We start from the raw sequence: 115,343 nt of genomic DNA, 5'->3' as shown, positions 1-115,343 counted from the left end.
GCAAAATTCCCGGTCGGCGCTTGCTCACGCACGGTTTTCGGCAAGGCGGAAGTGGTGCTGCTGCGCGTGGCTGATGATACGTTCCGGGTGGAGTGCTGGCGCTCCTTCGCCGAATATGTCGGCGGCCTGTTGCAGGAAGCGGCGCAGGACGTGGCGGTTTAAGCCCGGACGGCATTCGGCCGCAGGGCAATTATAGTGCTCGAAGTTGCCGCTTGTTTCTTATCCCCGACGGGGAGAAGACAGCAAGGCGCGTGCTTCCACTCCATCGCCGGCTACTCTATTCCGATCGCCACCCGCGCCATTCGACCCATCGCCCATGGAAATCGGCGCGACCGATTTCCTGCTTCTCGCCGGTCGGCCAGATTTGCAGCGTGATCGCGGCGCTACCCGGCGTCGCATCCGCCTCCATCTGCAGGCGGGCAAGCGGGGCATCCGGCGTGGCGCGGGCGCCAGCCTCGGCAATCAGGGCTTCGCCCGCCTGTTTCAAGGCATCCGGCAGATATTGCCAGGCGATGGAATGGTAGACGACATGGGTAGCACCCGGGTGTTGCGTGGCAAGGCGGCGTTTCAGCCAGTCGATCGCATCGGCCTTTTCGACATGCAGGCCGTTCTCGACCGCAATCCGCAAGGCCGCTGCCGTGCGTTCCAGCCTGTCGGTCTGATCGGCCCAGACATAGGACATCAGCCGCAACCGGTCTTCGGTCGACGACGGATCGAGCGGATTAAGATCGCAGCCGGCGCGCTCGATAACCTCGACCCGTGTATCCGGCGGGGTGTTTCCGCGCCACTCCGGCGACATGAACACCTCGGATTGTTCGCCCCATGCGAGGTCGCCGAGACGGTACCGGTAACGGTCAAACTGCAGGTTCAGCCCGGCGCTGGCACCGACCTCGGAAAGAACCAGCGGCTTGCCGGTAAGCTCTGTAATGGAAAGGAAGCCCGGCAGCAGCACGGCGGAACGACGGACCTCATTTGTCTGTGGCGGCGATTTCAGCCTTTCGAGGATGAAGTCTGAATGAAAACGCAAAGCGCTGGCGCAAGCCTGCCAGAGCGCATCCTCGTTTTCGGGTGCAATATCGACAAGCGGCGCGATCTTGTCCTGAATGACAAGCGCATGCAGGGCACCGGCAAGCCGAAGGGGCACGGAATCGCCGGAGGGGCCGACATCGCCGGGCCAGGACAAGATCCTCTCGCCGACTTCCGTCTGTCGGTCCAGCCGTGCCGCCACCGCGCGACAAAGTCTTGCGATAAAGGGCGAACCAAGGGTGTCGCAGGCTTTTGCCTGAGCCAGAAACGCATTCCTTACGGCGTCGTCATGCATTGGGCAGTCTCCTTTCGCACAATCTGGCGTTAACTTGCCCGACCGGCCTCGCCGCTGGCGAGGGCTTGATCATCAAAACCAAAATTTCGCATCAATGCACGATGCTCGTCTGATCCGATATAACGAAGCAGCGCCGCATCGACCGCGCTCTGGAGTTCCCGGTCGGATTGGCGGAAAGCAAATGCGCCTGAGGCCGCGGGTCGTTCTTTCGGTGAAACGGTGACAATTTCCAGATCCAGCTCTGGATTTTGCTGTAGGAAGCCGAGATGAGCCATGGCCACACTGGCATAGGCGTCGGCGCGGCCATCCAAGACGGCTTGAGCGGCCTCGTCGTAGGTTTCGCAGACGAGAATGCGGTCATCGGACACGCCAGCTTCCATAATTACGCGATGTTGGATCTGATCACGGATCGCGACCAGCGTACATTCCGAATTTTTCGCTGCCGAAGCGTATCCGGCAAGCTTTCTCGGATTGCCCTTCTTCACGAGGAGGCCATCGGGCAATGCCCAGATAGGATTGCTGAACGCAACGATCTTTCTGCGTTCAGCCGTATCGAAGAGGCCCGTGGTCATGTCCCAAAGGTTCTCGTTCAGGCCAGGCAACAATTGCGAGAATTCGGCTTCGATGAATTCAATGTCATGAATACCGATGATGGCCAGAACGACCCGCGCCAACTCCACATCGCACCCGGTGACATCACCGGTTTCGTTCCTGTAGTTGAACGGAGGTTCTATCAAATATGCGAATCTCACAGTCACTCCGATCTGAAATTGGGATTTACTTCCCCATCAGGCGTCTTCCGGCCTGTCCTCGGGGTTGAACTGGCTGATGGTGATCCAGCGGGCGGTGAGTGCCGGTTTTTTCTCGTTTTCGATTTCCACCGTCACGTCATAGGTCGTCACCAGCATGGCGGCACCGCGAAAGCGCGCCTCGGCCAAAGTGAAACGACCACGCACCCGCGCGCCGCTTTTGACCGGTGCGACGAAGCGGACGGCGTCAAAGCCGTAATTGATGCCCATGGTCGTTTCGCGAATGCGGGGCAGGGCATCGTAATTCAGCGCCGAAAGCAGCGAAAGCGTCAGGAACCCATGTGCGATGGTGCCGCCAAAGGGGCTTTCCGCCTTGGCGCGTTCCGGGTCGGTGTGGATGAACTGATCGTCCAGCGTCGCTTTTGCGAAGGCGTTTATCATTGACTGGTCGACGGTAATCCAGTCGGAAACGCCCATTTCCGTGCCGACGAGATTTTTCATCTCTGCCAGCGCTATGTCCTTTGCCATGTTACCTCTTCTCGGTTGCCTCGCGGAACTTATAAAGGAGCCGGAGCTAAGCGATCAACCGCGCAGATAAAACACCACCGAGCGGGCAGGCAGGAAGGCCGGATTGCCGAAATCCGTACCGACCGCGTGCCAGTCGTCGCCCGGCAGCGTGAAGGGCACAATTTCCCGGCTGCGGTTGATGAGCACGGCAAGCTCTGCGTCGTTTCCGGTCTCGTGGTCCGGGGTTGAAAGAACCATGGCGAAGGCCGGCATGTCCGGCCTTTCCCATTCCGCGACCGTCATCGGTTTTCCGCCGGGCGCAAGCCATGTCACATCGCCATTGCCGGAGAGAAACTCGGTTTGCGAAAAGACGCCAAAGCGTTTGCGAAGTGCTGAAAGAAATGCCGTGTGGTCAGTCAGTTCCGGGGAGAGCGACGACCAGTCGACCCACGTTATCTCATTGTCCTGGCAATAGGCATTGTTGTTGCCATGCTGGCTGCGGCCGCCCTCGTCACCGGCGGTCAGCATCAATGTACCGCGGCTGACGAAAAGCGTGGAGAGCAGTGCTTTCACATCCGCAAGCCGGGCGGCAAGGATGGCCGGGTCGTTGGTCTGGCCCTCGTAGCCGTTGTTCCAGGAGTGGTTTTCATTGTGACCATCGCGATTGTTCTCGCCGTTCTTGTCATTGTGCTTGTGCTCGTGGCTGACGAGATCGAACAGGGTGAAACCATCATGAGCTGCAAGGAAATTGACGCTGCGGCTTTTCGAACGATCGTGGCGGGAAAAGATCGGTGAAGACCCGGAAAGCGCATTGGCCAGTGCGCCGGTCGTTCCCGCATCGCCGCGCCAAAAACGGCGCATGTCGTCGCGGGCGCGGTCATTCCATTCCAGAAAGCTCTCGGGGAAATTGCCGAGCTGGTAGCCGCCGGGGCCGATATCCCACGGTTCGGCGATCAATATGCGGTCGTAAAGCACGGGGTCGGAATGCATGGCGGCAAGCGTTTCGCTGGCCATATCGAAGCCGTTGGCCGTTCTTCCGAGTATGGGCGCGAGATCGAAACGGAAGCCATCGACGCCGGCACTCAAAACGAAATGTCTGAGCAGATCGATGATGAGCTGGCGAATATAGGGGTGGTCGCAGGCAACCGTGTTGCCGGTGCCGGTGTCGTTGACCAGTATGCCGGGCTTGCCCTGCGGGTGCCGGAAGGCGGTGAGATTATCCAGCCCGCGCAGCGACAGAATGGAGCCGGCGCTGTCGCTCTCGCCGGTATGGTTGAAGACCAGATCGAGAATGACGCCGATGCCCTGCGCATGCAGCACGGCAACCGTGTCGCGCAACTCCTTCACTCCGCCGGGGCAGAGGCGCGGATCGAGCGCCATGAAACCGACGGGATTGTAGCCCCATGCATTGGAAAGGCCGAGCGGCGGCAAGTGGCGCTCATCGATCCATGCGGTGATTGGCATCAGTTCCACCGCATCGACGCCGATTTTTTTCAAATGCGCGATAATGGCGGGATGCGCCAGCGCTGCCACGGTGCCTCTCAGCCCTTCCGGCACTTCGGGATGCAATTTGGTGAAGGATTTGACTGAAAGTTCGTAGATCAGCCCGCCTTCAGCAAAATGCGGCGGCTGGCGCCTGACGGGTTCGTATTGCGACAGGATGGCCTTCGGCATGATCGCGCCCGTTTCTTCGCCAAAGGCAAAAAGCGCGGGATCATGCCGGAATGGCTGGTCTATCTCCGTGGCATAGGGGTCGAGCAGCAATTTGGAAGGGTCGAACCACAGGCCATGTTCAGGGGCATAAATGCCGTCGGCGCGATAACCATATCGCGTGCCGGCCCCGGCTTCAGTGACCGTCAGCCGGTGAATGTCATCCTCACCACGCGTCATCGTCAAACGGGCCGTCTCTTTTTCACCCGTTGCATCAAAAAGGCAAAGGTCGATCCGGGAGGCGTGCCGCGAATAGACCGCAAATTCCGTTCCGTTTTCCGTCTGGGTCGCGCCTTTGGGGAAAACGGATGGTTTCTGCATGGTCTGTCTCTCCGGGGGATGGTTTTTCTCCTCCGCAAAGGGAGAAGGCGGTCCGCGGGTATCACGAGATGGCCTTGCGGCCACCTCAGAGTTTCAGAGGTGCAAAAACCTCTCTTCCGTCATCCTCGAGCTTGACCCGAGGATCCATAACCTGCTGAAATCGAGCATCCTCGGGTCAAGCCCGAGGATGACGTTGAGTGTGGCAACCAAACCCTTACGTAATAACGCTCGGTTCGTTGCGGCCGGTATGGGCCTTGATGCCGGCGATCGTATCGGCGACGGAGATCAGGTCGGCGAGGGCCGTCTGTGTTTCGATACCGTGACGGGCGGCGTCCGCCTCATAGCGCTCCACGTAAAGCCTGAGCGTTGCTCCCGCGGTGCCGGTGCCGGAAAGGCGCAACACGATGCGCGAACCGCCTTCGAACAGGATGCGGATGCCCTGATTCTTGCTGACGGACTGGTCGACCGGATCGTTATAGGCGAAATCGTCGGCAGCCGCGACCTTGAGATTGCCGTAGCTGGTGCCGGGAAGCGTGGCGAGTTTTTCGCGCAGGATGGCCACAAGCGTGTTGGCCGCGTCCGAATCCACTTCCTCATAATCGTGGCGGGAATAATAGTTGCGGCCATATTCGGCCCAGTGCTTGGTAACGATATCCTTCACGCTTTCCTTGCGCGCGGCAACGATGTTCAGCCAGTAGAGCACGGCCCACAGGCCATCCTTTTCACGCACATGGTTCGAACCGGTGCCGAAGCTTTCCTCGCCGCAGATCGTCACCTTGCCGGCATCCATGAGGTTGCCGAAGAACTTCCAGCCGGTCGGGGTCTCGTACATGCCAAGTCCGAGCTTTTCGGCAACACGGTCGGCTGCCGCACTTGTCGGCATGGAACGGGCGATGCCGGAAATGCCGGCGGCATAACCGGGGGCCAGCCTTGCGTTGGCGGCGATGATCGCCAGGCTGTCGGACGGGGTGACGAACATGCCCTTGCCGACAACCATGTTGCGGTCGCCGTCGCCATCCGACGCTGCGCCGAAATCGGGACCTTCCGGGCTCATGACATCGTCATAAAGCTCCTTGGCGTGCACGAGGTTCGGGTCGGGATGGTGGCCGCCGAAATCGGGCAACGGGGTTGCGTTGCGGACCGAACCCTTCGGTGCGCCGAGGCGTTTTTCGATGATTTCCACCGCATAAGGGCCGGTAACGGCGCTCATGGAATCGACCACGACCTTGAAGCCGCCGGCGATCAGGGCGCGAATGGCGGCAAAATCGAACAGTTCTTCCATCAGGGCGGCATAATCGGCGACCGGATCGATGACATCGACCGTCAGCTCATCCACCTTGAAGCTGCCCACCTTGTCGAGATCGATGTCGGCGGCGTCGGAAATTTTGTAGCTGTCGATGACCTTCGAGCGGGCATAGATCGCATCGGTGATCTTTTCAGGTGCAGGACCGCCATTGCCGATATTGTACTTGATGCCGAAATCTTCGGTCGGGCCGCCGGGATTGTGGCTGGCGGAAAGCACGATGCCGCCAAAGGCCTTGTATTTGCGGATGACGTTGGAGGCGGCGGGGGTGGAGAGAATGCCACCCTGACCGACGAGCACCTTGCCGAAACCGGCAGCGGCGGCCATCTTGATCGCCTTCTGGATGACTTCGCGGTTATAATAACGGCCATCGCCGCCGATCACCAGTGTCTGGCCTTCAAAGCCCTCAAGCGCGTCGAAGATCGACTGGATGAAGTTCTCGGCGTAATTTTCCTGGGCGAAGACTGGCACCTTCTTGCGCAGGCCGGATGTGCCCGGTTTTTGGTCCTGGAAGGGCGTCGTCTGAACGGTCTTGATCATTGTTTCAATGGCCTCTCGAAATAAGCTGGCTGTAAAGCGCGGCGTAGAGAGCGGCGCTTTTTTCCCAGGAAACATCGGATTTCATCCCGAGTTTCTGCATTTGTGTCCACAGTTTCGGGTCGTGATAATAACGGACGGTCCGGCGGATCGCCTGTTTCAGACCGTCCAGCGTGACGGGTGAAAATTGCACGCCGGTCGCCGCCTTGCTGGCGATGGCGGCATGGTTGGCGTCGATCACGGTGTCGTTGAGACCGCCCGTGCGGGCGACGACCGGAATGCAGCCGTAACGCAGCGCGTAAAGCTGGGTCAGGCCACAGGGTTCGAAACGCGAAGGAATGATGATCGCATCGCACCCCGCCTGCATGAGATGTGACAGCGGTTCGTTATAACCGATCGCGACACCGACGCGGCCGTGGTGGCGGGATGCCGCCGCCAGAAGCGCGCCTTCCAGCGCCACATCGCCCGCTCCAAGCACCACGAGACGGCCACCGAGGGAAACGATCTCGTCCACGGCTTCCGCCATGAGGTCGATGCCCTTTTGCCAGGTCAGGCGGGAAATGACGCAGAAAAGCGGGCTGTCGTCATCATCGATACGGAAATGTTCGGCGACGGCCTTCTTGTTCAGGGCACGGTTCTTGAGGTTGGCGGCGGAATAATTGTCATGGATCAGATGGTCGGTGGCGGGGTTCCAGACATCGGCATCGATACCGTTGACGATGCCGTGCAGCACATGGGCGCGGCTGCCGATCACCCCTTCCAGCCCCATGCCGAATTCCGGGGTCAGGATTTCCTCTGCATAGGAGGGGCTGACGGTGCTGAGTGCGGTCGCCGTCTGCAAGCCGCCCTTGAGGAAGCTCACATCGTTGAAATATTCGATGCCCTCGATGCCGAAGGCATGGGCGGGCAATTCGAGCTTGCTGAAGATATTGGCACCGAACTGACCCTGAAAGGCGATGTTGTGGATGGTTAGAAGGCTCGGATCTCAGGCGTTTCGGCATAACGCATATAGACCGGGGTCATGGCGGCCTGCCAGTCATGCGCATGCACCATATCCGGCCGCCAGCCGGGGAGGACACCGGCGCCGATACGCGCTGCCGCGAGCGACAGCGCGGCAAAACGCTTCCAATTGTCAGGATAATCCTTGCCGGTCTGGCCGAGATAAGGGCCGCCGGAACGCTCGTAATAGGCGGGCGCGTCGAGGATCAGAAGGTCGAGCCCCTCGTGTCGGACTTCGAGCAGCTCGGCTTTTTCGCCAAGCAGATCGGTAAACTCGAAACATTTGACGGGGTCCGTCACGGCGGCTTTCACCGCCGGATATCCGGGTATCAATGTCCGCGTTCTGACGCCATAGGCTTCGAGCGCGATGGGGAGGGCGCCGGCAACGTCGGCGAGCCCTCCGGTCTTGATCAGGGGATAGACTTCGGATGAAACCGAAAGGACATTCATGGGCTCTACAGGTCCAGCTTGTCGATCATCGATTGGGTGATAAGGCAAATGCCGTTTTCCGTGCGGCGGAAACGCTTGGCATCCAGTTCAGGGTCTTCTCCTACAATCAGTCCTTCCGGAATGACCACTCCATGGTCGATGACGACGTTGCTGAGCTGGGCATGGCGCCCGATCTTCACACTCGGCAGTACTACGGCATTCTCAAGGCGGGAGTATGAATTGGCGCGCACGCCTGTGAACAGAAGGCTGCGGTTGAGGGCGGCGCCGGAAATAATGCAATCGCCTGACACGACCGACGACACGGCCGAACCGCGACGGTCCTCATCGTCATGCACGAATTTCGCCGGCGGGGTGATTTCCGCATAGGTCCAGATCGGCCAGGATTTGTCGTAAATATCGAGGTCCGGCACCACATCCGTCAGGTCGATGTTGGCCTGCCAATAGGCATCAATGGTGCCGACATCGCGCCAGTAGGGTTCGTGCTCGAAATCCGAACGCACGCAGGAGGAGGCGAAGCGGTGCGCGACGGCTTTGCCGTGCTCGACGATATAGGGAATGATGTCCTTGCCGAAGTCGCGGCTGGAGGTCGGGTCGGCGGCATCGCGGCGCAGGGCTTCCATCAGGAACTTCGTGTGGAAGACGTAGATACCCATCGAGGCGAGCGCGAAACTCTCATTGCCGGGAATGCCGGGCGGATCGGCCGGCTTTTCGATAAAGTCGATGATCTCGTCTTTTTCGTTCACATGCATCACGCCGAAGCCGGTCGCTTCCATGCGCGGCACTTCAAGGCAGCCGATCGTCACGTCAGCGCCGGAGTCGACATGCTGCTGCAGCATGTATTCGTAGTCCATCTTGTAAATATGGTCGCCGGCCAGAATGACCATATATTCCGGTGCATAGGGCTCGATGATGTCGATGTTCTGGTAAACGGCGTCGGCGGTGCCTTCGTACCATTGCGTTTCGGAGACGCGCTGCGAGGCCGGCAGAATGTCGAAGCTTTCGTTACGCTCGGGGCGGAAGAAGTCCCAGCCGCGTTGCAGGTGGCGGATGAGGGAGTGCGCCTTGTATTGCGTGGCGACGCCGATGCGGCGGATGCCTGAGTTGAGCGCATTCGAGAGTGCAAAATCAATGATGCGCGCCTTGCCACCGAAATAGACGGCGGGCTTTGCCCGGCGGTCGGTCAATTCCTTCAGGCGGCTTCCTCTTCCGCCCGCGAGGACATAGGCCATTGCATCACGCGCCAGGGGCTGAACTCTTTTTTCCGACATGGTGTCCTCCCGTTCTGTCTGTCAGTTTTCCGGTTCGAGCATGATCGTTGCCAAGGGCGGCAGGACGAGCATCGCCCCGATTTCCCCGCCGGCATTGACCGCCTGAACGCGTCCGCCATTTCCCTTGCCGCTGCCGCCATAAATTTCGGCGTCGGTGTTGAGAATCTCCCGCCACCGCCCCGCAAGAGGAAGCGGCACATAATAGTTTTCCCGATAGACCGGGGTCAGATTGCAGATGACCGCCACCGGTTTTTCGCCGGGCGCCGAGCGCAGCCAGGCGAAGACCGAATTCTCGTGATCGTCGACTACCAGCCATTGGAAGCCTTCGGGTTCACAGTCACGGGCGTGCAGAGCGGCTTTCGAACGGTAGGTGAGGTTGAGATCGCGCACGAGGCGGCGCATGCCCTCATGCATCGGATATTGGCGAAGGTTCCAGTCGAGCGATCCCTTTTCGCTCCATTCGCTCCACTGGGCGAACTCCTGCCCCATGAACAGCAGCTTCTTGCCGGGATAACCCCACATGAAGCCGTAATAGGACCGGAGATTGGCGAATTTCTGCCAGTCGTCGCCGGACATCTTGGCGATCAGCGATCCCTTGCCGTGCACCACCTCGTCATGGGAAAGTGGCAGCACGAAATTTTCGGTGAAGGCATAAAGCAGCCCGAAGGTCAGTTCCTGATGGTGGAACTTGCGATGCACCGGCTCACGCGAGAAATAGCTCAGCGTGTCGTGCATGAAACCCATGTTCCATTTGAAGCCGAAACCGAGGCCGCCCTCGTGAACAGGCTGCGACACTTTCGGCCAGGAGGTGGATTCTTCCGCGATGGTCATGACGCCCGGATGGGTGCCATAAACGAGCGAATTCATCTTCTGCAGGAAGCGGACGGATTCGAGATTCTCGCGACCGCCATATTCGTTGGGGATCCACTCGCCTTCCTTGCGGGAATAATCGAGATAGAGCATCGAGGCGACCGCATCGACGCGCAATCCGTCGAGATGGAATTTCTCGGCCCAATAAAGCGCGTTGTTGACAAGGTAGGACAAGACCTCGATGCGGCCGAAATTGTAGATGGCCGTGTTCCAGTCAGGATGAAAACCCTGACGCGGATCGGCATGTTCGTAAAGCGCTGTCCCGTCGAACAGGCGCAGGCCGTGCTCGTCGGTCGGAAAATGCGCCGGAACCCAGTCGAGGATCACGCCGATGCCGACCTTGTGGGCGCCGTTGACGAAACGCGCGAAACCTTCCGGATCGCCGAAACGGGCGGTCGGGGCGTAAAGCCCGGTCGTCTGGTAACCCCAGGAGGGGTCATAGGGATGTTCGGTGATCGGCAGAAACTCGATATGGGTGAAGCCCATATCCGTGCAGTAGGGAATGAGCTGGGCGGCTAGTTCGTCCCAGCTTAAGAATGTGCCGTCCGCGCGGCGCTGCCAGGAACCGGCGTGAACCTCGTAAATGCTGATCGGCTGGCGGCGCTGGTCCACCTGCGCCCAATGTTCCCGGTGGGCCTGGTCTTCCCATTTCTGCGCCAGTTCCGGCGCGGTAACGGAAGCATTCTTCGGCCGCAACTCGCCGCGCCGCGCATAGGGGTCGGCCTTCAGCGGCAGAAGCTCGCCATTGGCGCCGAGGATTTCGAACTTATAAGCGCAACCGGCATAGACGTCAGGTGCGAAGATTTCCCAGATGCCCGTATCCTTGCGGAAACGCATCACATGCCGGCGGCCGTCCCAATTGTTGAAATCACCGACGACGGAGACGCGCCTGGCATTGGGAGCCCAGACGGCGAAGTGGAAACCTTCAACGCCTTCAAGCTTGAGCGGATGAGCGCCCATCTTGTCGAACAGCCGCAGATGCGACCCCTCACGGACGAAATAATCGTCCATCGGTCCGAGAACCGGACCAAAGCTGTAGGGGTCGGTCACCGCCCATTCGGCATCGTCCCGGCATGCCCGGTAACGCACCGGCTGACGGGAAGTGAGATCGACCGGGCCTTCGAAAAAGCCCTCGGGATCGAGCTGTTTCAGCTCGCCGATGAAATTACCGTCGAGCGTGAGGACCGACACCTCTTCGGCACCGGGGATGAAACAGCGCGCGGAAAAACCTCCCGGCGTTTCGTGAACGCCGAGAAGTGCAAAGGGGTTGGAGTGCACACCGCTCTTGATCGCCTCGATTTCAGCCTTTGTAATCGCGCCAGTCTTTTTCTCTTCGGCCGAATTGAGCGGTTTTTTCATCAGGCTCTCCAGATGTCGGCGGCATATTGCCGGATCGTCCTGTCGGACGAGAACCAGCCCATACGCGCCGTGTTACGGACTGTTTTCGCATACCAGCTTTCCGGGTCGCTCCAGATTGCGTCCACCTTACGCTGTGCATCGGCATAGGCGTCGAAGTCGGCAGCGACCATGAACCAGTCGCTGTTGTAGATACCGTCGATCAGCCCCGCAAAGCGCGAGCGGTCGTCGGGCGAGAACACGCCGGAGGCGATGGATGACAGCGCCTGCGACAATTCCGCGGACTGTTCGATGATCGCCCGGGGATTGTGGCCCTCGGCGCGTGCCTTCGACACCTCTTCCGCCGTCATGCCGAAGATGACGATATTGTCCTCGCCGACATGTTCGAGCATTTCAACGTTCGCACCATCCAGTGTGCCGATGGTAAGCGCGCCGTTCAGCGCGAACTTCATGTTGCCTGTGCCCGAGGCCTCCATGCCCGCCGTCGAGATCTGTTCGGAAAGATCGGCGGCCGGAACCATGATTTCCGCAAGCGAGACGTTGTAGTTCGGAATAAACACCACTTTCAGAAGCCCGCGCACGGCGGGATCGTTGTTGATGACCCGGGCGATATCGTTGGCAAGTTTTATGATCAGCTTCGCGTTGTGATAACTCGGCGCCGCCTTGCCTGCGAAGAACTTAACGCGCGGTACCCATTCCAGTTCCGGGTGGGAGCGGATCTGGTCGTAAAGCGCCACCGTTTCGATAAGGTTCAGAAGCTGGCGCTTGTATTCGTGGATGCGCTTGATCTGGATGTCGAACATGGCCGAGGGATCGACGCGGATGCCCATGCGTTGCGCCACGGTATTGGCGAGGCGCACCTTGTTCAGACGCTTCACCTCGGCGAATTTCTCGCGGAAACCGGCATCGTCAGCGAAACGGTCCAGCGCGGTGAGTTTTTCCGCATCGTCGAGGAAATCGTCGCCGATCGCTTCGCGGATCAACCCCGTCAGGCCGGGGTTACACTGCATCAGCCAGCGGCGCGGTGTGATGCCGTTGGTCTTGTTGTTGATGCGCTCCGGATAAAGGCTGTGCAGGTCGGCAAAAACCGTTTCCTTCATCAGCTCAGTATGAAGTGCCGACACACCGTTGATGGAATGCGAGCCGATGAAGGCAAGGTTGCCCATGCGCACACGGCGCTCGCCGCCTTCATCGATGAGAGAGATGGAGCGAGATCTGCTGATCCGGCATCTTCTTTTCCTTGCGGGCGTAGACCAGCGTATTGGCATTGATCGCGTAGACGATCTGCATGTGCCGCGGCAAAAGACGCTCGAGCAACGGCACCGGCCAGCTTTCCAGCGCTTCCGGCAGAAGCGTGTGGTTGGTGTAGGAGAAGGTTCCCTGCGTAATCGTCCAGGCTTCGTCGAATTCAAGGCCATGGACATCGCAGAGCAGGCGCATCATTTCGCAGATGGAAATGGCCGGATGCGTATCGTTGAGCTGGATCGAAACCTTGTCGGGCAACGAGGTGAAATCCGGATATTGCTGCAGGTGACGACGCAGAATGTCCTGCAGGGAGGCGGAGGAGAAGAAGAATTCCTGCCGCAGGCGCAGTTCCTGACCGGCGGGCGTCGCATCGGCGGGGTAAAGAACGCGCGTCAGGCTTTCGGCCTTGTTGCTTTCTTTCAGTGCGCCAATGTGGTCGCCGGCATTAAAGGCGGCCAGCAGAATGGGGTCGATAGGCTGCGCCGACCACAGGCGCAATGTGTTGACGCGGGTGCCGCGCCAGCCGACGACCGGCGTATCGTAAGCCATGGCGATGACGCGTTCGGCCGGTTTCCAGACGAAGCGCTGTGGCTCCTCATATCCGCCGATGGTTTCCACCGATCCGCCGAAGCCGATTTCATAAGAGCTTTCGCGGCGTTCGAATTCCCACGGATTGCCGTGCGCCAGCCAGGTTTCCGGCAGTTCCACCTGCCATCCGTCCGCCATCTGCTGACGGAAAAGGCCGTGCACGTAACGGATGCCGTAGCCATAGGCGGGAATGTCGACCGTTGCCATGGATTCCATGAAACAGGCGGCCAGACGGCCAAGGCCGCCATTGCCGAGTGCGGCATCCGGCTCCAGCCCGGCAATGACGTCGAGATCGACGCCGAGCGAGGAAAGCGCGTCCCTGATTTCCTGCATCAGCCCGATATTGGAGATGGCATCGCGCATCAGGCGGCCGATCAGAAACTCGAGCGACAGGTAATAAACGCGCTTGGAATTGTTGGCATAGGCCTTGCGGGTGGAGGCCATCCACTTGTCGATGATGCGGTCGCGGACGACGAGAATGGTTGCGGTCAGCCAGTCGTGCGGCTTGGCAACCTTGACGTCCTTGCCGATACGGTAGGTGAGGCGCTCGATGATTTCGGCCGCCATGATTTCCGGGTTGGAACTGCGTGGGGCGGGGCGGGGAAGATCGGCGGCGTTTAGATTATTGATCATTGGTCGGTCAGCACCTTGGTGGGAGGAGAGGGTCTGAGAGGTCGATCCGGTTTGCCTTTGCTGATGCCAGTTTATGCATCGATATGGAGGCGTGGCAACAGCATTTTTTGCGGAAACTTGAATAGCTTAGCGTAATGAAAAATAAGACTTTTTCCTCAGCATCCCCATGGATCGCCGAAGGCATTGCCGGCCCTGTGTGCGCCGTTCTTGAACGGAGTGGCGTGGTATTTGCGATGCCGGGCATCGTTCATAAAAGGGAGAGGGGCTGCAATATTTCTGAAATGGTTCACCGGTCCTGAAAACTGTTTCGGTCTATCGGATCACACACTAGCCTTCGCAGCGGAGAGAATTCAATGAAAATAAACGGGGCGGTGCCGCAGCCGCGCCGGCTTGTGGCGGCGGCGGTGAAAAAACGGCTTCGATCACCTGGAAAATGATGTTTACCGCGGGAAAAAAGGTTCAGTCATCATCCCGCCGGCACGGATCGTCACCCGGGTATTGGGCGGAACGGCGCACCAGGGGGTGCAATCGAAGGAGAACGGTTCCGAACTCAGCGCGATGCCCTCTTCAAGTCCGCGCCAGTAAAGCGTCGGCGGCTTGTCGTCGCTTGACCAGCGGAAGGCGTGCAGACAGTCGCCATCCATCAGCACGGCGCTGAACCGCAAGGCGGAAGAAACGCCCGCTACGATCATCTTTTCCAGGCAGAGGCGTAATGCTGTGGAAATGGCCCGGACCGGGTCCGCATCAAGGCCGTGGCCGGCGGCGATCAGGAAGATGGCTTCGCTGTCGCCGGTGCCGCGCCGGGAAGCATAGATATTGTCAGGAATGAGGGAATCGATGTCGCGCCTGATCTGCTCGTAACCGCCGATCTGGCCGTTATGCATGAACAGATATTGCCCGTGCGCAAAGGGATGGCAGTTTGCGCGGGATACTTCGCCTGAGGTGGCGGAGCGGACATGGGCCATGAACATGCCCGAGCGTAGCTGGTGGCAAAGGGCAGCCAGATTGGCATCGGACCAGGCGGGTCTGGTATCGCGAAAAACGCCGGGCGTCCCGCGTTCGCCATACCAGCCAAGACCACAACCGTCGCCATTGACGACGGTTTTGGCTTCTCTTGCGGCCATGGACTGGCTGACCAGCGATGCTTCCGGCTCGATCAGAAGACTGTCGAGCCAGACAGGTTTACCGGAATAGGCAAAGAGGCGGCACATTCATGCGGCTCTGCTCAGGGCCTTGTCTCCGAGCGCAAAGCCAACGGCGGCCTTGGCGTGAATGGCGGTCGAATCGTAACCCGGCAAAGGAAGGGCGTCGGGATCGATCAGCAGGGAAATTTCGGTGCAGCCGAGAATGACGGAATCGACGCCGAGCGCACGGGCTTTCTCGATGACCGACAGATAGCGCTCGCGCGAGCACGACTTGATCTCGCCCTGGCACAACTCGCCGAAGATGATGTCGTGGACGGCGGCCCTGTCTTCCGCATCGGGCACGACCACGTCGACACCGTGGCGGCGCATGCGGTCGGTGTAGAAGCCGTGTTCCATGGTGTAGCGGGTGGCGAGCAGAAGCGGCTTGCGGCGTCCGTCCGCCTTCAGTGCGGCAGCGGTTTCGTCGATGATGTCGATAAGGGCGACGCCCGACATTTTTTCAACGGTTTCCGCAACCAGATGCATGGTGTTGGTGCAGATCAACACGCAATCGGCCCCTGCTGTGGCAAGTCGCGCACCGGCAGCACCCAAAAGCGCGCCGGCTTCATCCCAGCGGTCGGCCTTCTGAAGGGCGACGACCTCGGAGAAATCGAGGGAATGCATGACGATGTCGGCCGAGACCAGCCCGCCGCGGCTGTCGCGCACGGCCTCGTTGATCATGCGGTAATAGGTTGCGGTGGATTCCCAGCTCATACCGCCGATCAGACCGATCCGTTTCATAGGAGTTCCCTTTTCAAGATTTGATTGAAAACAAGAATGCCATTGCTGCCATGAAAACGGCGTGCGTTTTTTTAGCCAATTGAAAGCATCAATGCAAACAGAGCGCGCCATCTATATAAAAAACGCAAGTGTCTTGCGTCATTATCGAGACAGGTGCATTATTAACCAATGATTGATGATCGTGACCGCCGAATCCTTGCGATTCTCCAGGAAAATGCAGAAACGCCGCTCGCCGATATCGCGGATGAGGTGTCGCTGTCGCTTTCTGCCTGCTCACGCCGCATCACGCGGTTGCGTGCGGAAGGATATGTGACGGGCACGATGGCGCTGCTCGATCGGCGGAAAATCAATCTGCCGACCACGGTTTTCCTGCTTGTGAGAACCGGCCTGCATGCGGAGGATTGGCTGGACCAGTTCCATGCCGCCGTCAGCACCATACCGGAGATCGTCGAGGTTCACCGGTTGACCGGGAATTTTGATTATATTCTGAAACTGGTGCTGCCGAATGTCGAATATTACGACACGATCTACAAACAGCTCCTCCGGCGGGTCCAGCTTTATGACATGTCCGCCTATATCTCGATGGAAACGGTGAAGCTGTCGTCGTCCCTGCCAACGACGCATATTTGACAGGGATACCAGGCCGTTTTTTCAGCGCGCGGTTTCGAAACGGAAACCGAAGCGGAAACTCCGGCTCTCACCCGGCTGAAGGGTCAACGCCGCAGTGAGTTCCGGCTGGTTGAAGGCATTGGTCGGCGTCTCGACGGGTTCGAGAGCGATGGATGTTCGTCTGTCGCGGGCAAGCGTGTCGCCGGTGAAAACATGCATGTGGCCGCGCTCCTGCCACACCGTCAGGGCCGATCCGTCCTGCCGGTTTTCAAGCCTTGTCTCGTAAAGCCCGTTTGCAGATGCGATGAGATCGGTGAAGCAGACATCGAGCACATGGCCGGCGAGCGGCGTAGCGGAAAGAAACGCCGCATCGTCGCGTTTGAGAATACCTGTCTCCCCGTCGGTGAGCGGTATCAAGTGCTCGTCCGTTTCGATTGCCGTTCTGGACGGAAGCGTCAGATAGAGATCGTCGATGGAGGATATGCCGGGCAGACGGAAATAGGGGTGCCAGCCGGCCGCAAACGGCAGCGGCCGGTCGTCACCATTGATGCCGCGTATGTCGATGGTGACGTCATGGCCAGCAAACCGGTACTCCACCTCGATGGCAAGATGATAGGGATAGCCCTTGAAGTCCGCAGGCGATATCTCGGCGCGGAAGACGAGGACATGAGCATCATTTTCCTCGAAGGACCGGTCGAGGGCAAAGGGCAGGGCTCGGGCAAATCCGTGGAAGACCAGGTCTTCGTGGGCAAGCACCGGCGCGATACGGTGCGTCTCCCCGCCGAAGTGGAATTGGCCCTGCGGGATGCGGTTGGTGAAGGGAGCGAGAATGCCGTTTCTTACGCCGTTCTGCGACTGCAATTCCGCCGGCGTCAAATATCCGTCGACGAGGTTTTCTTCGGTGCCATCGGCAAGTCTCGGTCGCCAGCTGAGAAGGGTCGCGCCCTCGTAAGCGATCTCGGCGCTGAAACCGTTTCCGGAAATGGTCACACCGGCAATCCCCGTGCCTGTTGCGGAAGTGGTCATCGGGAAATTGTCCTTCATGCATGCGTCTGCGGCCGTCGGGCCGATTGCGCCGCCGATCTCGCCCGATCATCTTCGCTGCGGAGACATTACGCAATGGCTATGACGGGCGGCACACATTCGTGACCTCCACGTCAGGTCGGCCATTCCGGTGTTATTGCCTTGCTCGTGGCGGAAATCAGTCTGCGAAGGTGTGTTTCGCACCGGTGAAAAATTCCATCAGCGCGGCCTGATCCTCACCGCCCAGCCCCGCCGCCGTCAGCATGCGGTGCACCTCGGCACAAACCGCCGTCAGCGGCATCGCCGTATTTGTACGTCTGGCGAGATCCTGCGCGCCGTTCAGGTCCTTGACCATATTGTCGATACGGCCGGTGCGGCGATAATCCTTCGCCACGTAACGCGGCATATATTCCTGAAGGATCGCGCTATCGGCCCTGCCGCCCTTCAACGCCTGCGGGATTTTGGCGGCATCGACGCCGGCGTCCAGCGCCAACTGTGTGGCCTCGGCCACGGCAAGGAAGTTCAGCCCACAAAGAACCTGGTTGATGAGCTTCGTTGTCTGGCCTGCACCGCTTGGCCCCATATGGGTGTAGTTGCTGGCGACATGCCGCAGCACGCGATGGGCATCAGCCACATCCGTTTCAGTGCCGCCCGCCATCAGTGTCAGTTGGCCGACAAGCGCCTTCGGCGCGCCGCCGGAAAGCGGGCTGTCCACCCAGCGCAGCCCCTTTTCAGCAGCATCCGCTGCCAGTTCCTTCGTTGCCTCCGGATCGATCGAAGACATGTCGATGATCAGCGTGCCGGGCCTTGCTCCCGCCGCCACGCCATCCTTGCCGAAGACGGCCAGCCTGACGATTTTCGGCGAATTGAGGCTGAGGATCACCACATCGGAGACCGACGCTGCTTCCGCTGCCGTACCGGCGCTGTGTGCGCCAAGGCTGGTCAGCGCCGCCACCTTTTCCGCGTCGAGGTCGAAAACCGTCAGTTGATTGCCGGTCTCGATCAGCCGCGTGCCGATTGCACCGCCCATGGCGCCGGCGCCGATAAGGGCGATTTTGTTCTTCTCGGTCATGGTGCTCACGGTCTCCTCCCAAAGCGTCGTGGTCTCGTCGATGTAGCTTCTTTAAAGCGAAGCGGTGATGCCGCCGTCGACGTAAAGAATATGCCCGTTCACGAAAGACGAGGCGTCGGACGACAGGAAAATGCAGGCGCCGACAAGTTCTTCGACCTTGCCCCAGCGACCGGCGGGCGTACGCTTCTCAAGCCATGCCGAAAAGGTCTCGTCAGCGACTAGAGCGGCGTTGAGCGGCGTGTCGAAATAACCCGGCGCAATGGCGTTGCACTGCAGGCCGTATTTGGCCCAGTCCGTCGCCATGCCCTTTGTCAGATTGCCGACAGCGCCCTTGGTGGCGGTGTAAGGCGCGATGCCGGGACGGGCGAGTGCGGTCTGCACGCTGGCGATGTTGATGATCTTGCCGCGTCCACGGGTGATCATGTGGCGCGCGACGGCTTGGCCCGCGTGGAACACCGAGGCGATGTTGGTCTGCAACAGGCGCTCAAAGGCGTCTGCCGGAAAATCCTCAAGCGGCGTGCGGTGCTGCATGCCGGCATTGTTGACGAGAATATCGATTGGGCCGACGTCCGCCTCGAAACCGTCGATTGCCTTGCGCACCGCTTCGTGATCGGTGGCGTCGAAGGCCAGCGTTTTTGCACCCTTGATACCTGCGGCGGCGGCTTTCAGCTTCGCTTCGTCCCGGCCGTTCAGCACCACTTCGGCCCCGGCTTCCACCAGCCCTTGCGCCAGCGCAAAACCGATGCCCTGTGACGAACCGGTGATCAGGGCGCGGCGGCCGGAAAGATCGAACAAATTAAGGCCCACTGTTTCCTCCAGTCTCTCGACATTGCTTTTATGTCGGTTTATGTTATCGATAACATTCATCCCTTTCAGTCGTGGATGTCAAGGCTTAAACGCTTGGTTCCGGTACGGATCATGCGTGCGAGGTGGCCGCAAGGCCCGCAAAAAGCGCGGCTGGCGGCAATGATCGGGATGCGGATTATTTTGTCGCGCCGGACAGGTACGACGTCGAAAGGGAGATATTTATGAGAGCGATTGTCGCCCATGGGGCAAAGGATGTGCGCATCGAAGAGCGGCCGGAGGAAGCGCCGGGGGTGGGAGAAGTGCGCCTTCGTCTGGCCCGGGGCGGAATTTGCGGCAGCGATCTTCACTATTACAATCATGGCGGTTTCGGCGCGATACGGCTTCGCGAACCGATGGTGCTGGGGCATGAGGTCTCCGCCGTCATCGAGGAACTCGGTGAAGGCGTCGAGGGTCTGAAGGTCGGCGGTCTTGTGGCGGTTTCGCCGTCCCGCCCGTGCAGGACCTGCCGCTTTTGCCAGGAAGGCCTGCACAACCAGTGCCTCAACATGCGCTTTTATGGCAGCGCCATGCCGTTCCCGCATATTCAGGGCGCTTTCCGCGAGGTTCTCGTGGCGGATGCGCTGCAATGCGTTCCCGCCGATGGCCTGACCGCTGGCGAGGCGGCCATGGCGGAACCGCTGGCGGTGACACTGCATGCCACCCGTCGCGCCGGGGATTTGCTGGGAAAACGCGTGCTGGTTACCGGTTGCGGCCCGATCGGCATTCTCTCCATTCTTGCCGCACGCCGTGCCGGTGCCGCTGAAATCGTCGCGACCGACCTTTCGGATTTCACGCTCGCCAAGGCGAAAGAAGCCGGCGCGGATCGCGTCATCAACAGCAAGGATGAACCCGATGCGCTGGCCGCCTATGGGGCGTACAAGGGCACGTTTGACGTTCTCTATGAATGCTCGGGTGCCGCCGTTGCCCTTGCGGGCGGGATTACGGCGCTGCGTCCGCGAGGCATCATCGTCCAGCTCGGGCTTGGCGGCGATATGAGCCTGCCGATGATGGCGATCACCGCCAAGGAACTGGATTTGCGCGGCTCTTTCCGTTTCCATGAGGAATTCGCAACCGGTGTTGAATTGATGCGCAAGGGCCTGATCGACGTCAAACCGTTCATCACCCAGACGGTCGATCTCGACGACGCCATCTCGGCCTTCGAATTCGCCTCCGACCGCAGCCGTGCCATGAAGGTCCAGATCGCTTTTTCGTAGGCGCCTGTATCGCACGCAAGAATGCCGACGTTTCGATCGGTGGCGGATTGTTCCGCCACCGATTTTTTATGCGCGATTTCCGTTCGTGACAATCTATGGACGATGTTATCGGTATCATATCCCGGCTATCGGGTTGAGTAGACACGCTTGATCTTCCTTCGCTGACATCGTCTCAACCGATGTGCACATTTTGACGCAGGTCAAAAAGGTGATTTGCCGCCCGCCATTTTTTGCTTTATCGAAATTTCAGAAATTACTGAAACTACAGAAAGCAAAGAAATGCCGACCAGTCTTTCTCCGCTCGTTCAGTCCTTCGTGCTGCATTTTGGCGAGATGGGCAGCCGCTGGGGCATCAACCGCACGGTCGGCCAAGTCTATGCATTGCTTTACATTTCGCCGCAGCCGCTCTGCGCCGACGACATTGTCGAGGCGCTTGGCATCTCCCGTTCCAACGTGTCGATGAGCCTGAAGGAGCTTCAGGCGTGGAACCTTGCAATTCTCAAGCATTTTCCCGGTGACCGGCGCGATTTTTTCACGACGCCGGAGGGTGTCTGGCAAATTCTCCGCACCCTTGCCGAGGAGCGCAAGAAACGTGAGATCGATCCGACGCTCAGCGTGCTCCGCGAAATTCTGATGGAGACGCCCGAGAACGAAGACGAGCGGCATGCGCAAAAGCGCATCGACGAGATGAAGACGCTGATCGAGCAGCTCACCGGCTGGTATGATGATGTGAAGCGGCTGGAGACGGAGCGGCTGGCTTCGTTATTGGCGCTCGGCTCGAAAGTCACGAAACTGTTGGAGGCCAAGGACAAGATCGTCTCTCTTGCAAGACCCCGTGGCACAAAGGGCAAGTGAGGAGATCGGCCTTGGAGATGTCCGCACAAACGCGACAATCGGCAAGTGGTGACGGTGTTGACTGTCCTGCGCCTGAAACCGTTTCGCCCGATGTGGTGCGGCGGCGCTTCTTCGGTGCTGCTGCCGGGAAATCCTCTGACGACAAGGTTGCCGGAGCGGTGGAAAAGGTGAAGGTCCCAGCAGTAGAAAGATCCGTCGCTCTGCTGCATGTGTTGCCTGCTCTGCTCTGGCTGCCGCAGGCGGGTCTGCTTGCCTTTTCCGTCGGAAAAATTGCCGATGGAGCGCCGATGATGGCGGTTGTGCCGGCTGCTTTTGCGGTTCTCATCCTCGGTGTCATCAAGGCCTGGCTGGAAAAAATCGCGGCGCGATTGTCGTTTCGTGCCGCGCGCGCCACGCTGTCGCAACGGCGGCTGGAAGCGCTGCAGGCTGTGGCGAAGGTGTCGCCGCTTGATCTGTCGCGCACGGCATCTGGCGAGGCGGCAGGCGTTATTGCCGAGGCGGCGGAAGCGCTGGTGCCCTACCTTTCCCGTTTCCAGCCGGCACGGATGAAAGCCACCATCGTTCCATTGGTTTTTGTGCTGGCGATCCTGCCATTGACCTGGGTCGCGGCGCTGGTGCTGCTGCTCGCCATGCCGACCATACCGCTTTTCATGGCGCTGATCGGCTGGCAGGCAAAGGCGGCCAGCGAAAAGCAGCTTGCCGAGACCGGCAATATGAATGCCTTCCTGCTCGATCGCCTGCGCGGGTTGGAAACGATCCGCGCGCTGGAGGCCGTCGATCTGACTGCTGGACGCCTGCGCACGGACGCGGAAAACCTCAAGAAGCGGACGATGGCCGTGCTCAGGATCGCCTTTCTTTCCTCGGCGGTGCTGGAGCTTTTCGCCGCCCTCGGCGTTGCCATGACCGCCGTTTACATTGGTTTCCATCTGCTCGGTTTTCTGGATTTTGGTGCGTGGGGCGAGAAGCTGACGCTTGCCGAGGGACTGTTCATCCTGCTTCTGGCCCCGGCCTTTTTTGAACCGCTACGCGAATTATCCGCCGTCTGGCATGACCGTGCAGCCGGCGAGGCGGCTCTCGGCGCGCTCGATACCTTGACGGCGGGCGGCGCAGCTGTCGCGGGCGAGGGCAAGGACATGGTGTCCGTTTCATGCCCGATGCCCGGTTTGGTGGAGCTGAATAATCTTTCCTTCGCCTATCCAAATTCTCCACCTGTGATCCGAAATCTCAACCTTACGGTTCAGCCGGGCGAGAGAGTTGCGATTCTTGGGTCTTCCGGTTGTGGCAAATCCACTGTACTCTCCTTGATTGCTGGGTTGGCTGAGGTTGGCAGCGGCGAAATAAGTATCGGCGGCGTAAAGCTCGATCATGCGACTGCTGATGGACTACGCAATACAATCGGCTGGGTTAGCCAGAAGCCGTTCTTTTTTGCCGGTTCGCTGAAGGCGAATATTCGCTTTGGTCGTGCCGGGATCAGCGAAGGCATGGTGGAAGAGGCGTTGTGCCATACCGGGCTGGATGGATTATCGCATGCACGCCGACACCTGCCGATTGGGGATGGCGGATATGGCATTTCGGGCGGAGAAGCGGTGCGGCTCGCCATTGCGCGCGCTTTCGCCGATCCCGCAACGCAGCTTGTTCTGGTCGATGAACCGACGGCGCATCTCGACCGGGAAACGGCTGCTCTCGTTACGGAAAACCTGCTGAAACTGGCAAATGGCAGGACATTGATTGTCGCAACGCATGATCCGGTGCTGGCGGCGCGCATGGACAGGGTCGTGGATATGACGACGATCCATTCAAGAGGGCAGTCATGATCGCACGTCTTGCCATATTGAAACCCATCATTGCCCTGTTCTGGACGGCGCGTCGCGGCATGCTGCTTGCCGGTATGGCTCTCGCGGCTACGACGGTGCTGGCGGGTATCGGTCTTCTCGGCGTTTCCGGCTGGTTCATCACCGCAACGGCGATTGCCGGTCTGGTGCCAGCCACGGCCTATGCATTTGACGTCTTTGCCCCGTCGGCGGCCATCCGCCTCTTGGCGCTGTCGCGCACCGCCGCCCGTTATGGCGAACGCATGACCACCCATGAGGCAACGCTTTCTGTGCTGGCGGCGCTTCGGGAAAAGCTGTTTCGCGGTTTTGCCGTTCCGCAGACGGCAAAACATCTGGAGGCAAGACCCGCCCGCCTGCTGAACCGGTTGACCGCGGATATCGATGCGCTGGATTCACTTTATCTACGCGTGCTGGTTCCCGCCGCCGTCGCAGTCCTTGCCGCCATTGCAACGGGCATCGGGCTTGCTTTCCTCGACCCGCTTGCAGGCGTTCTGGCGGCCCTCTTCCTAATCTCGGCGGGGCTCGGCATTTCGGTGCGCTCCGCGTTGCGGGCGGAAAAATTTGCGCGCCGCCGGGCAATCGGGCTTGAAGCGCTTCGCGCCCGTACGGCGGATCTGGTCAACGGACAGGTGGAATTGCTCACCACGGGTCGTCTTGCCGCGCAGGTTGCGGCGGTAAAGGGCGCGGACGACTACCTGCTTGCCTGTGATGATCGCCTGAACCGCATCGAGACCAATGCCGGTTTTTCCTTTGGAGTTTCAGCGGCTATTCTTTTGAGCGCCGCCCTTCTGGGCATGGCATGGCTTGCGGAAAAGGGCGTGGTGAACGCACCGGCTGCCGCTCTCGGCCTGCTCGTCTGCTTCGCCGCTCTGGAGCCTTTCACGGCGTTGCGCCGGGGGGCAATGGAACTCGGGCGCACGCTGTTTTCGGCAAGGCGTATCGCGCCGCGTCTTTCGACAGAGGCTGCAGTTCACTGTCCATGCTTGCCCGCCATCGGCATCGCTGCGGACCTTGAGAACGTGCGTCTGGAGCGGGATGGGAACGACAATCCGGTCCTGACTAATATCAACCTTGTAATCGCCGATGGTGAAACGGTCGCGATCGTTGGGCCGAGCGGTGCCGGCAAGACCAGCCTCATCCAGCTTCTGGCAGGTGAATTGCTGCCAACGGCGGGCCTAGTCAGTGCTCTACCATCCTGCCTGATGACGCAGCGAAGCCAGCTTTTCCGCGACAGCATTGCCGACAATCTGAGGCTGGCAAAACCCGCGGCGACCGAGAACGAACTTTGGGATGCCCTGCACGCAGCGGGCCTTGGCGAACACGTCAAAACCCTGACTGCCGGGCTGAATACGAGGCTTGGCGAGGCGGGGCAGGGCCTTTCCGGCGGCCAGTCACGCCGGCTTGCGCTCGCCCGTTTCCTGCTGCGCGACAAACCGCTCTGGCTTCTCGATGAGGTGACGGAAGGGCTGGACGGCGAGACCGCCCGCGATGTGCTCGGCCGGCTGTTTGCCAGGGCGGATGGAAAGACTGTCGTGATGATCACCCATAATCGCCGCGAGGCGGAATTTGCCGATCGGATCATCATGCTGAAAGACGGACGCCAACTTGATCAATGTCAAAGCGGCACCCCGGAATACGACGTAATGCTGCAAACATTGCGTCCGGACTGAGTGATTTTTCGGGTCGGCGCCATTTCGTAACAGAAGGCCGGCCTTTCATAAAAGGTGGGGTAAAAACATGGAACTCGACATCGTGGCGCTATCGCGCCTGCAATTCGCGGTTACCGCTTTATATCACTTTCTATTCGTTCCCCTGACGATCGGACTGTCGGTGGTGATCGCCATCATGGAAACGGTCTATGTCATGACCGGCCGCGCGATCTGGCGGCAGATGACGAAATTCTGGGGTACATTGTTCGGCATCAACTTCGTGCTTGGCGTTTCCACTGGCATCGTCATGGAATTCCAGTTCGGCATGAACTGGAGTTATTACAGCCACTACGTCGGCGATATCTTCGGTGCGCCGCTGGCGATCGAAGGAATGATGGCGTTCTTTCTGGAAGCCACCTTTGTCGGTCTGTTCTTTTTCGGCTGGGACAAGCTGTCGAAACTCGGCCATCTCATCGCAACATGGTGCGTGGCGATCGGTTCCAACTTCTCGGCGCTCTGGATATTGATCGCCAATGGCTGGATGCAGAACCCGGCGGGATCGGCTTTCAACCCCCAGACCATGCGCATGGAAGTGACAGACTTCTTCGAGGTCCTGTTCAACCCGGTCGCACAGGCGAAGTTCGTCCACACCGTTTCGGCGGGTTACGTGACCGCCTCCATCTTCGTGCTCGGCGTTTCCGCCTGGTATGTCCTAAAGGGGCGCCATGTCGATCTCGCCAAGCGGTCGATGACGGTTGCCGCCTCGTTCGGTCTGGCGTCTGCTCTGTCCGTCGTCGTGCTTGGTGATGAAAGCGGTTATCTTTCGACCGAACACCAGAAGATGAAGCTCGCCTCCATTGAGGCCATGTGGGAAACGGAACCGGCGCCGGCACCCTTCACGGCGATAGGTTTTCCCGATCAGGAAGCGCGCGAGACGCATTTTGCCGTGAAGATCCCGTGGGTGATGGGCCTTATCGGCACCCGCTCGCTCGACACGCAAATCCCCGGCATCAACGATCTGGTGGAGCAGGCAAAGACCCGTATCCGCGATGGCATCAAGGCCTATGACGCGCTGATGCAGATACGCGCCAACGGCAAGGGCGCGCAACTGCCCGAAGAGGTGAACGGCACCTTTGCCGAACTTGGGCACGAGCTTGGTTACGCCCTGCTGCTGAAACGTTATGTCGACGATCCGCGTCAGGCGACCGAGGAGCAGATTGCCAAGGCGGCTGCCGATACGATCCCGCATGTGCCAACGCTGTTCTGGGCGTTCCGCATCATGGTCGGTCTCGGCCTCTTCTTCATCGTGCTGACGGCGACCTTCTTTTATCTCTCGGCGCGCCGCCGGCTGGATCACTATCCGTTGTTGCTGAAGGTGGCCGTCTTCGCCATTCCGCTGCCGTGGATTGCCGCGGAGATGGGCTGGGTGGTCGCGGAATTCGGCCGCCAGCCATGGATCATCGAGGGTGTGCTGCCGACGGCGGCCGCCGTCTCCAGCCTCAGCGCCTCGACGGTTCTGATTACGCTTCTCTGCTTCATCGCCATCTACACGGTGCTGTTCATCGTCGAAATGGGGCTGATGCTGAAGGCGATCCGCAAGGGGCCTGATCCGGACCAGGAGCCGGAAGCGCCGCTCGTTCCCGAAAAACTCGTCGCTGCGGAGTAAACGATCATGATATTGCACCAACTCATCGACTACGAAATCCTCCGCGTCATCTGGTGGCTGCTGCTCGGCGTGGTGCTGATCGGTTTTGCCGTGACCGGCGGTTTTGATCTGGGCACGGGCGCGCTGCTGCCCTTCGTCGCGAAAACGGATCTCGAGCGGCGTGTGGTCATCAATTCCATCGGCCCGGTCTGGGAAGGCAATCAGGTCTGGCTCATCCTTGGCGGTGGCGCCATCTTCGCCGCCTGGCCGCCACTCTATGCGGTGTCGTTTTCAGGCTTTTATCTGGCGATGTTCGCCACCCTGTTTGCGCTGATTTTGCGGCCAGTCGGTTTCAAGTATCGCTCCAAGCGCGAAAGCACGACATGGCGCAGTGCATGGGACTGGGCCTTGTTCATCGGCGGTTTTGTTCCTGCGCTGATCTTCGGTGTGGCGATCGGCAATGTGCTGCAGGGCGTACCCTTCCGCTTTAACGACGACCTCAGGATTTTCTACGACGGCACGACGCTGTTCGAACTTCTGAACCCCTATGGCCTTCTCTGCGGCCTCGTTTCCGTCGCCATGCTGGTGATGCATGGTGCGGCCTGGCTAGTGCTGAAGACCGAAGGCCCGGTTGCGGCCCGCGCTCGCGCTTTCGGCAGCATCGCGGCCCTTGCCACCACCGTTTTGTTCGCGCTCGGCGGTGTGCTGTTGTGGCTCGGTATCGACGGGTATCGCTTCACCTCGGAGATCGTCACCGATGGTCCGTCCAATCCGTTGTCAAAGACGGTCGAGGTCGCAAGTGGCGCCTGGTTTTCCAATTATGCCGCCCATCCGTGGATGATGGTGGCGCCGGCGCTCGGTCTTGCCTTCCCGCTCGTCGCCTTCCTGTTGTTCAGGGTCCGGCGGGAGGTGCTGGCGCTGCTTTCCAGCTCGCTTGCCATTTTCGGCATCATCTCAACGGTTGGGCTGACGATGTTTCCCTTCATCCTGCCGTCTTCGATCGATCCGAAATCGAGCCTGACGGTATGGGACGCATCATCGAGCCACATGACGTTGTTCATCATGCTGGTCGTCGCCCTCATCTTCATCCCTATCATCGTCGCCTACACGTCGTGGGTCTATCATGTGCTGTGGGGCAAGGTGGATGAAAAGGCGATCCGCGACGATAGCGGCCACGCATATTGATATCGAACAAACAGAAGGAGATCGAACATGTGGTATTTCGCCTGGCTGCTCGGCCTGCCTCTCGCCGCCATCTTCGCCGTCATGAACGCCATGTGGTATGAGTTGATGGAAGAAAACGCTAAAAAGGCCGAGGCAAAGCCGAAAAAATAAAGCTTCGGGGCACGGGGCAAAAGAAAGGCGGCATCCGGTTTGGATGCCGCCTTTCTGGGAAAACAGCCGTGCTCATCGCGCGGCTTCAGTGGATCGCGATGCCGCGCTTGTCCGCTTCTTCCTTGATGATGTCTTCGACTATCGCTCTATTGAGATTTGGATCTCCCAGAAGATAGTCGTCGGCAATCTCGAAAATCGACTTCGGGTTGTCCGTCCTGTGAAGGGTGTCCAGGTCCCGGCCGATCTGCTCTCTCAAGCTGGAATAGTCGTCCATCGCGGTCTCCCGATCACCGGTTCAATGCAGAAGGTCGGCTGGAACCTTGCCGCCGTTTTCGGACAGCTTCTTGATGACGGCCTTGTGCAGCCAGATGTTCATGGTCGCCGAATCCGAGGTGTCGCCGGTATAGCCGAGTTCACCCGCCAGTTCCTTTCGGGCGCTGAGGCTGCTGTCCAGATCGAGCGCCTTCAAAAGGTCGACGATCGAGCGTTTCCAGTCGAGCTTCTGCCCGTTCTGTTTGACTGCCGCATCCAGAATGGAGGCCACGTCGACGCTACCAGTGGATGCCGGAGCCGTGGACGCCGGAGCGGGCGCCGCAGGCTGAGCCGGTGCGGCCGGGCTTGCGGCGGTTGTCGGCGTTCCAGTCGGGGCCGAAGTCGAAGCCGGTGTTGCTGCCTCGGCCCTGCCGAAAATCGCGCCCTTGATCTTGTCGAAAAAGCTCATTGTGTCCTCCCTTTATCGGCGAAATGCCCGCCCGACGGCGATGAGAATGCATGCGCCGATGAAACCGGCGATGAGATATCCAATCCAGCCTCCGAGCGAAATGCCCACAAGCCCAAGCAGGAAATTGGCGACGATGGCGCCGATGATGCCGAGGATTATGTTCATGAAAACACCCATGTTGCTTTTCATGAACTGTTCGGCGAGCCAACCGGCCACGCCGCCTATGATGATTGCTGCAATCCAGCCGATTTGTGCGTCTTCCATGACAGGCCTTTCCTTTTTGAGAGAGGTCCGCAGGCATATGGACAGGCTTTTGCGCGCACTGATCCCCCCGCCTCTTTGACCCCAGGCGACGGACTAACGATTGAGCGAAGGTTTTGTTCCGCCTGTCGACGTTTTCCTCAGCTTTGGCTGCGGAAGTCCAATCCGATGTCCAGAACCGGTGCGCTGTGGGTCAGCCAGCCGACGGAAATGAGATCGATGCCGGTTGCGGCGATGGCGGGCGCCGTTTCCGGGTTGATGCGGCCGGAGGCTTCGGTGATTGCGCGTCCCGCGACGATTTCCACCGCCTCGCACAGCTGTTCCGGCGTCATATTGTCCAGCAGAACCGCATCGACGCCTTCTTCCATCGCCTCGTGCAATTGCGTGAGCGTATCGACCTCCACCTCGATCTTGACCAGATGCCCGACACCCGCCTTTGCGCTGCGGATTGCTTCGGCCACGCCGCCGGCGACGGCGATGTGGTTGTCCTTGATGAGGACGGCATCATAAAGGGCGAAACGGTGGTTCATGCCGCCGCCGGCGCGCACGGCATATTTTTCCAGCGTCCGGAGGCCGGGCGTCGTCTTGCGGGTGCAGGCGACGGAGGCTTTGGTGCCGGAAATGGCGGCAGCGATTTTTGCGGTGACGGAAGCGATGCCCGAGAGATGGCCGAGAAAATTGAGTGCAGTGCGCTCCCCCGTCAAAAGGCCGCGCGAAGGACCTTCGATCGTTGCGATGACATCGCCGGGAGCCACCATTGCCCCATCCTGGACATGCCGTTTCATCACGATAGCCGGGTCCACGAGCTGGAAAGCCAGTTCCGCGGCATCGAGACCGGCGATGACGCCCGGTTCACGCGCCGCCATGACGACGACCGAGCGGTGATCTGCAGGGATGACGGCGGCAGAGGTTATGTCGCCCGCCAGCCCCAGATCTTCCAGAAGGGCATTGCGAACGAGCGGTTCCACGATGAGGCGTGGCAGGGGGGAGAGGATCATGTCAGGCGCTCCGCGCGATGCTGGAAGAGGAAAGGCTGGAAGAGGTAAATTCATGGGCGATGGCGATGACATCGGAAAGGTTCAGCCTGCGCCTTGTGGCGATCGCGGCCTTTTCCGGGAAATCGTCGCGGAAATGGCCGCCGCGCGATTCCGTGCGCAAGGCCGCGAAGACGGCGACGGCGAGCCCGACGATGGCGGGGTCCGATGCCGGACCGTCCTGTTCTGCCAGTGGCAGAAGATCGCGGATCGCCTCGGTCAGCCCCACCTCATGTCTTGCGATGCCGAGATGGCGCGAGACGATGGGCCGGATGATGGAGAGATCGGCGGCCGGGAGGTCAGGTGTGGTGAATGTCGCGACAGCCATCGCCTGTTTTGCGTTGGGTGCGCGCAGCCTGGCAATATCTTCCGCCGCGCGCATACCCATCGCAGCCGCTTCCAGCAGGGAGTTGCTGGCGAGCCGGTTGGCGCCGTGAAGACCCGTGCAGGCGGTTTCTCCGGCAACCCAGAGGCCCGGCACCGAACTGCGGCCATGTCCATCGGTGGCGACGCCGCCCATGTGGTAGTGCACGGCGGGACGGACGGGAACCAGTTCGCGGGCGGGGTCTATGCCGGCCTCGCGGCAGAGCAGGTCTATCGACGGGAAGCGCGCCGAAAAACCGCTTCCGAGCGCCTGGCGTGCATCGAGAAAGACCTTGCCGCCACGCAGGATTTCCCGGTCGATGGCGCGGGCGACAATGTCACGGGAGGCAAGTTCCGCACCCGGAACAGCCGCCATGAACCGTTCGCCGTTTTCATTGAGAAGAAGCGCGCCTTCTCCCCGCACCGCCTCGCTGACCAACGCCAAAGGCCGCCGGGGGGAGGAAAGCGCCGTCGGGTGAAACTGGACGAATTCCATATCCGTGAGGATGGCGCCGGCGCGTGCGGCGAGCATGATGCCCTGCCCGAAATTGCCGGAGGGATTGGTCGTCGCCTCATAAAGCCCGCCGAGGCCGCCGGTCGCAAGAATGACGTTTGTGGCCGGCAGAACAAAGCTACCCTTTTGCCCGGCGCAGATGAGACCCGCCACGACGCCGTCATTGGTCAGCACCCGGCGCACTTCCGTGCCTTCGAGAACCGTGACGGACGGCGTGCGCAGCACGGCTGCGGCCAGAGCCTTGACGATGGCCGCACCCGAGCCGTCGCCTTCGGCATGCAGGATGCGCCGGCGGCTGTGGGCCGCTTCCAGCCCGAAGACGAGCTTGCCCTGCGCATCGCGGTCGAAACGCACTCCCGCCCGCTCCAGGGCTTCGATGACGGCAGGGGCGGCAGAGACGATGTCTGCGGCCATATCCACGTCACAGAGGCCGTCGCCTGCGGCAAGCGTATCGGCAAGATGAAGTGCCGTGCTGTCGTCAGGCCCGAGGCTCGCCGCAATACCGCCCTGCGCCCAGGCGCTGGAGGTCTCGCCGCCGAGCGCGCTGCGGGTCAAAAGCAGCACCGGTTGCGGTGCAAGTGTCAGCGCCGCCATCAGGCCGGCAATGCCGCTGCCGACGATGACCGTTCTGCCCGCATATGACGACAGGGCTTCGCTCATATCGCCAGCATCCTTTCCACCGCGCGGCGGGCGGCGACCGCAATAGTCGGATCAATCGTCACCTCATGGCGGTTTTCCTCAAGCGCTGTACGGATATTGCCGAGCGTGATGCGCTTCATGTGCGGGCAGAGATTGCAGGGCCGGATGAATTCGACATCGGGGTGATGCACGGCGACATTGTCGCTCATGGAGCATTCCGTCAAAAGCACTACCCGGGCAGGTCGCGCCCTGCCGACATAATCCGACATGACGGCGGTGGAGCCGGAGAAGTCCGCAGCCTCGACGACATCGGGCGGACATTCCGGATGCGCCAGCACGGTGATGCCGGGATGGCTCTCCCGCAGTTCTCTAATGTCATCGGCAGTGAAAAGCTCGTGCACCTCGCAATGGCCGCGCCATGCGATCAGTTCGACATTGGTTTCCCGCGCCACGTTCTTTGCCAGATATTCATCCGGCAGCATCAGTACGCGCGGCACGCCGAGCGATTCTACCACCTGACGGGCATTGCCTGATGTGCAGCAGATGTCGGAAGCGGCCTTCACCGCCGCCGAGGTATTCACGTAAGTGACGACCGGAACGCCGGGATAGGCCTTGCGCAGAAGCGCAATGTCCTCGGGTGTAATGGAATCGGCCAGCGAGCAACCAGCGGCCATGTCAGGAATGAGTACGGTTTTTCCCGGATTGAGCAGCTTTGCCGTCTCGGCCATGAAATGTACGCCGGCAAGAACGATCACATCCGCTTCCACTTCCATCGCCTTGCGGGCAAGGGCGAGGCTGTCGCCGACGATATCGGCGACGCCGTGAAAGATTTCCGGCGTCTGGTAGTTATGGGCGAGGATGACGGCGTTGCGCTTGCGCTTCAGATCGAGGATCGCCTCCACATCGTCCTGAAAGCCCATCCATTCGGCCTTGGGAATGACACGGCTGACGCGGTCGTAAAGGCTTGCGGCAGAAATCTGTTCGTTCACGGCACTCTCCCATTTATACTCTGTTTGAGTATATCTATGGCAAAGAGATATTCTCATTGTGAGCATATGTCAATTGCGGGAGAGGGGCAGTTTGGTTCCCGAGAGGGCGCGTTCATCGAGAACGGTTTGGCGGAAGCGGAAAAGCTTTGCCGGGCGGCCGCCGGTTTCGGTTGCCATGTCACCGGTCTCTTCCACCAGTTGCTGCTGTTCGATCAGCCGGCGGAAATTCTGTTTGTGCAACGTCAGCCCGGCCAGCGCTTCGATGGCGCGCTGCAATTGCAGCAGGGTGAAGGCATCGGCCATCAGTTCGAAAACTACGGGGCGGTATTTGATCTTTGCCCTGAGGCGGGCAATGCCGGTGGCGAGAATGCGGCGATGATCGGCAAACATGGGCTTGCCGAAATTGACCCGCGGTTCGCCCTGGGCTTCCTCGACCAGCCCCGCCTCATACAGCAATTCGTAGCGCTGCAGGGTCAGTTCCTCGTTCCAGCCGCCGCCATCGAGACCGAAGGTGAAATCGGCCCGCAAATGGCGCTGGCTCTTGCAGGCGGGATGGGAATCCGCCCATGCGCGCAGATTGTCGATAATTGCATCCAGAACCGCCGGGCGACCCTGCCGATGATCCTCCCAGGGGAAATATTCGTACCAGCCATGCCAGAGGGGAAGGTCGCTGCCGGGGGATTCCTGCTCGCGGACCAGCCCGAGATAACCGATCGAAATGGTTCTCCCGCCCGGAATATCATTGTTACGGTCGCGGTCGGCGAAGGTGTAAAGCTGTTCGAGATAACCGACGGGGTGATGCGTCTGTTCGTGGATCCACTCCCGCAACCCGCTCTGAAGCGTTCTGTGCCCGAATTCGAACGGCCCCGAAGGAAGGGCTGCTCCCGCCCGAACGGTCATGACCCGCGGCTCGTCCCTGGTGATGGCGGTGACGACGGCGATGAGTTCGGCATGGGCAAGCCCGATGGTCACGGCGGCTCCTCTGGTCGTTGGCTGCAAGATCAACCTTCTTTGGCACAGGAAGGCCGGTTCGCCAACAAGGGGCGGGCTGGAAAGGGCTGCCGATGATCGCGCGCGCCGGAAAACAGGGTTTCGTCAGACAAAAGGATGAATTCTTGTGGTTAGGCGTCCATCATTCGTTATGTTACAGAGCCGCCATAAGCATCTCAGACTGTAGAAGGCCGATGTTAGAGGACATATCTCTCGAAGAGACACTTGTGGGTTACTACACCTGGAACATCGGGCAAAATCTGGTTTATCTGGATGCTGTGGCCTCCCGCTTGCGTGACGTTTCAACGGAAGAGGCCACCGGCGGCATTCCGGTGGAGAATTTCATCGCGCAGATTGAGAGCGGTTCCCGGGCGCGTGTGGCCAAGGCGGTTTACAACTCGCTGACGAATGGCGCATTCTATGATCAGGAATACCGCATTCAGCTCAAATCCGGTGGTTTTCGCTGGTTGCGGACGACGGGTAGGGTGATCCTGGATGGCGACCGACTGCCGATGATGGCGATGGGCACGGTGCGTGACATCACCGCGCGCAAGGTTTTATTGATGTAATATTTGTTTCGCTCGGCCTCTTTTTGAAAAAACGCCGATCTATTTTTTTTATCGATTGTTCTGATGTTGCGGTGACATGGTTCGGCAGGTTTTAATTTTGCTGTTTCAGATCGTGCTGGTCGTGGGGCTCGGCATAGCCGGCATCCGCATCGCCTCGCTCGTCAATGGCGAAGCGGCAAGTACGACGGCTGGCCTTGCCGCAAACACGGAAATGCTGTGGACGACCGCGCCGGTCCGGGTCGATCCCCGCCACCAGAATTACGAGCGCATTCCGACCCCGCCCGATCCATACCCCCTGAAAATATACGCGGATCAGCGCCTGCGCGTTGTCTCCAACAACCGCTTCACCTTCAAAGGGCAGGAATTCCGCCTCGCCCGCGTGGAGGATATCGACCGCAACCGGGTCTGCGCCGGCCCTGATGGCCGCCGTTATGCCTGCGGCCTGAACGCCTTCAAGGCGCTGGAGAACCGGCTACGCGGCAAATATCTTGAATGCCGCGTGCTGGAGGAGGGCGACGCCGCCCGTTCGGTTGAATGCCGGATCAACGGGCAGGATGTGCGGGCGCTATTGCAATAGACAACGCGATAAGTAGCCGTTGAGACGGGTGGAGGTGGGCGCTGGGGGGTGGTATTTCGATTTTAAAAGGTTTGGTGGAGCTAAGCGGGATCGAACCGCTGACCTCTTGCATGCCATGCAAGCGCTCTCCCAGCTGAGCTATAGCCCCATAAGGGTTCCGGCATTTCGTCCGGTTCCGGGAACCGAAGCGGCTGTTGTTCCGTTCGGTGGCGGCTTACTACTTCGGCTAAACGAAGAGTGCAAGCACAAAAAACAGCCCGGCTTCATTTTTTTGTCGCCGGGCTGGTTTATCCAATAAGATCAAGCTTCTTCGTCGTCGCCCGATACGCCGATGATGCCGGACATGTCGTCGTCATCGTCGTCTTCGTCAGCTTCGAGGAAGGTGTCGTCATCGTCGCCGATTTCCACGTCTTCGTCGTCGTCGCCCAGGTCGGGGATCTCGTCGCCGCTGTTGTCGCCATCGGCGTCTTCCAGCGATACGAGTTCGACTTCCGTGTTTTCGGCGTCAACTTCTGCGACTTCTTCTTCTTCAGCCTGCTCGAGCTTTGCCTGAGCCGTGCTTTCTTCAAAGAAGGAGAGCGGCCAGGATTTGCCGCTATAGGGAGAAACGACCGGGTCGCGGTTCAGGTCGTAGAACTTCTTGCCGGTATCGGGGTCTGTGCGCTTGGTACCAAGGTCCGCTTTTGCCACTGTCTAAGCCTCGAATTGTCGAATGAGTTTCGGTGTGTACGCCGTAAAACCGGCATAGACGGTAAAATTTCTAGCCGGTCCCCTTAATCGTTGCGGTCTTTCGTGTCAAAGACAAACTTTGGAGGCCGCCCTCCCATGATACGACTTGCATGCCGGGTTGCTCATCAAGATTGGAGGCCGTAGCACTCTACTGTATTAATGACGCACGCACAGGCAGAAAGCTTCATGACCTTCACGATTGCCATAGATGGGCCAGCTGCGGCGGGCAAAGGGACCTTGTCACGCGAGATCGCGGAGGCCTATGGTTTCCATCATCTCGATACCGGGCTGACCTACAGAGCCACAGCCAAAGCCCTTCTTGATGCGGGCCTGCCGCTTGATGACGAGGCCGTCGCTGAAAAGGTGGCGCTGGAACTTGACCTTGCAGGTCTCGACCGCTCGGTGCTTTCAAGGCACGATATCGGCGAGGCGGCGTCGAGGATAGCGGTGATGACGCCGGTAAGGCGCGCGCTCGTGACGGCGCAGCAGCGTTTTGCGGCAAAGGAGCCGGGCACGGTTCTGGATGGCCGCGACATCGGAACAGTGGTGTGCCCGGAGGCGCCGGTGAAGCTTTACGTCACCGCTTCGCCGGATGTGCGGGCGCGACGCCGTTATGCCGAAATCCTCGCCAATGGCGGCGTTGCCGATTACGACGCCATTTTCGCCGAGGTGAAGAAACGCGACGAGCGCGACATGGGCCGCGCCGACAGCCCGTTGAAACCGGCTGAAGACGCGCACTTGCTAGATACGTCGGAAATGAGTATAGAGGCGGCGTTTCAGGCCGCGCGGGCGATCATCGACGCCGCTCTGAAGAAATAGGTTTTTCGCGGAACGCTTGAATTCGGTCCGCGTTTAGTCAGGAATTGCCTGAAGACATGTCCTTGCGCCGGAAAGCCTTTTGAAAAGGCGGGCATGGGTTCGGGTATCAACAACGCTAGCCCACCGGCGCTTTTGTATTCGCTCTTAAAGCGGATGCAATTAGGAGATTTCATGTCAGTATCTACACCCACGCGCGAAGATTTCGCAGCGCTTCTCGAAGAATCCTTTGCCTCTAACGATCTTGCCGAAGGCTATGTTGCCAAGGGTATCGTAACGGCAATCGAGAAGGACGTTGCCATCGTCGACGTCGGCCTCAAGGTTGAAGGCCGCGTACCGTTGAAGGAATTCGGCGCGAAGTCCAAGGACGGCACGCTGAAGGTCGGCGACGAAGTCGAAGTTTACGTCGAGCGCATCGAAAACGCTCTCGGCGAAGCCGTTCTGTCGCGCGAGAAGGCTCGCCGCGAAGAAAGCTGGGTCAAGCTCGAAGCCAAGTTCGAAGCCGGCGAACGCGTCGAAGGCGTTATCTTCAACCAGGTCAAGGGTGGTTTCACCGTCGATCTGGACGGCGCTGTTGCCTTCCTTCCGCGTTCGCAGGTCGACATCCGTCCGATCCGCGACGTTACCCCGCTGATGCACAACCCGCAGCCCTTCGAAATCCTCAAGATGGACAAGCGTCGCGGCAACATCGTTGTTTCGCGCCGTACGGTTCTCGAAGAGTCCCGCGCCGAGCAGCGTTCTGAAATCGTTCAGAACCTCGAAGAAGGCCAGGTTGTTGACGGCGTCGTCAAGAACATCACCGATTACGGTGCGTTCGTTGACCTCGGCGGCATCGACGGCCTGCTGCACGTTACCGACATGGCATGGCGCCGCGTCAACCATCCTTCGGAAATCCTCAACATTGGCCAGCAGGTCAAGGTTCAGATCATCCGCATCAACCAGGAAACCCACCGTATCTCGCTCGGCATGAAGCAGCTCGAGTCCGATCCGTGGGATGGCATCTCCGCCAAGTACCCGGTTGGCAAGAAGATCTCCGGTACGGTCACGAACATCACCGACTACGGTGCATTCGTTGAACTGGAGCCGGGCATCGAAGGCCTGATCCACATTTCCGAAATGTCCTGGACCAAGAAGAACGTACATCCCGGCAAGATCCTGTCCACGAGCCAGGAAGTTGACGTTGTCGTTCTCGAAGTCGATCCGTCCAAGCGCCGTATCTCGCTCGGCCTCAAGCAGACGCTGGAAAACCCGTGGCAGGCATTTGCCTTCAGCCATCCGGCCGGCACTGAAGTCGAAGGCGAAGTCAAGAACAAGACCGAATTCGGCCTGTTCATTGGCCTCGAAGGCGATGTTGACGGCATGGTTCACCTGTCGGATCTCGACTGGAACCGTCCGGGCGAACAGGTCATCGAAGAGTTCAACAAGGGTGACGTGGTCAAGGCCGTCGTTCTCGATGTTGACGTCGAGAAGGAACGCATCTCGCTCGGCATCAAGCAGCTCGGCAAGGATGCTGTCGGTGAAGCCGCAACGTCCGGCGACCTGCGCAAGAACGCAGTCGTTTCGTGCGAAGTCATCGCCGTTAACGACGGTGGCGTGGAAGTGAAGCTCGTCAACCACGAGGACATCACCTCCTTCATCCGCCGCAACGACCTCGCACGCGATCGTGACGATCAGCGTCCGGAGCGTTTCGCAGTTGGCCAGGTTTTCGACGCCCGCGTCGTCAACTTCTCGAAGAAGGACCGCAAGGTCATGCTTTCGATCAAGGCTCTGGAAATCGCTGAAGAGAAGGAAGCCGTCGCACAGTTCGGTTCGTCCGACTCGGGCGCTTCGCTCGGCGACATCCTCGGTGCTGCTCTGAAGAACCGCACTGAATAATCGCTGACGATCTTTTGAAATGAAGAACCCGCCGGAATTTTCCGGCGGGTTTTTTATTGGGTGTAGCGTGCGGGTCGTGGGCGAATGAGTGGCGCGGAATTCAGTGCATGCCGCTCATTTTAAGGTAGTAATTTTCCGCACTGTCGTCGAAAGCCGCTTGCTGCGGACTTTCCTCATCGCCGATCTCATCATTGGCGGCCATCCGCTCTTCCACGTCATCCTGACCGCCGGGATTTTCACCCTCCGGCTCACCATTCGCCTCCTCGTCGGAAAACGGGCCACGCCCGCGATGCGGCGTTTCCGATCGTGTTCTTCTTCCGCCGGGGGATAGGCGACGAGCGGTAGCGGCGTGCCATCTTTTGCCAGAGCCGCGGCGATCAGCGATTGCGAGGCCGTTTGTTCCAGCATCGCCATTCTGGCTTCCGGATCGAGGGCCGCGCGCGGGATGGGCTGGGCTTCTGGTCGGTTGGCAATCGTCTCCGTTTCCTCGCCGGTCTGGCGGGTGATGGGCGTTGCGAGGGCAGTTCGTTCGGCAGGCTGTTCTTCGAGCTGCTGCGGCGCCGAGCCTGATGGGGTGGCGGAAGGCTGCGCAACGTTAGCGGCTTTGGCGGGAAGTTTGCCGGCCACGGCGGCAAGCAACAGGTTCTCCATCGCTTTGACGTCGCCTGCGGACTGGCCTGATGGCGGGTTCGAGGCCGCACGGGTCTCCTTTTGCTCCGACTTCATGGTGTCCCGCTGCTGGAGGGCAGGGCGCATTTCGCCGTTCTCAGCCCGTGGCGGATTTGCCGGTCGGGCCTCTGCCGGAGTTTCTTTTGTTGTGCTTTCCGTTTGCGGCTGAGGCGAACGTACGGTGCTTTCGGCTTTCCCTTTCGGTTTTGCCGCATCTTGCGGAGAATCGGGCATGCCGGCAGGTGGGGTGGGAAGATTGGTCTGTGGGCCTTGCGGCGCTGCCTGCGCCGCCATCACGGCTTTTATCGCGGCGGCGCTCTGGGCAAGCGGGCCGATGAGCAGAGGCAGGAGCCTGCCGGGCGCAGCGGCGTTTGCCGGTTGCGCCGTTGCTGCGGTCGTTGCCGGATTCTGACGGCCCTCTGCACTCTGGATTGGGGCGTTCTGCTGTTTCGACTGCGGTTGCGACGGCTGCGCGGGTACCGGGTTAGCCGAATTGTTCTGCTGGTAGGAAGACACCACTGCCTTTGCCGCAAGATCCGTTCCCTTGTAGCGGGAAAGCTCAATCAGCAGCGCCAGACGGGCGGCATCCGGTCCAGTCGGCTGTTTCAGAATTTCGGCGAGCATCGAAAGGCTCAATCCCTGCAGGACCTTGGCGACCTGCTGTTCCAGCGCCAGGCGCTGTGGGGCGGGCAGGGCGCGAAGCGCATCCGTCAGGCGCACTACGTAAGTTTGAATGGCTTCGCCATCGCGCCGTGGGAGATTCATCAGCTTGCCGAGCGCCTCGGCCAGAACGGCGGTGCTGCGGGAAAGCTGAAATTCGCTGGTCAGGGAAGCGATTGCTGCCCGGGCAAAAAGATTGTTGCCATTGTCGGGACCGGCATTGCTTGTCTGGGGCTGCACGGCCTCTTTCTGCTGCCCGCGCTGCGTCTGCGGGACCGTGGATCCATAGGCGGCATCGGCTGCCGGAATTTTCGGTACAGGCGGTAACATGCTGCGCTCCGTTCCTATCGATTACCGCCGCTGGCTGCGAAAGGGCCAATCCCTGGCTCTCTGATCCGCATTTGGCCGTTATGTTGAAAGATTGCCGCGCCGGTGATGTACAGGTGTCATCTCGCCCGCTCATGCGGGAGCGCCGTGTGCGTCGCTGGCAGGAATGCTAGCTTTTCGCGATGCACACAGAATCATCAACCCTAAGTTTGGGCTGTAGATATTAAGAATTCGCTAACCATAAAAATCGCGTCGACCCGGCGGTCAGGGAGAAACGCTGATGAACATGCGATAGAGCCCGTTATCGTCGGAATTGACCGATGAAATGTGGTCCGGCTCGCTGCCCGCTTCTTCAAAGGCTTCCGGCGGCATGGCGTCGAGCCAGCTTGCCTTGGGAAAACCTCTCTCGGGACGGTTTTCCACGGGGTCAATGAGGTGGTCTTCCTCGCCCGCCGCAACGAAGGTGGCGTCGTCAGGCACCAGCGGCGGGGCGGCCATGGAGAGCAGCGCTTGCGCCGCATTCGGTTCGGCATCGTGACCGGCGCTGCCGGATATGCCTGATATATCGGACATGTCTGAACTCACATCATGTTTCGCTCAAGTGACTATCGGCAGCGGCGAGATCATGCCGCCTTCTTCTTCAGCAGTGCATAAATTCCATTGTCGTCGATCGAGATCGGTAGAATGGGGTTACGGGCGTTGTCGACAACCGCCTGTGCATCGAGCAGTTTTTTGGCGTCGTCTTTCGCATCGGCTTCCGTCGTGGTGGTCGCGTCTGCCTTGACGGGTTCATTGTCGTTTTCAGCCGGGGCTGCCTCGGGCGCCGGTGCTGCCGCTAGCACGGAGATCAGGGCTATTTCCGATGAAATGTCGACCGAACCCTGTCCTTCGGTGCCTTGCGCTTTTTCATCGGCGGAAGCGTCTATGTGCTCCTTCACGACATCCTGAAGTTTTTGCACATCCTCCAGCTTGCCCTGCGCGTCGCGGGTCTGGATATCCTCTTCCCGCTCGGCCGCAACCTCAGCGTCGTTGATTTCGCCCATGCGGTTTTCACCGCGTTCGGCCTGCAATTCTTCCTTGGTTTTCGGGTCGGCGACATCTTCCAGGCGCTGGATGACCTTCATCGTTTCCCGCGTCATGAATTGGGTGCCCTGCGCCTGCTCGTTCAGCGCATTCTTCACGGCGCGTGCCGCATCGCTAAATGGGTTGGCGATTGCGGCGATCATCTGCTGCGCGGAAATACCAAGTTCCTTGAGGCCGGTCGATTCTTCGAGATCGTTGACGCTTTTGGGCGCGGTGGCGCGCACTGCCATGATCGCTTTCGACATCTGCACGCCGAAATCTTCTTCCTTGCCCGTCAGGCCGGCATTTTTGGCGATGCGTGCTGCAAGTGCCGCCATGGGCGCGGTCTTTGTGGTTGCGCCGTCATTCAGGACTTCCACGACCTGCGCTTCCGAAACGCCGAAGGATTTCAGGGAAATCGTCGTCGCTTTTCCTGCCGCATCGGTTTTTTCAAAACCCTCTGTCAGGGTCAATGCATCCTGAAGCCTCTGGGCGAAAGAGAAGCTCGATTCGTCGAGTTCCTGGGTGATGCCAAGTGCAGACGAGAAACGGGAAACAAGCGAGGCAAAGGCATCGCCATCGGGCTTCATGGCGCCGAACAGATAGGCGCTTATCTTTTCATTGGCGACGCGATGGCTTTGGTCCGGCTGCGGTTGGGTTTTTACCGCTTCGTCCTTTTTGGTGCCGTTCGCCTTTTCCTGCTCTTCGCGCTGGCGTTCCTCGATGGTCTCGACCATCGACCGCATGAGGTCGCTGACTGCAATGCCTGCCGTCTGTTGCAACGGAGTAATCATCTGGAAGTCCCCGGCCACCAAAGTTGCGGCCGAGAATAGGCAGTTTCGGTAAATCAGTCCTTAAACGAAGCGTAAAAACGCTCAGCTATGGGCGAAAATATCCGTTTCTTCCCAGCCGAGAAGATCGAGCTTCGCACGGGTCGGTAGAAACGCGAAACAGGCATCGGCATGATCGAGGCGACCATCCCGCACGAGGCGGTGGGTCAGCTTGTCGCGCAGCGCATGCAAATGGAGCACATCGGAGGCGGCATATTCGAGCTGTGCCGGCGACAGTTTTTCCGCTGCCCAGTCGGAGGATTGCTGTGCCTTGGAGATATCGACTTCCAGCATTTCCTTCAGATTGTCCTTCAGCCCGTGCCGGTCGGTATAGGTGCGGGTGAGGCGTGAGGCGATCTTGGTGCAGAAAACCGGCGTCGTGGTTACACCGAAGGTGTGGAACAGAACGGCGATATCGAACCGGCCATAGTGAAAAATCTTCTGCCGGGCGGGGTCGGCAAGCATGCGGGTGAGGTTTGGGGCCTCTTTCTGACCGGCGGCGATGCGGATGACGTCCGCCGTGCCGTCGCCCGGAGAAAGCTGGACGACGCAGAGACGGTCGCGGCGCGGCACCAGCCCCAGCGTTTCCGTATCGATTGCGATGGCGCCAAGATAGCGTGCGGCATCTTCGGCGGAAATATCGCCTTCGTGATAACGGATGGTTGCTGCCATTGTCTTGCTCCGGGAATTTCCAGTTCGTTGCTCCGGCTATAACGGAAAGAGAGATTTGACGATACCGTTTTATAGGCCGCTCCGGTGCGCCTTGGCGCTTGCGTTTGCGAAAGTCTCCGGGTTAGGTTCGAGGAAATCCTGTTCCTCCAAATCGTATGAAATTCCCGATGACAAAGAAAATCTATCTCGCCGGGCCGGAAGTTTTCCTTCCGAATGCCCGTGAAATGCTCGACCTGAAGGCCGCGCTTGCGCGGGAAGCCGGTTTTACGCCGCTTTCGCCGGGCGATCTGGAAATTCCGCCGGCGGACACCAAAATCGGCCACGGTTGCAACATCAATGCCATAGACGAGCAGATGATGCTGGAAGCGGATGCGGTCATCGCCAACCTCACGCCGTTTCGCGGCATCGCCGCCGATACGGGAACGAGCTACGAGCTGGGATTCATGTGCGCGCTGGGCAAGCCGGTTTTCGCCTACACCAATGTCGCGGCCAATCACTTCGCCCGTATCAAGGCGAGCTACGGCGACGTTGTCGCCATCGATGAAACAGGCCGGTATCGCGGGCCGGATGGCCTGTCGATCGAGAATTTCGACATGGTCGACAATCTCATGCTGCATGGCGGGGTTTTGCGGCGCGGTGGCGTCGTCATCGTGGGCAACGCCCCCGAAGAGGCCCTGTACACCGATCTCGACGCCTACAAGCGTTGTCTGGCGGCGGCCGCTGAAAAATTATTGACACAAGACTGATCCTCACAGAACGAATTTACTGGAGACACCATCATGAGCGGTACCATCCTCATCACCGGCGCCACGTCGGGTTTCGGACAGGCCACGGCGCGGCGCTTCATCAAGGAAGGCTGGAAGGTCATCGGCACCGGTCGGCGGGCGGAACGGCTGGAGGCGCTGGGCCAGGAACTCGGCTCCACCTTTCATGGCGTCGCCTTTGACATCACCGACGAGGACGCCACGCAAAAGGCGCTTACGGCTTTGCCGGAAGGCTTCCGGGACATCGATATTCTCGTCAACAATGCGGGGCTTGCGCTCGGCACGGCACCCGCGCCGCAGGTGCCGCTGAAAGACTGGCAGACCATGGTGAACACTAACATCACCGGTCTTTTGAACATCACCCACCATCTTTTGCCGACGCTGATCGACCGCAAGGGCATTGTCGTCAACCTTTCGTCGGTGGCCGCGCACTGGCCCTATGCGGGCGGCAACGTCTATGCCGGAACGAAAGCCTTCCTGCGGCAATTCTCGCTCGGTCTGCGCTCCGACCTGCATGGCAAGGGCGTGCGCGTCACCTCGATCGAGCCGGGCATGTGCGAAACGGAATTCACGCTCGTGCGCACCGGCGGCAATCAGGACGCATCGGACAATCTCTATAAGGGCGTCAATCCGATCACGGCCGAGGATATCGCCAATACGATCCATTGGGTCGCCTCACAGCCCAAACATATCAACATCAACAGCCTTGAACTCATGCCGGTCAACCAGTCCTTCGCCGGTTTTCAGGTGCATCGGGAAAGCTGATTTCTCAACGTTTTCTGCGGGAGTGCTAAAAAACAAAGCAGGAATTTTCGAGCTATGCAAAAATGCAATGCTGCATTGCGAGACTTGCTCTGTTAAAAATCGAAGATACCGCTATATTCAAATCATCGAAGCGACGCACTCCTCCTCCCAGTGTCGCTCGATGTGGATCGGTGGTACTCCTCCTCCCAATCACCGATCAAGTTTGAAGCCTGCCGCACCTCCTCCCGCGGCAGGCTTTTTCCTTTTCTGGGCTTTCTTTTTCTGATTTGTTTTTCGGTCGAGTTTCGGCGAGCGTGCCACGCTCGGACGGTATCCCGTTTCTCCCCTTGAATTTCCGGGGGGATTTCATGTTTTCCCGTCAAGGCGACGATTGTTGAAATCGGACACGTGTCGATCACGTTTTCGTTATGTCTAGATGAATATGCACAGTTTTAGGGCGGTGCGTCGTGTTGGCCCATTGCTTAGGCCCCAGCCTGTGTTTAAGCATGGGCAAAAGAACGCTTGGGAGTTGCCGACACGCTTGTGTCTGTGCGCCTGAAAGCGGCGGGGAGAGAATGGCAGACTTTCAAGAGGCGCTGAAGCGGTTTCAGCCGATCGCGATTTCACCGATCGCTGAAGACGAGTTGGGGTTGCGGTTGCGCGGCCTGCAAGCGCAAATGATCCAACAAAATATCAAGGCGGTCTGGCTCGATGCATCATCGTCGCTGACCTATTATACCGGCCTGTCGCTTGGCCTTTCCGAGCGCATTCATGGCGCGCTGGTGCCGGCCGAAGGCGAACCGGTCTATGTCAGCCCGGCATTTGAGGAACCTAAACTTCGGACGATGATCCGTATCGAGGGTGACGTCGCCGTTTGGGAAGAGGATGAAAGTCCCTTCGACCTGATGGTAAAGCGTATCGAAGCGCTGCCGTGTCCCGGCCATCTTCTCGCCATCGATCCCGCCACTCCCTTTGTTTTCGCTTCGGCCCTGATGCAGCGTCTGGAAGGCCGCATCATTTCCGCCCAGCCATTGATCGTCGCCCAGCGGCAGGTCAAATCCGCAGCCGAGATCGCCATCATCCAGGCGGCGATGGATGCGAGCTACGGCGTGCAGAAGGCTGTGTTCGAGGGGCTTCGCCCCGGCGTTTCCACCACCGAAGTGGCCGATTTCGTTAATGCCGCTCATATCGCGCTGGGCATGAAGCCGCTTTTCGTGGCGGTGCAGTTCGGCGAGGCGACGGCCTATCCGCATGGCGTGCCCTATGCGCAGACGCTGAACGAAGGTGATATGGTGCTGGTCGATCTCGGCGGCATTCTCCATGGCTATCGTTCTGACATCACCCGCACCTATGTTTTCGGCCAGCCGACGGAACGGCAGCGCTTTCTGTGGGACGCCGAGCGTGACGCGCAGGCTGCGGCCTTTGACGCGGCCCGGGTCGGTGCTGCCTGCTCGGATGTGGACAACGCCGCGCGCGACAGCCTGAAAGCGGCCGGCTTCGGGCCCGATTATCAGGTTCCGGGCCTGCCGCATCGCACCGGCCACGGCCTTGGGCTGGATATTCACGAAGAACCCTATATCGTTGCAGGAAATGCCACGGCGCTTGAGCCGGGAATGTGCTTTTCAATAGAGCCGATGCTGTGCGTTTATGGGGAATGCGGCGTTCGCCTCGAGGATATAGCTTATATGACGGAGGCGGGACCACGCTGGTTCTGCCCGCCGGAAAAGAACCTCGACCGGCTGTTCCAGCCGGTCGCCGGGTAATTGGTCGGGAGGCACAGGACCGAACGGCGGCACAGTCTCTGTGTCGTCGCTGACCAGGACAGGTAGGCCCCTTGAAAAAGGGCCGCATAAACTCAGAAAAAGAGGGAAAGGACCACCAGATGAAAACGCTGACCCGCAGTTTGCTTATAGCCTCTGCGCTTGCGATGGCTTCCGTCGTGCCCGCCATGGCGAAGACCTTCGTTTATTGCTCCGAGGCATCGCCGGAAGGCTTCGATCCTTCGCCTTACACGGCCGGTGGCACCTTCGATGCCTCCGCGCATCCGGTCTACAACCGTCTGACCGAGTTCAAGAAGGGCACGACCGAAGTTGAGCCGGGCCTTGCCGAAAAGTGGGAAGTTTCGAGCAATGGCCTCGAATACACGTTCCACCTGCGCAAGGGCGTAAAGTGGCACTCCAATGAGAAGTTCACGCCGAGCCGCGATTTCAACGCCGATGATGTGATCTTCAGCTACAACCGCCAGGGCGACGCAAAGAACCCGTGGAACCAGTATATCGCAGGCATCACCTACGAATATTACAACTCCATGGAAATGCCGTCGCTGATCAAGGAAATCGTCAAGGTTGACGATTACACCGTCAAGTTCGTGCTGACGCGCCCGGAAGCGCCGTTCCTCGCCAACATCGCGATGCCTTTCGCTTCGATCGTTTCGAAGGAATATGCCGATACGCTTGATAAGGCCGGCACCAAGGAAGACTTCAACAACCTGCCGATCGGCACCGGTCCGTTCAAGTTCGTCGCCTATCAGAAGGACGCGGTCATCCGCTACCAGAAGAACGCCGACTACTGGGGTGAAGCTCCGAAGATCGACGATCTGATCTTCGCGATCACGCCCGATGCCGCCGTTCGCCTGCAGAAGCTGAAGGCTGGCGAATGCCACCTGATGCCTTACCCGGCTCCTGCTGATCTGGCCACCATCCGCGCCGACAAGAACCTCAAGCTCGACGAGCAGCCCGGTCTGAACGTCGCCTATTTCGCCTACAACACGACAGTTGCGCCTTTCGACAAGCCGGAAGTCCGCAAGGCGCTGAACATGGCGATGAACAAGCAGGCGATCATCGACGCCGTCTTCCAGGGTGCCGGCACTGTTGCCAAGAACCCGATCCCGCCGACGATGTGGTCCTACAACGACAGCATCAAGGACGATCCGTACGATCCGGAAGCTGCCAAGAAGGCTCTCGAAGCCGCTGGCGTCAAGGACCTGACGATGAAGATCTGGGCGATGCCCGTTCAGCGTCCCTACATGCCGAATGCCCGCCGTACCGCCGAGCTGATCCAGTCGGATTTCGCGAAGGTTGGCGTCAAGGCCGAGATCGTCTCCTTCGAGTGGGGTGAATACCTCAAGAAGTCGACTGAAGTGAACCGCGACGGTGCCGTCATCCTCGGCTGGACCGGCGACAACGGTGACCCTGATAACTTCATGGGCGTTCTGCTCTCCTGCGCCGCAACCGGCGAAGGCGGTGCAAACCGTGCTCAGTGGTGCAACAAGGAGTTCTCCGAACTGCTTTCCAAGGCGAAGCAGACCACGGACGTCGCTGAGCGCACCAAGCTTTATGAGCAGGCGCAGGTGATCTTCAAGGAACAGGCTCCGTGGGCGACGCTTGCGCACTCCACGCAGTTCGTTCCGATGTCCGCCAAGGTTTCCGGCTTCACCATGAGCCCGCTCGGCGACTTCACCTTCGAAAACGTCGACATCGCGGAATAATCCCAAACAACAGGACGCGCGGAAGAACTCAGGTCTTCCGCGCGTCTTTTCAGGACAAGACCATGATCCGGTTCATTTTCGGCAAACTTCTCTATCTCGTTCCGACATTTCTCGGGATTACCATCGTCGCCTTCGCCTTCGTGCGCGTCCTGCCCGGTGACCCCGTGCTGTTGATGGCGGGTGAGCGCGGCATTTCGCCCGAACGGCATGCGCAGCTTGCCGAACAGCTCGGCTTTGCCCAGCCTATCTGGCAGCAATATCTGCATTTTCTCGGACGGCTGCTTCAAGGCGATCTCGGCAATTCGCTGGTCACCAAGAAACCCGTTCTGACCGAGTTCCTGGCGCTCTTTCCCGCGACAGTCGAGCTTGGCCTCGTCGCCATCATCCTCGCGACCCTGATCGGTGTGCCGGTTGGCGTCATCGCCGCCATTCGCCGTGGCTCGTGGTTCGACCAGATCTCCATGACGACAGCGCTTGTCGGTTTTTCCATGCCGATCTTCTGGTGGGGCCTGCTGCTCATCATCATGTTCTCCGGCATCCTGCAATGGACGCCGGTTTCGGGCCGCATCTCGCTGATGTATTTCTTCCCCTCCGTTACCGGCTTCATGCTGATCGACAGCCTGATTTCGGGGCAGAAGGGCGCTTTTGCCTCGGCTTTGTCCCACCTCATCCTGCCATCGGTGGTGCTTGCCACCATTCCGCTGGCGGTGATTGCGCGCCAGACGCGCTCGGCGATGCTGGAAGTGCTGGGTGAGGATTACGTGCGCACCGCGCGTGCGAAAGGCATGTCGCCGTCGCGCGTCGTCGGCGTTCACGCATTGCGCAACGCCATGATCCCGGTCATCACCACCATCGGCCTGCAGATCGGCGTGCTGATGGCGGGTGCAATCCTGACCGAAACCATCTTTTCCTGGCCGGGCATCGGCAAGTGGATGATCGATTCCATCTCGCGCCGTGACTATCCGGTCGTGCAGAGCGGCCTGCTTCTGATCGCGGGTCTGGTGATGGTCGTCAACCTGCTTGTCGATCTGACCTATGGCCTCATCAATCCAAGGATCCGTCACAAATGAGCGATGTGACCACAATTCCGGGCGTCCGCCTTTCCGACGCCGCCATCCGCCGCCGGATGCTCGCCGATTTCTGGTTCTACTTCCGCCAGAACCGTGGCGCCGTCATCGGCCTTGCCGTCTTCCTTCTTCTGGTCCTGATCGCGGTTTTTGCAGCCGTAATCGCGCCACATGACCCGACCCAGCAATATAGAGATGCTTTGCTCGTCCCGCCGGTCTGGCAGGATGGAGGCCGTGCCGCATTCCTGCTCGGCACCGATGCTGTCGGCCGCGACATGCTGTCCCGGCTGATCTACGGTGCGCAATATTCGCTGTTCATCGGCGTCGTCGTCGTCTCCATCGCCCTTGTCGGCGGCATCGTCATCGGTCTTGTTGCCGGCTTCTTCGGCGGCTGGGTGGACACGGTCATCATGCGCGTGATGGACGTCATCCTGGCGTTTCCCTCGCTGCTTCTGGCGCTGGTGCTTGTGGCGATCCTCGGGCCCGGGCTCACCAACGCCATGATCGCCATCGCCATCGTCTATCAGCCGCATTTTGCGCGTCTGACGCGTGCTGCCGTAATGAGCGAGCTTCGGCGTGAATATGTTACCGCTGCCCGAGTGGCGGGTGCTGGCAATTTCCGGCTGATGTTCAAAACCATCCTGCCGAACTGCCTCGCGCCGCTGATCGTTCAGGCGACGCTTTCCTTCTCGTCTGCCGTTCTCGATGCGGCGGCTCTCGGCTTCCTCGGCATGGGCGCGCAGCCGCCCGCATCCGAATGGGGCACGATGCTGGCCGAAGCCCGCGAGTTCATCCTGCGCGCCTGGTGGGTTGTCACCCTTCCGGGCCTGACGATCCTCGTTTCGGTGCTCGCCATCAACCTGATGGGTGACGGGCTGCGTGATGCGCTCGATCCCAAACTGAAGCGGAGCTAAGCGATGAGCCTGCTGAAAATCAAGAACCTCACCGTCAGTTTTGCCACCGCCGCCGGCGCTTTCAAGGCCGTTGATGGCATCGATGTCTCCGTGGACAAGCATGAAGTGCTGGCGATCGTCGGCGAGTCCGGTTCCGGCAAGTCGGTATCCATGCTCGCCGTCATGGGGCTTTTGCCCGATACGGCGACGATCACCGCCGACGAAATGATCTTCGACGGCATAAACCTGCTGGCCATGTCGCCGCAGGAGCGCCGCAAGCTGATCGGCCGCGAGATCACCATGATCTTCCAGGAGCCGGTCGCCTCGCTCAACCCGTCGTTTACGGTCGGTTTCCAGATCGAGGAGGTACTGCGCCTCAATCTCGGCATGAGCGGGTCCGCTGCGCGGGCGCGGGCACTGGAGCTGTTCCGGTCTGTCGGCATTCCCGAGCCGGAAACCAAGCTCAATGCCTATCCGCACCAGATGTCCGGCGGCCAGTGCCAGCGCGTGATGATCGCCATCGCGATCGCCTCCAAACCGCGCCTGCTGATTGCCGATGAGCCTACCACCGCACTCGACGTGACGATCCAGAAACAGATCCTCGACCTGTTGATGGACCTGCAGGAAGAATACGGCATGGCGCTGATCCTCATCACCCATGACATGGGTGTCGTGGCCGAAACAGCAGACCGCGTGGTCGTGCAATATAAGGGTCGCAAGATGGAGGAGGCGGATGTGCTGAGCCTGTTCGAGGCCCCGCAGCATCCCTATACCAAGGCATTGCTTTCCGCGCTTCCGGAACATGCGACCGGCGACCGCCTGCCCACGGTTTCCGACTTCTTCGGCAAGGAGGGCGTTCAATGAGCATCGTTGTCGAAGGCAAGGGAATTACCCGCCATTATCACGTTCCGGGCGGATTATTCGGCGGTGCAAAGACCGTTCAGGCGTTGAAAGGCATCGATTTTGCTGTCGAGCGCGGCAAGACGCTCGCGATCGTTGGCGAATCCGGTTCCGGCAAGTCAACGCTTGCGCGCATCATCGCGTTGATCGACCCGGCATCCGGCGGCGAGCTGAAGATTGACGGCAACCCCGTCGATATCGCCAAGCGCCGTCCCGGCACGGACATGCGCTCCAAGGTGCAGATGGTGTTCCAGAACCCCTATGGCAGCCTCAATCCGCGCCAGAAGGTTGGCGACGTGCTGATGGAGCCGCTCGTCATCAACACCAAGATGCCGGCTTCCGAGCGTCGCGAGCGGGCCGAAGCCATGCTGGTGAAGGTCGGGCTGGGTCCGGAACACTTCAACCGTTATCCGCACATGTTCTCCGGTGGCCAACGCCAGCGTATCGCGATTGCGCGGGCACTGATGCTCAACCCCGCACTGCTGGTGCTGGACGAGCCGGTCTCCGCACTCGATCTTTCGGTACAGGCGCAGGTGCTGAACCTGCTGAGAGACCTCCAGGAAGAGTTTGAGCTGACCTACGTCTTCGTCAGCCACGATCTTTCCGTGGTCCGGTATATCGCCGATGACGTTATGGTCATCTCGAAGGGCGTGGCTGTGGAGCAGGGTACTCGCGAAGAACTGTTCGCCGATCCGAAGCACGCGTATACCCGCCAGCTTTTTGCCGCCACGCCGATAACGGATGTGGATGCCATCCGCGCCCGCGTGGAGCGCCGCAAGGCCGCACGGCAGGCCGCAACGGCTTGAGATTGGCGATTGAACGATAAATAAGTGGGGCGGGCCGGATTTCCGGCCCGTTCTTTTTCAGGTCGCCGTCGAATGTGCGCCTGAATGCCGGGAAGCAGTTCTTCCCTGACATCCGAACAGATCAGGCTCCCGCCTCTCTGAGCAGACGGACCTGCCGCAGCGTATTCTGCCGGCTGCGTTCCAGATGCCGCCACAGGGCATCGACGATCTGGGCCTTGCTGCGGGCAGCGATGGCATCGGCAATATTCTGGTGTTCTTCGACGGAGCGGGCGTAGTCGCCGAGGATCGACACAAAAACGGTGTGGGTCTGGTCGAGAATGCGCTCATGCGTGCCGGAAATGACCGGAATACGTGCGGCCGAAACAAGGGCGGTGTGAAAGCTGCGATCGTGGAAAAGCGCCTTGGAGAGATCGTCCAGCGACGCGCTTTTGGCGAATTCGCGGTGTTTCGCAAGGCTTTCCAAAAGCTGCGCATGCAGGGCCTCGTCCAGTTGCCCGGCGTCGAACGCCACTTCCACAGCGCCTTTTTCCAGCAGCATTCTGGCGGCGTAGAGTTCCTCGACATCCTCCACGGTGAAGTCGCGCACCACCATGCCGCGCCGTGAGGAATTGATCACCAGCCCGTCTGCTTCGAGCTTCAGGCAGGCTTCCTTGACCGGCGTGGGGCTGATGCCGAGATCGGTGGCAAGCTCATTGGGCAGCAGCCGTTCGCCGCCCCGTAATCTGCCACTGACGATGCGCGCACGTAGTTCCTGATGCGCCTGTTCGGCGAGTGTGACTTTGACCAGCGTGTTCATGGCGGCATCATCGCCCAGCTTCGCAAGACAGGCAATGCTCGAATATTAAAAATAAAAAATTTTTTATTTTACAAAGCCCGTTTTTGCTTTAGCTCTATCTGTCATCGGAAGCCGGCTGCTGGAGGAGGGTGGTCGGGCAACCCCTTAGTTTTCATCTCCTGCGGTCAATGATCGCGGGACGATGGTGAGATTCCGCCTGTTATTCGGCGGCGCTTCGACAAGGGGCTTCCGTTTATTCCTCCCCAAAGGCCGCTCAAGCGTCGAGGAATTGACCGATCATGAAAATTACCGCTGTCGAACCTTTCATCCTGCATCTGCCGCTGACATCGGATTCGATTTCCGATTCCACCCACAGCATCACCCATTGGGGCGTCGTTGGCGCAAAAATCACGACGAGTGACGGTCTCGAGGGCTATGGTTTCACCGGCACCCATGCGCATCTGGCATCCGACAGGCTGATCACATCCTGTATCAGCGATTGTTATGCACCTCTGCTGGTGGGAGAGGATGCCTCTGACCATTCGCGGCTCTGGACGAAACTTGCCCGTTATCCTGCGCTGCAATGGGTCGGCCGGGCGGGCATCACGCATCTGGCGCTGGCCGCGGTTGATGTGGCGCTCTGGGATCTGAAGGCGAAAAAGGCCGGTGTGCCGCTCTGGCAATATCTCGGCGGCGCACACACCGCAGGGGTGGAAGCCTATAATACCGATATAGGCTGGCTTTCCTTCAACCTCGAAAATCTGCTGGCGGGCAGCGCCAGGGCGGTGGAAGAGGACGGGTTCACCCGCCTGAAACTCAAGGTAGGGCATGACGATCCGAATATCGACATCGCGCGCCTCGCCGCCGTGCGTAAACGGGTTGGCTCTTCCGTCAGGATTGCCATTGACGGCAACGGCAAGTGGGACCTGCCCACATGCCAGCGCTTCTGCGCAGCGGCGAAAGATCTGGATATCTATTGGTTCGAGGAGCCGCTCTGGTATGACGATGTGACGAGCCATGCGCGGCTGGCGCGGAACACGTCCATTCCCATTGCTCTCGGTGAGCAGCTTTATACGGTGGATGCGTTCCGGTCATTCATCGATGCGGGCGCGGTTGCCTATGTCCAGCCGGATGTCACCCGGCTTGGCGGCATAACCGAATATATTCAGGTCGCCGATTTAGCACTCGCCCATCGCCTGCCCGTCGTGCCGCATGCTGGGGAAATGAGCCAGGTGCATGTGCATCTGAGCTACTGGCATCCGGCCTCGACCATTCTCGAATATATTCCGTGGATCAAGGACCATTTCGAAGAACCGATCCATGTTCGCGATGGCGTTTACAAGCGGCCGGAACATCCGGGCGCCAGCACCACGCCTCTGGCCGAAAGCATCGCCCGTTATGGCAAATCGGTAAAATGAATGGCGGCGGCGCATGAGAATGCGCCGCCTTCAATTTAAACGGCTTAGCGCCAGCCGAGTGCGGGCGCCACCTGCTTGAGGATCGTCTCGATCACATGGGCGTTGTAGTCGACGCCCAGCTGGTTCGGTACGGTCAAAAGCAGTGTGTCGGCCTCGGCGATGGCTTCGTCGGCTTTCAGCTGTTCGATCAGCGCTTCAGGCTCGGCGGCATAGCTGCGGCCGAAGATCGCGCGGGTCTTGTCGTCGATATAGCCGACCTTGTCGTCACTTTCGTTGCCGTAACCGAAATAGGACCGGTCACGATCGTTGACGAGAGCGAAGATGCTACGGCTGACCGACACGCGCGGTTCGCGGGCATGTCCGGCCTCTTTCCAGGCGGCGCGGAAGGCACGGATCTGTTCGGCCTGCTGGACATGGAAGGGCTGGCCCGTCTCATCCGTTTTCAGGGTGGAACTTTGCAGGTTCATGCCAAGCTTTGCCGCCCAAACAGCTGTCGCATTGGAGCTTGAGCCCCACCAGATGCGCTCGCGCAGCCCTTCGGAATGCGGCTCCAGCCGCAGAAGGCCGGGCGGGTTCGGGAACATCGGTCGCGGGTTCGGCTCGGCGAAACCTTCACCCTTCAGAAGCTGGAGGAAGACCTCGGTATGCTGGCGTGCCATGTCCTCTTCGGTCTGGCCCTCGGCCGGGCGATAACCGAAGTAACGCCAACCGTCGATCACCTGCTCCGGCGAGCCGCGACTGATGCCCAGTTGCAGGCGGCCGCCGGCGATGAGATCGGCGGAACTCGCGTCCTCCGTCATGTAGAAGGGGTTTTCATAACGCATGTCGATGACGCCGGTGCCGATCTCGATGTTTTTCGTTCTGGCGCCAACGGCGGCGAGCAGCGGGAAGGGCGATCCCAGCTGGCGGGCGAAATGGTGCACGCGGAAATAGGCGCCGTCGGCGCCCAGTTCTTCCGCGGCGACGGCAAGGTCTATCGATTGCAACAGGGTGTCCGCAGCCGAGCGGGTCTGCGACTGGGGCGAGGGCGTCCAGTGTCCGAAGGATAGAAATCCGATCTTTTTCATGATGACCTTCCAAATGTTGGCGGATGCCGGCTATCTCAACCGGCATCGTTGTTGTCAGTCATATAAGGAACAGCGCGGATTCTCCAATCCGCCGCCCGTAGACACGGTGTCGCCGAAATGTGAACGATGGTCGTTTCAGGCAATCGTCTTGCGGATGAAGAGGTTTTCGTGGGCGCGCGCCGTCGTGAGGATGAAATCCATTAGCGAGCGCACACGCGGCACGTTGGCAAAGTCCTGATGGCTTGTCAGCCAGTAACCCCGCCGCAGTTCCACTTCACCGGCAAGCACCATCTGCAGGTCCGGGAAGCGTGCGGCGATGAAATTCGGCAATATGCAGAGCCCACGGCCGCTGAGGGTGGCGGTAAGCTGCGCGAAAATGCTGGATGACTGGAAGTTGGGCCGGAGGCCGGGCCACACGTCGCGCATATAATCGAGGCCGGGCGAGAAGATCAGGTCCTGCACGTAACCGATAAAGAAATGATCGGGCAAATCCTCGCGCCGGGTGATTTTCGGGTGGCTGGCGAGATAGGAGCGCGAGGCATAGATATGCAGCGTGTAATCGATGATCTGTTCGTTGATGTAGGGACCGGCTTTCGGCGGGTCGAGCGTGACCGCCACATCCGCTTCTTTCCTCGATAGAGCCATGATCTGCTGGATGGTCACCATCTCCACCATGATGTGAGGATGTGTGATGGCGAAGTCCTTTAGCCTCTCCACGAAGAAAAAATTGGAAAAACCCTCCGGTGCGCTGAGCCGCACCACGCCGCGCAGCAGGCTGCCACTTTCGGAAATATCCGACTGCAGCCTTTCCGCTTCCGCCTCGATACGCTCGACGGTATCGACGAGCCGCCGACCGACGGTCGTCAGTTCGTAACCGCGCGGGTTTCGCTCGAACAGCTTGGTTTTAAGCGAGAATTCCAGCCGGTCGATGTGGCGGGAGACGGTGGCGTGGCTGGTGCGCAGGCTTCGGGCCGCCGATGAGAGTTGCCCGGTGCGGGCCACCGCCAGAAAATATTGCAGGTCGTCCCAGGTAAAAGGGGTGGCCAATTTTGTCTCCCATCGCGAGTTCTGTTCAAAAATGAACAGTTCCTGTTCGCAATTTGATGATGCCCTGCTCTTGTGTCAACGGCCGAATTCGAGAAGTCTAAACAAGGAGGCGTTGCTTTGAGGAGGGTAGCGCGACCGTTTTGATGCAACATCCGGGAGACAGTCGCCACGCGGCTTCGTTCACCGTTGCACAGACCTATCTGAGGCTCGCAATCATCTCTGGGAGGAGAAGTCATGCGCAAGAGTATCATTTTATCCACGGCCATGGCACTGGCCGCCGGCACTGCCGCTTATGCTGCCGATATTTCTGACGGCAAGGTCAAGATCGGCATTCTGAACGACCAGTCTGGCGTCTACGCCAACTTCGGCGGCAAATACTCTTATGAGGCCGCAAAGATGGCGGTTGAGGATTTCGGCGGCAAGGTGCTGGGTGCGCCGGTGGAAGTAGTGACCGCCGACCACCAGAACAAGGCGGACGTCGCCTCCAACATCGCCCGGCAATGGTACGACACCGAACAGGTCGATTCGATCATGGAACTGACCTCGTCGTCGGTGGGCCTGGCCGTACAGGCGCTCTCCAAGGACAAGAAAAAGATCACCATCAACACAGGCGCGGCAACCACCGAGCTGACCGGCAAACAATGCAGCCCCTATGGTTTCCACTGGGCCTACGATACCTATTCGCTGGCGGTCGGCACGGGTGGCGCACTGGTGAAGCAGGGCGGCGACAGCTGGTTCTTCCTCACTGCCGATTATGCCTTCGGTTATTCGCTGGAAGAAAACACGGCCAACTTCGTCAAAGCTAATGGCGGCAAGGTGCTGGGTTCCGTGCGCCATCCGCTGGCAACGACGGATTATTCCTCCTTCCTGTTGCAGGCGCAGTCATCAGGCGCGAAGGTCATCGGCCTTGCCAATGCCGGTCTCGACACGTCAAACGCCATCAAGCAGGCCGCCGAATTCGGTATCGTCGCGGGCGGGCAGCGGCTTGCGGCCCTTCTCTTTACGCTTGCCGAAGTGCACGGCCTCGGTCTTGAGGCGGCCCAGGGCCTGACGCTGACGGAAGGGTTCTATTGGGACCGCGACGATGAATCGCGCAAATTCGGCGAACGTTTCAAGGAACGCACAGGTGCCATGCCGAACATGGTGCATGCCGGCACCTATTCCGCTGTTCTGCATTATCTGAAGGCCATCGATAAGGCCGGCACCGATGATGCCGATGCTGTCGCCAAGGCCATGAAGGAAATGCCTGTTAACGACGTGTTCTCGAAGGATGGCCATGTGGCCGCCAACGGCCGCATGATCCACGACATGTATCTCATGGAAGTGAAGAAGCCGGACGAAAGCAAGCAGCCGTGGGACTATTACAAGGTGCTTGCCACGATCCCCGGCAAGGAAGCCTTCATGGACCCCGCAAAAAGCGGTTGCCCGCTGGTAACGCAGTAAAAGGGGAAAACTTCATGACGATCGCTCCCGCCCTTGCCGGGCAGGCGGAACCCCGCGTCGTGCTTTCGGCGCGCGGTCTCTCCAAGACCTTCGGCGCATTCGCGGCCGTGAAGAACGTCGATCTCGACGTCCACCATGCCCGCGTGCATGCGCTTATCGGTCCGAACGGCGCCGGCAAAACCACGGTCTTCAATCTGTTGACCAAGTTTCTCCAGCCGACGGGCGGGGCGATCACCTTCATGGGAACGGATATAACAAGAACGTCACCCGACAAGGTGGCGCGGCTTGGCCTCGTACGGTCGTTCCAGATATCGGCGGTGTTTCCGCATCTGACGGTTCTGGAAAACGTGCGGGTGGCGTTGCAGCGGCCGAACAACCTTGCAACGCAATTCTGGTTGCCGCTGTCGTCGCTCGACGGGCTCAATGCACGCGCCGAGGAGCTGATCGCAATGGTTGGCCTGACACGGGAAAAACATGCACTTGCGGCCGATCTTTCCTATGGACGCAAACGCGTGCTGGAAATCGCCACCACGCTTGCGCTCGATCCGAAGGTTCTGTTGCTTGACGAGCCGATGGCCGGCATGGGTGGCGAGGATGTTGCGCATGTCGCCGATCTCATCCGTGAAGTGGCCAAAACCCGCGCGGTGCTGATGGTGGAACACAATCTGAAAGTCGTGGCGGATATCTGCCATCACGTCACGGTTCTGCAGCGGGGCGAAATTCTGGCGGAGGGCGATTATGCCGCCGTTTCCGCCGATCCGCGCGTGCGCACGGCTTACATGGGCACGGAGGAGGCTTGATATGGCGGCAATGCTTGAGGTCTCCAACCTGAAATCCTGGTACGGTGAAAGCCAGGCGCTGCACGGTGTCGATCTGACCGTCGGCGAAGGTGAAACCATCACCATTCTCGGGCGCAACGGTGTGGGCAAGACCACGACGCTGCGCACCATCATGGGCATCATCCGCAACCGCAAGGGCGTAATCAAGCTCGGGGGCAAGGATCTGATGCCGGTGCCGCTGCATCGCACGGCGAAATGCGGCCTCGGCTTCGTGCCGGAAGAACGCGGCATCTTCGCGACGCTGAGCGTCGAGGAGAACCTGAAGCTGCCGCCCGTCGTCGCATCCGGTGGCATGACGCTCGATGAAATCTACGAGTTGTTTCCCAATCTTTACGAACGTCGCACCAGCCCCGGCACCAAGCTTTCCGGTGGCGAACAGCAGATGCTCGCCATGGCGCAGAATCTTACGCACCGGGGTCAAGGTTCTGCTGCTCGACGAGCCGACCGAAGGGCTTGCGCCTGTTATCGTGCAGCGCATCGGCGAAGTACTGAAAACACTGAAAAGCCGCGGTATGACGATTGTTCTGGTCGAGCAGAATTTCCGTTTCGCCAGCCGCATCGCGGACCGTTTCTACCTGATGGATCATGGCCAGATGGTCAGCAATTTTCCGGTGGGCGAGCTTTCCGGCCGCATGGGCGAACTCAATAAAGTGCTGGGGGTTTAACGATGACGATGCTCTTCGGCGTTCCAATTCAGGCCCTGCTCGGGCAATTGCTGATAGGCCTTATCAACGGGTCGTTTTATGCGCTGTTGTCGCTCGGCCTTGCCGTCATTTTCGGCCTGCTGCGCGTCATCAATTTTGCCCATGGCGCGCAATATATGCTCGGCGCTTTCGTCGCCTTTCTCGGCCTGCAATATTTCGGCATCAATTTCTGGTGGGCGCTGGTGGTGACGCCGCTTGTCGTTGCACTTTTCGGCGCCATCGTCGAACGTCTCATGCTGTCGCGGCTTTATGATCTCGATCCGCTCTACGGGCTGCTCTTCACCTTCGGTCTGGCGCTGGTGGTGGAAGGCACGTTCCGCTGGCTTTATGGCGCTGCCGGTCAGCCCTATTCGGTTCCGCGCGAGCTTGCCGGCGGCACCAATCTCGGTTTCATGTTCCTGCCGAACTATCGCGCTTTTGTCGTCGTCATCTCGCTTGTCGCCTGCATCGCCACCTGGGCGCTGATCGAAAAGACGAGGCTCGGCTCCTATCTGCGCGCCGCGACGGAAAATCCGACGCTGGTGCAGGCTTTCGGCATCAACGTGCCGGTGCTTCTGACGCTGACCTACGCATTGGGTGCAGGCCTTGCCGGTTTCACCGGTGTTCTGGCCGCGCCGATCTATCAGGTCTCGCCGCTGATGGGCACCAACCTCATCATCGTCGTCTTCGCCGTTGTCGTGGTCGGCGGCATGGGTTCGATCATGGGCGCCATCGTCACCGGTTATATGCTGGGTATCGCTGAGGGCCTGACCAAGGTGTTTTATCCGGAAGCGTCCAACATCGTCATTTTCGTCATCATGGCCTTTGTGCTGCTCATCCGCCCCGCCGGACTTTTCGGAAAGGACGCCTGATATGTCCAAAGCCACCCATAGCCCCACTGCCGGTGCGATGCCGCAGACGCAGGTTTCAACGACCGCCGGAACCATCAAGACCGTGCTGATACTGGCGGGACTGGCCGTTTTGATCGCCGCGCCGATGTTCGTTTATCCAATTTTTCTGATGAAGTTGCTTTGCTTCGCGCTGTTTGCCTGCGCCTTCAATCTGCTGATCGGCTACACCGGGCTGCTCTCCTTCGGCCATGCGGCGTTTTTCGGCGGAGCGGCCTATTTCACCGCCTATTCGGTGAAGGAATGGGGCGTCACCCCCGAGATCGGTCTTGTGATCGGCATGGCGGGTGCGGCCCTTCTCGGCCTCGTCATCGGTTTCTTCGCCATTCGCCGTCAGGGCATCTATTTCGCCATGATCACGCTGGCACTATCGCAGATGTTCTATTTCTTCTGCCTTCAGGCGCCGTTTACCCATGGTGAGGACGGCTTGCAGGGCGTGCCGCGCGGCCACCTCTTCGGCCTTCTCGATCTCAATGCGCCGCTGAACATCTACTACACGGTGCTGGCCTTTTTCGTGCTGGCACTTCTCGTCATCTGGCGTTTCGTCAACTCGCCCTTCGGCATGATCCTGAAATCCATCCGCGAGAATGAGCAGCGCGCCATTTCACTCGGCTACAGCGTACAGCGCTACAAGCTCGGGGCCTTCGTCATGTCGGCGGCGCTTGCCGGTCTTGCGGGCGGCCTGAAGGCGCTGGTCTTCCAGTTCGCAACCCTGACCGACGTGGCCTGGCAGATGTCGGGGGAAGTTATCCTAATGACCCTGCTTGGCGGCATCGGCACCATGATCGGCCCGATCTTCGGTGCGGGTCTCGTCGTCGCGCTGCAGAACTATCTCGCGACATCGGATTTTCCCGTCACCATCATTACCGGCCTCGTTTTCATGGCCTGCGTTCTGGTGTTCCGGCGTGGTTTGATCGGTGAATTTTACGCTTCGCGGCTGGGACGAAAACTAGGGTTCCAGCACCGCAGCTAAAAGTCTTTTTAAAACAAGCAAAAGGCATCCTCTGCGCCCCGGACGGCGCGGCAAGGGCGCCGCATGGAGAAGAGCATGGGCGAATATGACTATATCGTCATCGGAGCGGGGAGTGCCGGATGCGTTCTCGCCAACCGCCTTTCGAAAGACCCGAACAACCGCGTCCTGCTGCTGGAAGCGGGCGGCAACGATAACTATCACTGGATCCATATTCCGGTCGGTTATCTCTATTGCATCAACAATCCGCGCACCGATTGGTGTTTCAAGACGGCAGAAGAGCCGGGGCTTAACGGCCGGTCGCTGATCTATCCGCGCGGCAAGGTTCTGGGCGGCTGCTCCTCCATCAATGGCATGATCTATATGCGTGGCCAGGCGCGCGACTATGACGTCTGGCGGCAGCTTGGCTGCGAAGGCTGGGGGTGGAACGACATCCTGCCCTATTTCCTGAAATCGGAAGATTTTTATCGTGGCAAGAGCGATGCACATTCCGCTGGCGGCGAATGGCGGGTGGAGAAGGCGCGCGTGCGCTGGGATGTGCTGGATGCCTTTCAAAAAGCGGCGGGGGAGGCGGGCATTCCCGCGACCGAGGATTTCAACCGCGGCGACAATGAGGGGGCCGGTTATTTCGATGTGAACCAGCGGTCCGGCTGGCGTTGGAATACGGCCAAGGCCTTTCTGAAGCCGGTGCTTGCCCGCAAGAACCTGACGGTTTTGACCAAGGCGCATGTCAAGCGCCTCGTCATCGAAGAAGGCCGGGTCACCGGCGTCGAGTTCCACCATGACGGTGTTTTGAAGAAGGCGCGTGCGCGGCGCGAGACGGTGCTTTCCGCCGGCGCGGTCGGTTCGCCGCATGTTCTAGAGCTTTCCGGCGTCGGCCGTGGCGATATGCTGCAGGCCGCTGGCATCGATACCGTGACGGAAGTTCAGGGCGTGGGCGAGAACCTGCAGGACCATCTGCAATTGCGCATGGTCTACAAGGTTTCCGGCGTTCTGACGCTGAACGAAAGGGCCTCCACCCTGTTCGGCAAGGCAAGGATCGGTCTCGAATATGCCCTGACCCGCTCCGGGCCGATGTCGATGGCGCCGAGTCAGCTGGGGGTTTTCACCCGCTCCTCGCCCGAAAAGGAAACCGCCGATCTGGAATATCATGTCCAGCCGGTTTCGCTCGACAAGTTTGGCGATCCGGTTCACACTTTTCCGGCCATCACGGCAAGTGTCTGCAATCTGCGGCCGGAAAGCCGAGGCTCAGTGCATGTGAAAGGACCGGATTTCGCCATGCAGCCGGAAATCCGCCCGAACTATCTTTCGACGGAAGGCGACCGCCAGGTTGCCATTGATTCCATGCGGCTGACACGCCGCATCGTCGCCCAGCCCGCCTTTGCCCGGTTCAAGCCGCAGGAATACCGGCCTGGCCCGTCTTTTGAAAACGACAGTGATCTGGCCCGCGCTGCGGGCGATATAGGCACGACCATATTCCACCCCGTCGGCACGCTTCGTATGGGATCGGATATGGAAAGCGTTGTCGATACGCGCCTGAAATTCCGCAAGCTTGCGGGGCTGCGCGTTGCGGACGCATCCATCATGCCGAGGATCACGTCCGGAAATACCAATTCACCAACGATCATGATTGCCGAAAAGGCTGCCGACATGATCCTTGCGGATAATCGTTGAGAGGAGCGCTCCCATGAAGACCGTCGCTTTTATCGGACTTGGGCATATGGGCCTGCCGATGGCAGCCAATCTCGTCAAAGCGGGTTTTACTGTCAGGGGTTTCGATCTTTCCGAAGCCTGCCGCGTCGCGGCGAGGGAGGCAGGCATTCCCGTCGCGGCGAATGCGGACGAAGCCACGGACGCGGCGGAGGTGATCATCACCATGTTGCCCAAGGGCGAACATGTCGTTGCTGTTTATGGTGATCTCGCCCGAAAGGTCTCAGCCGGCACGCTGCTTGTCGATTGCTCGACGGTGGATATGGAAAGCGCCCTGAAGGCGCACGAACTGGCCGCATCCGCCGGTTGCCCCTCGGTCGATGCCCCGGTCTCCGGCGGTACGGGCGGGGCCGCCGCCGGCACATTGACCTTTATGTGCGGCGGTGAGGCGCAAGCCTTTTCGGCGGCAAAACCGGTGCTGGAGGCGATGGGCAAGAAGATCGTGCATTGCGGCAAGGGCGGCAACGGGCAGGCGGCTAAGATCTGCAACAATATGATCCTCGGCATTTCCATGATCGCGGTTTCCGAGGCCTTTGTGCTGGGTGAAAGGCTCGGCCTTTCGCATCAGGCGTTGTTCGATGTCGCTTCCACCTCCTCCGGCCAATGCTGGTCGCTCACCACCTATTGCCCGGTGCCGGGGCCGGTGCCGACATCGCCCGCGAACAAAGATTACCAACCGGGTTTCGCCGCGGCACTGATGCTGAAGGACCTGAAGCTTTCGCAGGAGGCCGCTAACGGAACCGGGGCCTCCACTCCGCTCGGTGCTGCGGCATCGGCCCTCTATGAAAATTTTGTCGGTGAGGGCGGTGGCGGGCGTGATTTCTCCGCCATCGTCGAGATGCTGCGCGGGGGCGAGGCATGATGGACGCCACGCCGTCGGATATTTTGTGGGTGCCGCCAAGGGAAAGGCTGGAGCGCTCCTCGCTTTTCGCCTTTGCTGCAAGGACGTCGCCGCTGCACGGGTTAGCTGCTGATGATTATTCCGGTCTGCTGCGCTGGTCCATCGAAGCGCCGAATGCCTTTTACGACGCCTTGTGGGATGAACTCGGGATCATAGGCACGCGCGGAGAGAAGGCGTTCAAGTCAGGCGCGACGATCCGTGAGGCCGAATTTTATCCGGGCGCGAGGCTCAACTATGCCGAAAACCTGCTGCGCGATGCCGATGAGCGGCTGGCCATCATTGCACATCGCGACGATGGGGCAAGGCGCGAGATAAGCCGCAGGCAGCTTTATGAACGTGTCTCCCGTCTGGTGCAGGCGCTCGTCCATGCGGGCGTCAAGGAAGGCGACCGCGTCGGGGCCATCGTCACCCATGATATCGAGGCGATCGTCAGCTATCTGGCGGTCAGCGCCATCGGGGCCATCTGGTCGTCCTGCTCGCCGGATTTCGGCCCGGCAGGGGCCTCCGACCGCCTTTCGCAGATCGATCCAAAAATCCTCATCGCCGTGCCGGAATATGGTTATGCCGGCAAGCGCATCGATGTCGGCCCGACCATTCGTGCGGTGGCGGAAAGCGCTGCGCCTCAAAAGATCGTGCTGATCGGCGATGCCGTTCCCGCCAGCCTTTCCGATCTCGGCTGCGTGACGTTGCATGATTTCGTGACACCGTTTGAGCCGGGTGAAATCGCGTTCAAGCGGCTGCCGGTCAAGGCGCCGCTGGCGATCCTTTATTCCTCCGGCACCACCGGCAAGCCGAAATGCATCACCCATTCCGGTGGAGGCCTGCTTCTTCAGCACATGAAGGAGCAGAAGCTGCAATGTGATATTCAGCAGGGGGAGCGCTTCTTCTACTTCACCACCTGCGGTTGGATGATGTGGAACTGGCAGGTCTCCGGTCTGGCGCTTGGCGCAACGCTTGTGACCTATGACGGCAATCCCGGTTACCCAACGCCCGCGCGGCTGATCGATCTCATCGACGCCGAACGGATCGCGACCTTCGGAACCTCGGCCAAATTCATCGACGCCTGCCTTAAGGCCGGGCTAAAGCCGCGCGAAAGCCACGATCTTTCTTCGCTTAGGACAATCCTTTCCACCGGCTCGCCGCTCATCCCGCAATCCTTCGATTATATCTATCGCGACTGGAAGGCTGACGTGCATCTCGCCTCCATTTCCGGCGGTACTGACATCTGCGCCTGTTTCCTCGGGGGCAATCCGCTGCAGCCGGTTCATCGCGGCGAGTTGCAGGGCGCGATGCTGGGCATGGATATCGATACGCTGGATGACGAAGAGCGTTCCGTGCGCGGCGTTGCCGGCGAGCTTGTCTGCCGCAATGCCCATCTGTCCATGCCGGTCAAATTCTGGGGCGATGAGGACGGTTCGCGGTATCAGGCCGCCTATTTCGATCGGTTCCCCGGCATCTGGGCGCATGGCGATTTCGCCGAAATGCGTCCATCCGGTGGATATGTCATCCATGGCAGGTCGGACACTACACTCAATCCTGGCGGGGTTCGCATCGGTACGGCGGAAATATATCGCCAGGTGGAAACCGTGCCGGAGGTCGAGGAGGCGATTGCCGTCGGGCAGGATTTTGACGGCGACCAGCGAGTTATCCTCTTCGTGCGCCTGAAGGACGGGGCTGAGTTGACGGAGGCGCTGGAAAAGACCATTCGCACTCGCATCCGCTCAGGCGCCACGCCACGGCACGTTCCGGCAAGGATCATCGCCGTCACTGCCATTCCCCGCACCCGCTCGGGCAAGATTTCCGAAATTGCTGTTCGTGACACCATCCATGGCCGGCCGGTAAAAAACGTCGATGCGCTCGCCAATCCCGAAGCGCTCGATCTTTTCCGCAACCTGCCGCAGCTGAAGGACTAGGCCGATGGAGGATCAACCGAAAACCGTTCTGGTCACGGGTTCCACCAGCGGCATTGGGCTGGCCATCGCCAAGCGCTTTGCCGAGGCGGGATTTCTGGTCGCCGTCCATGGCATAGAGACGCCGGAGGAAGCGACGCAGGCCCTGGAGATGGTTGCGCAGGTGGCGCAGCACAGGCCGGTCTATTTTTCCGCCAATCTCGCGAAATATGAGGAAAGCGCGCATCTGCCGGACACCGTTATCGCCGAGTTCGGTCACATCGACGTGCTCGTCAACAATGCCGGCATCCAGAAGGTCGCGCCGATCGACGAGTTTGATTTCGCCGATTTCTCCCGCATCGTCGCCATCTCGCTCGACAGCGCTTTTCACACGATCCACGCGGCGCTGCCCGGTATGAAGGAAAGGGGTTGGGGTCGCATCGTCAATATCGCTTCCGCGCATGGGTTGCGTGCCTCACCCTTCAAGGCGCCTTACGTGGCGACCAAACATGCGGTGGTGGGCCTGACAAAAAGCGTGGCGCTGGAGGTGGCCGAACTCGGCATTACCTGCAACGCCATCTGCCCCGGTTACGTCTGGACGCCGCTCGTTGCCACGCAGGTCGCCGATCAGGCGCGGGTGCACGGTATGAGCGAGGAGGACGTGGTGAAGAAGGTGATGCTTGCGCCGCAGCCGACGCGGCGTTTCGTGCAACCGGAGGAAGTGGCGGAAATGGCGCTTTATCTCTCCGGCGATATGGCCCGTTCCATCACCGGCACGACCATTTCCATTGATGGCGGCTGGACCGCGAAATAATTCCGGAGCACTCGTCTTTAGCGAACCATCTCGCCTGCTTCCGGTATTGTTAGGCGATTTCAATACTGTATAGTTTTCGTGGACGGCGGGGGTCAGCGCCGTGTTCACGGAACAAGCGGTAGAATGAACACAGGGTTTTTTGAAGCTCCGTTAGCGCGCTCGCGTTTCGATACGCGTCAGGTGCCGAAGCGTGACGCCATGGCGCTGTGGCGGGATTCGATCAACGTGCTTTTTGATGCCCGCCTGCGCAGATCGCAGGATGACGGTTTCTTTGCCAGTGTTGATGCCGCCTTCATCGGCAACGTCGCGCTGGGTCGCACCCAGTCCTCGGCGCAGGATTTCGACCGCTCGCGCCATAAGCTTGCCCGGGACGGTATGGACGGGTTTCTCCTGCAATTTTACGCCAGCGGACAAAGCATGTCGCGGCGCGGCTCGGGCGAGACCGCCGGTCCCGGAGACCTCTACATCATCGACATGGCGCAGCCGCTGGCCACCGCAACCACGGATCACGATCATCTGAGCCTTGTCGTGCCGCGCCGGCTGCTGGAGGGCAGGCTTGTCGGTTCCGGCAACAATCATGAGCGCGTGCTGCCGGCCGGTCTGCCCCTGGTATCGCTGCTGCGGGAAACGATGACGAGCGTTTACCGCCATTTCGACGTCATGAATGCCAATGACGGTGCGGCCACGGTCTCGCCGCTTTTGGAACTGGCCGCCGCAGCCATCAATAATCATGTCCGGGAAGACAATGCGCAGGGCGTTCAGCGTGCGCTTCGGGCATCCATCCGGCGTTACATCGACAATCACCTTCTCGATCCTGCCCTGTCGGTGGACAAGGTCATGGGCGAATTCGGCGTATCGCGACGCACCGTCTACCGGCTTTTCGAACCGCTGGGTGGGTTTTCGGCCTGCATTACCCATCGGCGCCTTGAGCGGGCGATGGATTTCCTGCGAGCGCCGCAGTCGGCCCATATGACGGTTGCCGAGGTGGCTGCGTCCTATGGCTTCACCAATCCGGAAAATTTCAGCCGCGTTTTCAAGAAGACCTTTGGCCTGTCGCCGCGCCAGATGCGGCATTTCGCATCGGAAAACCGCGAGATCACGCCGGATATTCTCAAACCCGATAGTGCGGAATGGACGCGGTGGATCGTGCAGCTCGGCCGCTGACGCGATTGTTGCGGAGCCGATCTGACACTGTGTGACGGATTGTTGGCACAATCCGACCATTCGTTCCGCCTGCGCCGTTGCAGGGATGCGCTCGCACGGCGGGCGTGCCACAGTATGAACGTTGTTTTTAATCGATATTTTGCCTGACAATCATGATGTTACGAATCCTCAATTTTCTGGAGATGCTGCCCGTATGGCGGGTGCGTCGCCGCGACACGAAAAAATATCTCTCAGGGGCTGGTGGCCATTGCGAATTTGAAACTGCGGGACCACCGTTGTTGCTGGCAATTTCTGAAATCCCGCCGGACACCCCATGCGAAACGGAAGATGCCGATGCCCGGCGGCCGGTTTCCTGGCTGGGGCTAGGGCAGAGTTTCAGCGCAGTCGATGAGGGGGACGGTGCCGGTTCGGATACATCCCGTCTTCCGGTCATCGAGTACGGCTGAAGCGGATTCCGGCGTCTGGAACAAACTGCGGCCCTGTGGATTGAATCGACAGGGTTACAGGGAGTGAAAGACATGGCCAGAGAAAATGCCAGCTATCTTGGCGGTCGGCACGATCCGAAAAACGAGACGGCAATGCGGGCGCGACAAGGGGTAAAAGGACGGCCCGTTCTTGTCATTTTGATTGTCAGTCTGCTGCTGGCGCTGGTGGTTTGGACGGTCGTCGAATATTCGGTTTTCGAACCCGATGGGAACCTGCAAAGCGCGCAGACGGAGACAACGCCAACGCCGCAAAACCCATGACCACCATGCCGTGAAATTTTTCACGGCAAATGATGAGTTTGTATGGAACCAGATTGCCCCCAATTTCATTTCACGCAAAGTGACAGGAATCGGGGGTTTCATTCATGGCAGTCACCGTTACTGCGATCGTTCTCTCGCTGATCGGCCTTGCGCTGTTCGGTTTCGGCTCTCAGCTCGTCATGCTGGGCGGGAGCTTCTACTACGTCCTTTCCGGTCTGGCCTTCCTGTTGACGGCCATTCTGCTGTTCAAGCGCAACCGCGCGGCTCTCCACGTCTATGCCGTCTTCATCGTCGCAACGCTCGCCTGGGCTGTCTGGGAGGTGGGCTTCGACTGGTGGCAACTTGGTCCGCGTGGTGGCATCGTCATTCTCATCGGCCTGTGGCTGCTGATGCCGTGGGTCAGAAGGCCACTCGGTTTTTCAAGCCCGACCGGGCTGAACTACGGCCCGAATGCCTGGCCGCTGGCGCTGTCGGTTCTCGCCTCCATCGTGGTGGCGGGGTATTCCATGGCGCAGGATCCGCATGACAAAGCAGGTTCCTTATCCGAGGAGAAGGTGGCGTCCGCGCCAGTCTATGGTGGCAATGTGCCTGACGGTGACTGGCATCAATATGGCCGCACACCCTATGGCCAGCGTTATTCGCCGCTGACGCAGGTCAATGTCGGCAATGTTTCGCAGCTGAAGGAAGTCTGGCGTTACCAGACCGGTGATGTGAAGCTGCCGGATGACATTGGTGAAACCACCTATCAGGTGACGCCGCTCAAGGTTGGCAATACGCTTTATATCTGCACGCCGCACAATTGGGCGATTGCCATCGATGCCGCCACCGGCAAGGAAAAGTGGAAATACGACCCGAATGTCGGCCTCAACCCCGACCGTCAGCATCAGACGTGCCGCGGCGTTTCCTATTATGCCGAACCTAACGCTGCGCAGGGAACGGCATGCGCCGAGCGCGTTTACCTGCCGACCTCGGATGCGCGGCTGATCGCTCTTGATGCGGCGACCGGTCAGGTCTGCACCTCCTTTGCCGATCAGGGTGTGCTGCATCTCGAACAGGGCATGAAATACAATCCCGCCGGTTATTATTATTCGACCTCGCCCCCTGTCATCGCGGCGGGCAAGATCATCATTGGCGGCGCGGTGAACGACAACTATTCCACACAGGAACAGTCCGGCGTTATCCGCGCTTTCGATGTCAACACCGGCGCTCTTGTCTGGAACTGGGACTCCGGCAATCCGGAAAAAACCGAACCGATTGCGGCAGGCGAAACCTACACCACCAACTCGCCGAACAGCTGGTCCGTGTTGAGCTATGACGAGGGCCTCGGCCTCGTTTACGTGCCGCTCGGCAATCAGGTGCCGGATCAGCTCGGAATGGGTCGCAGCGAGAGCGTGGAGAAATATTCCTCCTCAATCGTGGCGCTCGATATCAATACCGGCAAGGATCGCTGGGTGCGGCAGACGGTTCACCACGACCTGTGGGATATGGATGTACCGGCCCAGCCGGTGCTGCTCGACATCACCAAGGACGGCCAGACCGTTCCGGCGCTCGTCGGTCCCACCAAGCAGGGCGATATCTACGTTCTCGACCGGCGCACCGGCGAGCCGCTTCTGCCGATCACGGAAGAACCGGCGCCGGGTGGCGCGATCCCTGAGGACTTCAGCTCGCCCACGCAGCCAACGACGGCGTTGTCGTTCAAGCCAGAACCGCTGAAGGAAAAGGACATGTGGGGCGTCTCCATGTTCGATCAGCTTGCCTGCCGCATCCGCTTCCATCAGTTGAACTACAAGGGCCGCTACACGCCGCCTTCGCTGACCGGCTCGATCATCTATCCGGGCAATTTCGGCACGTTCAACTGGGGCAGCGTCGCGGTCGATCCCGAACGTCAGGTCATGTTCGGCATGCCGACATACCTTGCCTTCACCTCGCAGCTCGTGCCGCGCGCCGATATTCCGCCGAAAGGTCAGGACGAAAAGGGTAGCGAGCAGGGATTGAACCGCAATGACGGTGCGCCTTATGGTGTCTTCATGGGGCCGTTCCTCGGTCCGCTGAAAATCCCCTGCCAGGCGCCGCCATGGGGTTATGTCGCGGGTGCCGACCTGCGCACCGGCGATATCGCCTACAAGCACAAGAACGGCACGGTTTATGACATGACGCCGCTGCCATTGCCCTTCAAGGTGGGCGTGCCGGGTATTGGCGGGCCAATGATCACCAAGGGCGGTGTGGCCTTCCTCGGTGCTGCTGTCGACAACTATCTGCGCGCCTATGACCTCACCACCGGCAAGCAGCTCTGGGAAGCGCGCCTGCCGGCTGGCGGTCAGGCAACGCCCATGACCTATGCACTGGATGGCGGCAAGCAATATGTGGTGATGGTTGCGGGTGGCCACGGTTCCGTCGGAACCAAGCCGGGCGATTATGTGATTGCCTATACCCTGCCGTAGATTGCGGCGGCTTCAGGCAAATGAAAACCCGGAATGGGCGACCATTCCGGGTTTTTGCTTGTGCGGCTAAAGACGGGATCATGCCGCCTTTTTCTGGGCAGCCGCATTGATCGAGGTCTTGGCGAGTGACGTCAATGCGTCGTCGGTCTTGGCTTCTTCCTTAAGCGTGGCGTCCAGCAGCGAAACGACATTGCCGTGTCCGAGCTTTTCCGCCCAGGCCTTCAGGGTGCCGTAACGGGCGATCTCGTAATGTTCGACCGCCTGGGCCGACGAGATGAGACCGGCATCGAGAGCCGCCGTACCCTTGAAATCGTCCATGATCTCCTCGCCTTCGGCGATGATGCCCTGGATCGCTTCGCAGGTCTTGCCATGCGCCCGCTTGCCGATGATCTCGAACACTTCCTGAAGTCGTTCGATGTGACCCTGTGTTTCTTCCTTATGCTTTTCAAAGGCCTGTTTCAGCTTCGGATCGGTCGCCGCCCGCGCCATTTTCGGCAGGGCTTTCAGGATTTGCCTTTCGGCGTAATAGATATCCTTCAGCGTGTCGTAAAACAGGTCGTCGAGTTTCTTCTCGGCCATTGTTCCTTCTCCCATGTGTGGAAATGCGTGATGTGCGCCCATGCGCACGGGAGACAAACCCTTCGCCGTCCCTATGGTTCCGGCTCCGTTGCGCGCAACGTTTATATTGCCGCGGCAGCTCCGCCCACATACGGGTGGACCGGCGTCAGCCGAAACGGAAGAGATCGGCATCGGGGTCCTTGCCGCCATTGACGGCGGCGGCGACGATCTCGGCAGCGATCTGGCTGAAGGTGATGCCGTTGCCACCAAAGCCCATGACGGCATAGACGTTTTTCATGCCGGGAACGGCACCGATCAGCGGCAGGCCGGTGGTGGTCGTGCCAAAGGCCGCCGCCCAGCGATATTCCGGTTCACCGATGTCGACGCCAAGAAGCTTTTCGATCTTGCGGCGGATGGTCTGCGCCTTTGAGACAAGCTTTCCTTCCGACAGGTAGGAGGTGGGATTCTCCTCATCCTCGCCGCCGGCAATCAGGCGTCCGTCGCGGTCGGTGCGCAGGTAGAGATAGGGATCGGAAGCCTCCCAGACGATGTGGCTTTGCAGCCAGTCCGGTAGATCCATGCCCTTCGCACTTGCCAGCGCCCAGGTGGAGATGATCTGGTGTTTCGGGCTTTCAAGCGATTTCAGGAATTCGTATCCGGTGCAGAAAATGACATTGCGCGCGGAAAGGATTTTGCCCTGCGCGGTGGCGACGACCACCTTGTCACCGAGATTTCTGAGATCGGTGATTTCAAGTCGCGAGATGATCTCTGCGCCTGCGCCCGCCGTGTGGCGCAACAGGCCTGCCGTCAGTTGCGCGGGATTGGCGGAGGCCGAAATATCGCTGAGGATGGCCCCTGTCCGTTCTATGGCATAGTCGTTTCCAAGTTTCGCGGCGGTGAGGAAACGGGCTTTGATGCCAGCCTCTTCGCGCGCTGCCGCTTCGGCCTTCAATGCGCGCGAACCCATTTCATCTCCGGCAAGATAAAGCGCCTGTTTACGCGCCATGCCGCAGGAAATGCCGAGTGCGGAGACGATTTCTTCCAGTCGTAGCACGGCGCGTGCGGAACGTTGCCATGCCCTGTCGGCAGCATCCTTGCCGATCATCTTTCTGAGTTTCGTAAGCGGCGTGTCAATCTCATGCTGTATCATCGCGGTGCTGGCGACGCTGCTGCCCATCACCGGGTCACGCCGGTCGATGATCAGCATGGATTGCCCCGGTCTCTGCAACGCGTGGGCCACCAGCGCGCCGCTGATGCCGGCACCGACGACAATCGTATCGTAATGGTCGGAACTTGGGGTATTTCGGGTGCGGATGCCAATGCGCGTCGTGTCGGCCCAAAGGGGTTTCGATTCCCTGAGGTCACGTTCCCTTGTCAATTCTGATGTCGGCATGAAATTGTCCTGAACGGTGTTCGCCAAGCGGGCTGCGGCCGAGCCGCCACCACGCGTGCCCCTTAATGAAGATACAACGCCGTGGGGTTTTCCCGGTTCCGTTCCGTCTATTTAGCGGGATCGATGAGGGCGATGCCGAATTCCCGGCGGTAACTGCGCCGCAATTGCGCAGGCGTTTCGCGGATGACGACTTCGAGCGTTGGCCGCACCACGCCCTTCAGAAAATGGCCGCCTCGCGTCGACCCGTCGGCGAAGCCAAGGACGACGTGCAGATGCGGATTTGGCGTGTCGTTCTCATCGAAGGTAATATCGCCAAGCAGACTCAGAACCTCGCTTTGCTCCGTCACGGGTATTTCCCTATATTCCCGCGTCGGGAGATCGAAGAAGGCGAGTGTCGCCGTCGCAAAGGCACCGATTGCGGTCACCGAGGCGGCATTGATGTTTTCGGCCTTGGCAAAATGCCGGATGGCCTCGAATGCCTCTTCTTCCGGGTCGAGGACGAGAATGAAGGTGCGTTCCGCGCCGCTTGCCAGCAATCTGCTTTTCATGGGGGGCTCCTTGAAAAAATGCCGCCAGCTGCCAGCCGCGCGGCGTTGACGGCTGCCATATCTGTTTTCTTCCTGTTGATCTGGCCGGACTCTCCGGGTTCAATCGGAATTCACCGAAGGTAGAAAAAACTCCACGTTGTTGCGGTGTTCTTCGTCGAGGCTTTCGATGTTCGTTTGCCAGAAGGTCGCGGCTTCCGCCGGTTCCTGCTCGTATTGGCGCACGAAGGTCTTGTTGTCGTCGATCATGACCTCGCGCGTGCCACCGAGCCGCAGATATTCTTCTGCAAGTTTTCGGCTTTCGGTCTTTTCCATGTCGCTGCTCCTTGTGCGTGGAAAGCCGGGGACGGAGGATGCCGGATGGGTAAGAAGCTCGGCTGCCATTTCGTTGGCCACCGGGAGAAAACGGAAAAATCCCAGTGTTCTTCGGCGCCATCGCGTCCGTTTGACACGGCGGTACTCCTGCGGGAACAACGTTAGTTTTCCGGTATGGTTCCGCATTTTTTCAGGCGGCCTCATAGCCGGGGCCAAATGCATCGTGCGCAATTTTTTGCCGGAACAAACGGGCAAGTCGTGCTGTTTTATCCCTGATGCAGGGAGGCAGCATGGCAGCCAGACAGAGCGACGGCGAATACCACGGTAACAACGAAAACGAGGGTTTCTGGTCGATCGACTTCGGCAATTCGCCTGTTATCGGCACGGCCATCCATGACGGTCATTTCATCCGCCCTGACATAGTCGACCTGATGGCTCTCTCGCCGGAAAAACGGCTGAGAGAAGAGGATCCCTTTACCGGCGAGATGATCGCCGGATTGACGAACCGCATCGTCGTTCACCATTCACGTTTCGAAATTGATCTCAACCGCGCCGCTGATCAGGCGATCTATCTGAAGCCGGAACAATCCTGGGGGCTGGAGGTCTGGAAACAGGCGCTACCGGAAGAGGCTAGCCGGCAATCGCTCAATTTTCACGCCGATTATTACGCGATGCTTGAAACAGTTCTCTCAACGGTCGAGCGGCGGCATGGGGCGTTTGTCGTACTGGATGTGCATAGCTACAATCATCGCCGACAGGGCGCCGCCGCCCCGCCGACGGCACAGGCGGAAGCGCCCGATATCAATATCGGCACCTTTTCCATGGATCGCAGCCGCTGGGGCGACATCGTCAGCGCGGTTGGTCATCATTTCGCGTCGGCAACCATCGGCGGGCGCCGCCTCGATGTTCGCGAGAATGTGGCCTTTCAGGGCAAGGGGGAGCAGACACGGTTCATTCACGAGCGTTTTGCGCAGAACGGCTGCGCCATTGCGGTGGAGTTCAAGAAGTTCTTCATGGACGAGTGGACCGGGCAACCGGATGCGCGCGTGGTGTCGGATATTCGCGATACGATAACCGCCCTTCAGCCGGTTCTCGAAGAATGCCTGAGGACGCGACGATGAACCTGTCCCCGGTCCGTGCCGCGCCTTCGCCGATTGTCCAACTGGTTGATGACGTCGTGTCCTGCCTTGAGGCCGGCAAGGCGATCCGTCGTGATGTCGGAAAAGATGGCAGGCTGCATATCGACCGGCCGCTGCCTTTCCTCTGCCTGCATCTGACCGGCGGCACGAAAAATCTCGCTGCTCGCGACATTGCTTCGGCGCATGCGTCTTATCTCATCGCATCGACGATTCAGGAGGCAGCGCAGTTGATTGAGGCCGTGGGTGCTGTCATGCGCCAACGCTTTGGCGCCTTCATGGTTCTCGACATCGGCGAGCTGGAACATGACATTCTGCTCGCCGACGATTCCCCCTTCCTGCCGCATTATGAGGTTTCCGTTTCGGCGACGGATGAGCCCGAAATGCAGAACGCCCGCCGTGTTTTCATCAAGGCGGTGTGCGATGCCGAAGTGCGGTTTCGCACGCCGCGCATCACCCGGCCGGAACCGGATGCCGATCCGATCCTCAGATTTCAGAATGCCGGGCTTGATTTTCCCTGCATCAGCGTGCGTTTCGCGCCGATCTACCGCCAGCCGGAATCCGGTGCCGATTATCCGGGCCTGCGCGAGACGATGATCGCGGATCTTTTCGATGCCGGCCTGCAGGCCTTTTCGTCATTCGCTTCAGGCAAGGATGCCCTCAAAGTCACCAGCCACCGGGCGCTCGGCCGCAAGGCCTTTGTCGATGCCGTCCGGCGTGCGGACCGCTCGGTTGACGAGATTGTTTCTTCCTTCGATTTTCTTCTGTCGGTCACGCCGATCAATGCTCGCCGGGCCTTCGAAGAGTTTCGCGACAGCAGCTTTCAATATGCGCCGCACCTGCTTTACCGGCCGCTAGGCGTCGATGTCGAGGAGCAGAAACGCAAGCTCTACTCCGTCGTTTTCGATCATCTGGAAGACCCGGTGCTTTACCATCTCTATCGGGAGAAACAGCAGGAGATCGATCTGCAACTAACGATGCTGGCCAGTCTGCACCATCGCACCTTCACCGATTTCTCCCGCGCACTTTACGGCGCCGTTGAACCGGCGCTTTTGACGCTGGCGCTTCGCGTGCTTGCGGATTGTCCGCGCAAGGATAATGACGGCGAAATCGCCATGGTCGATTGTTACGCGGTTGCCAAGAAGTCGCGCGAGATGGTCGATGCCTATCTGGTGGAGGAGCCGGAATTCAAGGCGCGCGTCGAGATCAGGGACGACCTGCCGCCCGGCCTGATGGTGACGGGCGAGAAGCTTCTCATCTCCCGCCACACCGTCATGGAACAACGCCGGGTCGAGGCGCTGCTGTCACATGAGATCGGCGTACACCTTCTCACCTATTTCAACGGTTCGTCTCAGGGCTTGCGGCTCTTCCGCACTGGCCTTTCCGGTTACGAGGGCGTGCAGGAGGGGCTGGCCGTGCTGGCGGAACACTTGGCCGGCGGCATGACACGCGAGCGCCTGCGGTTGATCGCCGGCCGCGTCGTCGGCTGCGCCGCCATGCTGGATGGTGCGACTTTCGTGGAGACGTTCCGGACCATGACGCATGAGCATGGTTTTGACGAAGCCGGCGCCTTCAACATGGTGCTGCGCATCTATCGCGGAGGTGGTCTTTCCAAGGACGCGATTTATCTGCGTGGGCTGGCGGAGGTGCTGGAGCATCTGCGCAAGGGCGGAGCGCTCGATCCGTTCTGGATGGGCAAGATCGCCGCCGCCCATTTCCCTGTCATGCAGGAGCTTGCCTTGCGCGGCCTGCTTCGCCCGCCGGGCGTACGGCCCGCTTTTTTGCTGCCGGCCAAGGCCAATGAGCGGCTGGAAAAGATACGGGCGGGATTATCCATCGCCGAACTGGCGACACTATAACATTACAGGAGGGGCTTCATGCGTATCGCATTTTTCGTCAATTCAATCGAGACCGAGGGACCGAACTATGCCACCGGTCTGCTGGCCATGGCCGCGCTCAATCGTGGTCACGAGGTGGTCTATCTCACACCGGGCGACTTCACTCTTCGGTCGGATGACAGCCTGACCATTCATGCCTCCGTGCTGCCAAAAGGGAAGTACAAGAAGGCCGACGCTTTCCATGCCGCCCTTCAGGACAAGACGCTGGAGCGGCAGACCATGGATGTGGAAGAAATCGATGCGCTGATGTTGCGCAACGACCCTTCGCTTGACCAAACGACGAGGCCATGGGCGGTGCATGCCGGCATTCTGTTCGGAAGGCTTGCCGAACAGCGCGGCGTCGTGGTTCTGAACGATCCCGAAGGCCTGGCGCTGGCGCAGAACAAGCTCTATTTCCAGAGCTTTCCCGAAATCGTTCGCCCGACCACGATCATCTCACGCAATGTCGATGAAATCCGCGCTTTTGCCGATGCGCATCCCAAGGGTGTCATCGTCAAGCCGCTGCAGGGCTCCGGCGGCAAGAACGTGTTCAAGATCGGTTCGAGCAAAGAGGCCAATCTCAACCAGATTTTCGAGGCGGTCAGCCTTGAAGGTTATCTGATCGCGCAGGCCTATCTGCCGGCCGCAAAGGACGGCGATATCCGCTTTTTCATGATGAATGGCAGGCCGCTGATGCGTGACGGCCAATATGCAGCACTTCGCCGTGTGCCGGCGAAAGGCGATCTGCGTTCCAACATTCACGCCAATGGCACCGCCGAGGCCGTGAAAGTGACGGACGAAATCGTGGCGCTTGCCGAAATGATGCGGCCGAAGCTGGTGGAAGACGGCATGTTTCTGGTCGGGCTCGATATTGTCGGCGACAAGATACTGGAGGTGAACGTGTTTTCGCCGGGCGGACTTTCCAACATCCGCGACCTCACCGATATCGATTTCAGCGATACGATCATCGAGGCCGTGGAAACCAAGATCGCCATGCAGAGCGCCTCGGGCGGCGTTCTCTCCAACAGATTGCTGGCGACCTTGTGAACTATTACCGCAGCTCGGCTGACTGCATGTCACGATACCAGGCGACGAGGGCCCTGATGCCCTCTTCGACCGGGGTTTGCGGCACGTAGCCGGTCAAGGCCTTGAGAAGATCGGGCGAGGCGAAGGTGCGGGGAACGTCTCCCTGCTGCATCGGCAGCATGTTGCGGATCGCCGGCCTGCCGACAGCCTTCTCGACCGTCTCGACGAAGTGCATCAGCTCCACCGGCTGGCCGCCGCCAATATTGACGATGCGGAAGGGTGCGTGGTGCGACAGTGTGTCGGTCACGCCTTCCTGCGTCACCCGGTTTTCCTCTGACGGAATGATCTGGCTCAGCCGGACGATGCCTTCGACCAGATCGTCGATATAGGTGAAGTCGCGGCTCATGTTGCCTTGACCGTAAATATCGATCGGCTGGCCGTTCGAGATGGCGTCGACAAATTTGATCGGCGCCATGTCCGGCCGTCCCCATGGTCCGTAAACCGTGAAGAAGCGGAAGGCTGTGGTCGGCAACTTGTGGAGATGGGCATAGCTGTGCGCCATCAGTTCCATCGATTTTTTCGTGGCCGCATAAAGCGTCATCGGCTCGTCGGCCTTGTCGCTTTCCGCAAAGGGTATTTTTTCGTTGGCGCCGTAGATGGAAGAGGTCGATGCCAGCATCAGGTGTTTGACTTGTAAATTCCTGGCGAGCTCCAGCATGTTGAACGAGCCGATGAGATTGGAATCGATATAGGCGCGTGGATTTTCAAGGCTGTAACGAACACCCGCCTGTGCCGCGAGATGGATGATGATCTCCGATTCGGCAGCCTCAGCCGCCCGCTTCAGAGCATCCGTATCTTCCAGCATGCCGATCTCGGCCCGGAAACCGTTGGAGCGGGAGAGGATGGCGTGGCGTTTTTCTTTCAGGCTGACATCGTAATATTTCGTCATGCCGTCGAAACCGGTCACGAAGTGGCCGGCATCGAGCAGCCGCTTGGCAACGTAAAAACCGATGAAGCCCGCGGTGCCGGTAACCAGATAACGCATGATGACTATATCCCAAATCCGTTGGTGCGTTTGCGGCCGAACCGAAGCGCGAAAACCGTTTTAATCAAATTTCGAAGGCGAAACCGTTATTGGCCCTTGTCGGGACTGCTGTCATGCGGACGGCCGATCCCGGCATAGATGAAGCCGTGTCCGGTGACTTCATCCGTGCGATAGATATTGCGCAGATCCACCAGCACCGGGTTTTTCATGATCGCCTTCAGACGCGGCAGGTCGAGCGCGCGGAACTGGTTCCATTCCGTCACGATCACCACAGCGTCGGCATCCTCCGCCGCCTCGTAGGGGCCGCTGGCATACTCGATATCCTCCATGACGTGGCGGGCATTCGGCATGCCTTCCGGATCGTAGCCGACTACTCTCGCGCCGCCATCCTGCAGGGTCTGGATGATGGCAATCGCCGGGCTGTCACGCATGTCGTCGGTATTGGGTTTGAAGGTGAGGCCAAGCACGGCGATCTTCTTGCCGCGCACATCGCCGCCAACCGCATTGATGACCTTGCGGCCCATGGCGCGCTTGCGGTTGTCGTTGATGGCGATGGTGGTCTCGATCAGCCGCACCGGCGCGTCATAGTCCTGCGCGGTCTTGGCGAGCGCCAGCGTATCCTTGGGAAAACAGGAACCGCCATAACCGGGGCCGGCATGCAGGAATTTCGCGCCGATGCGGCCATCGAGACCGATGCCGCGCGAAATGTCCTGAACATTGGCGCCGACCTTTTCGCACAGATCCGCCATTTCGTTGATGAAGGTGATCTTCATCGCCAGAAAGGCGTTGGCGGCATATTTGATCAGTTCCGAAGAGCGTCTCGTGGTGAAGAGCAGCGGCGACTGGTTGAGATAAAGCGGACGGTAAACCTCGGTCATGACAGGCCGCGCGCGCTCGTCGGAGAGGCCGACGACGATGCGGTCCGGTCGCTTGAAATCCTCGATGGCAGCACCTTCGCGCAGGAATTCCGGGTTGGAGACCACGGCGAAATCCGCCGACGGGTTTTCCTCGCGGATGATGCGTTCCACCTCGTCGCCGGTGCCGACGGGAACGGTGGACTTGGTGACGATGACGGTAAAACCATCAAGCGCATGGGCGATTTCTTTCGCCGCCGCATAGACATAACCGAGATCGGCGTGGCCGTCGCCACGCCGCGAGGGCGTGCCGACCGCAATGAAGACGACATCGGCATTGGCGACCGCGGCGGGAAGATCGGTGGTGAAGCTCAACCGGCCGGCCTTGGCGTTATTGGCGACGATGACTTCCAGACCCGGTTCGAAGATCGGAATATGGCCGCTTTTCAGCGCTTCGATCTTCTCCGGCATCTTGTCGACGCAGATCACGTCATGGCCGAAATCGGCAAAACACGCACCGGAAACAAGGCCGACATAACCGGCGCCGATCATCACTATCCGCATTCTTCTTCCTTTCGGTCCGTGAGGCGATATTCGCGCGGCAATGCTCAGGCGAAATCAACGGGTGCAATCACACCACAATGTTTAGCCGCCTTCACGCTTGCCGCCAAGCGCCACGATCAACACGGGCTAACCTCTTTCCATGACGAAGATATGATGGCGTGGCGGGACAAATTTGCCGCACCTTGCGGCCATTTGCATCGATGGCGTCGTATCGCCCGTTTTTGCCGTTTTTGCGGCTTGCACTCATAGGTAGCCGGGTCTAGCCATAGGGTGAGGATCAAATCTGCCAGACTGTCTGTCCCTAAAGGGGCGTCCGGGTTGCTTTACGCGGCCGGGGTTGGCTTTGCGTTGCGGTCGATGTTCGGGGAAGTTCAAATGCAAAAGGGTTTTCTGCTCGGTCTGTTCGCTTATGCGACCTTTTCCCTGGGCGATGCCACGATCAAGTCGCTCGGATCACAGATCAGCGTTTTCGAGATCGGCTTCTTCAGCATCCTGTTTTCCGGCATCTTCATCTTCTTCAGCAAACCGCGTGAGGAAAGGTGGCGTGAATTCTGGCGCATGAGCCGCCCGTTTGCGGTGCACGGGCGAGCGATTTCCGGCCTTTTCGCCGGTATTCTCGGCATTTATGCCTTCACGACCATTCCGCTCGCCGAAGCCTATGCGCTGATCTTTCTGTCGCCGCTGTTCGTGACCGTGCTGTCCGCTGTTGTCCTCAAGGAAGACATCGGGCCATGGCGTTGGGCGGCGGTTCTGGCCGGCATCGTCGGTGTTCTGCTCGTCGTGCGGCCGGGCTTCAAGGCGCTGGAACTCGGACACGTCGCCGCGATCGGCGTCGCATTTCTGGCGGCGATGACCATCGTTCTGCTCCGGTCGCTCGCGGGCAAGGAAAAGCGCACCTCGATCATGGGCGTGCTGCTGGTCTACGGCCTTACCTTCAACGGCATTGCCTCGATTCCCGAATTCGTCATGCCCAATCTGCACCAGTTCGTCGCCTTCGCCTTCATCGGGCTCTGCACGGCGACAGGACAGATAACCCTGCTGGTCGCAACCCGGATCGCGCCGGCCAGCCAGATCGCGCCGTCGCATTATTCGCAAATCCTCTGGGCCGTGGCGATCGGTATGACCTTCTTTCACGAATATCCGGATGCTATCGCGGTGCTTGGGCTGGGTGTCATCGCCGCGTCGGGACTTCTGACGATGATCCGCGAAAAAATCAGGCTCGGCACCGTGCGCTGGAACCCGTTTTTCCGTAATCGCCTCTGACCTCTCGTCTGCAATAGGAAACAGTGCGTCAACCGAAGCGCGGCTTGCGGGCGGGTGGTGAGGCGGCCCATAAGGCTTTTCATCGATAGATGAACGGAGAGCCGCAAATGCTCGTGGATGGAAAGTGGACCGCCGAATGGCATCCGGTGCAGGCGACTGACAAGAAGGGTGGCTTCGTTCGCCAGACATCCGGCTTCCGCAACTGGGTGACGCCGGATGGTTCGGCAGGCCCAACGGGCGAGGGTGGTTTCAAGGTCGAGGCCGACCGTTATCACCTCTATGTCGCGCTGATCTGTCCATGGGCGTCGCGCACGCTGATCGGTCGCAAGCTGAAGAAGCTTGAAGACGTCATCTCTGTTTCGGTCGTGGAGCCGACGCTTTCCGACGAGGGCTGGAAATTCGGCGATTATCCGGGTTCAAACCGCGATGCGCTGAATGGCTTCACCCATATCCATGAGGCCTATACCAGCGCCGATCCACATTATACTGGCCGCGCCACCGTTCCGGTGCTGTGGGACAAAAAGACGAAAACCATCGTCAACAACGAATCCGCCGATATTCTGCGCATGCTGAATTCTGGTTTTGGCGATCTGGCCGATAATGGCATCGATCTTTATCCGCAAGATCTGCGGGACGCGATCGATGCGCTCAACGACCATATCTATCCGCGACTCAACAATGGGGTCTACAGAACTGGTTTTGCCACCACGCAGCTTGCCTATGAGGAAGCCTTCACCGACGTCTTCGCGACACTTCAGGAACTTGAAACTCGCCTCGCATCAGGCGGTCCCTTCCTCTTCGGTGATCGCCTGACTGAAACGGACGTCAGGCTTTTCGTGACGCTAGTGCGTTTTGACGCCGCCTATTACGGCCTGTTCAAATGTAACCTGCGCCGCATTGCCGATTATCCGGCCCTGCAGGCCTATATGATGCGGGTGCTGACTGTTCCGGGCGTGCGCGACACGGTCAATATTGATCACATCAAGCGCGGTTATTATTCGATCAAGGCGCTCAATCCGACCCGGATCGTACCAGTCGGGCCTGATCTTCCAGGGCTTGATGAGGTTTCCCTCGCCACCGTTGCGTAAATATCAAGCCGGTTTGCCGACCTGATCGAGAAGCCAGCTCTGAAAGGCGCGGGCAAGCACATTGTCCTGTCGCCCTTCCGGCAGGGCGACGTAATAGCTCTTGTCGGTCTGCAGGGGGATGTCGAACACGATTTCGAGGCGGCCGGAGACGAGTTCCGCCTCGATCAGATATTTCGGCAAGAGGGCAAAACCGATGCCGCTTGCAGCGGCTTCGATGATCATCGAGAACTGGTCGAAACGGCTGCCCCTATAGGCATTGTCCGCCGTCACCCCGTTCATCTCCAGCCATTCCGTCCACAGTTTCGGCCGTGTCGTCACATGCAGCAACGGTTGCCCGGCAAGATCGGTGGGGCGTTCTACATGGGCGCGGTGCAGCAAGGCAGGGCTGGCGACCGGCACGATCACCTCGTTGCATAAGAAGGCGCAGGTGCCATGCGCCCAGACCGGCTGGCCGTAATGAATGGCGAGGTCGAAACCTTCCTCGTCAAAGTCGAAGGGGTGTGACCTTGAGCCGATCGTGATGGTTATTTCCGGATTGGCATCGATGAACCGGTGCAGGCGCGGCATCAGCCAGCGGCTGCCGAAGGTTGGCAGGGTGGCGACGGACAGCGACGCATGCGAAGTTCCGGCAGAAACCGCACGCACCATCAGCTGTTCGGATTGTTGCAACAGGCGGCGCACATCGGGCAGGAATTTGCGTCCCGCTTCCGACAGGACGACGCGCCGGCGGATGCGTTCAAAAAGCTGCATTCCGGTCTGGGCTTCCAGATCGCTGATCTGCCGGCTGACCGCGCTTTGCGTGAGGTTGAGTTCTTCCGCTGCACGGGTAAAGTTGCCGTGCCGTGCCGCGCATTCGAACGCTTGCAGGGTGACGATGTCAGGAACCAGTCTTCTGCGCGGATCCATTCCACTCTCGCATCAACTTACCCGCTTTCCTCATTGGAAAAGGGTCGTTATGCCCATATATGATTACGGGAAAGAATGGAACGGTGTTTTGCCAGTCTTGGCGGAACCGTTTGCGAATTCGGGGAAAGAGGAGCCGGGAGTTGAAGGTGCCGTATCAAAAACGGCCTTCCTCCCCTTCAAGCCAAAAGGATGATTGAACATGGATGCGACCACGAAGCTTGACGTGAAACAGGAAGCCGCGGCCCTGCTCGACAGGATGGGCGTTGCCCGCGATCTCTATACCGGCGGCGACATGGCCTCCTTCAGCCCGGTGACGGGCGAGCAGATCGCCAGCCTCAAGACCATTTCGGTCGATGGCGTTGCAGCCGTGGTCGACAAGGCCGATGCCGCCTTCAAGGTCTGGCGTAATGTGCCTGCTCCGCGCCGTGGCGAACTGATCCGGCTTTTGGGTGAGGAGCTGCGCGCCTTCAAGACCGATCTCGGCCGTCTCGTCTCGCTGGAAGCGGGCAAGGTTCCCTCCGAGGGTCTCGGCGAAGTGCAGGAGATGATCGATATCTGCGATTTCGCTGTCGGTCTGTCCCGCCAGCTTTACGGCCTCACCATCGCCACCGAACGCCCCGGCCACCGCATGATGGAAACCTGGCATCCGCTCGGCGTCGTCGGCGTTATCTCTGCCTTCAACTTCCCCGTTGCTGTCTGGTCGTGGAACGCGGCGCTCGCGCTTGTCTGCGGCAATTCGGTGGTCTGGAAGCCATCTGAAAAGACCCCGCTGACCGCACTTGCCGTTCAAGGCATTTTTGAGCGTGCCGTCGCCCGTTTCGGCGATGCGCCGGAAGGACTGTCGCAGCTCCTGATCGGCGACCGCGCCGTCGGCGAAGCATTGGTGGACAATCCCAAGGTTCCGCTGGTTTCGGCCACCGGTTCCACCCGCATGGGCCGCGATGTCGGCCCGCGTCTGGCGAAACGTTTTGCCCGCGCCATTCTGGAGCTTGGCGGCAACAATGCCGGCATCGTCTGCCCGTCTGCCGATCTCGACATGGCGCTGCGCGCCATCGCCTTCGGCGCCATGGGCACGGCCGGCCAGCGCTGCACCACGCTTCGCCGTCTTTTCGTGCATGACAGCGTGTATGGCCAGCTCGTGCCGCGCCTGAAAAAGGCCTACGCTTCCGTTTCCGTCGGTAATCCGCTGGAAACATCGGCGCTTGTCGGGCCGCTGGTCGACAAGGCGGCTTTCGATGGCATGCAGAAAGCGCTCGAAGCGGCCAAGGCCCATGATGGTGTGGTGAATGGCGGCGGGCGCGTGGATACCGGTGCGCCAGATGCCTATTATGTCAAACCCGCGCTTGTCGAAATGCCTGAACAGGCGGGACCGGTGTTGGAAGAGACATTCGCGCCGATCCTTTATGTGATGAAGTACAGCGATCTCGATCAGGCGATCGACGCGCATAATGCCGTTGCCGCTGGTCTGTCGTCGTCGATCTTCACCCGCGACATACAGGAATCGGAACGTTTCCTGTCGTCGGAAGGCTCGGATTGCGGCATCGCCAACGTCAATATCGGCACCTCGGGCGCAGAAATCGGCGGTGCCTTCGGCGGTGAAAAGGAAACCGGCGGCGGCCGCGAATCCGGTTCGGACGCGTGGAAGGCCTATATGCGCCGCGCCACCAACACGATCAACTACTCCAAGGCGCTGCCTTTGGCGCAGGGCGTATCCTTCGATATCGAATAAGTCGCTCCGCAAGTTTGCGCGTTCGATAGCGATATTGATCCATCATGCCGGTGCGGCCAGTCCGCACCGGCATTTGTTTATCAAGCGGCCCTGACGACAGCGCCTGCGATGATTTGCGGGAAAGAGGCGTCTGCGCGGAATTTTATTCCCACAATATCGCTCACATTGAATTATCCTCTCTCTATCGTTTTCATGGAAAACCCTAGCATTGCTCCATATCGCAAACCGGCCCCGGGGGTCGGTGATAAGGAGATCAAATGTCCGCCATCACCCGCCGCGCCCTTTCCGCCAGTGTTCTTGTTGCCGCTGCATTATCAGTCCTGCCATTACAGGCGCATGCGGCGGAAGAGCTGAAAATCGGTTATCAGAAAACCGGTCTGCCGGTGATCGCAAGGCAACAGGGCGTCATCGAAAAGGCGCTTGAGGCCAAGGGCGTGAAGGTATCATGGGTCGAGTTTACCGCAGGCCCGCCGCTGGTGGAAGCTTTGAATGTCGGCTCCATCAATGTCGGCTGGACGGGTGATGCGCCGCCGATCTTCGGTCAGGCAGCCGGTTCGGCCATCGTTTATGTCGCGGCGCTTCCCTCGAACGGCAAGGGCGAGGCGATCTTCACCAAGCCTGAAAGCGGCATCAAATCGGTTGCCGATCTGAAGGGCAAGAAGGTCGGCGTCGGCAAGGGCACCAGCGCCCACAATCTGCTGGTGGCGGCAATCGAGAAAAACGGCCTGAAATTCAGCGATATCGACGTGGTGTATCTCAGCCCCGCCGATGCCGCCGCAGCCTTCGCCAGTGACAAGATCGACGCCTGGGCCGTATGGGATCCGTTCTATGCGATTGCCGAGACCCGCTACAAGCCGGTCACTCTGGCCCGCACCAGTGAGGTTCTCAATGTGAGCACCTATTTCCTCGCCAATCGCGACTATGCAAAGTCGCATGCGGACACCATCAACACCACCATCGATGCCTTGGGTGAAGCGGCCAAATGGTCTGCCGCCAACCGTGACAAGGTTGCCGCAGCACTGCATGAGGTGACGGGTGTTCCGCTGGAAGCGCAGACACTGGCCGCCAACCGCTCCGATTTCGGCATTTCGAAGATCGACGACAAGATCATCGCCAGCCAGCAGGAAACTGCCGATCGCTTTTATCGCCTTGGCCTGATCCCGAAGCAGATCAGCATCAAGGATGCCGTCTGGTCGGGCGCCACCAACTGATCCCGGATACGGAGGGCTTCGCCATGAGCATCAGAAGGCGTATCGAGGCCGGAAGCATCACGGGCTGGTTGCTTCCCGCCATCATTCTTGCCGGCTGGGAGCTTGCTGCCCGCGTCGGCCTCATTTCGGCAAACGTCCTGCCGGCTCCGTCTGCCGTCGCGGAAGCCTTCTGGCGGCTTTTGCTTTCGGGTGAACTCATCGCCAATATCGGCGTCAGTTCCGCCCGCGCCCTTGCCGGCTTCGCCGTCGGTGGCGCGATCGGCTTCATCTTCGGGCTGGCCAACGGCCTGTCGCGGTTCTCCCGCAGCTTTACTGACACCACGCTGCAGATGATCCGCAACATCCCGCATCTGGCGCTCATTCCACTCGTCATCCTCTGGTTCGGCATCGATGAAGAAGCGAAGCTTTTTCTCGTGGCGCTCGGGGTGTTTTTCCCGATCTACATCAACACGCTGCTCGGCATTCAGGGTGTCGATCCGCAGCTGGTGGAGATGGGGCGCACCTATGGTATGTCGCCCTTCACCCTGTTCCGGCGGGTGATCCTCCCCGGTGCGCTGCCTTCCATTTTCACCGGTCTGCGTTATGCGCTCGGCATCATGTGGCTGACGCTTATCGTGGCGGAAACGATCTCCTCGTCTTCCGGCCTCGGCTACATGGCCATGCAGGCGCGTGAGTTCCTGCTGATCGATGTCGTTGTGCTGTCGATCCTCATCTACGCGCTGCTTGGCAAGCTGGCCGACAGTTTCGCCCGCTTCCTCGAAAGCATATTCCTGCAATGGCATCCAGCCTTCAAGAAAGTCTGAGGTAACCCATGTCGACCAGCAATGTTACGACGTTGAGACGCCCCGATGCCCCGCCATCCTCCCCTTCCGGGGCAGAGACCAAGGTTGAACAGCGCGGCAAGCAAAACGACAGCAAGGTCGCTTTCAGCTTCCGCAATGTGACCAAGACCTTTGGCGATAAACCGGTTCTGCGCGGCATCGATCTCGATGTGCGGGAAGGGGAGTTTCTGGCTATTATCGGCAAGAGTGGATGCGGCAAGAGCACGCTTCTGCGTATTCTCGCTGGTCTTGATGCGCCCACAAGCGGCACCGTTTCGAAAGACGCATCGAGCCGCACTCGCATGATGTTTCAGGAGCCGCGCCTTCTGCCATGGGAGCGGATCGCAAACAATGTGTCCGTAGGGCTGACCGGCATCGCCAAAGGCGAAGCAGCAACGGAGCAGGCGCTTGCCATCCTTGAGGAAGTTGGGCTGAAGGACCGGGCAGGCGAATGGCCCTATGTCCTCTCCGGTGGCCAGAAGCAGCGTGTCGCTCTGGCGCGCGCGCTGGTGGCCCATCCGCAAATTCTGGCGCTGGACGAACCGCTCGGCGCGCTCGATGCACTTACCCGCATCGAAATGCAGCTTTTGCTCGAGCGCATTTGGCGCAAGCAGAAATTCACCGCCGTTCTCGTCACGCATGATGTTTCGGAAGCCGTCGCACTTGCCGACCGCATCGTCGTCATCGACGAAGGACGCATCGCGCTCGATCTCGATGTGAAGCTGCCGCGTCCGCGCCGCCACGGCACCCCGGAATTTGCGCGGCTTGAAGAGCAGGTTCTGAACCAGCTTTTCGGTCGTGGTGAAATCGGTGGGTGATGTGATGACCGGCAGGGTCGAGACCCTGCCGGAACCTGATAATCAGCCGATGCTCATCAGGCTGGCATTGCCGCCGGCGGCTGTCGTGTTGACGCTGACGGAGACCTCTTCCACCAGCCAGTCGAGATTGTAGGGCTGGCTCTCGCCAGTCAGCGCTTCCGTGGTTGCGGCCTGAACGAGGACCAGCGGACCGGGCAGGGCGGCGATCTTTTTGTTGATCGCAACGACACGTACCGCATCGCCTTCGATCAGTGCTCCGGCGAAGGGTGCCGACTTTTCCCAGCTATCCGCCCAGGTGATGCGCGAGGTAACGGTTGCCGGCAATCCGTAGATCGACTTTTCCAACCCTGACGCATTGTCGATGACGGCAGAATTGCCGGTGGCAAGTGCTGCGGCCAGCTGGCGGTAAAGCCCCTGTTCCGTTGCGGGGATCAGCAGGACCTTGCCGCGCGGATGCAGCGCATAGACGTTGCGTTCGCCGACGGGGCCGGCCAGTTCGGTTTCGAAACCGAGTCCGGAAAGGGCTGCGGCCTGCCGTGCGGCTTCGGCCGCAACGGTTTGGCCGTTTTCATCGAGCAAGCGGGCAAGATCGACGGCCGCCTGATCCTGCTGGCTGGCGATACGGTCGATTTTCGGCGCCGTCTGCGTCACGCGACCGAGATAAAGCGGGCCGCCTGCCTTGGGGCCGGTGCCGGAAAGGCCGCGTCCGCCGAAGGGCTGGACGCCGACCACGGCGCCGATGATGTTGCGGTTCACATAGAGATTGCCGGCCGCAACACGCGACAGGACGTGCTGGATGGTGTCGTCGAGACGCGTATGCAGGCCAAAAGTCAGGCCGTAACCGGTGGCGTTGATCTCGTCGATCAGCCGGTCGAGATTGTCGCGCTTGAAGCGGATGACATGCAGCACCGGCCCGAAGACTTCCCGCTTCAGATCGGCAAGCGATTTCATCTCGATGATCGTCGGCGGCACGAAAGTGCCCTTGCCGGTTTCACCCGCAAGTGAAATCTGCTCAATGCGATGGCCGAGCGAGCGCATGCTCTCGACGTGTTTTTCGATAATGCCCTTGGCCTCAGCGGTGATGACCGGGCCGACATCGACAGAAAGCTGGTCAGTGCGGCCGATCCGCAATTCATGCAGCGCGCCTTTCAGCATCGTCAGCGTGCGATCCGCCACATCTTCCTGCAGGCAGAGAATACGAAGCGCCGAGCAGCGCTGGCCGGCGCTGTCAAAGGCGGATGCGATCACGTCTGCGACGACCTGCTCGGCGAGTGCGGAGGAATCAACGATCATGGCGTTCTGGCCGCCGGTCTCGGCAATCAGCGGAACCGGCTGGCCATTGGCCAGAACCCGGCCGGCAAGCTGGCCCTGAATGAGCCGCGCCACTTCCGTGGAGCCGGTGAACATCACGCCTGCCGTGAGGGCAGAGCCAACAAGTGCTGCGCCGGTCTTGCCGTCTCCAGGCAGAAGCTGCACGGCATCTTGCGGAACACCCGCTTCATGCAGCAGACGCACGCCTTCAGCGGCGATCAGCGGTGTTTCTTCGGCAGGCTTTGCCAGAACCGGGTTACCGGCAACCAGCGCCGCCGTGACCTGGCCGATGAAGATGGCGAGCGGGAAGTTCCACGGGCTGATGCAGACGACAGGGCCGAGCGGTGTCTCATCGGTTTTGAAGGTCTTGCGGGCTTCCGTTGCGTAATAACGCAGGAAGTCGATAGCTTCGCGCACCTCGGCAATCGCGTTCGGCATGGATTTCCCCGCCTCGCGCATGATGAGGCCAAGCAGAGCCGGCATTTTAGCCTGCATCTGGTCGGCAGCGCGCTCCAGGCAGGCGGCGCGCTCGTTAACCGGCGTGGAAGACCAGTTGGAGGCAGCGGCCCGCTGCATCGCAGCTTCAACATCGGCCTCTGTCGGTTCGGTTACGTAACCGACGATATCATTATGGTCGCCGGGGTTGAGAACCGGCCGCGTCTTGCCGCCCGCCTGTGGTGCTGCGGCTTTCCATTCCGTCGCAGCACCTGCTTTCAGGACGTTGTTCAGCGCGGCTAGCGTCGTTTCGTTCGAGAGGTCGAGACCGGCAGAATTTGCCCGTTCGGGGCCGAAGAGACCAGCGGGTGCGGCGATGCGGTCGTGGCGGGCACCGGGAACGCTGTAAGCCTTGACCACGGTGACCGGATCTTCCAGCAGGGAAGCCACCGGCACGGCGGGATCGGCGATGCGGTTGACGAAGGAGGAGTTCGCGCCGTTTTCCAGCAGGCGGCGGACGAGATAGGCAAGCAGCGTCTCGTGGGTGCCGACCGGCGCATAGAAACGGCAGGGGCGGTCGAGTTTCTTCTTGCCGACGACTTCGCTGTAAAGCGGTTCGCCCATGCCGTGCAGGCACTGGAACTCGTAGTCGCCGAGTTTGAAATCAGGGCCGGCGAGTTGGTAGATCGTTGCCATGGACTGGGCATTGTGGGTCGCAAATTGCGGGAACACGACATCACGCGCGGCGAGCAGCTTACGGGCGCAGGCAATGTAGGAGACGTCGGTGTGCACCTTGCGGGTGAAGACCGGGAAGTCCTCCAGCCCGTCCACCTGCGCGCGCTTGATTTCCGCATCCCAGTAAGCGCCCTTGACCAGACGCACCATGATGCGGCGACCGGCGCGGCGGGCGAGATCGATGATGTAATCGAGAACGAAGGGGCAGCGGCGACCATAGGCCTGCACGACGAAACCAAGGCCGTTCCAGCCGGCAAGATCCTTGTCGAGCGCCAGTTCTTCCAGAAGATCGAGCGACAGTTCCAGCCGGTCGGCTTCCTCGGCGTCGATATTGAGGCCGATATCGTATTTCTTGCTGAGCAGCATCAAGGATTTGACGCGCGGCAGAAGCTCCGCCATCACCCGCTCGGCCTGGGCGCGCGCATAACGCGGATGCAGCGCCGAAAGCTTGATGGAAATGCCGGGGCCGCCATAGATGCCACGCCCCGCCGAGGCCTTGCCGATGGCGTGAATGGCGTTTTCGTAGTCCTTGTAATAGCGCTCCGCATCCTTCGCGGTGGTCGCTGCTTCACCCAGCATGTCGTAGGAATATTGGAAACCCTGTTCTTCCAGCGGTTTGGAGCGCTTGATCGCTTCACCGATGGTCTCGCCGGTCACGAATTGCTCGCCCATCATGCGCATCGCCATGTCGACGCCACGGCGGATGACGGGTTCGCCCGCCCGGGCGATCAGCTTGGTCAGCGCCGCCGAAAGGCCGCTGTCATTGACCGTCGAGGTCAGTTTGCCGGTGATGACGAGACCCCAGGTGGCGGCGTTGACGAACAGCGAGCGTCCACCGCCGATATGGGATTTCCAGTCGCCGCGGGCGATCTTGTCGCGGATCAGCGCGTCGCGGGTAGCGGTATCGGGAATGCGCAACAGCGCTTCGGCAAGGCACATCAGGGCCACGCCCTCATGGCTGGACAGCGAATATTCCTGCACCAGCCCTTCGACGCCGGTGCCCTTGGTCTTGGCGCGCAACGCCTCGATCAGTTTGGTTGCCGTGGTGCGAATGGCCGTCGCCTGCTCGGGCGTGACGGTCGCCGCCTCGATCAGGGGCGCCAGGCACTCTTCCTCGGGGCGGCGGTAAGCGGCGGTGATTGCCTTGCGTAGAGGGCTCTGCTCTCGCACGGGCGGTGCAAAATTCTGGAAAATGCCGTTCACCGTCTGCTGCGGGTTTACATCGGCTTTGCTTGCACCATCGGCCATTCTGAAAATCCTGAAAAAGCTGTTGAAGACAGACTGTCAGCGGCAGCGTGTCCTCCGCTCGCCGCTTGTCATCCTGCCGGGTACAATATCATTGCCATAAAAATTGCTATGGTCCTATTTTGAGGATATAACAGGCCATATGAACTTTTATTATTTGGATTTGGCGTGAAATCACATGGCGAATAGTCATAAAACAGACGATCTGGACCACTTCGATCTCAAGATCCTCGAAGCCCTCAGCGAAGACGGGCGCATGTCGGTACTGCAACTGTCAAAAAGGGTTGGCCTCTCCAAGACGCCGTGCCAGACGCGGCTCAAGCGGCTGGTGGATGAGGGTTATATTCTGGGCTTCCGCGCCGTGCTAAATCCGCAGAAACTTGGCGTCGATCATATCGCCTTCGCCGAGGTCAAGCTTTCCGATACGCGCGAAAAGGCGCTGGAGGAGTTCAACACGGCGGTGCGCAAGATCAAGGAAGTGGAGGAATGCCACATGATCGCCGGCGCCTTCGATTATCTCCTGAAGGTGCGCACCAGCGATATCCGTAAATACCGAAGGGTGCTCGGCGAAAAAATCTCCAGCCTGCCATCGGTTTCCAACACCTCGACATTTGTGGTGATGCAATCGGTCAAGGAAACGGGGATCTGAGGAAGCGGGCATAAGAAAAACGGGCAGGCGTGAGCCTACCCGTTCATTGCTTTGTGAGTTCCACTGTTTCAGCGCGCCGTGGCGGCGGCGGTCACGGCGCTCATCTGCGCGTCAGGACCGAACTCGTTTTCGTTCTCGATGCCGAGAAGCTCCTGCAGGCGCAATCTTGCGCGGCTGACGCGGCTCTTGATCGTACCGACGGGGCAACCGCATATCTCGGCTGCTTCCTCATAGGCAAAGCCGGAGGCGCCGATCAGCAGGATCGCTTCGCGCTGGTCGTCGGGCAATTTTGCAAGTGCCGTACGAAAATCCTGAAGGTCGACCGATCCATGCTGTTCGGGCGGCACGGACAGGCGCGAGGTGTAAACCCCGTCCGTATCCTGTACCTCGCGGCCGGACTTGCGGATTTGGCTATAGAACTCGTTGCGCAGGATCGTCACCAGCCATGCGCGCATGTTGGTGCCGGGCTGGAAACTGTCCTGTTTCGCCCAGGCTTTCATGATCGTGTCCTGCACGAGGTCGTCAGCGCGGTCCCTCGAACGGATGAGCGAAATCGCGAATGCCCGCAGGTTTGGCAGCGCCGCCAGCATTTCCCGTTTGAAATTGTATTCTGTCTGCTCTGGCTCTTTCGCCATTATTCCTCCGAAGCCTTGGCTTTGGCTTTGTTTTCGGCTTCATCGAGTTTTTCGAGAAGGTCGAGGAATTTATCAGGGATGCCCTCTTCCTGAACGGCATCGTAGAGTTCCCTGAGCTTGCGGGAAATCACCGCCCGCCCGGAGTGCGGGACCTGAGGGGTGGCCGGATTGTCCGGGGATTCTTGGTCCGATTGAAATATGTTCATAACGTCCGGTATTCCTTTTGTGTCGTGGCAAAGAATGCGCGGCGAAAAAAATAGTTCCGGCAATCCGGAACTATTTTTGCGATGCGCACGTTGCTATCGTGGGTTTGCGTTGCAGACCGCATGAAAGGGGAGAATTCCATGTCAGTTTCTACACGCATCGCACCGCACCTGCCATATCTGCGCAGGTTCGCGCGTGCCGTTTGCGGCTCACAATCCACGGGCGATGCCTATGTTGCGGCAACACTCGAAGCTCTGATCGCAGATATCAGCATCTTCCCGCAGACAAGCAGCGATCGGGTCTCGCTTTATCAATTGTTCGTATCGATTTTTAGTTCCGTCACGATCAATATAAAGACCGATGAAAACCTGTCGGGTTGGGAGAAGCGCGCTTCCGCCAATCTCTCTGCAGTGCCGGCGCTCGCCCGTCAGGCTTTCCTGCTGACGACGGTTGAAGAATTCACGCCTTCGGAAGCAGCAGAGGTTCTGAGAGTATCGGAAGATCAGGTCGGAAAACTGATTGACGAGGCAGCCTCGGAAATCGCGCGGCAGGTGGCGACCGATATCATGATTATAGAGGACGAGCCTCTGATCGCCATGGATATCGAGCAGATGGTCACCGATCTCGGCCACCGCGTCACGGGCATCGCCCGCACGCATACCGAGGCGATCGACCTCTTCCACCGCACGCAGCCGAAAATGATCCTGGCCGACATCCAGCTGGCCGACGGCAGCTCCGGGCTTGATGCCATGAAGGATATCCTTCAGATGACGTCTCTGCCGGTGATCTTCATCACAGCCTTCCCTGAACGTCTTCTGACGGGTGAGCGGCCGGAGCCGACATTCCTCGTTACGAAACCGTTCAATCCGGACATGGTGAAAGCACTTATCAGCCAGGCCCTGTTTTTCAACGAAAGCTCTCGCGTCGCGGCGTGAAATTTGCCGAAACCGTAGACGGTCCGGGAACTAGTCCGGTACCCGGGCGTTCGCGGTTACGGTCGTGGGGTTATCCCGCGGCTTTCTGCAAGGAGACGAATTTGCATCGGCTGGCATGGCATAACGCGGAGAGGAACGAGAGCGAGCTGCACGATCCGCTCGTTCTCGCCTTGCTCGATTCGGGTGAGACAGTCATGTTGCAGGACTGGAACCGCGACTACATTTTCGTGGCCAACCTGCCGGATGTCTGGCGTCTGCCGTTGGATACTCACCCGACCGATGAAAATCTGTTCGGTAACGATCTCTCCGGCCGGCTCGCCGAACTCAAGAAAGACATGAATACGGCGGGCAGCCGGGGCATGCTGGAAGTCAACGCCGGCAATGACCGGGTCTTCCAGTTTCAGATCCACTCCACCTTCAACCAGTCGAACCAGACGGTGATGAAAACCACCATCCGGGAAGTGACAGCGGAAAGGCGGCGCGAGCAACTTCTACGCTCGCTGCTGCGCGAAGTCAGCCACCGGTCCAAGAATCTCCTGGCGATCATCCAGAGCCTTGCCGGCCAGACGGCCCGTTTCAGCCTCACCAAGGATGATTTTCTGCGGAAATTCCGGGGCCGGTTGCACGCTCTTGCACAGAGTCAGGATCTCATCACCGATTCTGACTGGAGGGGCGCGCGCATATTCGAGCTTCTTCGCCAGCAATTCGATCTTTATCTGCCGGAATATCCGAACCTCATCCACATGGAAGGTGAAAACCTGCTGCTCAACCCCAATGGGGCGCTTTATATCGGGCTCGCTTTCCACGAGCTGGTCGTTAATACGGTCAGCCATAGCGGCAATCTCGCCTATCACCCGCCCATATCGCTGCAATGCCGCCAGGAAGGTGATGTTTATATAGTCGAGTGGATAGAGCCGATGACGCCTTCGAAGGAGCCGTCGGAGGCCCGGCGTGGTAGTTTCGGCAGCGTTGTGCTGGAAAAAGTGGTTCCATCCGCATTGGGGGGGAGCGCTGAATACCTGCTGACGCCGGAGCAGATCGTCTACCGGCTGAAGTTTCCCTCAGGCAACGGAGCCGACTCTTGACATAATGGCCCGTGGTTTGAGCGGGCCTGAAAGACAAGGTCGCCTTCCGTTTCGCGAAACGCGCAATAAAAAAGCACGGCCCATGAAAGAGCCGTGCTATTTTTATGACAGGTTTTCAGGGGTGAAACCTGTTTGTTTTCAGCCAAGCTTCAGGCGGGGACGGGGGAATTGCTTGGCCTGCAGTAAAAATGCATCCGGCCGTATTCGGTTCCATAAAAGCGTATTTTTTTTATTGGGCGCCAAATGACCGGCCGTTTTCACGCTCTCTCGACACACCGGATTTTGTCCAGCGCATCCCCTTTAGTGCGAGCCGGTCTGTTCTGATCGTTTAGGTGTAAAATAGCGCATCGGTGCTTCCAGCGACCATTCGAACCCGGTTTCGCGATACTCCGTCACGACCTGCCCGCCGAATGCGCCTTCCGCATGCCTTTTGATGACCGTGGTGCCGAAGCCCTTGCGGCTCGGCTCGCTTGCCGGCGGCCCACCCGTTTCGGTCCAGACCAGATACAGCATCTGCCGTCCGTCCTTTTCGAGCGGCTTCCAGCTCAAGGCGATTTTCCCGAGAGGAACCGATAGCGCGCCATATTTGATGGAATTCGTCGTCAGCTCATGCACCACGAGCCCGAAATTCTGAGCAGCTTCCGGAGATAGCATGAAATCGTCTCCAGTCAGCACGAAACGTTCTGACACGGTGCCGAAAACCTCGAGGTGGGTCTCTATCAGCTTGCGGATCGGCAGCCCTTGCCATTGAACCTCGGCCAATGCCCGGATCGACATTCCAAGACCGCGCAGGCGGTGGTCCACTTCCTTCTGGAACTCCGGGATGCTTTTGTTTTCCCGCCCCAATTGCCGGATCATCGCCTGAACCAGCGTCAGAATGTTCTTTGAGCGGTGAACCAGTTCGTGCAGCAGCAATTGCAGCCGTTCTTCCGACTGGCTTCTGTCGAAGGAAGCGTTGGAGAGCGCGATGGCGACCTGATTGGCCTCTTTGATCTTGGTATCGATGGGTGCCACGATCTCACCTTCACCGATGCGCTCGGCCATATGGGTGAGATCGCGAATGGAGCTGCGCAATTGCCGGCCGACCAGATAGGCGCCGCCGATGGCGATCAGCACCAGCAACAGACTTCCGATCATCATTTGCCGCCAGGTATCGACGAGGGCCGCCTGGCTTGCGGCCAGCGGGCCCCACATGACGGTCCGCCATTGCCAGCCCGGCAATTGGGCATAGGCGTAGAGATTACCCTTATTGTCGAAGAAATTACCGCTGAAGGCCTGCATTTCCGAAAGGATGGCCGGGGTGGCAAATGGCTTGCCTGCTTCCGCTTCCGCCTGCGAGCTGGAAACGACAACACGATTTGTACCGTCGATGATGGCGACGGCCCAGTGGCGCGGCAGGTTTTCCGTGGGGATAAGCCGGCTCAGGCCGCTGGCATTCTGCGTCAGGATCAGCGCGTCTCCGGCCGAACCCAGTTCGGGGTCGAGCGGCAGGGTGACGTTGAACACCCATTCCTTGCTGGTAGCGCCGAAAAACATGTCCGAGACGGTGATGCGGCGGGATTGTATTGCCTTGGCCAGATCGGCCGCGGCCGGCACCTTGCTGAGAGGTTGACCATAGGGCACCCGCGTATTGAGATGCTGCTCGCCGTCCCTGGTGGCGAGAATGGCGTACAGGCCCTCCCGTTTCAGGCTGTCTGCAACGCGTCCCTGGAACGCGGCGAGATTGCCGTTCTCGAGTTCCGGGAATTGCGACAGCAGATTGAGGGAGGTGGCGATTTCCTGCAGGCGGCGATCGATGTTGCGGCTGACGACCCGCACATCCTCAATGGTCTCCCGCTGAAGATCGTCGCGCTTTTCGGCCTCAAGGCGCAGCATCAGATAGCCGCCGAAAAGGATCAGCGGCAGGGTGATGACGGTTGCCATCACGATCAGATAGGTGCCGATGGAGGCAGTCGGGAAAAAATTCGCGCTGCGTCGACGCAAAGCCGAAAACATGTCTTTCAGTCTGTCGCCGGGTTGAGGCATACAAAAACTCCGGCAGTTATGGCATTGACACAGCACGGATAATACCGTGCCGCCCCCCTTTAGCAATGCCTGATTTTCACCTTTGGTTGTCGCGATATGTCGCAATTGCGTCAGTTTGCCTGAAAAAATCGGAACTATTTCAACGATCAGCCCGTTTGCCAGACGAGCCGGCTGAGCAGCGGAAACGAAATTCACCACCGCCCGGCCAGTTGAAAACGATGAAAGGAAGGTACGAAATGGCAAAGAAACTCACGACACTCGTCACTGCCGCCCTGATGGGCGCGACGGCTTTCGCGCCGCTTGCCATTGCCCAGGGCACAACCCAGCCTGCACCGGCAAGTCCGGGTGCGCAGACGGAACCGGCAACGCCTCCCGCTACCCCGATGGCGCCTGTGGCTCCTTCGGCCAATGACAGCGCAGCCGCAACCACTGGCGGCGCTTACCTGACCCAGCAGGGTGAAGCGCAGATCAGCGCCAACGACTATATCGGCAAGTCGGTCTATACCGCAGCCGATGAGAGCATCGGCAGTGTCACCAACCTCATCATGGAAGAGGATGGCGGTCTGGTCGCAGCCGTGATCGGCGTCGGCGGTTTCCTCGGCATCGGTGCCAAGGATGTTGCCGTTCCGATGGACAAGGTGACGATGACCCGCAACGCGCAGGACGGCACAATCCGCCTGACGACGACGGAAACGGCGGAAACGCTGAAGGCGGCACCGGAGTTCAAGACGTTGGAACAGCAGGCCAGCGACAGGAATGCGGCAATGCCGCCCGCTCCTGATAACACCACCACATCCGCCACCAAACCCTGATCCCTTTACCTGGGAGAGAGGAGCGGGGCTGGCTTAGGCAGTCGCCCTGCTGGAGACACCGGCCTTTGGCCGGTGTCTTTTTGTGCCTGTGGTCACAGTCGCCGGGTGGTCAATCCCCGGCATTGCGGGAAGAATGCCAGGCCCACGCGGATTTGATGATGTCCGACAGGGAATAGCGCGGTTCCCAGCCGAGAACCTCCTTCGCCTTGTCGTTATTGGCGACAAGCGTGGTGGAATCGCCATCGCGGCGGTCCGTATATTCCACGGGGAAGGGACGGCCGGACACTTCCGAAATCGCCGCCAGCAATTCCTTCACCGTCGTGCCGGTGCCGGTGCCGAGGTTGAGTTCGACCGTTTCACCGCCCGCCAGCAGATAGTCCACCGCCCGCACATGGGCGTCGGCGAGATCAAGAATGTGGATATAGTCGCGCACGCAGGTGCCGTCGCGGGTGTCGTAGTCAGTACCGAACACCTTGAAGCCCTGACGCCGCCCAAGTGCCGCCTCGATGGCGAGCGGGATGGCGTGGGTTTCCGGCTTGTGCCATTCGCCGATGCGGCCTTCGAAATCCGCGCCTGCGGCATTGAAGTAACGCAACATCACCGAGCGCAGCCCCTTATAGGTGCTGTAATCCTTCAGCGCCTGCTCGACCACCCATTTGGTGCGGCCATAGGGGTTGATCGGCGCCTGACGGTGCGTCTCGTCGATCGGCACCTGTTCCGGCAAGCCATAGGTGGCGCAGGTGGAGGAAAAAACAAATGCCGTAACCCCGGCGTCAATGGCGGCGGACAGGAGGTTAAGCGAGCCGATGACGTTGTTGTCGTAGAAGGCGACGGGCTGCTTGACCGATTCGCCGACCTCGATCAGCGCTGCAAAGTGCAGAACCGCTTCCGGCTGGTGCTTGGCGAAAACTTCATCCAGCCGCGCCCGGTCGCGGATATCACCCTGCTCGAAGGGTCCCCAGCGGACGAATTCCTCATGTCCATTGGACAGATTGTCGAAAACGACCGGTTCGTATCCTCGCTCGGACAGGAGAAGGCAGGTATGCGAACCGATATAGCCGGCACCGCCGACGACAAGGACTTTCTTCTTCATCAATCGCCTTTCAGAAAAAACATGGGACGCGTCGAGACTGTATGTCACTTTGGTCAAATAAGGGCGGCATGGCGTGGGACGCCATCAACCAGTCTATCCATCGCGGGTAACATAAAAAAAACTGCGCATCCATGGTCAGGATGCACAGCAACTAATGAGAGCTTGACGAAGAGCCGAAACACGCCCGCAGGCGTGTCTATTTCTTTTTCCTGGTATTCACCCTCGTTGCCAGAAAGCCGGCGGCGACTGCGACGGCAAGCGTCGCATAGGGGCGGGCCTGAATTGCCAGCGTCAACAGCGATTGCAAGGCCAGAGGCGCTGCGGCCAAGGGGGCCGCTGCCGCCGTCAACGGTGCGACGGGCCGCCTTGCGGCATAGGCTCTCGGACGTTTGACGATCGCCAGAGCCACCAGCATGATGACGCCGAGCAGAAATGCCGTACCGGCGACGACAAGTGCCGCTGGACCTGCGCCGACATGCCGGGCGAGATAGATTGACCCTGCCACGACGGCTGCGACGAAGGCGATCAGAAAAAATACCCCGGTCAATACCCAGAGGATGATGGTGGCGCGCAGGCGGCGCGTCACGACACGTCCTTCACGCTGGGTGTCTCCCAGATAGACCAGCAATGCCTCAAGCATGATGTGGCCTTATCGACGTGTGAGGAGGGCGAGCACGAAGCCGACACCCACAGCGATGCCGAGGGACTGGAGCGGGTTCTTCTGGACCTGATCCGTCAGATTATCGTTCAGCGACGAAATTTCGCTGCGAACGCTGTCGGCCATCTCGCCGGAGGCAGTGAGCGCGTCGTCGGCCACGCGGGCGGCCTGCGCCTTCAACTCGTGCGATGCGCCGACGCCCAGCGCCTTAACGCTCTTGGCAAGATTTGCCAGATCTTCGCGAAGCTGGGCAAGCTGCGCTGCCACATCGGCCGCATCGCCGTTTTCGAGGGATTGCTGGATCTTGTCATTAACGCTGCTACGCACGCTTGCCATAAGTGAAGTCCTTCCTGAACATCGTTGATGGAAATGGCGGCGGGTCAAACAGACTGCTGCCACGGGTGAATGCCGTCACTCTCGAACCTTCGTTGCGGCGACCGAAACACCCGCTTGTCCGCCATTCAAACGCACCGAGGCCTCCTTGGTTCCGCCGCTATGCGCGTTTTCTCATGCGGATGCCGGGGCGGGGCAATTTTCCAGGAATTCGGTGCCGGACATTTGTTTTCCTGTAACAAGCATCATATAAGGCCCATCATCCAGACGGACCTTGACTTCAATCAATATGTGAAACGCCATGCTTCAGACGCCCTATTACCTCATCGACAAGACAAAACTTCTTCGCAACATGGAGAAGATTGCCTATGTGCGGGAAAAATCCGGCGCCAAGGCGCTGCTGGCGCTGAAGTGCTTCGCCACATGGTCCGTATTCGATTTCATGTCGCAATATATGGACGGCACCACCTCGTCCTCGCTTTATGAAGTGCGTCTGGGCCGCGAGAAATTCGGCGGTGAAACCCACGCCTATTCAGTCGCCTACGCCGATTACGAAATCGATGAGGTGATCTCGAACGCGGACAAGATCATCTTCAATTCCATCAGCCAGCTTGAGCGCTTTGCGGAGAAGGCATCCGGTATCACCCGTGGTCTTCGCCTCAATCCGCAGGTCAGCTCCTCGAGCTTCGACCTTGCCGATCCTGCGCGCCCCTTCAGTCGCCTCGGCGAATGGGATGTCGCCAAGGTCGACAAGGTCATGGATCGGATTTCTGGCTTCATGATCCACAACAATTGCGAAAACGGCGATTTCTCGCTGTTCGACCGCATGTTGACGCAGATCGAGGAGAAATTCGGATCGCTTCTGTCGCGCGCGGAATGGGTCAGCCTCGGCGGCGGCATTCATTTTACCGGCGACGACTACCCGCTCGACCAATTCTGCGATCGGCTGCGCGCCTTTTCGGAAAAATACGGCGTGCAGGTCTATCTGGAACCGGGCGAAGCCTCGATCACCCGGAGCACGACGCTTGAGGTGACGGTTCTCGACACGCTTTTCAACGGCAAGAACCTCGCCATCGTCGATAGCTCCATCGAAGCGCATATGCTCGACCTCCTGATCTACCGGGAAACCGCCAAGGTTTTCCCGAACGAGGGCGAACATCCCTATATGGTCTGCGGCAAATCCTGCCTTGCGGGCGATATTTTCGGTGATTTCCGGTTCGACAAGGAACTGAAGGTCGGCGACCGCATCTCCTTCCAGGACGCGGCCGGCTACACCATGGTCAAGAAGAACTGGTTCAACGGCGTGAAGATGCCGGCGATCGCCATCAAGGAACTCGACGGCACCGTGCGCGCCGTTCGCGAATTCGACTTTGCTGATTTCGAGCAAAGCCTGTCTTAAACCCTGTTTTAACATGAAACGAAGCTCATCCCTGCGGGGAAAAGGAGGCATCACCTGAAATGAAGAAGAACGTTCTGATCATCGGCGCCGGTGGCGTAGCACAGGTCGTGGCGCATAAATGCGCCCAGAACAGCGATGTATTGGGAGACATTCATATTGCGTCACGGACTTTGGAAAAGTGCCGCAAGATTGTCGAATCCGTACGCGAAAAGAAGAGCCTCAAGACAGATGTGAAACTTGAGGCCCATGCGCTTGACGCTATGGATATCGAGGCGACGAAAGCCTTGATTGCGAAAACCGGCGTGGAAATCGTCATCAATGTCGGTTCGTCTTTCGTCAACATGTCCGTTCTTCGCGCCTGCATGGATGCGGGCGTTGCCTACATGGATACTGCCATCCATGAGGATCCAGGCAAGATTTGCGAAGCCCCGCCGTGGTACGGCAATTACGAATGGAAGCGTGCCGCCGAGTGCAAGGAAAAAGGCGTGACCGCCATTCTGGGCGTCGGCTTCGATCCGGGCGTGGTGAATGCCTATGCCCGCCTTGCCAAGGATGAATATTTCGACAAGGTCACCTCGGTCGATATCGTCGACATCAATGCCGGCAGCCACGGCCGCTGGTTCTCGACCAACTTCGATCCGGAAATCAACTTCCGCGAATTCACCGGGGTCGTCTACTCCTGGCAGAAGGGCGAGTGGCAGACGAACCAGATGTTCGAAGTCGGTCAGGAATTCGATCTGCCTGTTGTCGGCAAGCAGAAGGCTTATATGACCGGCCATGATGAAGTGCATTCGCTGTCCAGGAACATGGACGGCGCCGATGTGCGCTTCTGGATGGGCTTCGGCGATCACTACATCAACGTCTTCACCGTGCTGAAAAACCTCGGCCTGCTGTCGGAGAAGCCGGTCAAGACGGCTGAAGGTCTGGAAGTCGTACCGTTGAAGGTGGTCAAGGCCGTATTGCCTGATCCGTCCTCGCTCGCACCCGACTATGTCGGCAAGACCTGCATCGGCGATGTCGTCAAGGGTATCAAGGACGGCAAGGAACGCGAAGTCTTCATCTACAACGTGGCTGACCACAAGGAAGCTTACGAAGAGGTCGGTTCGCAGGGCATCTCCTACACCGCCGGCGTCCCGCCGGTCGCTGCCGCCATGCTGATCGCCACCGGCGAGTGGGATGTGAAGCAGATGGCCAATGTGGAAGAACTGCCGCCGCAGCCTTTCCTGAACCTTTTGAACAAGATCGGCCTTCCAAGCCGCATCAAGGACGAAAACGGCGACCGCGCCCTGACGTTCTGATTGATGGCGTTCCGATAAATCGAGACAATAAAAAACCCCGCGAAAGCGGGGTTTTTTATTGGAACAAAGTCACCGATTATTCGGCGCCATCCTCGGCCTTGAGCCGAGGATCTACCGGCACGGTACTGACCTCAGCCCTTTGTCGGCTTCGGTCCGCGCTTTTCGAAAGGCCGGTCTTTCTTGCCTTCGAATTTGGGCTTGTCGCCAAAGGCCTTTTTCTTTTTCCAGGGCTTGTCGTCGCCCTTGCGGTCGTCGCCTGGGCCGCCGGCATTATTCGGTTTGTTGAACTTCCGCTGGGCCGTGGCCGGGCGGGTGTCTTCACGGACACTGCCGGTCATTTCCGGCTTGCCTTCGAGCGCCTTCAGACGAATGCCCTTTTCGAGCATCATGTCCTTGCCGATGGCGGAGGTGAAACGGTCGACGGCATCAGCCGCCAGTTCCACAAAGGTCTCCGTCTGCTGCATGCGGATGGCGCCGATATCCTGACGGGTGATCTTGCCGAAACGGCAGAGCATGGGGATGAGCCAACGCGGCTCGGCGCTCTGCTTGCGACCGACCGAAAGCGAAAACCATGCGCTGTCGGAGAAGTCGGAACGTTCGCGGCGCGGTGCATCGTTTTCAGGGGTTTCGAAGCTGTCGCGGCGCGGTTTGCGGGTATTGTCCAGCGCAACTTCGGTGATGTCCTCCGGGGCGGAGCGTCCGGCGTGGTAAAGGCGCACGAAAGCGGCGGCGACTTTTTCCGCGCCATGCTGCTCGAGCAGCTGCTTCACGAAATCGCGTTCGTCGTCGGCCACGGCCTCGGTGAGCGCTGGATCGGCCAGCAGCCGGGCGCCGTCGCGTTCAACGATCTCTTCGACCGAAGGCGGGCGAACCCATGCTGCGCTGACCTTGGCGCCTTCCAGAAGGCGTTCGGCCTTGCGGCGCTGGTTGACAGGCACCACGATGGCGCTGACGCCCTTCTGCCCGGCGCGGCCGGTACGGCCGGAACGGTGGAGAAGCGTTTCCGAATTGGTCGGCAGGTCGGCGTGGATAACCAGTTCGAGGCCGGGCAGGTCGATGCCGCGCGCGGCAACGTCGGTCGCCACGCAAACCCGGGCGCGGCCGTCACGCATGGCCTGCAGCGCATGGGTGCGCTCGTTCTGGGTCAGTTCGCCTGACAGGGCCACGACGGAAAAGCCGCGGTTGTTGAGGCGGGCCGTCAGATGGTTCACGGCTGCACGGGTGGAGCAGAAAACGATGGCGTTGCGGGCTTCGTAAAAACGCAGCGCATTGATGATGGCGTTTTCGCGGTCGGAACCCGTCACCAAGAGGGCGCGGTATTCGATATCCACATGCTGCTTCTGTTCGGAAGCGGTGGCGATGCGAACGGCGTTCTTCTGGTAGCTTTCGGCAAGCTTGGCGATGCTGCGCGGAACGGTGGCCGAAAACATCAGCGTGCGGCGGGTCTCAGGCGATTCTTCCAGAATGAATTCCAGATCTTCGCGGAAGCCGAGATCGAGCATCTCGTCGGCCTCATCAAGCACCACGGCGCGCAGCGACGACAGATCGAGCGCGCCGCGCTTGATGTGGTCACAGAGACGGCCGGGGGTGCCGACGATAATATGGGCGCCGCGTTCCAGTGCCCGGCGTTCGCTGCGGATATCCATGCCGCCAACGCAGGAAGCGATCGACACACCGGCGAATTCATAAAGCCATTCCAGCTCGCGCTTGACCTGCATGGCCAGTTCGCGGGTCGGGGCAATGGCAAGTGCCAGCGGCGCGGAGGCCTGACCGAAACGGGTGTTTTCCGACAGCAGCGTGGTCGCGAGCGCAATGCCGAAGGCAACTGTCTTGCCGGAGCCGGTCTGCGCGGAGACCAATGCGTCCTTGTCGGCGAGTTCCGGCGAAAGCATGGCCTTCTGCACGGGGGTCAAATCTTTGTAGCCGCGTTTTTCCAACGCCTGCGCGATCGCCGGGGCGATACCCTGGGTGTCTGTCATCTACCGTCTTTCGGATATGAAGCTGCCCGCATCCGCCCGAAACCAATAGGTCCGGGGCAGCCGATGCAGGCCATTACGGCCATCTGGCCGGTTGCATTGCCGCGCTCCATACTGCGAATAGGCCCGTTTGTACAGTGCACTGCGGTACGCTCTTTCACTGTATCGCATGTGCCTGCCTGCTCAGTCCCGCCATCTTCTTTCCCGGGGGTATAAAAAAGGCGTACCGCATGGTTCATAAACGGCATTGCGTGCCCCCCGCCTTTTCGCTAAGAGACCCGCAACTTGAGGCTCTTTATCAAAAAAGAGCCGACTGGGTTTGTTCTTGTCCGCACCCGAAAAACGGGCTGGCGGAAAAAAGGGATGGTACTGGTCAAGGCTATGGCTCGCATTGTCATGAAATTCGGCGGCACGTCCGTCGCGAACCTCGAACGCATTCACAATGTCGCACGGCATGTGAAACGCGAAGTGGATGCCGGCCATGAAGTGGCCGTGGTCGTTTCCGCCATGTCCGGCAAAACCAACGAATTGGTGGACTGGGTGCAGAATGCTGCGAAGGTGGCCGGCGCCAACGCTGCCTCCTTTTACGATGCGCGCGAATATGACGCGGTCGTCGCATCAGGCGAGCAGGTGACGTCAGGTCTTCTGGCGATCACGCTGCAATCCATGGGCATCAACGCACGCTCCTGGCAGGGCTGGCAGATCCCGATCCGTACCGACAATGCGCATGGCGCTGCCCGCATTCTCGAGATTGACGGTTCGGATATCGTCCACCGCATGGGCGAGGGTCAGGTTGCCGTTGTTGCGGGTTTCCAGGGCATCGGCCCGGATAAACGCATTGCGACGCTCGGTCGCGGCGGTTCGGACACATCAGCCGTTGCCATCGCCGCCGCCGTCAAGGCGGATCGTTGCGATATCTATACCGACGTTGACGGTGTCTACACCACCGATCCGCGCATCGAGCCCAAGGCTCGCCGCATGAAGAAGATCGCTTTCGAGGAAATGCTCGAAATGGCGTCTCTCGGCGCGAAGGTTCTGCAGGTTCGCTCCGTCGAGCTTGCCATGGTACACAAGGTGCGCACCTTCGTTCGCTCCAGTTTCGAGGATCCCGATGCACCGGGCATGGGCGACCTCATCAACCCGCCCGGTACTTTGATTTGTGACGAGGATGAAATCGTGGAACAGGAAGTCGTAACCGGCATCGCCTATGCCAAGGATGAAGCACAGATCTCGCTGCGCCGCGTGGCCGACCGTCCGGGCGTCTCTGCTGCGATCTTCGGGCCGCTGGCGGAAGCGCATATCAACGTCGACATGATCGTGCAGAACATCTCTGAAGATGGTTCGCGCACCGACATGACCTTTACCGTTCCTTCGGGCGACGTTGCCAAGGCTCTTCGCGTTCTGGACGAAAACAAGGCCCAGATCGGCTTCGACGTTGCACAGAACGAAACCGGCCTTGCCAAGGTTTCGGTCATCGGTATCGGCATGCGCAGCCACGCAGGCGTCGCTGCCAGCGCCTTCAAGGCGCTTGCCGAGAAGAACATCAACATCAAGGCCATCACCACCTCCGAGATCAAGATTTCGATCCTGATCGACGGCGCCTATGCCGAACTGGCCGTTCGTACTTTGCATTCTGCTTACGGTCTCGATAAGAACTAAGTTCGAGACATCGGTTCCCGATGCTCCGATTCTTCGGAGTTGCGTTCTTCCGATGTGGCGTTTCATGAAAGCGTGTCCCTTGCGGGACGCGCTTCTCGCGCTATAAATTTTTAAATGACGTTTTGATTCTCGAATATTATGACATTCGGATCGGAAGCGTCGGGGAGCAAACGCGATGAGAGACCTTTCTGCAGGTCCGCGCGTCCTGCTAAAGCGGCTGCGCGAAATGATGGCGGAGCACCTTGAGCCGCAGGACCGTCTGGACCAGATCGTCCGTCAGATAGCCAGCAACATGGTGGCAGAGGTTTGCTCGGTCTACGTGCTGCGTTCCGACAGCGTGCTGGAGCTTTACGCCACCGAAGGTCTCAACAAGGATGCCGTGCATCTTGCCCAGCTGAAAATGGGGCAGGGTCTTGTCGGCACCATTGCCGCTTCCGCCCAACCTCTCAATCTTTCCGATGCACAGGCGCATCCGGCTTTCCGCTATCTGCCTGAAACCGGTGAAGAAATTTATCATTCCTTCCTCGGCGTGCCGATTTTGCGCTCCGGTCGCACTCTTGGCGTTCTTGTGGTCCAGAACAAGGTCAGCCGAACGTACCGGGAGGATGAAGTTGAAGCGCTCGAAACAACCGCGATGCTCATCGCTGAAATAGTGGCGAGCGGAGAATTGAAAAAGATCACCCGCCCCGGCGTGGAGCTGGACCTGACGCGTGCCGTTTCCATCGATGGCGATGCTTACGGCGAAGGCATCGGTCTTGGTCACGTCGTGCTGCACGATCCCCGAATCGTTGTCACCAATCTGCTGAACGAGGATGCCGATACGGAAATCCTGCGTCTCGCCGACGCCATCGGTTCGCTGCGCCTGTCGATCGACGACATGTTGCAGCGCCGCGACGTGCCGACCGAAGGAGAGCACCGCGAGGTTCTCGAGACTTACCGCATGTTCGCCCACGATCAGGGCTGGGTGCGGCGTATGGAAGAAGCTATCCGCAACGGCCTGACGGCCGAAGCCGCGGTTGAGAAAGTGCAGAGCGACACCAAGGCGCGCATGATGCGCCTGACCGATCCCTATCTTCGCGAGCGCATGCATGATTTCGACGATCTCGCCAACCGGCTGCTGCGCCAGCTGATCGGTTTTGGCGGGCGCAGCCCCGAGCAGGATTTTCCGCTGGACGCCATCGTTCTGGCGCGTGCCATGGGTGCCGCCGAATTGCTGGACTATCCGCGTGAGAAATTGCGCGGTCTGGTGCTGGAAGACGGCGCGGTGACGAGCCACGTCGTCATCGTGGCTCGCGCCATGGGCATTCCGATCATCGGGCAGGCGACGGGCATTGTGGCGCTTGCCGAAAATAACGATCCCATCATCATCGATGGCGATGACGGCCAGGTGCATCTGCGCCCCATGTCGGATTTGCAGCGGGCCTATGAGGAAAAGGTGCGCCTGCGTGCCAAGCGGCAGGAGCAGTTCCGCGCGCTTCGCAATGTCGAGCCGATCACCAAGGATGGCCAGAGGGTCAACCTCAAGATGAATGCGGGTCTTCTGGTGGACCTGCCGCAGCTCGAGGAATCCGGCGCCGATGGCATCGGCCTGTTCCGCACCGAGCTGCAGTTCATGATCGCCTCCAACATGCCGAAGGGTGAGGAGCAGGAAGCTTTCTACCGGTCCGTTTTGCGGCAGGCCAAGGGGAAGAGCGTCACTTTCCGCACGCTGGATATCGGCGGCGACAAGGTCGTTTCCTATATGCGCGGCCAGGAAGAGGAAAATCCGGCGTTGGGCTGGCGGGCAATCCGCCTGTCGCTCGACCGTCCGGGCCTGATGCGCACGCAGATGCGCGCGCTTCTGCGCGCCGCCTCGGGTGCTGAACTGCACATGATGTTGCCGATGGTGACGGAGGTTTCCGAAATCCGCGCCGCGCGCGATCTGCTTCAGAAGGAAGTGCAGCACCTTTCGAAATTCAGCCATGCGCTTCCGAAGAAACTGCAATTCGGCGCGATGCTGGAAGTGCCCTCGCTGATGTGGCAGCTCGACGAGCTGATGCAGGAGGTGGATTTCGTCTCCGTCGGTTCGAACGATCTGTTCCAGTTTTCCATGGCGGTCGACCGCGGCAATGCCCGGGTTTCGGATCGTTTCGACAATCTCGGCAAGCCGTTCCTGCGCATTCTGCGTGATATCGTGCGCGCCGGCGAAAAGCATCACACCTCGGTCACGCTTTGCGGTGAAATGGCAAGCAAGCCGCTTTCGGCCATGGCTTTGATCGGCCTCGGGTTCCGTTCGGTTTCCATGTCACCGACGGCGATCGGCCCGGTCAAGGCCATGCTGCTCGGGCTTGATGCCGCGCGCCTTGCCGATGAGTTGAATGCCGCGCTTGACGATCACAATTCGCTGGAAAGCGCGCGCGAGGTGTTGTTACGCTTTGCCGCGACGCATTCCATTCCCATTTAAACGACCTGTTTCATAATCGGAGTGACTGGTGGCGAAGCTTCCCGTCGAAAAAATGCGCGAACTGGAAAGGCGTTTCGGAGAGATCGAAGCGCGAATGTCGGCTGGTCCGGCAGCGGACGTCTATGTGAAGCTGGCTTCGGAATATTCCGAACTTGAGCCGGTGGTGAAGAAAGTTCGCGAATACGAGAAGGCGGTCTCCGAAGCTGCCGATCTCGAAGCGCTGCTTGCCGACAAGACGACCGACAAGGATATGCGCGATCTGGCGGAAATGGAGCTGCCGGAGGTCGAGGCCCGCATCGGCGAGCTTGAGAAGGACATGCAGGTCCTGCTGCTTCCCAAGGATGCGGCGGACGAAAAAAGTGCGATCCTCGAAATCCGCGCCGGTACTGGCGGGTCCGAGGCGGCACTTTTCGCCGGCGATCTGTTCCGCATGTATGAGCGCTTTGCATCGACCAAGGGCTGGAAAGTCGAAGTTCTTTCCGCCAGCGAAGGCGAAGCGGGCGGTTACAAGGAAATCATCGCCACGATCAGCGGGCGAGGGGTGTTTTCCAAGCTGAAATTCGAGATCCGGTGTTCACCGGGTGCAGCGCGTGCCGGAGACGGAAGCGAGCGGCCGTATCCACACCTCCGCCGCCACCGTTGCTGTCTTGCCGGAGGCGGAGGATATCGATGTCGAAATCCGCCCGGAAGATATTCGCATCGATACGATGCGCGCTTCGGGTGCCGGCGGCCAGCACGTCAACACCACCGACTCCGCCGTTCGCATCACCCATCTTCCGACGGGTTTGATCGTCACCAGTTCGGAAAAATCCCAGCACCAGAACCGCGCTAAGGCCATGCAGGTTCTGCGTTCGCGCCTTTACGATATCGAACGCCAGAAGGTGGAGAGCGAGCGTTCCGCCGACCGCAAGAGCCAGGTCGGCTCCGGCGATCGTTCCGAGCGCATCCGTACCTACAATTTCCCGCAGGGGCGCGTCACCGATCATCGCATCAACCTGACCCTCTACAAGCTCGACCGGATGATCGAGGGCGAGATCGACGAGCTTGTCGACGCGCTGATCGCCGATTATCAGGCCGGTCAGCTTGCCCAGCTCGGCGAACAACAGCTTTGAGCGGCGTCGTTGACCAAACGGTCTCGACCGAGCTTGCCGCAGCCCGCAAACGGTTGCAGGCGGCTGGCATCGCCGACCCGCTTCTCGATGCGCGCCTGCTGATTGCGGAGGTCACCGGTTTCTCGCTGACCGATTTCGTGATGAAGCCGGACTATCCCGTGACCCCGGAAGAGCGCGACCGCATCGCAGCTATGATCGAAAGGCGGGCCGGGGGAGAACCGGTTCACCGCATTCTCGGCCACCGGGAGTTTCATGGCCTTGATCTTCTTTTGTCGAAAGAGACGCTCGAACCCCGCCCGGATACAGAAGTTCTCGTCGACACGCTGTTGCCCGCTTTAAAAAAAGCTGTTGCGGATAAGGGCAGTGCCCGTATTCTGGATCTGGGCACGGGCACGGGCGCTATCTGTCTGGCGCTTCTGAAAGAATGCCCGGAAGCGACCGGCGTCGGCAGCGATATTTCCGCCGATGCGCTCGAAACGGCGGCCAAAAATGCTGCCCGCAACGGTCTGGCATCGCGTTTCGAAACCACGCGTAGCGACTGGTTTGAAAAAATCTCTGGCAGCTTTGACATAATTGTGTCGAATCCGCCTTATATAAGAAGTGACATCGTCACAACGCTAGACCGAGAGGTTCGTCATCACGATCCGATGGCGGCGCTGGACGGAGGTCAGGACGGCCTTGCACCGTACCGCCTCATCGCTGCCGACGCAGGCCGCTTTCTTGTGGAAAACGGGATAGTCGGTGTGGAGATCGGTTTCGATCAAAGGCTTGATGTTTCCGCTATATTTGCGTCCCACGGCTTCTCTCTTCTCGATGCCGTGAAGGATTATGGCGACAACGATAGAGTTTTGACCTTCCGGAGATAGTTGTTCGCGATATGTCTGCGGATTATTTGCAAGGATATTTTGCACAGCAAAAGAAAAGGCTTGGATTTCCGCATGAAGCGGGATAGTTTGCCGCCACATGCCGGGTGGCTGAGGACGAATTTAGATCTCGTCAGGGTATGGGTCTCAGTCCCGAAGCGGGTTCTTTTTAGAACCCTGAAGGCTGGGCGTTTCCGGCATGTGAATCAGTAAACTTTGTTCGCAGGTGGCTCGTTGCAGCATTTTGCGCGACCGGTCGTCATACGCGAGGTCTTGTCTGGGGTTATCTTCAGCAGGGCGCGTAATGGAGCAATTTCAGGAAAAATTTCCAGCGGTTTTCCGCCCGGAATTGCATGAAAATAACCAGATTGTCAGCAAAACAGAATTCAGGTGAGCAATTGATGAGGCCAGGACAGCAAAACAAGCGCGGCCGGGGGCGTGGAAGCAACAACAACAATAACAATAACAATGGTGGCGGTAACAACAACAACTTCAACCGCAAGGGCGGTAACCCGCTCACCAGGACTTATGACAGCTCCGGTCCCGATGTTAAGATTCGTGGCACAGCCCAGCACATAGCGGAAAAATACGCCACCCTTGCGCGGGATGCGCAGAGTGCTGGCGACCGCGTGATCGCTGAAAACTATCTGCAGCACGCTGAACACTATAATCGTATCATTGCAACGGCTCAGGGCTCAGATGCAGGAGCGTTTCCAGCGCGACGACCGTGGCGAATACAATGCTGCTGACGGCGACGATATGGATATGAACGACGGCGACGATGGTGCGTCGCAGCAGCAGTTCGAACAGTCGGAACGGATTCAGCAGCCGGAGCGCCAGGAACGACAGGAGCGCGCCGAGCGGTCCGAACCGCGTCAGGAACGCCGCGAGCGTCCGGACCGCCGTGAACGGCAGGAGCGTCAGCCGCGCCAACCGCAGGTTTCGGAAGAACAGCAGCAGCCGGTTTACGACGCCAGCCAGGCGCCTCAGCCCGTAATCGAAGGCACGCCCATGGAAGTGGCCGTCGAGGAAGAACAGCAGCAGACTGAAGCGCCTGCGACTGCGCCGAAGACCCGCCGCGCCACCGGCCCACGCCCGCGTCGTCCGCGCCGCACCGCAACCGCGGAAGGTGCCGAAGGCGAAGATGCGCCAGCCGGCGACGAAGCGACACCAGCCACGCTGGAAAACGCTGCCGAATAAGCAGGGTTTAAAAACACGCGATTGAAAAACTCCGGCTTGCCGGAGTTTTTTGTTTTTGGGGTCGGCGTGAAGCCTTGGCGGCGGTTGAACAGGGCAATCGCGACGAGAAGACGTGATGCTTGTCAAATCCGGCGAAAATTTCCCGGAGAGTCGTTTTCCTCCCCCTTTAAACCGATGAAAATGCCTCCCATATTCGTGCAGGAAGGCCGGATGCCGCATTCAGCGGTAACCGTCCATCAAGAGGCGGCGATCGTGAAATCTATAAATCGCGACTGTCGTAGCGGGGCTTGCCTTTGAGGGAGCCTCAACCCAAGCACCCGGAGCCGTGCCGAAAGCGGGCGGGCCGGTATATGGAGGTTCGACTATGAATATTGAAAAATACTCCGAGCGTGTTCGCGGTTTTCTGCAATCGGCGCAGACTTTTGCGCTTGCGGAAAATCACCAGCAGTTTGCTGCCGAACATGTTCTGAAAGTTCTGCTTGATGACGAGCAGGGCATGGCGGCTTCGCTGATCGAGCGGGCCGGTGGTGACGCCAAGGAAGTGCGTCTTGCCAATGATGCGGCCCTTTCGAAATTGCCCAAGGTTTCCGGCGGCAATGGCGGCCTTTCCCTGACGGCTCCGCTTGCGAAAGTGTTTTCGACTGCGGAAGATATTGCCAAAAAGGCTGGCGACAGTTTCGTCACCGTCGAGCGTCTTTTGCAGGCGCTGGCGATCGAAACTTCTGCTTCCACCTCGGCGTCCCTGAAAAAGGGCGGCGTGACGGCGCAGGCGCTTAATCAGGTCATCAATGAAATCCGCAAGGGCCGTACGGCCGACAGCGCCAATGCCGAACAGGGCTTTGACGCGCTGAAGAAGTTCGCGCGCGATCTGACGGAAGAGGCTCGCGAAGGCAGGCTCGACCCGGTGATTGGCCGCGACGACGAAATCCGCCGTACCATTCAGGTGCTTTCGCGCCGTACCAAGAACAATCCCGTGCTGATCGGTGAACCGGGCGTCGGTAAAACGGCGATTGCCGAAGGGCTTGCGCTGCGTATCGTCAATGGTGATGTGCCCGAAAGCCTGAAAGACAAGAAGCTGATGGCGCTGGATATGGGCGCGCTGATCGCCGGTGCGAAATATCGCGGCGAGTTCGAGGAACGCCTGAAGGCTGTCCTGAACGAGGTGCAGGCGGAAAATGGCGGCATCATCCTGTTCATCGATGAGATGCACACGCTGGTTGGGGCCGGCAAGGCGGATGGCGCGATGGATGCGTCCAACCTCCTGAAGCCCGCCCTTGCCCGCGGCGAACTGCACTGCGTAGGCGCCACCACGCTTGATGAATATCGCAAGCATGTCGAGAAAGACCCGGCCCTTGCCCGCCGTTTCCAACCGGTGCTGGTGGATGAACCGACCGTGGAGGACACGATCTCGATCCTGCGCGGCCTGAAGGAAAAATACGAACAGCACCACAAGGTCCGTATCTCGGATTCGGCTCTCGTTGCAGCTGCGACGCTTTCCAACCGCTACATCACCGACCGGTTCCTGCCCGACAAGGCAATCGACCTGATGGACGAGGCCGCGTCGCGTCTTCGCATGCAGGTGGATTCCAAGCCGGAAGAACTGGACGAACTGGATCGCCGGATCATTCAGCTCAAGATCGAGCGCGAAGCCTTGAAGCAGGAGACGGACCAGTCATCCGTCGATCGCCTGAAGAAGCTCGAGGACGAACTGGCGGACACCGAAGAAAAGGCCGATGCGCTGACGGCCCGCTGGCAGGCGGAAAAGCAGAAACTCGGCCATGCCGCAGACCTCAAGAAGCGACTGGATGAAGCCCGCAACGAACTGGCGATTGCCCAGCGCAATGGTCAGTTCCAGCGCGCCGGCGAGTTGACCTATGGCATCATTCCGGGCCTCGAAAAGGAACTGGCTGCGGCGGAAGCGCGTGACAGCAGCGGTGCCAGCTCGATGGTGCAGGAAGTGGTGAACGCGGACAATATCGCCCACATCGTTTCCCGCTGGACCGGCATCCCGGTCGACAAGATGCTGGAAGGCCAGCGCGAGAAGCTGTTGCGCATGGAAGACGATCTTGCCAAGTCCGTGGTTGGGCAGGGCGAGGCCGTGCAGGCGGTTTCCAAGGCGGTTCGCCGTTCGCGCGCCGGTCTTCAGGATCCGAACCGACCGATCGGCTCGTTCATTTTCCTCGGCCCGACGGGTGTGGGCAAGACCGAGCTGACCAAGTCGCTCGCCCGTTTCCTGTTCGACGACGAAACCGCGATGGTTCGCCTCGACATGTCGGAATACATGGAGAAACACTCCGTTGCCCGGCTTATCGGTGCGCCTCCCGGCTATGTCGGTTACGAAGAGGGCGGTGCGTTGACGGAAGCGGTTCGCCGTCGGCCCTATCAGGTCGTGCTGTTTGACGAGATCGAGAAAGCGCATCCGGATGTGTTCAACGTCCTGTTGCAGGTGCTGGATGATGGCCGCCTGACGGATGGCCAGGGCCGCACCGTCGATTTCAAGAACACCATCATCATCATGACCTCGAACCTCGGTTCGGAATTCATGACGCAGATGGGCGATAACGACGATGTGGATTCGGTTCGTGACCTGGTGATGGAGCGTGTCCGGTCGCATTTCCGGCCGGAATTCCTCAACCGTATCGACGATATCATCCTCTTCCACCGCCTGCGGCGCGAAGAGATGGGTGCGATCGTGGATATCCAGCTCAAGCGCCTCGTCTCGCTTCTCGGTGATCGCAAGATCACACTCGAACTGGATGAGGACGCCCGCAACTGGCTTGCCAACAAGGGGTATGATCCGGCTTACGGCGCACGTCCGCTGAAGCGGGTGATCCAGAAGTCGGTTCAGGACAGGCTTGCCGAAATGATCCTTGGCGGTGAAATCCCGGATGGATCGCGGGTCAAGGTGACCTCGGGCACCGACCGGCTGCTCTTCAAGGTCAAGCCCCCGAAGGGTGAGGCCGAGGCCGAAACGGCCGATGCGGCATAAAACGAAAGGGCTCCGGTGACGGAGCCCTTTTTCGTATGGTCGAATTTTCGGGCCAGAAGGCCGAAGGGATTATCGGCTTGCCACCTGATTGGATTTCTCTTCGATGTTGAGCAGATTGTCGATCCGCTTTCTCTCATCGGAGAACCGTGCAAGCGCAACGCCGGAAAGTGACTTGCCGCCCGGCAGGCGCACTTTCATCGCATCCACTTTCGTGCCGTTGACGATCAGCTCGTAGTGCAGATGCGCGCCGGTCGAAAGGCCGGTCGAACCGACATAACCGATCACCTGACCCTGCCGGACCTTGGAACCCTCGGTGACGCCCTTGGCGATGGCGCTCTGGTGGTTATAGGAGGAAACGTAGCCATTGGCGTGGCGGATCAGGGTCTGGTTGCCGTAGCCGGAGGCCCAGCCGGCCTTCTCCACAACGCCGTTGCCGGTCGCGATGATTGGCGTGCCACGGGCAGCTGCCCAGTCGGTGCCGGTATGCATGCGGCTGAATTTCAGGACCGGATGGCGGCGCATGCCGAAACCGGATGTCATGCGGCCGTTCGGAACCGGGTTGCGCAACAGGAATTGCCGGATGCTTTTGCCGTTCTCGTCGAAATAATCGACGCTGTTGTCTTCCGGGTTCTGGAACCGGTAAAAACGCGTCTCGTTGTCGCCGAACTTGGCGTTGACGTAGAGCAGCTCGGATTTGTCCGTTGCCTTGCCATCCGCGTCCTCCACGGAGAAGAAGGCTTCCAGCGTATCCGCAGGCTTGAGCTGCGCCTGAAAATCGACGCTGCTGGCAAGAAGCTTGATGAGTTGGGAGACCATGCTCTGGTTCATGCCATAGGCAAGAGCCGCCCGGTAAACGCCGTCATAGACGCTGGGCAGATCGCGACCGGCGGCAGGTGCAGGCGTGCTGTCGAAGGCAGTCGCCACCGCGTCGAGTTTCGGCGGTTCGCTGGCCTTGATGAAATTCTTGCGGTCGTCGACGGCCATGGTGACCATGTGGCGGCCCTTGCGGTAAAGGCTCACGCGCACGATGTCGCTTTTGTCGTCTTCCTGGATAATGCCGACACGGAGCACATCGCCGCTTTCGACATTGTTCGACTGAAGCTGCGGCGACAACAGGCCGGCGATTTCTGACGATTGCGCCTTCGAATAACCCGCGCCGAACAAAGCGGCCTCGATGGTCTCGGTTTGGCGGGCAGGGATCACGTCGTCGGCATATTCCTTGACGGGAACCGATGGCGATTGCGGGGTCGAAACCGACATGTTCTGTTCAACGACACGGGCGGCAAGGCCAGCAGTGATGTCGACATCGCCCTCGTCATTATCGAAACGGCGGGGGTCGATGTAATAAAGCGCGGCAAGCTGTTCGTTACCATCCGTCAGGATCGAGCCGTTCGAGCGCACCGCTTCCTCCACCTCGTCGAAGCTCAGGGAGCCGGCGAAGGGATATTTGGAATGCTGGGTGGGA

At 59.6% G+C, this 115,343-nt stretch carries 94 protein-coding genes, 1 tRNA gene and 7 pseudogenes (2 of these 102 cut by a window edge); 56 read left to right on the top strand and 46 right to left on the bottom strand.

Annotated elements, in window-relative coordinates; genetic code table 11:
* A protein-coding gene (locus tag RBH10_RS03270) for a sarcosine oxidase subunit gamma (RefSeq protein ID WP_281039045.1) crosses the window boundary here: on the top strand, positions 1-162 show its final stretch. Its footprint begins 393 nt before the window's first position; only the last 162 of its 555 coding nucleotides appear in the window; the start codon falls outside the window, past its left edge; it ends in the stop codon at positions 160-162.
* A 115-nt stretch (positions 163-277) separates the two neighbouring features.
* On the opposite strand, the gene RBH10_RS03265 is transcribed toward RBH10_RS03270, so the two are convergent.
* The 11 genes and pseudogenes from RBH10_RS03265 to RBH10_RS03215 all read right to left on the bottom strand — a co-directional run bounded on the left by RBH10_RS03265 (position 278) and on the right by RBH10_RS03215 (position 15,782).
* The gene (locus RBH10_RS03265; RefSeq protein WP_281039046.1) at positions 278-1,321 is read right to left on the bottom strand and encodes a DUF2332 domain-containing protein; all 1,044 of its coding nucleotides are present in this window, start codon (positions 1,319-1,321) and stop codon (positions 278-280) included.
* A gap of 29 nt (positions 1,322-1,350) precedes the next feature.
* Positions 1,351-2,073 (bottom strand): transporter substrate-binding domain-containing protein, encoded by a 723-nt coding sequence (locus tag RBH10_RS03260; RefSeq protein ID WP_281039047.1) that lies wholly within the window; start codon positions 2,071-2,073, stop codon positions 1,351-1,353.
* A gap of 36 nt (positions 2,074-2,109) precedes the next feature.
* Positions 2,110-2,598 (bottom strand): MaoC family dehydratase, encoded by a 489-nt coding sequence (locus RBH10_RS03255; protein ID WP_045015690.1) that lies wholly within the window; start codon positions 2,596-2,598, stop codon positions 2,110-2,112.
* A gap of 54 nt (positions 2,599-2,652) precedes the next feature.
* Complete coding sequence (glgX, locus tag RBH10_RS03250; RefSeq protein ID WP_306180413.1) at positions 2,653-4,608, bottom strand: glycogen debranching protein GlgX; 1,956 nt, start codon at positions 4,606-4,608, stop codon at positions 2,653-2,655.
* A gap of 214 nt (positions 4,609-4,822) precedes the next feature.
* The gene (locus RBH10_RS03245; protein ID WP_281039049.1) at positions 4,823-6,451 is read right to left on the bottom strand and encodes an alpha-D-glucose phosphate-specific phosphoglucomutase; all 1,629 of its coding nucleotides are present in this window, start codon (positions 6,449-6,451) and stop codon (positions 4,823-4,825) included.
* 4 nt (positions 6,452-6,455) lie between these two features.
* Positions 6,456-7,897, bottom strand: a pseudogene (glgA, locus tag RBH10_RS03240) (glycogen synthase GlgA).
* 5 nt (positions 7,898-7,902) lie between these two features.
* Entirely contained in the window at positions 7,903-9,165 is a 1,263-nt protein-coding gene (gene glgC, locus RBH10_RS03235) for a glucose-1-phosphate adenylyltransferase (RefSeq protein WP_045015694.1), read from the bottom strand.
* 21 nt (positions 9,166-9,186) lie between these two features.
* On the bottom strand, positions 9,187-11,394 hold the full coding sequence (glgB, locus tag RBH10_RS03230; protein WP_281039051.1) for a 1,4-alpha-glucan branching protein GlgB: 2,208 nt from the start codon (positions 11,392-11,394) through the stop codon (positions 9,187-9,189).
* Positions 11,394-13,857: pseudogene (locus RBH10_RS03225) on the bottom strand (glycogen/starch/alpha-glucan phosphorylase). Before RBH10_RS03225 ends, glgB begins: the two are co-directional and overlap by 1 nt.
* Before the next feature lie 440 nt (positions 13,858-14,297).
* Entirely contained in the window at positions 14,298-15,068 is a 771-nt protein-coding gene (locus tag RBH10_RS03220; RefSeq protein WP_281039053.1) for a class II glutamine amidotransferase, read from the bottom strand.
* Positions 15,069-15,782 carry an aspartate/glutamate racemase family protein gene (locus RBH10_RS03215; RefSeq protein WP_281039054.1) on the bottom strand — a complete coding sequence of 238 codons (714 nt, stop codon included), beginning with the start codon at positions 15,780-15,782 and terminating at the stop codon, positions 15,069-15,071.
* A 168-nt stretch (positions 15,783-15,950) separates the two neighbouring features.
* Here RBH10_RS03215 and RBH10_RS03210 point away from each other — a divergent pair, with 168 nt between their 5' ends.
* The gene (locus tag RBH10_RS03210; protein ID WP_045015699.1) at positions 15,951-16,412 is read left to right on the top strand and encodes an Lrp/AsnC family transcriptional regulator; all 462 of its coding nucleotides are present in this window, start codon (positions 15,951-15,953) and stop codon (positions 16,410-16,412) included.
* 21 nt (positions 16,413-16,433) lie between these two features.
* Here the strand turns inward: RBH10_RS03210 and RBH10_RS03205 are convergent, their stop codons facing one another.
* The 3 genes from RBH10_RS03205 to RBH10_RS03195 form a co-directional block, all read right to left on the bottom strand.
* On the bottom strand, positions 16,434-17,417 hold the full coding sequence (locus tag RBH10_RS03205; protein WP_281039055.1) for an aldose 1-epimerase: 984 nt from the start codon (positions 17,415-17,417) through the stop codon (positions 16,434-16,436).
* Between the two features lie 175 nt (positions 17,418-17,592).
* Positions 17,593-18,486: an NAD(P)-dependent oxidoreductase gene (locus tag RBH10_RS03200; protein ID WP_281039056.1), complete on the bottom strand. Its 894-nt coding sequence runs from the start codon at positions 18,484-18,486 to the stop codon at positions 17,593-17,595.
* A 51-nt stretch (positions 18,487-18,537) separates the two neighbouring features.
* A complete protein-coding gene (locus RBH10_RS03195; protein WP_281039057.1) occupies positions 18,538-19,293 on the bottom strand; it encodes an SDR family oxidoreductase in 756 nt (251 codons plus the stop codon).
* A gap of 221 nt (positions 19,294-19,514) precedes the next feature.
* Between RBH10_RS03195 and RBH10_RS03190 the strand changes: the two genes are divergently transcribed.
* From RBH10_RS03190 to cydX, 7 genes are all read left to right on the top strand, one after another.
* Complete coding sequence (locus tag RBH10_RS03190; protein WP_281039058.1) at positions 19,515-20,546, top strand: L-idonate 5-dehydrogenase; 1,032 nt, start codon at positions 19,515-19,517, stop codon at positions 20,544-20,546.
* Positions 20,547-20,825: 279 nt separating this feature from the next.
* Entirely contained in the window at positions 20,826-21,401 is a 576-nt protein-coding gene (locus RBH10_RS03185; protein WP_281039059.1) for a GbsR/MarR family transcriptional regulator, read from the top strand.
* A gap of 17 nt (positions 21,402-21,418) precedes the next feature.
* Complete coding sequence (cydD, locus tag RBH10_RS03180) at positions 21,419-23,215, top strand: thiol reductant ABC exporter subunit CydD (RefSeq protein WP_281039060.1); 1,797 nt, start codon at positions 21,419-21,421, stop codon at positions 23,213-23,215.
* Positions 23,212-24,903 (top strand): amino acid ABC transporter ATP-binding/permease protein, encoded by a 1,692-nt coding sequence (locus RBH10_RS03175; RefSeq protein ID WP_281039061.1) that lies wholly within the window; start codon positions 23,212-23,214, stop codon positions 24,901-24,903. Before cydD ends, RBH10_RS03175 begins: the two co-directional genes overlap by 4 nt.
* Positions 24,904-24,970: 67 nt before the next feature.
* Complete coding sequence (locus RBH10_RS03170) at positions 24,971-26,548, top strand: cytochrome ubiquinol oxidase subunit I (protein ID WP_281039062.1); 1,578 nt, start codon at positions 24,971-24,973, stop codon at positions 26,546-26,548.
* A 6-nt stretch (positions 26,549-26,554) separates the two neighbouring features.
* Complete coding sequence (gene cydB / locus RBH10_RS03165) at positions 26,555-27,712, top strand: cytochrome d ubiquinol oxidase subunit II (protein WP_281039064.1); 1,158 nt, start codon at positions 26,555-26,557, stop codon at positions 27,710-27,712.
* Between the two features lie 27 nt (positions 27,713-27,739).
* Positions 27,740-27,862, top strand: coding sequence for a cytochrome bd-I oxidase subunit CydX (cydX, locus tag RBH10_RS03160; protein WP_281039065.1), 123 nt, complete (start codon positions 27,740-27,742; stop codon positions 27,860-27,862).
* 85 nt (positions 27,863-27,947) lie between these two features.
* Here cydX and RBH10_RS03155 read toward each other — a convergent pair whose 3' ends face one another.
* From RBH10_RS03155 to RBH10_RS03125, 7 genes are all read right to left on the bottom strand, one after another.
* Complete coding sequence (locus RBH10_RS03155; protein WP_281039066.1) at positions 27,948-28,136, bottom strand: hypothetical protein; 189 nt, start codon at positions 28,134-28,136, stop codon at positions 27,948-27,950.
* Positions 28,137-28,157: 21 nt separating this feature from the next.
* Entirely contained in the window at positions 28,158-28,583 is a 426-nt protein-coding gene (locus RBH10_RS03150; protein ID WP_281039067.1) for a DUF3597 domain-containing protein, read from the bottom strand.
* 12 nt (positions 28,584-28,595) lie between these two features.
* Positions 28,596-28,847 (bottom strand): GlsB/YeaQ/YmgE family stress response membrane protein, encoded by a 252-nt coding sequence (locus RBH10_RS03145; protein ID WP_045015709.1) that lies wholly within the window; start codon positions 28,845-28,847, stop codon positions 28,596-28,598.
* Positions 28,848-28,984: 137 nt separating this feature from the next.
* Positions 28,985-29,842, bottom strand: coding sequence for a carboxylating nicotinate-nucleotide diphosphorylase (gene nadC, locus RBH10_RS03140; RefSeq protein ID WP_281039068.1), 858 nt, complete (start codon positions 29,840-29,842; stop codon positions 28,985-28,987).
* 1 nt (position 29,843) lies between these two features.
* Positions 29,844-31,415: an L-aspartate oxidase gene (locus tag RBH10_RS03135; RefSeq protein WP_281039069.1), complete on the bottom strand. Its 1,572-nt coding sequence runs from the start codon at positions 31,413-31,415 to the stop codon at positions 29,844-29,846.
* Positions 31,412-32,383: a quinolinate synthase NadA gene (gene nadA, locus RBH10_RS03130; protein WP_281039070.1), complete on the bottom strand. Its 972-nt coding sequence runs from the start codon at positions 32,381-32,383 to the stop codon at positions 31,412-31,414. The genes RBH10_RS03135 and nadA overlap by 4 nt, the downstream gene beginning before the upstream one ends.
* Positions 32,384-32,452: 69 nt before the next feature.
* A complete protein-coding gene (locus RBH10_RS03125; protein ID WP_281039072.1) occupies positions 32,453-33,355 on the bottom strand; it encodes a hypothetical protein in 903 nt (300 codons plus the stop codon).
* Between the two features lie 92 nt (positions 33,356-33,447).
* Between RBH10_RS03125 and RBH10_RS03120 the strand changes: the two genes are divergently transcribed.
* Together RBH10_RS03120 and RBH10_RS03115 are read left to right on the top strand one after the other, a co-directional pair.
* Entirely contained in the window at positions 33,448-33,942 is a 495-nt protein-coding gene (locus RBH10_RS03120) for a PAS domain-containing protein (protein ID WP_281039073.1), read from the top strand.
* 76 nt (positions 33,943-34,018) lie between these two features.
* Positions 34,019-34,519 (top strand): thermonuclease family protein, encoded by a 501-nt coding sequence (locus tag RBH10_RS03115; RefSeq protein WP_281039074.1) that lies wholly within the window; start codon positions 34,019-34,021, stop codon positions 34,517-34,519.
* Between the two features lie 72 nt (positions 34,520-34,591).
* On the opposite strand, the gene RBH10_RS03110 is transcribed toward RBH10_RS03115, so the two are convergent.
* Positions 34,592-34,667: transfer RNA gene (locus RBH10_RS03110), tRNA-Ala, on the bottom strand.
* 152 nt (positions 34,668-34,819) lie between these two features.
* On the bottom strand, positions 34,820-35,209 hold the full coding sequence (locus tag RBH10_RS03105) for a TIGR02300 family protein (RefSeq protein WP_045015715.1): 390 nt from the start codon (positions 35,207-35,209) through the stop codon (positions 34,820-34,822).
* Between the two features lie 198 nt (positions 35,210-35,407).
* Between RBH10_RS03105 and cmk the strand changes: the two genes are divergently transcribed.
* Both cmk and rpsA read left to right on the top strand, forming a co-directional pair.
* Positions 35,408-36,067, top strand: coding sequence for a (d)CMP kinase (gene cmk / locus RBH10_RS03100; protein WP_281039075.1), 660 nt, complete (start codon positions 35,408-35,410; stop codon positions 36,065-36,067).
* A 171-nt stretch (positions 36,068-36,238) separates the two neighbouring features.
* Positions 36,239-37,939, top strand: coding sequence for a 30S ribosomal protein S1 (gene rpsA / locus RBH10_RS03095; RefSeq protein ID WP_281039076.1), 1,701 nt, complete (start codon positions 36,239-36,241; stop codon positions 37,937-37,939).
* Positions 37,940-38,039: 100 nt separating this feature from the next.
* Here the strand turns inward: rpsA and RBH10_RS03090 are convergent.
* From RBH10_RS03090 to RBH10_RS03075, 4 genes and pseudogenes are all read right to left on the bottom strand, one after another.
* Positions 38,040-39,598, bottom strand: a pseudogene (locus RBH10_RS03090) (hypothetical protein).
* A gap of 261 nt (positions 39,599-39,859) precedes the next feature.
* A complete protein-coding gene (locus RBH10_RS03085) occupies positions 39,860-40,168 on the bottom strand; it encodes a hypothetical protein (RefSeq protein WP_281039078.1) in 309 nt (102 codons plus the stop codon).
* 50 nt (positions 40,169-40,218) lie between these two features.
* Positions 40,219-41,451: a hypothetical protein gene (locus tag RBH10_RS03080; RefSeq protein WP_281039079.1), complete on the bottom strand. Its 1,233-nt coding sequence runs from the start codon at positions 41,449-41,451 to the stop codon at positions 40,219-40,221.
* 81 nt (positions 41,452-41,532) lie between these two features.
* Positions 41,533-42,159, bottom strand: a complete 627-nt coding sequence (locus RBH10_RS03075) for a ribonuclease D (RefSeq protein WP_281039080.1) — start codon at positions 42,157-42,159, stop codon at positions 41,533-41,535.
* Positions 42,160-42,326: 167 nt separating this feature from the next.
* On the opposite strand from RBH10_RS03075, the pseudogene RBH10_RS03070 reads away from it, so the two are divergent.
* The 8 genes and pseudogenes from RBH10_RS03070 (at position 42,327) to RBH10_RS03035 (ending at position 50,820) form a co-directional block, all read left to right on the top strand.
* Positions 42,327-42,942, top strand: a pseudogene (locus RBH10_RS03070) (nucleoside 2-deoxyribosyltransferase).
* On the top strand, positions 42,939-43,688 hold the full coding sequence (locus RBH10_RS03065) for an SDR family oxidoreductase (RefSeq protein ID WP_281039082.1): 750 nt from the start codon (positions 42,939-42,941) through the stop codon (positions 43,686-43,688). Before RBH10_RS03070 ends, RBH10_RS03065 begins: the two are co-directional and overlap by 4 nt.
* A 554-nt stretch (positions 43,689-44,242) precedes the next feature.
* Positions 44,243-45,430, top strand: coding sequence for a Xaa-Pro peptidase family protein (locus tag RBH10_RS03060; RefSeq protein WP_281039083.1), 1,188 nt, complete (start codon positions 44,243-44,245; stop codon positions 45,428-45,430).
* A gap of 119 nt (positions 45,431-45,549) precedes the next feature.
* Entirely contained in the window at positions 45,550-47,154 is a 1,605-nt protein-coding gene (locus tag RBH10_RS03055) for an ABC transporter substrate-binding protein (RefSeq protein WP_281039084.1), read from the top strand.
* A gap of 62 nt (positions 47,155-47,216) precedes the next feature.
* A complete protein-coding gene (locus RBH10_RS03050; RefSeq protein ID WP_281039085.1) occupies positions 47,217-48,224 on the top strand; it encodes an ABC transporter permease subunit in 1,008 nt (335 codons plus the stop codon).
* Positions 48,221-49,135, top strand: a complete 915-nt coding sequence (locus RBH10_RS03045; RefSeq protein ID WP_281039086.1) for an ABC transporter permease subunit — start codon at positions 48,221-48,223, stop codon at positions 49,133-49,135. The genes RBH10_RS03050 and RBH10_RS03045 overlap by 4 nt, the downstream gene beginning before the upstream one ends.
* Before the next feature lie 3 nt (positions 49,136-49,138).
* Positions 49,139-49,978: an ABC transporter ATP-binding protein gene (locus tag RBH10_RS03040; RefSeq protein ID WP_281039088.1), complete on the top strand. Its 840-nt coding sequence runs from the start codon at positions 49,139-49,141 to the stop codon at positions 49,976-49,978.
* A complete protein-coding gene (locus RBH10_RS03035) occupies positions 49,975-50,820 on the top strand; it encodes an ATP-binding cassette domain-containing protein (protein ID WP_281039089.1) in 846 nt (281 codons plus the stop codon). The genes RBH10_RS03040 and RBH10_RS03035 overlap by 4 nt, the downstream gene beginning before the upstream one ends.
* Before the next feature lie 121 nt (positions 50,821-50,941).
* Here RBH10_RS03035 and RBH10_RS03030 read toward each other — a convergent pair whose 3' ends face one another.
* Positions 50,942-51,616: a GntR family transcriptional regulator gene (locus tag RBH10_RS03030; protein WP_281039090.1), complete on the bottom strand. Its 675-nt coding sequence runs from the start codon at positions 51,614-51,616 to the stop codon at positions 50,942-50,944.
* Positions 51,617-51,894: 278 nt separating this feature from the next.
* Here RBH10_RS03030 and RBH10_RS03025 point away from each other — a divergent pair, with 278 nt between their 5' ends.
* Entirely contained in the window at positions 51,895-53,013 is a 1,119-nt protein-coding gene (locus RBH10_RS03025) for a mandelate racemase/muconate lactonizing enzyme family protein (protein ID WP_281039091.1), read from the top strand.
* Positions 53,014-53,057: 44 nt separating this feature from the next.
* On the opposite strand, the gene RBH10_RS03020 is transcribed toward RBH10_RS03025, so the two are convergent.
* Both RBH10_RS03020 and RBH10_RS03015 read right to left on the bottom strand, forming a co-directional pair.
* Complete coding sequence (locus RBH10_RS03020) at positions 53,058-54,080, bottom strand: LLM class flavin-dependent oxidoreductase (protein WP_281039092.1); 1,023 nt, start codon at positions 54,078-54,080, stop codon at positions 53,058-53,060.
* Positions 54,081-54,215: 135 nt separating this feature from the next.
* Complete coding sequence (locus tag RBH10_RS03015) at positions 54,216-55,127, bottom strand: LysR family transcriptional regulator (protein ID WP_281039093.1); 912 nt, start codon at positions 55,125-55,127, stop codon at positions 54,216-54,218.
* A gap of 234 nt (positions 55,128-55,361) precedes the next feature.
* On the opposite strand from RBH10_RS03015, the gene RBH10_RS03010 reads away from it, so the two are divergent.
* The 13 genes and pseudogenes from RBH10_RS03010 to RBH10_RS02950 all read left to right on the top strand — a co-directional run bounded on the left by RBH10_RS03010 (position 55,362) and on the right by RBH10_RS02950 (position 69,635).
* The gene (locus tag RBH10_RS03010) at positions 55,362-56,570 is read left to right on the top strand and encodes an ABC transporter substrate-binding protein (RefSeq protein WP_045015731.1); all 1,209 of its coding nucleotides are present in this window, start codon (positions 55,362-55,364) and stop codon (positions 56,568-56,570) included.
* Between the two features lie 14 nt (positions 56,571-56,584).
* On the top strand, positions 56,585-57,370 hold the full coding sequence (locus RBH10_RS03005) for an ABC transporter ATP-binding protein (protein WP_281039094.1): 786 nt from the start codon (positions 56,585-56,587) through the stop codon (positions 57,368-57,370).
* 1 nt (position 57,371) lies between these two features.
* Positions 57,372-58,074: pseudogene (locus RBH10_RS03000) on the top strand (ABC transporter ATP-binding protein).
* Positions 58,075-58,076: 2 nt separating this feature from the next.
* On the top strand, positions 58,077-58,964 hold the full coding sequence (locus tag RBH10_RS02995) for a branched-chain amino acid ABC transporter permease (protein WP_045015734.1): 888 nt from the start codon (positions 58,077-58,079) through the stop codon (positions 58,962-58,964).
* Position 58,965: 1 nt separating this feature from the next.
* Entirely contained in the window at positions 58,966-59,973 is a 1,008-nt protein-coding gene (locus tag RBH10_RS02990; protein ID WP_281039096.1) for a branched-chain amino acid ABC transporter permease, read from the top strand.
* Positions 59,974-60,048: 75 nt separating this feature from the next.
* Complete coding sequence (locus tag RBH10_RS02985; RefSeq protein WP_281039097.1) at positions 60,049-61,644, top strand: GMC family oxidoreductase; 1,596 nt, start codon at positions 60,049-60,051, stop codon at positions 61,642-61,644.
* Between the two features lie 13 nt (positions 61,645-61,657).
* Positions 61,658-62,542, top strand: a complete 885-nt coding sequence (gene mmsB, locus RBH10_RS02980; protein WP_281039098.1) for a 3-hydroxyisobutyrate dehydrogenase — start codon at positions 61,658-61,660, stop codon at positions 62,540-62,542.
* Complete coding sequence (locus tag RBH10_RS02975) at positions 62,539-64,494, top strand: acetoacetate--CoA ligase (protein ID WP_281039099.1); 1,956 nt, start codon at positions 62,539-62,541, stop codon at positions 64,492-64,494. Before mmsB ends, RBH10_RS02975 begins: the two co-directional genes overlap by 4 nt.
* A 4-nt stretch (positions 64,495-64,498) precedes the next feature.
* Entirely contained in the window at positions 64,499-65,284 is a 786-nt protein-coding gene (locus RBH10_RS02970) for a 3-hydroxybutyrate dehydrogenase (RefSeq protein ID WP_281039100.1), read from the top strand.
* Positions 65,285-65,407: 123 nt separating this feature from the next.
* Complete coding sequence (locus RBH10_RS02965; RefSeq protein WP_281039101.1) at positions 65,408-66,448, top strand: helix-turn-helix domain-containing protein; 1,041 nt, start codon at positions 65,408-65,410, stop codon at positions 66,446-66,448.
* 278 nt (positions 66,449-66,726) lie between these two features.
* Entirely contained in the window at positions 66,727-66,894 is a 168-nt protein-coding gene (locus tag RBH10_RS02960) for a hypothetical protein (protein WP_281039102.1), read from the top strand.
* Positions 66,895-66,966: 72 nt separating this feature from the next.
* Positions 66,967-67,194 carry a hypothetical protein gene (locus tag RBH10_RS02955; RefSeq protein WP_281039135.1) on the top strand — a complete coding sequence of 76 codons (228 nt, stop codon included), beginning with the start codon at positions 66,967-66,969 and terminating at the stop codon, positions 67,192-67,194.
* Positions 67,195-67,298: 104 nt separating this feature from the next.
* Positions 67,299-69,635, top strand: coding sequence for a glucose/quinate/shikimate family membrane-bound PQQ-dependent dehydrogenase (locus RBH10_RS02950; protein WP_281039103.1), 2,337 nt, complete (start codon positions 67,299-67,301; stop codon positions 69,633-69,635).
* Between the two features lie 78 nt (positions 69,636-69,713).
* Here the strand turns inward: RBH10_RS02950 and RBH10_RS02945 are convergent, their stop codons facing one another.
* From RBH10_RS02945 to RBH10_RS02930, 4 genes are all read right to left on the bottom strand, one after another.
* Positions 69,714-70,214: a ferritin-like domain-containing protein gene (locus RBH10_RS02945; protein ID WP_045015744.1), complete on the bottom strand. Its 501-nt coding sequence runs from the start codon at positions 70,212-70,214 to the stop codon at positions 69,714-69,716.
* 145 nt (positions 70,215-70,359) lie between these two features.
* Positions 70,360-71,586: an FAD-binding oxidoreductase gene (locus RBH10_RS02940; protein WP_281039104.1), complete on the bottom strand. Its 1,227-nt coding sequence runs from the start codon at positions 71,584-71,586 to the stop codon at positions 70,360-70,362.
* A 107-nt stretch (positions 71,587-71,693) separates the two neighbouring features.
* Positions 71,694-72,134 (bottom strand): PPC domain-containing DNA-binding protein, encoded by a 441-nt coding sequence (locus RBH10_RS02935; RefSeq protein ID WP_281039105.1) that lies wholly within the window; start codon positions 72,132-72,134, stop codon positions 71,694-71,696.
* A 99-nt stretch (positions 72,135-72,233) separates the two neighbouring features.
* Positions 72,234-72,446, bottom strand: coding sequence for a hypothetical protein (locus RBH10_RS02930; protein ID WP_281039108.1), 213 nt, complete (start codon positions 72,444-72,446; stop codon positions 72,234-72,236).
* A 290-nt stretch (positions 72,447-72,736) separates the two neighbouring features.
* On the opposite strand from RBH10_RS02930, the gene RBH10_RS02925 reads away from it, so the two are divergent.
* From RBH10_RS02925 to RBH10_RS02915, 3 genes are read left to right on the top strand one after another with little or no spacing between them, the layout of a single operon-like run.
* On the top strand, positions 72,737-73,567 hold the full coding sequence (locus RBH10_RS02925; RefSeq protein ID WP_281039109.1) for an N-formylglutamate amidohydrolase: 831 nt from the start codon (positions 72,737-72,739) through the stop codon (positions 73,565-73,567).
* On the top strand, positions 73,564-75,441 hold the full coding sequence (locus RBH10_RS02920) for a flavohemoglobin expression-modulating QEGLA motif protein (protein ID WP_281039110.1): 1,878 nt from the start codon (positions 73,564-73,566) through the stop codon (positions 75,439-75,441). Before RBH10_RS02925 ends, RBH10_RS02920 begins: the two co-directional genes overlap by 4 nt.
* 18 nt (positions 75,442-75,459) lie before the next feature.
* Positions 75,460-76,506 (top strand): glutathione synthase, encoded by a 1,047-nt coding sequence (locus tag RBH10_RS02915; protein WP_281039111.1) that lies wholly within the window; start codon positions 75,460-75,462, stop codon positions 76,504-76,506.
* 4 nt (positions 76,507-76,510) lie between these two features.
* On the opposite strand, the gene RBH10_RS02910 is transcribed toward RBH10_RS02915, so the two are convergent.
* Together RBH10_RS02910 and RBH10_RS02905 are read right to left on the bottom strand one after the other, a co-directional pair.
* Positions 76,511-77,530 (bottom strand): NAD-dependent epimerase, encoded by a 1,020-nt coding sequence (locus RBH10_RS02910; RefSeq protein ID WP_281039112.1) that lies wholly within the window; start codon positions 77,528-77,530, stop codon positions 76,511-76,513.
* 86 nt (positions 77,531-77,616) lie between these two features.
* Entirely contained in the window at positions 77,617-78,948 is a 1,332-nt protein-coding gene (locus tag RBH10_RS02905; protein ID WP_281039113.1) for a UDP-glucose/GDP-mannose dehydrogenase family protein, read from the bottom strand.
* A gap of 375 nt (positions 78,949-79,323) precedes the next feature.
* Here RBH10_RS02905 and RBH10_RS02900 point away from each other — a divergent pair, with 375 nt between their 5' ends.
* Both RBH10_RS02900 and RBH10_RS02895 read left to right on the top strand, forming a co-directional pair.
* Positions 79,324-80,211 carry a DMT family transporter gene (locus RBH10_RS02900; protein WP_045015750.1) on the top strand — a complete coding sequence of 296 codons (888 nt, stop codon included), beginning with the start codon at positions 79,324-79,326 and terminating at the stop codon, positions 80,209-80,211.
* Positions 80,212-80,318: 107 nt separating this feature from the next.
* Positions 80,319-81,299, top strand: coding sequence for a glutathione S-transferase family protein (locus RBH10_RS02895; protein WP_281039114.1), 981 nt, complete (start codon positions 80,319-80,321; stop codon positions 81,297-81,299).
* 3 nt (positions 81,300-81,302) lie between these two features.
* Here RBH10_RS02895 and RBH10_RS02890 read toward each other — a convergent pair whose 3' ends face one another.
* Positions 81,303-82,205: a LysR family transcriptional regulator gene (locus RBH10_RS02890; protein WP_281039115.1), complete on the bottom strand. Its 903-nt coding sequence runs from the start codon at positions 82,203-82,205 to the stop codon at positions 81,303-81,305.
* A gap of 199 nt (positions 82,206-82,404) precedes the next feature.
* Here RBH10_RS02890 and RBH10_RS02885 point away from each other — a divergent pair, with 199 nt between their 5' ends.
* The 4 genes from RBH10_RS02885 to RBH10_RS02870 all read left to right on the top strand — a co-directional run bounded on the left by RBH10_RS02885 (position 82,405) and on the right by RBH10_RS02870 (position 86,784).
* Positions 82,405-83,934, top strand: coding sequence for an aldehyde dehydrogenase family protein (locus RBH10_RS02885; RefSeq protein ID WP_281039116.1), 1,530 nt, complete (start codon positions 82,405-82,407; stop codon positions 83,932-83,934).
* Positions 83,935-84,191: 257 nt separating this feature from the next.
* A complete protein-coding gene (locus RBH10_RS02880) occupies positions 84,192-85,145 on the top strand; it encodes an aliphatic sulfonate ABC transporter substrate-binding protein (RefSeq protein WP_281039117.1) in 954 nt (317 codons plus the stop codon).
* Positions 85,146-85,168: 23 nt separating this feature from the next.
* Positions 85,169-85,948, top strand: a complete 780-nt coding sequence (locus tag RBH10_RS02875; RefSeq protein ID WP_004432039.1) for an ABC transporter permease subunit — start codon at positions 85,169-85,171, stop codon at positions 85,946-85,948.
* Positions 85,949-85,956: 8 nt separating this feature from the next.
* The gene (locus RBH10_RS02870; protein WP_281039118.1) at positions 85,957-86,784 is read left to right on the top strand and encodes an ABC transporter ATP-binding protein; all 828 of its coding nucleotides are present in this window, start codon (positions 85,957-85,959) and stop codon (positions 86,782-86,784) included.
* Between the two features lie 42 nt (positions 86,785-86,826).
* Here RBH10_RS02870 and putA read toward each other — a convergent pair whose 3' ends face one another.
* On the bottom strand, positions 86,827-90,513 hold the full coding sequence (gene putA, locus RBH10_RS02865; protein ID WP_281039119.1) for a trifunctional transcriptional regulator/proline dehydrogenase/L-glutamate gamma-semialdehyde dehydrogenase: 3,687 nt from the start codon (positions 90,511-90,513) through the stop codon (positions 86,827-86,829).
* A gap of 175 nt (positions 90,514-90,688) precedes the next feature.
* Between putA and RBH10_RS02860 the strand changes: the two genes are divergently transcribed.
* The gene (locus tag RBH10_RS02860) at positions 90,689-91,159 is read left to right on the top strand and encodes an Lrp/AsnC ligand binding domain-containing protein (protein ID WP_004432060.1); all 471 of its coding nucleotides are present in this window, start codon (positions 90,689-90,691) and stop codon (positions 91,157-91,159) included.
* A gap of 68 nt (positions 91,160-91,227) precedes the next feature.
* Here the strand turns inward: RBH10_RS02860 and RBH10_RS02855 are convergent, their stop codons facing one another.
* Both RBH10_RS02855 and RBH10_RS02850 read right to left on the bottom strand, forming a co-directional pair.
* Entirely contained in the window at positions 91,228-91,794 is a 567-nt protein-coding gene (locus RBH10_RS02855) for an RNA polymerase sigma factor (protein WP_045015757.1), read from the bottom strand.
* The gene (locus RBH10_RS02850) at positions 91,794-92,000 is read right to left on the bottom strand and encodes a NepR family anti-sigma factor (RefSeq protein WP_045015758.1); all 207 of its coding nucleotides are present in this window, start codon (positions 91,998-92,000) and stop codon (positions 91,794-91,796) included. The genes RBH10_RS02855 and RBH10_RS02850 overlap by 1 nt, the downstream gene beginning before the upstream one ends.
* A gap of 138 nt (positions 92,001-92,138) precedes the next feature.
* On the opposite strand from RBH10_RS02850, the gene RBH10_RS02845 reads away from it, so the two are divergent.
* Positions 92,139-92,933, top strand: a complete 795-nt coding sequence (locus tag RBH10_RS02845) for a response regulator (protein ID WP_281039120.1) — start codon at positions 92,139-92,141, stop codon at positions 92,931-92,933.
* 101 nt (positions 92,934-93,034) lie between these two features.
* On the top strand, positions 93,035-94,018 hold the full coding sequence (locus tag RBH10_RS02840; RefSeq protein WP_306180412.1) for a sensor histidine kinase: 984 nt from the start codon (positions 93,035-93,037) through the stop codon (positions 94,016-94,018).
* Positions 94,019-94,318: 300 nt separating this feature from the next.
* Here the strand turns inward: RBH10_RS02840 and RBH10_RS02835 are convergent, their stop codons facing one another.
* Positions 94,319-96,043, bottom strand: coding sequence for a sensor histidine kinase (locus RBH10_RS02835; RefSeq protein ID WP_281039122.1), 1,725 nt, complete (start codon positions 96,041-96,043; stop codon positions 94,319-94,321).
* Positions 96,044-96,279: 236 nt separating this feature from the next.
* Between RBH10_RS02835 and RBH10_RS02830 the strand changes: the two genes are divergently transcribed.
* The gene (locus tag RBH10_RS02830) at positions 96,280-96,855 is read left to right on the top strand and encodes a PRC-barrel domain-containing protein (protein WP_281039123.1); all 576 of its coding nucleotides are present in this window, start codon (positions 96,280-96,282) and stop codon (positions 96,853-96,855) included.
* A gap of 109 nt (positions 96,856-96,964) precedes the next feature.
* Here the strand turns inward: RBH10_RS02830 and galE are convergent, their stop codons facing one another.
* The 3 genes from galE to RBH10_RS02815 all read right to left on the bottom strand — a co-directional run bounded on the left by galE (position 96,965) and on the right by RBH10_RS02815 (position 98,942).
* On the bottom strand, positions 96,965-97,948 hold the full coding sequence (gene galE, locus RBH10_RS02825; RefSeq protein ID WP_281039124.1) for a UDP-glucose 4-epimerase GalE: 984 nt from the start codon (positions 97,946-97,948) through the stop codon (positions 96,965-96,967).
* 196 nt (positions 97,949-98,144) lie between these two features.
* Positions 98,145-98,588: a hypothetical protein gene (locus RBH10_RS02820; RefSeq protein WP_045015764.1), complete on the bottom strand. Its 444-nt coding sequence runs from the start codon at positions 98,586-98,588 to the stop codon at positions 98,145-98,147.
* 9 nt (positions 98,589-98,597) lie between these two features.
* Entirely contained in the window at positions 98,598-98,942 is a 345-nt protein-coding gene (locus RBH10_RS02815) for a YqjD family protein (protein WP_045015765.1), read from the bottom strand.
* Positions 98,943-99,240: 298 nt separating this feature from the next.
* Between RBH10_RS02815 and nspC the strand changes: the two genes are divergently transcribed.
* Positions 99,241-100,338: a carboxynorspermidine decarboxylase gene (gene nspC, locus RBH10_RS02810; RefSeq protein ID WP_045015766.1), complete on the top strand. Its 1,098-nt coding sequence runs from the start codon at positions 99,241-99,243 to the stop codon at positions 100,336-100,338.
* A gap of 59 nt (positions 100,339-100,397) precedes the next feature.
* On the top strand, positions 100,398-101,636 hold the full coding sequence (locus RBH10_RS02805; protein WP_281039125.1) for a saccharopine dehydrogenase family protein: 1,239 nt from the start codon (positions 100,398-100,400) through the stop codon (positions 101,634-101,636).
* A 131-nt stretch (positions 101,637-101,767) separates the two neighbouring features.
* Here the strand turns inward: RBH10_RS02805 and RBH10_RS02800 are convergent, their stop codons facing one another.
* Positions 101,768-103,615 (bottom strand): DEAD/DEAH box helicase, encoded by a 1,848-nt coding sequence (locus RBH10_RS02800; protein ID WP_281039126.1) that lies wholly within the window; start codon positions 103,613-103,615, stop codon positions 101,768-101,770.
* A 378-nt stretch (positions 103,616-103,993) separates the two neighbouring features.
* Between RBH10_RS02800 and RBH10_RS02795 the strand changes: the two genes are divergently transcribed.
* The 6 genes and pseudogenes from RBH10_RS02795 (at position 103,994) to clpB (ending at position 113,878) form a co-directional block, all read left to right on the top strand.
* Positions 103,994-105,271 carry an aspartate kinase gene (locus RBH10_RS02795; protein WP_281039136.1) on the top strand — a complete coding sequence of 426 codons (1,278 nt, stop codon included), beginning with the start codon at positions 103,994-103,996 and terminating at the stop codon, positions 105,269-105,271.
* Positions 105,272-105,446: 175 nt separating this feature from the next.
* Positions 105,447-107,714, top strand: coding sequence for a phosphoenolpyruvate--protein phosphotransferase (ptsP, locus tag RBH10_RS02790; RefSeq protein ID WP_045015769.1), 2,268 nt, complete (start codon positions 105,447-105,449; stop codon positions 107,712-107,714).
* A gap of 28 nt (positions 107,715-107,742) precedes the next feature.
* Positions 107,743-108,826, top strand: a pseudogene (gene prfA / locus RBH10_RS24850) (peptide chain release factor 1).
* On the top strand, positions 108,823-109,692 hold the full coding sequence (prmC, locus tag RBH10_RS02775; RefSeq protein WP_281039127.1) for a peptide chain release factor N(5)-glutamine methyltransferase: 870 nt from the start codon (positions 108,823-108,825) through the stop codon (positions 109,690-109,692). The pseudogene prfA and the gene prmC overlap by 4 nt, the downstream one beginning before the upstream one ends.
* A gap of 398 nt (positions 109,693-110,090) precedes the next feature.
* A pseudogene (locus RBH10_RS02770) lies at positions 110,091-110,889 on the top strand (DUF4167 domain-containing protein).
* Between the two features lie 364 nt (positions 110,890-111,253).
* Entirely contained in the window at positions 111,254-113,878 is a 2,625-nt protein-coding gene (clpB, locus tag RBH10_RS02765; protein ID WP_281039129.1) for an ATP-dependent chaperone ClpB, read from the top strand.
* A 69-nt stretch (positions 113,879-113,947) separates the two neighbouring features.
* Here the strand turns inward: clpB and RBH10_RS02760 are convergent, their stop codons facing one another.
* Positions 113,948-115,343 carry the 3' portion of a M23 family metallopeptidase gene (locus RBH10_RS02760; RefSeq protein WP_281039130.1) on the bottom strand. Its footprint extends 551 nt past the window's final position, so the window shows 1,396 of its 1,947 coding nt (coding positions 552-1,947); the start codon falls outside the window, past its right edge — the gene reads right to left on this strand; it ends in the stop codon at positions 113,948-113,950.

It is taken from the genome of Rhizobium sp. AN73 (genome assembly GCF_030757975.1).
Lineage (GTDB): Bacteria > Pseudomonadota > Alphaproteobacteria > Rhizobiales > Rhizobiaceae > Agrobacterium > Agrobacterium arsenijevicii.
The sequence above is the reverse complement of the archived record's forward strand: the minus strand, read 5'-3'. Positions and strand labels throughout refer to the sequence as shown.

What these genes read in the sequence shown, in the direction of transcription:
- nadC (WP_281039068.1), bottom strand. Translation starts at nt 29,842, where the DNA reads ATGATCCTCTCCCCCCTGCCACGCCTCATCGTGGAACCGCTCGTTCGC.
- RBH10_RS03050 (WP_281039085.1), top strand. Translation starts at nt 47,217, where the DNA reads ATGATCCGGTTCATTTTCGGCAAACTTCTCTATCTCGTTCCGACATTT.
- RBH10_RS02830 (WP_281039123.1), top strand. Translation starts at nt 96,280, where the DNA reads ATGGCAAAGAAACTCACGACACTCGTCACTGCCGCCCTGATGGGCGCG.
- putA (WP_281039119.1), bottom strand. Translation starts at nt 90,513, where the DNA reads ATGGCCGATGGTGCAAGCAAAGCCGATGTAAACCCGCAGCAGACGGTG.
- RBH10_RS02955 (WP_281039135.1), top strand. Translation starts at nt 66,967, where the DNA reads ATGGCCAGAGAAAATGCCAGCTATCTTGGCGGTCGGCACGATCCGAAA.
- RBH10_RS02800 (WP_281039126.1), bottom strand. Translation starts at nt 103,615, where the DNA reads ATGACAGACACCCAGGGTATCGCCCCGGCGATCGCGCAGGCGTTGGAA.
- RBH10_RS03205 (WP_281039055.1), bottom strand. Translation starts at nt 17,417, where the DNA reads ATGACCACTTCCGCAACAGGCACGGGGATTGCCGGTGTGACCATTTCC.
- RBH10_RS03155 (WP_281039066.1), bottom strand. Translation starts at nt 28,136, where the DNA reads ATGGACGACTATTCCAGCTTGAGAGAGCAGATCGGCCGGGACCTGGAC.
- rpsA (WP_281039076.1), top strand. Translation starts at nt 36,239, where the DNA reads ATGTCAGTATCTACACCCACGCGCGAAGATTTCGCAGCGCTTCTCGAA.
- RBH10_RS02900 (WP_045015750.1), top strand. Translation starts at nt 79,324, where the DNA reads ATGCAAAAGGGTTTTCTGCTCGGTCTGTTCGCTTATGCGACCTTTTCC.
- RBH10_RS03020 (WP_281039092.1), bottom strand. Translation starts at nt 54,080, where the DNA reads ATGAAAAAGATCGGATTTCTATCCTTCGGACACTGGACGCCCTCGCCC.
- RBH10_RS02885 (WP_281039116.1), top strand. Translation starts at nt 82,405, where the DNA reads ATGGATGCGACCACGAAGCTTGACGTGAAACAGGAAGCCGCGGCCCTG.
- RBH10_RS02930 (WP_281039108.1), bottom strand. Translation starts at nt 72,446, where the DNA reads ATGGAAAAGACCGAAAGCCGAAAACTTGCAGAAGAATATCTGCGGCTC.
- RBH10_RS03080 (WP_281039079.1), bottom strand. Translation starts at nt 41,451, where the DNA reads ATGATTACTCCGTTGCAACAGACGGCAGGCATTGCAGTCAGCGACCTC.
- RBH10_RS02820 (WP_045015764.1), bottom strand. Translation starts at nt 98,588, where the DNA reads ATGCTTGAGGCATTGCTGGTCTATCTGGGAGACACCCAGCGTGAAGGA.
- RBH10_RS03265 (WP_281039046.1), bottom strand. Translation starts at nt 1,321, where the DNA reads ATGCATGACGACGCCGTAAGGAATGCGTTTCTGGCTCAGGCAAAAGCC.
- RBH10_RS03200 (WP_281039056.1), bottom strand. Translation starts at nt 18,486, where the DNA reads ATGACCGAGAAGAACAAAATCGCCCTTATCGGCGCCGGCGCCATGGGC.
- RBH10_RS03045 (WP_281039086.1), top strand. Translation starts at nt 48,221, where the DNA reads ATGAGCGATGTGACCACAATTCCGGGCGTCCGCCTTTCCGACGCCGCC.
- RBH10_RS02875 (WP_004432039.1), top strand. Translation starts at nt 85,169, where the DNA reads ATGAGCATCAGAAGGCGTATCGAGGCCGGAAGCATCACGGGCTGGTTG.
- cydX (WP_281039065.1), top strand. Translation starts at nt 27,740, where the DNA reads ATGTGGTATTTCGCCTGGCTGCTCGGCCTGCCTCTCGCCGCCATCTTC.
- RBH10_RS02910 (WP_281039112.1), bottom strand. Translation starts at nt 77,530, where the DNA reads ATGCGTTATCTGGTTACCGGCACCGCGGGCTTCATCGGTTTTTACGTT.
- RBH10_RS03060 (WP_281039083.1), top strand. Translation starts at nt 44,243, where the DNA reads ATGGCAGACTTTCAAGAGGCGCTGAAGCGGTTTCAGCCGATCGCGATT.
- RBH10_RS03040 (WP_281039088.1), top strand. Translation starts at nt 49,139, where the DNA reads ATGAGCCTGCTGAAAATCAAGAACCTCACCGTCAGTTTTGCCACCGCC.
- clpB (WP_281039129.1), top strand. Translation starts at nt 111,254, where the DNA reads ATGAATATTGAAAAATACTCCGAGCGTGTTCGCGGTTTTCTGCAATCG.
- cydD (WP_281039060.1), top strand. Translation starts at nt 21,419, where the DNA reads ATGTCCGCACAAACGCGACAATCGGCAAGTGGTGACGGTGTTGACTGT.
- RBH10_RS02990 (WP_281039096.1), top strand. Translation starts at nt 58,966, where the DNA reads ATGTCCAAAGCCACCCATAGCCCCACTGCCGGTGCGATGCCGCAGACG.
- RBH10_RS03185 (WP_281039059.1), top strand. Translation starts at nt 20,826, where the DNA reads ATGCCGACCAGTCTTTCTCCGCTCGTTCAGTCCTTCGTGCTGCATTTT.
- RBH10_RS02850 (WP_045015758.1), bottom strand. Translation starts at nt 92,000, where the DNA reads ATGAACATATTTCAATCGGACCAAGAATCCCCGGACAATCCGGCCACC.
- glgC (WP_045015694.1), bottom strand. Translation starts at nt 9,165, where the DNA reads ATGTCGGAAAAAAGAGTTCAGCCCCTGGCGCGTGATGCAATGGCCTAT.
- RBH10_RS02950 (WP_281039103.1), top strand. Translation starts at nt 67,299, where the DNA reads ATGGCAGTCACCGTTACTGCGATCGTTCTCTCGCTGATCGGCCTTGCG.
- RBH10_RS02965 (WP_281039101.1), top strand. Translation starts at nt 65,408, where the DNA reads ATGAACACAGGGTTTTTTGAAGCTCCGTTAGCGCGCTCGCGTTTCGAT.
- RBH10_RS02895 (WP_281039114.1), top strand. Translation starts at nt 80,319, where the DNA reads ATGCTCGTGGATGGAAAGTGGACCGCCGAATGGCATCCGGTGCAGGCG.
- RBH10_RS03215 (WP_281039054.1), bottom strand. Translation starts at nt 15,782, where the DNA reads ATGAAACGGATCGGTCTGATCGGCGGTATGAGCTGGGAATCCACCGCA.
- RBH10_RS03010 (WP_045015731.1), top strand. Translation starts at nt 55,362, where the DNA reads ATGCGCAAGAGTATCATTTTATCCACGGCCATGGCACTGGCCGCCGGC.
- RBH10_RS03025 (WP_281039091.1), top strand. Translation starts at nt 51,895, where the DNA reads ATGAAAATTACCGCTGTCGAACCTTTCATCCTGCATCTGCCGCTGACA.
- glgB (WP_281039051.1), bottom strand. Translation starts at nt 11,394, where the DNA reads ATGAAAAAACCGCTCAATTCGGCCGAAGAGAAAAAGACTGGCGCGATT.
- RBH10_RS02835 (WP_281039122.1), bottom strand. Translation starts at nt 96,043, where the DNA reads ATGCCTCAACCCGGCGACAGACTGAAAGACATGTTTTCGGCTTTGCGT.
- RBH10_RS03190 (WP_281039058.1), top strand. Translation starts at nt 19,515, where the DNA reads ATGAGAGCGATTGTCGCCCATGGGGCAAAGGATGTGCGCATCGAAGAG.
- RBH10_RS02890 (WP_281039115.1), bottom strand. Translation starts at nt 82,205, where the DNA reads ATGGATCCGCGCAGAAGACTGGTTCCTGACATCGTCACCCTGCAAGCG.
- nspC (WP_045015766.1), top strand. Translation starts at nt 99,241, where the DNA reads ATGCTTCAGACGCCCTATTACCTCATCGACAAGACAAAACTTCTTCGC.
- RBH10_RS03135 (WP_281039069.1), bottom strand. Translation starts at nt 31,415, where the DNA reads ATGAGCGAAGCCCTGTCGTCATATGCGGGCAGAACGGTCATCGTCGGC.
- RBH10_RS02920 (WP_281039110.1), top strand. Translation starts at nt 73,564, where the DNA reads ATGAACCTGTCCCCGGTCCGTGCCGCGCCTTCGCCGATTGTCCAACTG.
- RBH10_RS02925 (WP_281039109.1), top strand. Translation starts at nt 72,737, where the DNA reads ATGGCAGCCAGACAGAGCGACGGCGAATACCACGGTAACAACGAAAAC.
- RBH10_RS03055 (WP_281039084.1), top strand. Translation starts at nt 45,550, where the DNA reads ATGAAAACGCTGACCCGCAGTTTGCTTATAGCCTCTGCGCTTGCGATG.
- RBH10_RS02845 (WP_281039120.1), top strand. Translation starts at nt 92,139, where the DNA reads ATGTCAGTTTCTACACGCATCGCACCGCACCTGCCATATCTGCGCAGG.
- cydB (WP_281039064.1), top strand. Translation starts at nt 26,555, where the DNA reads ATGATATTGCACCAACTCATCGACTACGAAATCCTCCGCGTCATCTGG.
- RBH10_RS03145 (WP_045015709.1), bottom strand. Translation starts at nt 28,847, where the DNA reads ATGGAAGACGCACAAATCGGCTGGATTGCAGCAATCATCATAGGCGGC.
- RBH10_RS02995 (WP_045015734.1), top strand. Translation starts at nt 58,077, where the DNA reads ATGACGATGCTCTTCGGCGTTCCAATTCAGGCCCTGCTCGGGCAATTG.
- RBH10_RS03075 (WP_281039080.1), bottom strand. Translation starts at nt 42,159, where the DNA reads ATGGCAGCAACCATCCGTTATCACGAAGGCGATATTTCCGCCGAAGAT.
- RBH10_RS02975 (WP_281039099.1), top strand. Translation starts at nt 62,539, where the DNA reads ATGATGGACGCCACGCCGTCGGATATTTTGTGGGTGCCGCCAAGGGAA.
- RBH10_RS03245 (WP_281039049.1), bottom strand. Translation starts at nt 6,451, where the DNA reads ATGATCAAGACCGTTCAGACGACGCCCTTCCAGGACCAAAAACCGGGC.
- RBH10_RS02915 (WP_281039111.1), top strand. Translation starts at nt 75,460, where the DNA reads ATGCGTATCGCATTTTTCGTCAATTCAATCGAGACCGAGGGACCGAAC.
- RBH10_RS03220 (WP_281039053.1), bottom strand. Translation starts at nt 15,068, where the DNA reads ATGTGCCGCCTCTTTGCCTATTCCGGTAAACCTGTCTGGCTCGACAGT.
- RBH10_RS02945 (WP_045015744.1), bottom strand. Translation starts at nt 70,214, where the DNA reads ATGGCCGAGAAGAAACTCGACGACCTGTTTTACGACACGCTGAAGGAT.
- RBH10_RS02795 (WP_281039136.1), top strand. Translation starts at nt 103,994, where the DNA reads ATGGCTCGCATTGTCATGAAATTCGGCGGCACGTCCGTCGCGAACCTC.
- RBH10_RS03255 (WP_045015690.1), bottom strand. Translation starts at nt 2,598, where the DNA reads ATGGCAAAGGACATAGCGCTGGCAGAGATGAAAAATCTCGTCGGCACG.
- RBH10_RS03115 (WP_281039074.1), top strand. Translation starts at nt 34,019, where the DNA reads ATGGTTCGGCAGGTTTTAATTTTGCTGTTTCAGATCGTGCTGGTCGTG.
- RBH10_RS03120 (WP_281039073.1), top strand. Translation starts at nt 33,448, where the DNA reads ATGATCGCGCGCGCCGGAAAACAGGGTTTCGTCAGACAAAAGGATGAA.
- mmsB (WP_281039098.1), top strand. Translation starts at nt 61,658, where the DNA reads ATGAAGACCGTCGCTTTTATCGGACTTGGGCATATGGGCCTGCCGATG.
- RBH10_RS02815 (WP_045015765.1), bottom strand. Translation starts at nt 98,942, where the DNA reads ATGGCAAGCGTGCGTAGCAGCGTTAATGACAAGATCCAGCAATCCCTC.
- galE (WP_281039124.1), bottom strand. Translation starts at nt 97,948, where the DNA reads ATGAAGAAGAAAGTCCTTGTCGTCGGCGGTGCCGGCTATATCGGTTCG.
- RBH10_RS02860 (WP_004432060.1), top strand. Translation starts at nt 90,689, where the DNA reads ATGGCGAATAGTCATAAAACAGACGATCTGGACCACTTCGATCTCAAG.
- RBH10_RS02870 (WP_281039118.1), top strand. Translation starts at nt 85,957, where the DNA reads ATGTCGACCAGCAATGTTACGACGTTGAGACGCCCCGATGCCCCGCCA.
- RBH10_RS03170 (WP_281039062.1), top strand. Translation starts at nt 24,971, where the DNA reads ATGGAACTCGACATCGTGGCGCTATCGCGCCTGCAATTCGCGGTTACC.
- ptsP (WP_045015769.1), top strand. Translation starts at nt 105,447, where the DNA reads ATGAGAGACCTTTCTGCAGGTCCGCGCGTCCTGCTAAAGCGGCTGCGC.
- RBH10_RS03175 (WP_281039061.1), top strand. Translation starts at nt 23,212, where the DNA reads ATGATCGCACGTCTTGCCATATTGAAACCCATCATTGCCCTGTTCTGG.
- RBH10_RS03005 (WP_281039094.1), top strand. Translation starts at nt 56,585, where the DNA reads ATGACGATCGCTCCCGCCCTTGCCGGGCAGGCGGAACCCCGCGTCGTG.
- RBH10_RS03150 (WP_281039067.1), bottom strand. Translation starts at nt 28,583, where the DNA reads ATGAGCTTTTTCGACAAGATCAAGGGCGCGATTTTCGGCAGGGCCGAG.
- RBH10_RS02970 (WP_281039100.1), top strand. Translation starts at nt 64,499, where the DNA reads ATGGAGGATCAACCGAAAACCGTTCTGGTCACGGGTTCCACCAGCGGC.
- RBH10_RS03030 (WP_281039090.1), bottom strand. Translation starts at nt 51,616, where the DNA reads ATGAACACGCTGGTCAAAGTCACACTCGCCGAACAGGCGCATCAGGAA.
- cmk (WP_281039075.1), top strand. Translation starts at nt 35,408, where the DNA reads ATGACGCACGCACAGGCAGAAAGCTTCATGACCTTCACGATTGCCATA.
- RBH10_RS02880 (WP_281039117.1), top strand. Translation starts at nt 84,192, where the DNA reads ATGTCCGCCATCACCCGCCGCGCCCTTTCCGCCAGTGTTCTTGTTGCC.
- RBH10_RS02855 (WP_045015757.1), bottom strand. Translation starts at nt 91,794, where the DNA reads ATGGCGAAAGAGCCAGAGCAGACAGAATACAATTTCAAACGGGAAATG.
- RBH10_RS03065 (WP_281039082.1), top strand. Translation starts at nt 42,939, where the DNA reads ATGAGCGGTACCATCCTCATCACCGGCGCCACGTCGGGTTTCGGACAG.
- RBH10_RS02985 (WP_281039097.1), top strand. Translation starts at nt 60,049, where the DNA reads ATGGGCGAATATGACTATATCGTCATCGGAGCGGGGAGTGCCGGATGC.
- RBH10_RS02805 (WP_281039125.1), top strand. Translation starts at nt 100,398, where the DNA reads ATGAAGAAGAACGTTCTGATCATCGGCGCCGGTGGCGTAGCACAGGTC.
- RBH10_RS02940 (WP_281039104.1), bottom strand. Translation starts at nt 71,586, where the DNA reads ATGCCGACATCAGAATTGACAAGGGAACGTGACCTCAGGGAATCGAAA.
- RBH10_RS03035 (WP_281039089.1), top strand. Translation starts at nt 49,975, where the DNA reads ATGAGCATCGTTGTCGAAGGCAAGGGAATTACCCGCCATTATCACGTT.
- glgX (WP_306180413.1), bottom strand. Translation starts at nt 4,608, where the DNA reads ATGCAGAAACCATCCGTTTTCCCCAAAGGCGCGACCCAGACGGAAAAC.
- RBH10_RS02905 (WP_281039113.1), bottom strand. Translation starts at nt 78,948, where the DNA reads ATGCGGATAGTGATGATCGGCGCCGGTTATGTCGGCCTTGTTTCCGGT.
- RBH10_RS03085 (WP_281039078.1), bottom strand. Translation starts at nt 40,168, where the DNA reads ATGTCCGATATATCAGGCATATCCGGCAGCGCCGGTCACGATGCCGAA.
- RBH10_RS03210 (WP_045015699.1), top strand. Translation starts at nt 15,951, where the DNA reads ATGATTGATGATCGTGACCGCCGAATCCTTGCGATTCTCCAGGAAAAT.
- RBH10_RS02935 (WP_281039105.1), bottom strand. Translation starts at nt 72,134, where the DNA reads ATGAAAAGCAGATTGCTGGCAAGCGGCGCGGAACGCACCTTCATTCTC.